Source organism: Peribacillus sp. FSL K6-5616, from assembly GCF_038008245.1.
Lineage (GTDB): Bacteria > Bacillota > Bacilli > Bacillales > DSM-1321 > Peribacillus > Peribacillus frigoritolerans.
This window is the reverse complement of record NZ_JBBOYT010000001.1, coordinates 624,156-739,498: the sequence shown is the minus strand read 5'-3', so window position 1 is coordinate 739,498 and position 115,343 is coordinate 624,156. Positions and strand designations below refer to the sequence as shown.

At 41.9% G+C, this 115,343-nt stretch carries 115 protein-coding genes, 1 pseudogene and 3 riboswitches (1 of these 119 only partly in view); of the genes and pseudogenes, 48 read left to right on the top strand and 68 right to left on the bottom strand.

Annotation, left to right across the window (positions count from 1 at the left end):
• Positions 1-60 precede the first annotated feature (60 nt).
• The 5 genes from MHB45_RS03555 (at position 61) to MHB45_RS03535 (ending at position 4,173) form a co-directional block, all read left to right on the top strand.
• Positions 61-483 (top strand): HIT family protein, encoded by a 423-nt coding sequence (locus tag MHB45_RS03555; RefSeq protein WP_048677968.1) that lies wholly within the window; start codon positions 61-63, stop codon positions 481-483.
• Between the two features lie 220 nt (positions 484-703).
• Positions 704-1,807, top strand: a complete 1,104-nt coding sequence (serC, locus tag MHB45_RS03550) for a 3-phosphoserine/phosphohydroxythreonine transaminase (protein ID WP_340907388.1) — start codon at positions 704-706, stop codon at positions 1,805-1,807.
• Between the two features lie 126 nt (positions 1,808-1,933).
• Positions 1,934-2,452, top strand: a complete 519-nt coding sequence (locus tag MHB45_RS03545; protein ID WP_034314684.1) for a tryptophan transporter — start codon at positions 1,934-1,936, stop codon at positions 2,450-2,452.
• Positions 2,453-3,041: 589 nt separating this feature from the next.
• Positions 3,042-3,404, top strand: a complete 363-nt coding sequence (locus MHB45_RS03540; RefSeq protein ID WP_048677965.1) for a YtxH domain-containing protein — start codon at positions 3,042-3,044, stop codon at positions 3,402-3,404.
• 190 nt (positions 3,405-3,594) lie between these two features.
• Positions 3,595-4,173 carry an HTH-type transcriptional regulator Hpr gene (locus MHB45_RS03535; RefSeq protein ID WP_034314691.1) on the top strand — a complete coding sequence of 193 codons (579 nt, stop codon included), beginning with the start codon at positions 3,595-3,597 and terminating at the stop codon, positions 4,171-4,173.
• 2 nt (positions 4,174-4,175) lie between these two features.
• Here MHB45_RS03535 and MHB45_RS03530 read toward each other — a convergent pair whose 3' ends face one another.
• A complete protein-coding gene (locus tag MHB45_RS03530) occupies positions 4,176-4,502 on the bottom strand; it encodes a DUF1878 family protein (RefSeq protein WP_048677964.1) in 327 nt (108 codons plus the stop codon).
• Between the two features lie 241 nt (positions 4,503-4,743).
• On the opposite strand from MHB45_RS03530, the gene MHB45_RS28190 reads away from it, so the two are divergent.
• Positions 4,744-5,283, top strand: a complete 540-nt coding sequence (locus tag MHB45_RS28190; protein ID WP_072272552.1) for a DUF3267 domain-containing protein — start codon at positions 4,744-4,746, stop codon at positions 5,281-5,283.
• Positions 5,284-5,391: 108 nt separating this feature from the next.
• Positions 5,392-5,574: a hypothetical protein gene (locus MHB45_RS03525; protein ID WP_034314696.1), complete on the top strand. Its 183-nt coding sequence runs from the start codon at positions 5,392-5,394 to the stop codon at positions 5,572-5,574.
• A gap of 111 nt (positions 5,575-5,685) precedes the next feature.
• Here the strand turns inward: MHB45_RS03525 and MHB45_RS03520 are convergent, their stop codons facing one another.
• The gene (locus tag MHB45_RS03520) at positions 5,686-5,769 is read right to left on the bottom strand and encodes a YjcZ family sporulation protein (protein WP_034314699.1); all 84 of its coding nucleotides are present in this window, start codon (positions 5,767-5,769) and stop codon (positions 5,686-5,688) included.
• A gap of 185 nt (positions 5,770-5,954) precedes the next feature.
• Positions 5,955-6,041 carry a YjcZ family sporulation protein gene (locus tag MHB45_RS03515; protein WP_105718953.1) on the bottom strand — a complete coding sequence of 29 codons (87 nt, stop codon included), beginning with the start codon at positions 6,039-6,041 and terminating at the stop codon, positions 5,955-5,957.
• 200 nt (positions 6,042-6,241) lie between these two features.
• Here MHB45_RS03515 and MHB45_RS03510 point away from each other — a divergent pair, with 200 nt between their 5' ends.
• Positions 6,242-7,108 (top strand): peptidylprolyl isomerase, encoded by an 867-nt coding sequence (locus MHB45_RS03510; RefSeq protein WP_072272550.1) that lies wholly within the window; start codon positions 6,242-6,244, stop codon positions 7,106-7,108.
• A gap of 55 nt (positions 7,109-7,163) precedes the next feature.
• Here the strand turns inward: MHB45_RS03510 and MHB45_RS03505 are convergent, their stop codons facing one another.
• The 8 genes from MHB45_RS03505 to cysK form a co-directional block, all read right to left on the bottom strand.
• Positions 7,164-7,346 carry a sporulation YhaL family protein gene (locus MHB45_RS03505; RefSeq protein ID WP_053344914.1) on the bottom strand — a complete coding sequence of 61 codons (183 nt, stop codon included), beginning with the start codon at positions 7,344-7,346 and terminating at the stop codon, positions 7,164-7,166.
• A gap of 99 nt (positions 7,347-7,445) precedes the next feature.
• Complete coding sequence (yhaM, locus tag MHB45_RS03500) at positions 7,446-8,384, bottom strand: 3'-5' exoribonuclease YhaM (RefSeq protein WP_048677961.1); 939 nt, start codon at positions 8,382-8,384, stop codon at positions 7,446-7,448.
• Between the two features lie 178 nt (positions 8,385-8,562).
• Positions 8,563-9,261: a (2Fe-2S)-binding protein gene (locus MHB45_RS03495; RefSeq protein ID WP_072272549.1), complete on the bottom strand. Its 699-nt coding sequence runs from the start codon at positions 9,259-9,261 to the stop codon at positions 8,563-8,565.
• Complete coding sequence (locus MHB45_RS03490; protein ID WP_048677959.1) at positions 9,254-10,078, bottom strand: ABC transporter ATP-binding protein; 825 nt, start codon at positions 10,076-10,078, stop codon at positions 9,254-9,256. The genes MHB45_RS03495 and MHB45_RS03490 overlap by 8 nt, the downstream gene beginning before the upstream one ends.
• Positions 10,079-10,389: 311 nt before the next feature.
• A complete protein-coding gene (locus tag MHB45_RS03485) occupies positions 10,390-10,803 on the bottom strand; it encodes a hypothetical protein (protein WP_072272548.1) in 414 nt (137 codons plus the stop codon).
• 35 nt (positions 10,804-10,838) lie between these two features.
• Complete coding sequence (locus tag MHB45_RS03480) at positions 10,839-13,859, bottom strand: ATP-binding protein (protein WP_072272547.1); 3,021 nt, start codon at positions 13,857-13,859, stop codon at positions 10,839-10,841.
• Positions 13,860-13,880: 21 nt separating this feature from the next.
• Entirely contained in the window at positions 13,881-15,083 is a 1,203-nt protein-coding gene (locus tag MHB45_RS03475) for a metallophosphoesterase family protein (protein ID WP_237766637.1), read from the bottom strand.
• Between the two features lie 176 nt (positions 15,084-15,259).
• Positions 15,260-16,183 carry a cysteine synthase A gene (gene cysK, locus MHB45_RS03470; RefSeq protein ID WP_072272546.1) on the bottom strand — a complete coding sequence of 308 codons (924 nt, stop codon included), beginning with the start codon at positions 16,181-16,183 and terminating at the stop codon, positions 15,260-15,262.
• 309 nt (positions 16,184-16,492) lie between these two features.
• On the opposite strand from cysK, the gene MHB45_RS03465 reads away from it, so the two are divergent.
• A complete protein-coding gene (locus tag MHB45_RS03465) occupies positions 16,493-16,681 on the top strand; it encodes a YhzD family protein (RefSeq protein ID WP_048677954.1) in 189 nt (62 codons plus the stop codon).
• 364 nt (positions 16,682-17,045) lie between these two features.
• Positions 17,046-18,404, top strand: coding sequence for an IS1182 family transposase (locus MHB45_RS03460; protein WP_072272405.1), 1,359 nt, complete (start codon positions 17,046-17,048; stop codon positions 18,402-18,404).
• A gap of 143 nt (positions 18,405-18,547) precedes the next feature.
• Here the strand turns inward: MHB45_RS03460 and MHB45_RS03455 are convergent, their stop codons facing one another.
• The 10 genes from MHB45_RS03455 to MHB45_RS03410 form a co-directional block, all read right to left on the bottom strand.
• Positions 18,548-19,345, bottom strand: coding sequence for an enoyl-CoA hydratase (locus tag MHB45_RS03455; RefSeq protein WP_034314728.1), 798 nt, complete (start codon positions 19,343-19,345; stop codon positions 18,548-18,550).
• A gap of 93 nt (positions 19,346-19,438) precedes the next feature.
• Positions 19,439-21,055, bottom strand: a complete 1,617-nt coding sequence (locus tag MHB45_RS03450) for a long-chain fatty acid--CoA ligase (protein WP_072272545.1) — start codon at positions 21,053-21,055, stop codon at positions 19,439-19,441.
• A 302-nt stretch (positions 21,056-21,357) separates the two neighbouring features.
• Positions 21,358-22,197, bottom strand: coding sequence for a sugar phosphate isomerase/epimerase family protein (locus MHB45_RS03445; protein WP_072272544.1), 840 nt, complete (start codon positions 22,195-22,197; stop codon positions 21,358-21,360).
• 122 nt (positions 22,198-22,319) lie between these two features.
• On the bottom strand, positions 22,320-23,351 hold the full coding sequence (gene iolG, locus MHB45_RS03440; protein WP_048687368.1) for an inositol 2-dehydrogenase: 1,032 nt from the start codon (positions 23,349-23,351) through the stop codon (positions 22,320-22,322).
• 84 nt (positions 23,352-23,435) lie between these two features.
• The gene (locus MHB45_RS03435; protein ID WP_072272543.1) at positions 23,436-24,449 is read right to left on the bottom strand and encodes a LacI family DNA-binding transcriptional regulator; all 1,014 of its coding nucleotides are present in this window, start codon (positions 24,447-24,449) and stop codon (positions 23,436-23,438) included.
• A gap of 76 nt (positions 24,450-24,525) precedes the next feature.
• Entirely contained in the window at positions 24,526-25,485 is a 960-nt protein-coding gene (locus tag MHB45_RS03430) for a sugar ABC transporter substrate-binding protein (RefSeq protein WP_053087443.1), read from the bottom strand.
• A gap of 44 nt (positions 25,486-25,529) precedes the next feature.
• Positions 25,530-26,528, bottom strand: a complete 999-nt coding sequence (locus tag MHB45_RS03425) for an ABC transporter permease (RefSeq protein ID WP_048687371.1) — start codon at positions 26,526-26,528, stop codon at positions 25,530-25,532.
• A 4-nt stretch (positions 26,529-26,532) separates the two neighbouring features.
• Positions 26,533-28,041, bottom strand: a complete 1,509-nt coding sequence (locus MHB45_RS03420) for a sugar ABC transporter ATP-binding protein (RefSeq protein ID WP_048687373.1) — start codon at positions 28,039-28,041, stop codon at positions 26,533-26,535.
• A gap of 115 nt (positions 28,042-28,156) precedes the next feature.
• Entirely contained in the window at positions 28,157-29,176 is a 1,020-nt protein-coding gene (locus MHB45_RS03415) for a Gfo/Idh/MocA family oxidoreductase (protein WP_048687375.1), read from the bottom strand.
• Positions 29,177-29,192: 16 nt separating this feature from the next.
• The gene (locus MHB45_RS03410; protein ID WP_048687377.1) at positions 29,193-30,185 is read right to left on the bottom strand and encodes a Gfo/Idh/MocA family protein; all 993 of its coding nucleotides are present in this window, start codon (positions 30,183-30,185) and stop codon (positions 29,193-29,195) included.
• Between the two features lie 250 nt (positions 30,186-30,435).
• Between MHB45_RS03410 and MHB45_RS03405 the strand changes: the two genes are divergently transcribed.
• Complete coding sequence (locus MHB45_RS03405) at positions 30,436-31,314, top strand: dimethylarginine dimethylaminohydrolase family protein (protein ID WP_176702828.1); 879 nt, start codon at positions 30,436-30,438, stop codon at positions 31,312-31,314.
• A 117-nt stretch (positions 31,315-31,431) separates the two neighbouring features.
• Here the strand turns inward: MHB45_RS03405 and MHB45_RS03400 are convergent, their stop codons facing one another.
• From MHB45_RS03400 to MHB45_RS03360, 9 genes are all read right to left on the bottom strand, one after another.
• Positions 31,432-31,830 carry a hypothetical protein gene (locus MHB45_RS03400; RefSeq protein WP_048687378.1) on the bottom strand — a complete coding sequence of 133 codons (399 nt, stop codon included), beginning with the start codon at positions 31,828-31,830 and terminating at the stop codon, positions 31,432-31,434.
• Positions 31,831-32,000: 170 nt separating this feature from the next.
• Positions 32,001-32,645, bottom strand: a complete 645-nt coding sequence (locus MHB45_RS03395) for a HoxN/HupN/NixA family nickel/cobalt transporter (RefSeq protein ID WP_072272542.1) — start codon at positions 32,643-32,645, stop codon at positions 32,001-32,003.
• A 21-nt stretch (positions 32,646-32,666) separates the two neighbouring features.
• Positions 32,667-33,482: an urease accessory protein UreD gene (locus tag MHB45_RS03390; RefSeq protein ID WP_048687382.1), complete on the bottom strand. Its 816-nt coding sequence runs from the start codon at positions 33,480-33,482 to the stop codon at positions 32,667-32,669.
• On the bottom strand, positions 33,479-34,096 hold the full coding sequence (ureG, locus tag MHB45_RS03385; protein WP_048687385.1) for an urease accessory protein UreG: 618 nt from the start codon (positions 34,094-34,096) through the stop codon (positions 33,479-33,481). Before ureG ends, MHB45_RS03390 begins: the two co-directional genes overlap by 4 nt.
• A 48-nt stretch (positions 34,097-34,144) precedes the next feature.
• Positions 34,145-34,831, bottom strand: coding sequence for an urease accessory protein UreF (locus tag MHB45_RS03380; protein WP_176702827.1), 687 nt, complete (start codon positions 34,829-34,831; stop codon positions 34,145-34,147).
• The gene (ureE, locus tag MHB45_RS03375) at positions 34,824-35,270 is read right to left on the bottom strand and encodes an urease accessory protein UreE (protein WP_048687386.1); all 447 of its coding nucleotides are present in this window, start codon (positions 35,268-35,270) and stop codon (positions 34,824-34,826) included. The genes MHB45_RS03380 and ureE overlap by 8 nt, the downstream gene beginning before the upstream one ends.
• A gap of 9 nt (positions 35,271-35,279) precedes the next feature.
• Positions 35,280-36,989: an urease subunit alpha gene (gene ureC / locus MHB45_RS03370; RefSeq protein WP_340907375.1), complete on the bottom strand. Its 1,710-nt coding sequence runs from the start codon at positions 36,987-36,989 to the stop codon at positions 35,280-35,282.
• Positions 36,990-36,993: 4 nt separating this feature from the next.
• A complete protein-coding gene (locus tag MHB45_RS03365; protein WP_340907373.1) occupies positions 36,994-37,308 on the bottom strand; it encodes an urease subunit beta in 315 nt (104 codons plus the stop codon).
• Between the two features lie 13 nt (positions 37,309-37,321).
• Positions 37,322-37,624 (bottom strand): urease subunit gamma, encoded by a 303-nt coding sequence (locus MHB45_RS03360; protein ID WP_340907371.1) that lies wholly within the window; start codon positions 37,622-37,624, stop codon positions 37,322-37,324.
• A gap of 330 nt (positions 37,625-37,954) precedes the next feature.
• On the opposite strand from MHB45_RS03360, the gene MHB45_RS03355 reads away from it, so the two are divergent.
• Positions 37,955-38,404 (top strand): DinB family protein, encoded by a 450-nt coding sequence (locus tag MHB45_RS03355; RefSeq protein WP_048687394.1) that lies wholly within the window; start codon positions 37,955-37,957, stop codon positions 38,402-38,404.
• Positions 38,405-38,901: 497 nt separating this feature from the next.
• Here MHB45_RS03355 and MHB45_RS03350 read toward each other — a convergent pair whose 3' ends face one another.
• The 6 genes from MHB45_RS03350 to MHB45_RS03325 form a co-directional block, all read right to left on the bottom strand.
• A complete protein-coding gene (locus MHB45_RS03350) occupies positions 38,902-39,168 on the bottom strand; it encodes a transcriptional regulator SplA domain-containing protein (RefSeq protein WP_226990520.1) in 267 nt (88 codons plus the stop codon).
• 114 nt (positions 39,169-39,282) lie between these two features.
• Positions 39,283-40,149 (bottom strand): Cof-type HAD-IIB family hydrolase, encoded by an 867-nt coding sequence (locus MHB45_RS03345; RefSeq protein ID WP_034315523.1) that lies wholly within the window; start codon positions 40,147-40,149, stop codon positions 39,283-39,285.
• 147 nt (positions 40,150-40,296) lie between these two features.
• Positions 40,297-40,653, bottom strand: coding sequence for a YlbF family regulator (locus MHB45_RS03340; RefSeq protein WP_034314741.1), 357 nt, complete (start codon positions 40,651-40,653; stop codon positions 40,297-40,299).
• A 73-nt stretch (positions 40,654-40,726) separates the two neighbouring features.
• A complete protein-coding gene (locus tag MHB45_RS03335; RefSeq protein WP_340907367.1) occupies positions 40,727-41,731 on the bottom strand; it encodes a DUF445 domain-containing protein in 1,005 nt (334 codons plus the stop codon).
• The gene (locus MHB45_RS03330) at positions 41,728-41,865 is read right to left on the bottom strand and encodes a hypothetical protein (RefSeq protein ID WP_340907365.1); all 138 of its coding nucleotides are present in this window, start codon (positions 41,863-41,865) and stop codon (positions 41,728-41,730) included. Before MHB45_RS03330 ends, MHB45_RS03335 begins: the two co-directional genes overlap by 4 nt.
• 240 nt (positions 41,866-42,105) lie before the next feature.
• Positions 42,106-42,312, bottom strand: coding sequence for a hypothetical protein (locus MHB45_RS03325; RefSeq protein ID WP_161798630.1), 207 nt, complete (start codon positions 42,310-42,312; stop codon positions 42,106-42,108).
• A gap of 37 nt (positions 42,313-42,349) precedes the next feature.
• Here MHB45_RS03325 and MHB45_RS03320 point away from each other — a divergent pair, with 37 nt between their 5' ends.
• The 6 genes from MHB45_RS03320 to MHB45_RS03295 all read left to right on the top strand — a co-directional run bounded on the left by MHB45_RS03320 (position 42,350) and on the right by MHB45_RS03295 (position 47,554).
• Positions 42,350-43,375: a YheC/YheD family endospore coat-associated protein gene (locus tag MHB45_RS03320; RefSeq protein ID WP_340907362.1), complete on the top strand. Its 1,026-nt coding sequence runs from the start codon at positions 42,350-42,352 to the stop codon at positions 43,373-43,375.
• A 3-nt stretch (positions 43,376-43,378) separates the two neighbouring features.
• Entirely contained in the window at positions 43,379-44,449 is a 1,071-nt protein-coding gene (locus MHB45_RS03315) for a YheC/YheD family endospore coat-associated protein (RefSeq protein WP_072272540.1), read from the top strand.
• Positions 44,450-44,452: 3 nt separating this feature from the next.
• Positions 44,453-45,820 carry a YheC/YheD family endospore coat-associated protein gene (locus MHB45_RS03310; protein WP_048687401.1) on the top strand — a complete coding sequence of 456 codons (1,368 nt, stop codon included), beginning with the start codon at positions 44,453-44,455 and terminating at the stop codon, positions 45,818-45,820.
• Positions 45,817-47,013, top strand: coding sequence for a YheC/YheD family endospore coat-associated protein (locus MHB45_RS03305; protein WP_048687403.1), 1,197 nt, complete (start codon positions 45,817-45,819; stop codon positions 47,011-47,013). The genes MHB45_RS03310 and MHB45_RS03305 overlap by 4 nt, the downstream gene beginning before the upstream one ends.
• Positions 47,014-47,076: 63 nt before the next feature.
• On the top strand, positions 47,077-47,280 hold the full coding sequence (locus MHB45_RS03300) for a YheE family protein (protein ID WP_048687405.1): 204 nt from the start codon (positions 47,077-47,079) through the stop codon (positions 47,278-47,280).
• 85 nt (positions 47,281-47,365) lie between these two features.
• The gene (locus MHB45_RS03295) at positions 47,366-47,554 is read left to right on the top strand and encodes a hypothetical protein (protein ID WP_340907359.1); all 189 of its coding nucleotides are present in this window, start codon (positions 47,366-47,368) and stop codon (positions 47,552-47,554) included.
• 64 nt (positions 47,555-47,618) lie between these two features.
• On the opposite strand, the gene MHB45_RS03290 is transcribed toward MHB45_RS03295, so the two are convergent.
• Positions 47,619-48,443, bottom strand: a complete 825-nt coding sequence (locus MHB45_RS03290; RefSeq protein WP_340907358.1) for an MBL fold metallo-hydrolase — start codon at positions 48,441-48,443, stop codon at positions 47,619-47,621.
• Positions 48,444-48,705: 262 nt separating this feature from the next.
• Positions 48,706-48,810: riboswitch (SAM riboswitch) on the top strand.
• A 69-nt stretch (positions 48,811-48,879) separates the two neighbouring features.
• On the opposite strand from MHB45_RS03290, the gene MHB45_RS03285 reads away from it, so the two are divergent.
• The 4 genes from MHB45_RS03285 (at position 48,880) to MHB45_RS03270 (ending at position 52,598) form a co-directional block, all read left to right on the top strand.
• Positions 48,880-49,896, top strand: a complete 1,017-nt coding sequence (locus MHB45_RS03285) for a methionine ABC transporter ATP-binding protein (protein ID WP_048687407.1) — start codon at positions 48,880-48,882, stop codon at positions 49,894-49,896.
• On the top strand, positions 49,883-50,551 hold the full coding sequence (locus tag MHB45_RS03280; protein ID WP_340907355.1) for a methionine ABC transporter permease: 669 nt from the start codon (positions 49,883-49,885) through the stop codon (positions 50,549-50,551). The genes MHB45_RS03285 and MHB45_RS03280 overlap by 14 nt, the downstream gene beginning before the upstream one ends.
• A gap of 56 nt (positions 50,552-50,607) precedes the next feature.
• The gene (locus tag MHB45_RS03275; protein ID WP_048687410.1) at positions 50,608-51,429 is read left to right on the top strand and encodes a MetQ/NlpA family ABC transporter substrate-binding protein; all 822 of its coding nucleotides are present in this window, start codon (positions 50,608-50,610) and stop codon (positions 51,427-51,429) included.
• A gap of 62 nt (positions 51,430-51,491) precedes the next feature.
• Positions 51,492-52,598 (top strand): iron-containing alcohol dehydrogenase family protein, encoded by a 1,107-nt coding sequence (locus MHB45_RS03270; RefSeq protein WP_048687412.1) that lies wholly within the window; start codon positions 51,492-51,494, stop codon positions 52,596-52,598.
• A gap of 121 nt (positions 52,599-52,719) precedes the next feature.
• Here MHB45_RS03270 and MHB45_RS03265 read toward each other — a convergent pair whose 3' ends face one another.
• Positions 52,720-53,757 carry an NAD-dependent epimerase/dehydratase family protein gene (locus MHB45_RS03265; protein ID WP_072272538.1) on the bottom strand — a complete coding sequence of 346 codons (1,038 nt, stop codon included), beginning with the start codon at positions 53,755-53,757 and terminating at the stop codon, positions 52,720-52,722.
• Between the two features lie 181 nt (positions 53,758-53,938).
• Between MHB45_RS03265 and MHB45_RS03260 the strand changes: the two genes are divergently transcribed.
• Together MHB45_RS03260 and MHB45_RS03255 are read left to right on the top strand one after the other, a co-directional pair.
• On the top strand, positions 53,939-54,823 hold the full coding sequence (locus MHB45_RS03260) for a PucR family transcriptional regulator (protein ID WP_340907352.1): 885 nt from the start codon (positions 53,939-53,941) through the stop codon (positions 54,821-54,823).
• Positions 54,824-54,936: 113 nt separating this feature from the next.
• Positions 54,937-56,082, top strand: a complete 1,146-nt coding sequence (locus MHB45_RS03255) for an ABC transporter ATP-binding protein (RefSeq protein WP_340907350.1) — start codon at positions 54,937-54,939, stop codon at positions 56,080-56,082.
• 53 nt (positions 56,083-56,135) lie between these two features.
• Here MHB45_RS03255 and MHB45_RS03250 read toward each other — a convergent pair whose 3' ends face one another.
• A complete protein-coding gene (locus MHB45_RS03250; protein ID WP_034314767.1) occupies positions 56,136-56,378 on the bottom strand; it encodes a hypothetical protein in 243 nt (80 codons plus the stop codon).
• Positions 56,379-56,487: 109 nt separating this feature from the next.
• On the bottom strand, positions 56,488-57,870 hold the full coding sequence (gene fumC / locus MHB45_RS03245; protein ID WP_048687419.1) for a class II fumarate hydratase: 1,383 nt from the start codon (positions 57,868-57,870) through the stop codon (positions 56,488-56,490).
• 326 nt (positions 57,871-58,196) lie between these two features.
• A riboswitch (SAM riboswitch) is annotated at positions 58,197-58,310 on the top strand.
• An 86-nt stretch (positions 58,311-58,396) separates the two neighbouring features.
• On the opposite strand from fumC, the gene MHB45_RS03240 reads away from it, so the two are divergent.
• Both MHB45_RS03240 and metC read left to right on the top strand, forming a co-directional pair.
• Positions 58,397-59,509 carry a methionine biosynthesis PLP-dependent protein gene (locus MHB45_RS03240; protein WP_034314771.1) on the top strand — a complete coding sequence of 371 codons (1,113 nt, stop codon included), beginning with the start codon at positions 58,397-58,399 and terminating at the stop codon, positions 59,507-59,509.
• On the top strand, positions 59,506-60,687 hold the full coding sequence (gene metC / locus MHB45_RS03235) for a cystathionine beta-lyase (RefSeq protein WP_048687422.1): 1,182 nt from the start codon (positions 59,506-59,508) through the stop codon (positions 60,685-60,687). Before MHB45_RS03240 ends, metC begins: the two co-directional genes overlap by 4 nt.
• A gap of 89 nt (positions 60,688-60,776) precedes the next feature.
• Here metC and MHB45_RS03230 read toward each other — a convergent pair whose 3' ends face one another.
• The 3 genes from MHB45_RS03230 to MHB45_RS03220 form a co-directional block, all read right to left on the bottom strand.
• Positions 60,777-61,025 (bottom strand): type B 50S ribosomal protein L31, encoded by a 249-nt coding sequence (locus MHB45_RS03230; RefSeq protein ID WP_034314776.1) that lies wholly within the window; start codon positions 61,023-61,025, stop codon positions 60,777-60,779.
• A gap of 136 nt (positions 61,026-61,161) precedes the next feature.
• Positions 61,162-63,180, bottom strand: coding sequence for an ABC transporter ATP-binding protein (locus tag MHB45_RS03225; RefSeq protein ID WP_048687425.1), 2,019 nt, complete (start codon positions 63,178-63,180; stop codon positions 61,162-61,164).
• Positions 63,177-64,928: an ABC transporter ATP-binding protein gene (locus MHB45_RS03220; protein WP_202186554.1), complete on the bottom strand. Its 1,752-nt coding sequence runs from the start codon at positions 64,926-64,928 to the stop codon at positions 63,177-63,179. The genes MHB45_RS03225 and MHB45_RS03220 overlap by 4 nt, the downstream gene beginning before the upstream one ends.
• A gap of 509 nt (positions 64,929-65,437) precedes the next feature.
• Between MHB45_RS03220 and MHB45_RS03215 the strand changes: the two genes are divergently transcribed.
• The 4 genes from MHB45_RS03215 to MHB45_RS03200 all read left to right on the top strand — a co-directional run bounded on the left by MHB45_RS03215 (position 65,438) and on the right by MHB45_RS03200 (position 69,693).
• Positions 65,438-65,605, top strand: a complete 168-nt coding sequence (locus MHB45_RS03215; RefSeq protein ID WP_153246154.1) for a hypothetical protein — start codon at positions 65,438-65,440, stop codon at positions 65,603-65,605.
• 84 nt (positions 65,606-65,689) lie between these two features.
• Positions 65,690-66,808 carry a DUF2515 family protein gene (locus MHB45_RS03210; RefSeq protein ID WP_072272533.1) on the top strand — a complete coding sequence of 373 codons (1,119 nt, stop codon included), beginning with the start codon at positions 65,690-65,692 and terminating at the stop codon, positions 66,806-66,808.
• Between the two features lie 74 nt (positions 66,809-66,882).
• Entirely contained in the window at positions 66,883-67,236 is a 354-nt protein-coding gene (locus MHB45_RS03205; protein ID WP_048687430.1) for a hypothetical protein, read from the top strand.
• Positions 67,237-67,578: 342 nt separating this feature from the next.
• Positions 67,579-69,693 (top strand): peptidoglycan D,D-transpeptidase FtsI family protein, encoded by a 2,115-nt coding sequence (locus MHB45_RS03200; protein WP_340907347.1) that lies wholly within the window; start codon positions 67,579-67,581, stop codon positions 69,691-69,693.
• A 53-nt stretch (positions 69,694-69,746) separates the two neighbouring features.
• Here the strand turns inward: MHB45_RS03200 and MHB45_RS03195 are convergent, their stop codons facing one another.
• Entirely contained in the window at positions 69,747-70,214 is a 468-nt protein-coding gene (locus MHB45_RS03195; protein ID WP_034314788.1) for a CBS domain-containing protein, read from the bottom strand.
• Between the two features lie 68 nt (positions 70,215-70,282).
• Positions 70,283-71,773 carry a glycerol kinase GlpK gene (gene glpK, locus MHB45_RS03190; RefSeq protein ID WP_340907346.1) on the bottom strand — a complete coding sequence of 497 codons (1,491 nt, stop codon included), beginning with the start codon at positions 71,771-71,773 and terminating at the stop codon, positions 70,283-70,285.
• A gap of 191 nt (positions 71,774-71,964) precedes the next feature.
• Here glpK and MHB45_RS03185 point away from each other — a divergent pair, with 191 nt between their 5' ends.
• Entirely contained in the window at positions 71,965-72,756 is a 792-nt protein-coding gene (locus MHB45_RS03185) for a TIGR00266 family protein (RefSeq protein ID WP_048687434.1), read from the top strand.
• 87 nt (positions 72,757-72,843) lie between these two features.
• A complete protein-coding gene (locus tag MHB45_RS03180; protein WP_237752157.1) occupies positions 72,844-73,050 on the top strand; it encodes a hypothetical protein in 207 nt (68 codons plus the stop codon).
• Position 73,051: 1 nt separating this feature from the next.
• Here the strand turns inward: MHB45_RS03180 and MHB45_RS03175 are convergent, their stop codons facing one another.
• The gene (locus MHB45_RS03175) at positions 73,052-73,801 is read right to left on the bottom strand and encodes a glucose 1-dehydrogenase (protein ID WP_340908152.1); all 750 of its coding nucleotides are present in this window, start codon (positions 73,799-73,801) and stop codon (positions 73,052-73,054) included.
• Between the two features lie 244 nt (positions 73,802-74,045).
• Here MHB45_RS03175 and MHB45_RS03170 point away from each other — a divergent pair, with 244 nt between their 5' ends.
• Together MHB45_RS03170 and MHB45_RS03165 are read left to right on the top strand one after the other, a co-directional pair.
• Entirely contained in the window at positions 74,046-74,348 is a 303-nt protein-coding gene (locus tag MHB45_RS03170; protein ID WP_048687436.1) for a phasin family protein, read from the top strand.
• 14 nt (positions 74,349-74,362) lie between these two features.
• Positions 74,363-76,033, top strand: a complete 1,671-nt coding sequence (locus MHB45_RS03165; protein ID WP_072272531.1) for an ABC1 kinase family protein — start codon at positions 74,363-74,365, stop codon at positions 76,031-76,033.
• A gap of 33 nt (positions 76,034-76,066) precedes the next feature.
• On the opposite strand, the pseudogene MHB45_RS28185 reads toward MHB45_RS03165, so the two are convergent.
• The 3 genes and pseudogenes from MHB45_RS28185 to MHB45_RS03155 all read right to left on the bottom strand — a co-directional run.
• Positions 76,067-76,152, bottom strand: a pseudogene (locus tag MHB45_RS28185) (transposase); the annotation flags it as partial.
• 55 nt (positions 76,153-76,207) lie between these two features.
• Positions 76,208-77,140, bottom strand: a complete 933-nt coding sequence (locus MHB45_RS03160; protein ID WP_048687441.1) for a catalase family peroxidase — start codon at positions 77,138-77,140, stop codon at positions 76,208-76,210.
• Positions 77,141-77,365: 225 nt separating this feature from the next.
• Entirely contained in the window at positions 77,366-77,794 is a 429-nt protein-coding gene (locus MHB45_RS03155) for an Lrp/AsnC family transcriptional regulator (protein ID WP_048687443.1), read from the bottom strand.
• Positions 77,795-77,912: 118 nt separating this feature from the next.
• Here MHB45_RS03155 and MHB45_RS03150 point away from each other — a divergent pair, with 118 nt between their 5' ends.
• Positions 77,913-78,311 carry an alkylhydroperoxidase gene (locus tag MHB45_RS03150; RefSeq protein WP_072272530.1) on the top strand — a complete coding sequence of 133 codons (399 nt, stop codon included), beginning with the start codon at positions 77,913-77,915 and terminating at the stop codon, positions 78,309-78,311.
• 115 nt (positions 78,312-78,426) lie between these two features.
• Here MHB45_RS03150 and MHB45_RS03145 read toward each other — a convergent pair whose 3' ends face one another.
• Entirely contained in the window at positions 78,427-78,894 is a 468-nt protein-coding gene (locus MHB45_RS03145; protein WP_048687446.1) for an Lrp/AsnC family transcriptional regulator, read from the bottom strand.
• A 173-nt stretch (positions 78,895-79,067) separates the two neighbouring features.
• Here MHB45_RS03145 and hisC point away from each other — a divergent pair, with 173 nt between their 5' ends.
• A complete protein-coding gene (gene hisC / locus MHB45_RS03140) occupies positions 79,068-80,180 on the top strand; it encodes a histidinol-phosphate transaminase (protein ID WP_142953057.1) in 1,113 nt (370 codons plus the stop codon).
• Between the two features lie 91 nt (positions 80,181-80,271).
• Here the strand turns inward: hisC and MHB45_RS03135 are convergent, their stop codons facing one another.
• The 6 genes from MHB45_RS03135 to iadA all read right to left on the bottom strand — a co-directional run bounded on the left by MHB45_RS03135 (position 80,272) and on the right by iadA (position 88,858).
• Positions 80,272-81,651, bottom strand: coding sequence for an amino acid permease (locus tag MHB45_RS03135; protein ID WP_072272528.1), 1,380 nt, complete (start codon positions 81,649-81,651; stop codon positions 80,272-80,274).
• 364 nt (positions 81,652-82,015) lie between these two features.
• Positions 82,016-83,440, bottom strand: a complete 1,425-nt coding sequence (gene lpdA / locus MHB45_RS03130; protein WP_072272527.1) for a dihydrolipoyl dehydrogenase — start codon at positions 83,438-83,440, stop codon at positions 82,016-82,018.
• On the bottom strand, positions 83,441-84,697 hold the full coding sequence (locus tag MHB45_RS03125) for a dihydrolipoamide acetyltransferase family protein (RefSeq protein ID WP_072272526.1): 1,257 nt from the start codon (positions 84,695-84,697) through the stop codon (positions 83,441-83,443).
• 32 nt (positions 84,698-84,729) lie between these two features.
• Positions 84,730-85,713, bottom strand: a complete 984-nt coding sequence (locus tag MHB45_RS03120) for an alpha-ketoacid dehydrogenase subunit beta (protein ID WP_048687467.1) — start codon at positions 85,711-85,713, stop codon at positions 84,730-84,732.
• Positions 85,713-86,825, bottom strand: coding sequence for a pyruvate dehydrogenase (acetyl-transferring) E1 component subunit alpha (pdhA, locus tag MHB45_RS03115; protein WP_237766596.1), 1,113 nt, complete (start codon positions 86,823-86,825; stop codon positions 85,713-85,715). The genes MHB45_RS03120 and pdhA overlap by 1 nt, the downstream gene beginning before the upstream one ends.
• Positions 86,826-87,682: 857 nt before the next feature.
• Positions 87,683-88,858, bottom strand: coding sequence for a beta-aspartyl-peptidase (gene iadA, locus MHB45_RS03110; RefSeq protein WP_072272525.1), 1,176 nt, complete (start codon positions 88,856-88,858; stop codon positions 87,683-87,685).
• A gap of 195 nt (positions 88,859-89,053) precedes the next feature.
• Here iadA and MHB45_RS03105 point away from each other — a divergent pair, with 195 nt between their 5' ends.
• Positions 89,054-89,362 carry a hypothetical protein gene (locus tag MHB45_RS03105; RefSeq protein WP_034314818.1) on the top strand — a complete coding sequence of 103 codons (309 nt, stop codon included), beginning with the start codon at positions 89,054-89,056 and terminating at the stop codon, positions 89,360-89,362.
• 190 nt (positions 89,363-89,552) lie between these two features.
• On the opposite strand, the gene MHB45_RS03100 is transcribed toward MHB45_RS03105, so the two are convergent.
• Positions 89,553-91,550, bottom strand: coding sequence for a transglycosylase domain-containing protein (locus tag MHB45_RS03100; protein WP_237766595.1), 1,998 nt, complete (start codon positions 91,548-91,550; stop codon positions 89,553-89,555).
• A gap of 319 nt (positions 91,551-91,869) precedes the next feature.
• Between MHB45_RS03100 and MHB45_RS03095 the strand changes: the two genes are divergently transcribed.
• The 4 genes from MHB45_RS03095 to MHB45_RS03080 all read left to right on the top strand — a co-directional run bounded on the left by MHB45_RS03095 (position 91,870) and on the right by MHB45_RS03080 (position 96,728).
• Entirely contained in the window at positions 91,870-92,394 is a 525-nt protein-coding gene (locus MHB45_RS03095) for a universal stress protein (RefSeq protein ID WP_048687457.1), read from the top strand.
• 494 nt (positions 92,395-92,888) lie between these two features.
• A complete protein-coding gene (locus tag MHB45_RS03090; RefSeq protein ID WP_095390957.1) occupies positions 92,889-93,776 on the top strand; it encodes a cation diffusion facilitator family transporter in 888 nt (295 codons plus the stop codon).
• Positions 93,777-94,012: 236 nt separating this feature from the next.
• Complete coding sequence (locus MHB45_RS03085; protein WP_053087350.1) at positions 94,013-95,122, top strand: sensor histidine kinase; 1,110 nt, start codon at positions 94,013-94,015, stop codon at positions 95,120-95,122.
• A 274-nt stretch (positions 95,123-95,396) separates the two neighbouring features.
• Positions 95,397-96,728 carry a hemolysin family protein gene (locus tag MHB45_RS03080; protein WP_048678073.1) on the top strand — a complete coding sequence of 444 codons (1,332 nt, stop codon included), beginning with the start codon at positions 95,397-95,399 and terminating at the stop codon, positions 96,726-96,728.
• Between the two features lie 56 nt (positions 96,729-96,784).
• Here the strand turns inward: MHB45_RS03080 and MHB45_RS03075 are convergent, their stop codons facing one another.
• From MHB45_RS03075 to MHB45_RS03060, 4 genes are all read right to left on the bottom strand, one after another.
• Positions 96,785-97,417 (bottom strand): DedA family protein, encoded by a 633-nt coding sequence (locus MHB45_RS03075; RefSeq protein WP_048678071.1) that lies wholly within the window; start codon positions 97,415-97,417, stop codon positions 96,785-96,787.
• Positions 97,418-97,576: 159 nt separating this feature from the next.
• Positions 97,577-97,741, bottom strand: coding sequence for a hypothetical protein (locus MHB45_RS03070; RefSeq protein WP_153246081.1), 165 nt, complete (start codon positions 97,739-97,741; stop codon positions 97,577-97,579).
• A 92-nt stretch (positions 97,742-97,833) separates the two neighbouring features.
• Positions 97,834-98,547: a FixH family protein gene (locus tag MHB45_RS03065; RefSeq protein ID WP_048678066.1), complete on the bottom strand. Its 714-nt coding sequence runs from the start codon at positions 98,545-98,547 to the stop codon at positions 97,834-97,836.
• A 95-nt stretch (positions 98,548-98,642) separates the two neighbouring features.
• Positions 98,643-99,215, bottom strand: a complete 573-nt coding sequence (locus MHB45_RS03060; RefSeq protein ID WP_048678063.1) for a YitT family protein — start codon at positions 99,213-99,215, stop codon at positions 98,643-98,645.
• 618 nt (positions 99,216-99,833) lie between these two features.
• On the opposite strand from MHB45_RS03060, the gene MHB45_RS03055 reads away from it, so the two are divergent.
• Positions 99,834-101,186, top strand: a complete 1,353-nt coding sequence (locus tag MHB45_RS03055; RefSeq protein WP_048678061.1) for a hemolysin family protein — start codon at positions 99,834-99,836, stop codon at positions 101,184-101,186.
• Between the two features lie 337 nt (positions 101,187-101,523).
• Here MHB45_RS03055 and ytvI read toward each other — a convergent pair whose 3' ends face one another.
• On the bottom strand, positions 101,524-102,567 hold the full coding sequence (gene ytvI, locus MHB45_RS03050; RefSeq protein WP_176702826.1) for a sporulation integral membrane protein YtvI: 1,044 nt from the start codon (positions 102,565-102,567) through the stop codon (positions 101,524-101,526).
• 128 nt (positions 102,568-102,695) lie between these two features.
• Here ytvI and MHB45_RS03045 point away from each other — a divergent pair, with 128 nt between their 5' ends.
• Complete coding sequence (locus tag MHB45_RS03045) at positions 102,696-102,899, top strand: hypothetical protein (RefSeq protein ID WP_081088758.1); 204 nt, start codon at positions 102,696-102,698, stop codon at positions 102,897-102,899.
• 660 nt (positions 102,900-103,559) lie between these two features.
• Positions 103,560-103,979, top strand: a complete 420-nt coding sequence (locus MHB45_RS03040; protein ID WP_034314851.1) for a MarR family winged helix-turn-helix transcriptional regulator — start codon at positions 103,560-103,562, stop codon at positions 103,977-103,979.
• A gap of 65 nt (positions 103,980-104,044) precedes the next feature.
• Here MHB45_RS03040 and pdxR read toward each other — a convergent pair whose 3' ends face one another.
• Positions 104,045-105,436 (bottom strand): MocR-like pyridoxine biosynthesis transcription factor PdxR, encoded by a 1,392-nt coding sequence (pdxR, locus tag MHB45_RS03035; RefSeq protein WP_340907338.1) that lies wholly within the window; start codon positions 105,434-105,436, stop codon positions 104,045-104,047.
• Positions 105,437-105,539: 103 nt separating this feature from the next.
• Here pdxR and MHB45_RS03030 point away from each other — a divergent pair, with 103 nt between their 5' ends.
• Positions 105,540-106,118 carry a GNAT family N-acetyltransferase gene (locus tag MHB45_RS03030; protein WP_072272521.1) on the top strand — a complete coding sequence of 193 codons (579 nt, stop codon included), beginning with the start codon at positions 105,540-105,542 and terminating at the stop codon, positions 106,116-106,118.
• A 47-nt stretch (positions 106,119-106,165) separates the two neighbouring features.
• Here MHB45_RS03030 and MHB45_RS03025 read toward each other — a convergent pair whose 3' ends face one another.
• The 3 genes from MHB45_RS03025 to MHB45_RS03015 all read right to left on the bottom strand — a co-directional run bounded on the left by MHB45_RS03025 (position 106,166) and on the right by MHB45_RS03015 (position 107,904).
• Complete coding sequence (locus MHB45_RS03025) at positions 106,166-106,309, bottom strand: hypothetical protein (RefSeq protein WP_161922753.1); 144 nt, start codon at positions 106,307-106,309, stop codon at positions 106,166-106,168.
• Positions 106,310-106,384: 75 nt separating this feature from the next.
• On the bottom strand, positions 106,385-106,840 hold the full coding sequence (locus MHB45_RS03020; RefSeq protein WP_048678078.1) for a GNAT family N-acetyltransferase: 456 nt from the start codon (positions 106,838-106,840) through the stop codon (positions 106,385-106,387).
• Between the two features lie 17 nt (positions 106,841-106,857).
• On the bottom strand, positions 106,858-107,904 hold the full coding sequence (locus MHB45_RS03015) for a nitronate monooxygenase (RefSeq protein ID WP_338565111.1): 1,047 nt from the start codon (positions 107,902-107,904) through the stop codon (positions 106,858-106,860).
• Positions 107,905-108,015: 111 nt separating this feature from the next.
• Between MHB45_RS03015 and trhO the strand changes: the two genes are divergently transcribed.
• Positions 108,016-108,981, top strand: a complete 966-nt coding sequence (trhO, locus tag MHB45_RS03010) for an oxygen-dependent tRNA uridine(34) hydroxylase TrhO (RefSeq protein WP_048678052.1) — start codon at positions 108,016-108,018, stop codon at positions 108,979-108,981.
• Positions 108,982-109,286: 305 nt separating this feature from the next.
• Here trhO and MHB45_RS03005 read toward each other — a convergent pair whose 3' ends face one another.
• Together MHB45_RS03005 and MHB45_RS03000 are read right to left on the bottom strand one after the other, a co-directional pair.
• Positions 109,287-109,919, bottom strand: coding sequence for a superoxide dismutase family protein (locus tag MHB45_RS03005; protein WP_053087349.1), 633 nt, complete (start codon positions 109,917-109,919; stop codon positions 109,287-109,289).
• A gap of 172 nt (positions 109,920-110,091) precedes the next feature.
• Complete coding sequence (locus MHB45_RS03000; RefSeq protein WP_048678050.1) at positions 110,092-111,399, bottom strand: CitMHS family transporter; 1,308 nt, start codon at positions 111,397-111,399, stop codon at positions 110,092-110,094.
• A gap of 201 nt (positions 111,400-111,600) precedes the next feature.
• On the opposite strand from MHB45_RS03000, the gene MHB45_RS02995 reads away from it, so the two are divergent.
• Both MHB45_RS02995 and MHB45_RS02990 read left to right on the top strand, forming a co-directional pair.
• Positions 111,601-112,812, top strand: coding sequence for an MFS transporter (locus MHB45_RS02995; protein WP_048678046.1), 1,212 nt, complete (start codon positions 111,601-111,603; stop codon positions 112,810-112,812).
• A 252-nt stretch (positions 112,813-113,064) separates the two neighbouring features.
• Positions 113,065-113,155: riboswitch (cyclic di-GMP riboswitch) on the top strand.
• A 972-nt stretch (positions 113,156-114,127) separates the two neighbouring features.
• Positions 114,128-115,343, top strand: the 5' portion of a protein-coding gene (locus MHB45_RS02990; RefSeq protein WP_237766594.1) for a SulP family inorganic anion transporter. 242 nt of this gene lie beyond the right edge of the window; 1,216 of the gene's 1,458 nt are visible here — the first part of the coding sequence; it begins with the start codon at positions 114,128-114,130; its stop codon lies off the right edge, out of view.

Here is a 115,343-nt window from a genome sequence, read left to right as displayed (position 1 = left end):
CAAGGATTCAAGCTATGGTACGATTAACCAAATACATTAACTTTTAAAGGAGCGTTATTCATGAGTGATTGCATTTTTTGCAAAATAATCGATGGGGAAATTCCAAGTAGTAAAGTTTTCGAAAATGAACATGTTTTGGCCTTTCTCGATATCAGTCAAGTAACGAAAGGCCATACTCTGGTAATACCTAAAGTACATAAGGAAAATCTTTATGAGTTGACACCTGAGATTGCCCAGAACCTTTTTGAAGTGGTGCCGGAAATTGCCCGCGCCATGAAGCAGGAATTCCAACCTGTAGGCCTGAACCTTTTAAATAATAACGGTGAAGCTGCAGGGCAGTCCGTTTTCCATTTTCATATGCATTTAATTCCTCGGCATGGGGAAGGTGACGGCTTTGGTGCAGTTTGGAAAACCAATACCAGCGACTATACACCGGATAGCCTGAAACAAATTGCTGACTCCATTGCACAGCATTTAAAATGAGACTGCAATAGCCTGTGAAGAAGGTTTCTTTCTCCTTTCGTTGCTTGAAAAAAATGATCCAGAGTTGGTCCTCACTTTAAAGTGCAGGACCTTTTTACTTTGATCTATCATTAAAACGTATTTATAATTCTAAATTTTCCTCCAATTGAATTTAGTTTTCTGGTAGGATATATGAATAGTCTCAAATACTTTATCACATAGTCGCATAGGAGGAAAAAAATTGAAACGTGCACGTAATTTTAACGCTGGGCCAGCCGCCCTTCCTTTAGAAGTTTTACAAAGAGCCCAAAACGAGTGGTTGAATATTGAGGATTCCGGTATGTCAGTCATGGAATTAAGCCATAGAAGTTCCGAATTCGAAAAAATTCATAACCATGCCATTCAATCATTAAAAGATCTTATGGAAATTCCTGAAAATTATGAAGTTCTCCTGCTGCAAGGAGGGGCAAGTCTACAATTTTCCATGATTCCCATGAACATTTTGAAAGATGGAAAAAGGGCAGATTATGTCCTCACTGGTTCTTGGTCGGAAAAAGCATTAAAAGAAGCCAAAAAGGTTGGTGAAACGGCCGTAGTCGCTTCATCCAAAGATGAAAAATATACGTTCATCCCTAAAGTGGAAGATATCAAATTGAATGACGATGCTGCCTATCTTCATATCACAAGTAATAATACGATTTACGGAACACAGTGGAAGGATTTCCCGGAAACAGGCAACATTCCTCTAGTAGCCGATATGTCGAGTGATATTCTCAGCAAAAAGATTGATATTGGTAAATTCGGCATCATCTATGCTGGTGCACAAAAGAATTTAGGTCCGTCGGGAATCACAGTCGTTATCATCCGTAAAGATTTAATAACGGATAATGACAAAATCCCATCCATGATGAACTATTCAATCCATTCGAAAAATAATTCTTTATACAACACTCCTCCGACATTGGCCATTTACTTATTGTCCCTTGTGTTGGATTGGGCAAAAGATCAGGGCGGAGTGGAAAAGATTGCTGAAATCAACGAAGAAAAAGCAAAAGTCATTTACGATGCCATCGACGGCAGTGATGGTTTTTATAAAGGCCATGCCCTACCGGACAGCCGTTCATTAATGAACGTGACGTTCACGCTTCCGTCTGAGGAAGCTGAAGTGCAATTCCTTAAAGAAGTGAAGGAAGCCGGATTCGTAGGACTGAACGGTCACCGTTCCATCGGCGGCTGCAGAGCATCCATCTATAATGCGGTCCCTCTATCCCATTGCCAGGACCTTGCTGATTTCATGAAGAAATTCCAGGAATCGTATAAAGCGAAGGAAGCTCAAACTCTTTAATTCAAACAAATATAACTTCTAAAAAAATAGGTCTTATGATATACTATTTTAAACTTCTTGCAACAGGCAATAGTGCATTGTTGAAGAAAAGCTGTTAGTTGAGATGAGAATAGGAGAGATGAGTAAATGAAAACGAAAACCCTTGTGTCACTGTCCCTATTAATCGGGATTGGGGCTGCCCTGCATTTTATCGTACCTGGATTCTTCCTTGGAATGAAACCGGATATGATGCTGTTGATGATGTTTTTGGCGATAACCCTGTTTCCCGCTAAGAAGAATGTATTCATTGTGGCCCTGGCAGCAGGAGCCATCTCTGCCATGACAACTACATTTCCAGCAGGACAGATCCCAAATATCATAGACAAATTGGCAACAGCCTTTCTGTTTTACCTTTTATTCATCAGTCTAAAGAAGTTTTCAACATCCGTTGTCACCGTTAGTATCTTGACTGCCGTTGGAACATTGATTTCCGGCGCTGTCTTCCTTGGTTCGGCTTATTATATCGTTTCCCTTCCAGGGCCTTTCGTTGCACTTTTCGGCGCTGTTGTGCTTCCTGCCGTATTGTTAAATACAGTTGCGATGGTCATCATTTATCCAATTGTGAACGGCATCGTAAGAAAATCAAATATACCCATTAATGCTTAAGCAGCAGGATCATCATACCTAAAAAAGCACCGGAATGTCCGGTGCTTTTTTTTCCAATCATATGAATCTGGAATTCTGGTCAGAATCACCCTCCAATGATCAATGTATCAACATCCACATAAACCAAATGAAAAGCAGTAAAACCCCGGGGAGACCCATAGCGAAGGCTCTAGCCTGGAGCACCCTCCTAGGCGGATAGATGCCAGGAGTTTTTGCTTGCCTTAGAAAATACCCCATCCCGCACAGGCATACCAGGCCTAATAAAAAAATGATTTTCATTATTAACCCACCAGTGCCATCCATGTTCCGACAGCTTGTTTTTATTATCTATATGCCGCTCTTCCCTTTATATGAAGCATTATTATTAAAGCTTCAAGTTATTTTTAAATATTATATATTGACTCTCTAAGTTTAAAAAAATATTTTTGTGATATAAAGATAAAATGGTCGATTCTCTTCCATAAGGATGAAAATTATGGTATTTTGATATCAATAGCATTTCTCTCCCTATTTATCATAATTTCCAATTGATGCAGCAGGGATTCAGACCATGGAAAGCGAAAACATATTATAAAATGAGGTGATCCTAATGAAAGCAAAATCATTACTAATTGGCTTTTTGACCGGAACAGTGGTAGCTGGTGCGGCAACCTTACTTTCGACACCAAGTTCAGGTAAAGACCTACGGACCCGCATCAAGACGAATACCGACGAAATTAAGACTACAATTGATGAATTAAAGGTAAAAATGCAGAATATTAAAGATGACACTATGGAAGCTTCACAAATCAGCAAAGAAACTGTAAAAACATTCATTTCGGATGTTCAGGTCGTCATCGAGAACTGGAAGCGGGAAATCGAACCCAATAAGAATGAATTATTGAAGAACGTTCAGGAAATTGAAAATTCATTGAAAGAATTGGAAGCGGCCGCCCCTACTTCTAAAAATTAATAGCTGACATCGTCACACAAGCTTGATTCTCCATTTTTCCCAATAAATTACATGGTTTATTGGAGAAGAATGGAGAATTCATTAAAAAAACTAAAATTTTCTAAAAATTTTGCAAATATTTATCTTTATTAATTTTTATTTTATTGTCATAATAAATATATAGAATCTTATAAGTAGGTGAGCCCATAATATGCAGAATAAAAATTATTCTATGAAAGAAGCAATGATTTTTAGTCAACGAATTGCACAATTAAGCAAAGCATTATGGAAATCGATTGAAAAAGATTGGCAGCAATGGATCAAGCCCTATGATTTAAACATCAATGAGCACCATATTCTTTGGATTGCCTACCATCTTAATGGCTCTTCCATTTCAGATGTTGCAAAATTTGGGGTCATGCATGTTTCTACCGCATTTAACTTTTCAAAAAAATTAGAGGAACGCGGATACTTAACATTTTCAAAAAAAGAAAATGACAAAAGGAATACGTATATAGAGATCACAGCGGAAGGTGAAAAAATTCTACTTGATTTAATGGAGACATACGACCCAAGTAAGAACTCCGCTTTCTCGGGTGCACTTCCATTGCGTGAGCTTTATGGCAAGTTTCCGGATATGATTGAAATGATGGCCATCATCCGAAATATCTACGGTGAAGACTTCATGCAAATCTTTGAACGATCCTTCGATAACATCGATCAGGAGTTTACGGACGTGGAGGGTAAAATCACAAAAAAAAAGATAGAGAAAGAAACTGAGCCAGTTTAATCTCATACTCTATCCATTTCCTTCATGAATGATACATATAAACCTTGTGAGATGCATGCATCAATGCATTCCTTTGTAGTTATTTTTGGATTAACCTTTCTTTCAAATTGATTAAAAAGCGGTCGAAAGTTCATATACCCTTCCGCTTTTTCTATTTCATAGCGTTTGCTCAAGATATCACATGCTTCCAATAATTCTTCCGCTTCCTTCTTCGTGAAATTTTTTTCCACAAATAAATAGTCCAACTTCGCCTCCGGATTGCGTATAAGGTTTAATAAAAGCCGTTGATGAAAACGGAGTATTTCCAATTCTTCATTTATATTTTTCATACATCACTAATCCCCATTCAATCATTCAATTTAACATAAAAGACTTATAACAAATTTTTGATTTTTCACATTCGGTAATCCGCCTGATCCCCATTTCAAAACCTGCCTTAAACGCCCATAGCATGCTTACTCACCAAAGTGATTTTATCTTAAACATAATCCAAGAATTCCATTGCTTTTTCCACCCATTCATCGTAATGTATGTAAGTATATTCAACAGCTTTGGAGGGCTGATTTCGAAATGAATTCGTGGAAAACAATTGACGTGGCAAAACAATATGGGAATTGCCGTCTGCTCTTTTTTTCAGTTTTTACTATATTGATGTCTTTTGTTCTGATCTATACATTATTAAGTGTCTTTTCAACCCATGTTATTTTGTATGGCGATCAAACAATGGTATTTTTTAGCCTATTGCTCTTATTATATCCTGTTCACAAACTATTACACTATTTACCTTTACGATTATTATGTAAAAAAGTGAAAACTTCATGGTCCTTGAAGTGGAACCTGGTGTTAACATGCAGAGTCAATGTCCATGTTCCGATTCGAAAGCATCTATATCTCTTGACCCTTGTGTTGCCTTTCGTCATTATGTCTGTCACATTGATTGGTTGTGCCCTTAGTTTTCCGCATTACATCCATTATTTCACTATTTTATTATCCCTGCACACCGGCTTATGCGTATCGGATTTTATTTATATAAAAAACCTGGTTGGGTCCCCAAGGCATTCTTTTATCGAGGAACACCTCGAAGGATACGATATACTTATTCAAAAGTGATTCCTTATTCATTCATAATGATGACTGCTAAGATTTTTAGGTATCTTTTTTCATTATAATTTGGTATCGTATTTATACATGATGTTTTGCAAGGAGGGATTTTAGGTTTTGATCTCGTTCTGGTTTATTATTTTTGCTATTTTGATCCTTTATAATATTAATAGAATGACAAACTCTTTATGCATTCAAAAGGAAATTGCTGAAGACCGGCAGCCTAAAGTATTCAGGACCATTAATGTATTAATTACTATTATGTTATTATCCTCCTATATTGAAATTTTGTATACGTAGAGATGAGCAACAAATGATGTCCATCATTTGTTACATACATTGGTGATACCCGGAGCATTATCCACATAAAGAAAAAGGGCGAAGCAATAGCTTCGCCTTTTGTTTATGGTTTTATAACCAAGAAGCTCCAATGATGACTAACAGGATGAAAAGAACGACAATTAGAGCAAAGCCTCCACCTATTCCTCCAGACATTGATCTTCCTCCTTTCCATTCTTAAGTAATAATAATTTAATGCACACTCTTATATGCGCCAAAAGGAATCCATTCCTTTCATAGCTTGAAAATCACTTAAATCTTTTGTGTTGAGCGGCTACCCTATCCTATTCAACTCCATGGCAAAAGGAGTGGGCTCTTTCCATTAGTAATTTTGCAGCCGATTAACAATAGGCTGCTCCTACAATTATTAATAAAATGAATAACACCACTAACAAAGCGAAGCCGCCTCCGTTAAATCCATTACCCATCATGCTACCCCCTTTTGTTGTCCTCGATTTATCATATGTAATGGATTAATATCCGGGTAGGCGTACACCCATTTTTCAAAAAAATCTTATTCAGGCACCAATATATTATTTTTTGTAAAGTAACCAGAATATGTTATAGTTAATTTTGTGGAAATACGAAAAAATAGCAAACCAGAAACTTATAACTAGGAGTTGTTTTTATGAAGAAGTGGGCATTATCGATTGCTGTTACTGCAGGGCTGATCGGACTTACAGCATGCAACAGCGACAAGGAAGCAGTCGTGGAAACTAAAGCGGGGGATATAACCAAAGAAGAATTTTACAATGTAATGAAAGACCGTTATGGTGAAACCGTTCTTCAAGAACTTGTTTATGAAAAAGTTCTTTCTGAAAAATATACAGTAACGGATAAAGAAGTTAAAGCTAAAACGGACGAACTTAAAGCGCAAATGGGTGAAAATTTCGAAACGGCCCTGGCCTCTTCCGGATATAAGAGCGAAGCTGATCTTAAACGTGCACTTAAAATCGGCATGCTTCAAGAAAAAGCAGCCGTTGCCGATATAAAAGTTAAAGAAGCTGATGTGAAAAAAGCTTATGAAGACTATAAACCACAAATCAAAGCGAGACATATTCTCGTGGAAGACGAAAAAACGGCTAATGAAGTTAAAGCTAAATTGGACAAAGGTGATGACTTTGCCAAACTTGCCAAAGAATATTCAACGGACACAGGCACAGCTGAAAAAGGCGGGGAGCTAGGCTGGTTCGGACAAGGCGAAATGGTTCCTGCATTTGAAGAGCAAGCTTACAAAATGAAGAAAGATGAAATCAGCAAGCCGATTAAATCCGATTATGGCTACCACATCATCCAACTTCTTGATACAAAAGAAAAAGAATCATACGAAGATATGAAAAAAGATCTTGAATATGATTTGAAAGTCGCTCAAATTGACCAAACTAAAGTTCAGGACATTCTGAATTCTGAAGTCAAAAAAGCGGACGTGAAGATTAAAGACAAAGATTTAAAAGATGCCATCACTTCTGGTGACGCAGCCAATGCTGAAAAATAATTGAATAGTAAAAAGCGACAGGACTTTACCTGTCGCTTTTTTTTCATCATTCGGGCTATGCTCCCTGATTTATATCCTTTTTACGCCTCTCACGCTCTTCTTCCATGCGTTCAATGTATTTCTGACCTTCCTTTTCAATCCAAGCATCATCTATGAGGCGTTCCTGCCTAGCTGTCCAAATTGACATGACTGCACTGACAATTATTCCAATAAACACGAACCAGATCCAAATTGGCATGTCCATTCCCTCCCAAAAAATCTACTATTCATTTACTAGAGAATATGCACGAACAAAAAAAATATGCTTCTTTCTCCATCGAGAAAGAAGCATATTTCATTAAAATGTCGGTTTATAGAATGAACGATTATCGAGCGCGAAGACTCTTTCCGTAAATTCACCCGGCTTCACTTTTTCCAAGGCGCGGTCCATCATATTTATCTTGGCATCCATATTATCAATATAATGCAGCACTTCCGCTTCCCTAACCATTGGCGGCTTGGGACTGCCCCACTCAGCTTTACCATGGTGGCTTAATATCAAGTGCTTGAGAATCATGATTTCTTCCGCTTCAATGCCCAATTCCTCTGCAGCTTTACCGACTTCATTCACCATGATCGTGATATGTCCCAACAAGTTCCCTTCCACTGTATAAACAGTCGAAACAGGTCCAGATAACTCATGCACCTTTCCAAGGTCATGCAGAATGACCCCTGCATACAAAAGATCCTTATTGAGGGAAGGATATAGGGTTGAAATGGCCTTAGCCAGCCCTAGCATCGATACAACGTGATAGGCCAGCCCCGACATATACTCATGATGGTTCTTGGTGGCAGCAGGGAACGTCAGGAACTCATTCTGATATTTTTTAATGAGATGCCTAGTCACCCTTTGGATATTCGGATTCCTCATTTCAAAAATGTATTGAGTGATGGTTTCCATCATTTCTTCCTGACTTAAAGGCGCCGTTTGAATTAAATCGGCTTTCGTGACCCCGTCAGTATCTGAAGTAATTCTAATATTACGGATTTTCAATTGGCTGCGTCCTCGATAATTCTGGACTTCCCCCTGAACTTTCACTGTTGCTTCCGCACTGTATGTTTTCTCATCAGCCTCGGAAACATCCCATAGCTTTGCCTCTATCTCCCCGGTTTTATCGCACAAAATCAATGTTAAAAACGGCTTTCCATTACTTGCCACCGCTTTTGTACTCGTTTTAATGTACATATATATATCTACTACTTCACCAATTCCGTAGTGTATGATCCCATTTCCCATGCGACTGCCCCCGTTCAATTAAATATCAACATTATAACATACCAATCTCGTTAGTGCGTTTAGTTTTCGTTAATAAGTGATGGACATTGGACAGGAAAAGCTAAAGCTTTGCCGTCTCTTATCACTCCACAAGAAAACCAGGCTTAATCCCAAGCCTGGCTCTCCAATCAAATCTATTTCAACAGTTTTTGTTCGGACAATACGCGCACTTCTCCTGGCCATCAATTCGGTAATATAAACAGCATGTCACCCGTTTATAAGGGTTCACGGACTCCGGAACACTTTTTTCCCCAATGAATCGTTTAAAGGGGGAACGCGTTTCAATATTCAGCCATACTTCATCTTCAAGAAGCATTTCAATGTCCTTTTCAACTCGCTTCTTTATATCAGTTTGCTTCAATAACTCACTATACATCCATACCGTATAGCTCCAAATATTTTCCCAAAGTACTAGTTTCGATATTTTAGCAGTTCCGGATAAGAAGCGAATGGCATCAGCACCAAAGCTGTTCAATATGGAATGGAGGGCAGAAGGGCTTTCCTTTTCCGTGACATTGCTCCAACTGTTGGTTTTCAGCAAAAAATTCGGGAGCCAATGCTCATCTTCCGGATCATCCAAAACACCAAAGTCCTGAAGTGTGCCTTCCCAGATAAGCCGATGTTTACTTAACATGTACAATTGTGCCGTGACAAAAAAAGCATAGCGTCTGAACCACATTGAAATGGCTATCCTTGACGTTTCCGCCCCAGTCCGGGCTTGTGCATACTGAATAAGCTCATCAGCATGATTGAAGGTCTTGGAAACTTTGGCTTCATCTCGAAAGGATATCCGGTATCCCTGAAGTTCTTTTTCAATGGATGGTGTAAGGTTATGCATTGGCCAGCGCTTTTATCTGAGTTTGTGCGTAGCGCCCTTTACCAAACGGGACGCACATGGGACTGCCAAAAATTGGATCAAAGGATATTTGACATTCCATGCTGAATACATGCTGTACCAATTCAGGCGTGATGATATCCTCTGGCCGTCCTTGAGCATGTATCGCCCCATTTTTAAGTGCCACCAGATTATCCGCATAACGGCAAGCTAAATTCAAATCATGAAGTACCATCACGATCGTTCGGTTCTCAAACTCATTCAAATCGAACAATAAGTCCAAAATCTCGATTTGATGGGTCATATCAAGATATGTAGTCGGTTCATCCAACAATATGACATCCGTATCCTGAGCAAGCGTCATGGCTATCCATGCCCGTTGCTTCTGCCCTCCCGATAATTCATCGACTGCCTGATCCTTTAAATCGGTCAGATTCGTTGCTTCAATCGCCTTTTGAACTTTTTCTTCATCCACGGAACTCCACTGTTTCAACCAACTTTGATAAGGATATCTTCCTTGTTTAACAAGTTGATAGACGGTAAGCCCTTCAGGAGCAACCGGGGATTGCGGAAGAATCGCCATCTTTCTCGCTACATCCTTCGATGACATGGTTGAAATCGCTTTGCCTTCGAGCATGACCGAGCCGGATTGAGGTTTTAACAATCGGGCTACAGACCTTAGAAGTGTTGATTTCCCACATCCATTAGCACCGATGAATACGGTGATCTCCCCTTTGGGTATTTCTATATTCATATCATTTATTATTAATTTATCACCATAACCGAGCGATAAAGACTGAGTGTTAATAGCTGGTCGCATTAAAATACTCCCCTTTTAGTCTAATAATACCAGTTTAATGAAAATGATTCTCACTGTCAATCTTAAAAAGGAATATAAACCAAAAACTCCATGTCCCGTTCCTCTTAAATGATTCATTAAAATGATTGCTCCTTTAAAGATATGAAGCTTCCTTTGGAAACATTAATCTAAAAAAAAGCACATTATACTTTCATTTATCACTGCCTGCAGCTTCCGAACGATAGTCCATTCTCCCCCTTTGCGAATTACTATCGGAATTTCCAAACTCCATTTAGCGGAAAATAAAAAAAGCCCTCCATATGGAGAGCCTGTTAACCGACAAGCAGGCGATTTGTACAATGTTCCAAGGATTCATCCCTAATGGAGGTAAATAAATCCTGATCGATAAAAGGAATTAATCCTTCTGCAATATTCCATGCATTGACCTCTATTTGATAAAGGATTTCTGATTTTCCTGTACGGTGCAGCTCCTCACTAAGCACAGCAAGATCAGGGTCTAATGCGTGCCCCATCTCATGTGTGAGAATCACCCATGTATATTCCTCAAGCCTTGCAAGCGAGCCTAGGTAGCGCTCACACTGAATTTCAATATCTCTCTCATATAAAGTGATGCTATGACCTATGGCAGAATATTTTCCCCCAACACATCGTTTACCAGGAAACTCCTTTTCGATGATTAACTCCAAAGAAGAATCATGGCGGCTTACAAACTCATTCCTATTCAATGACTTCACTCTCTTTATCTATAGTTTAAGACCCATTATATTTCGGGGATGATCAAATCATTCATATTTTGGCGCAATACGGGACTGGATAGACGAATCACTTGATTTTCACTAAAGTACTCCATTATATATCGGTGGCATGTAAAAAATAAGATTTGCCGCTTTTCCGAAACTTTTTTCAATAACTCAAGCATCCGTTTTGTCCTCTCCGCATCAAAATTGACGAAACTATCATCAATGATGAGAGGGAATGAATCATTTTCAAAAGTATGATCAGCAAGTGCGAGCCTTAAGGAAACATAAATTTGCTCAGCTGTCCCGCGGCTGACCTCTTCAACCCTGAAACTCAAACCATCACTGCGCTGTACCAGTATCCCTTCTCCCGACTGATCAAGGATGATTTTCCGGTAGCTTCCATTCGTTAAAAAGGAAAAATGCCGCTCGGCATCAGCGATCACCTTCGGCAGGCGCTCCCTTTTATATCGGTCCAATGTTTTATTCAATAAGCTTTTGGCTATTGCCAATTTCGCCCATTCCTTCGCCTCTTCGTTAAAAGCAGCTTTTTCTTCATGAAAACGATGAAGTAAATCATCATAAATCCCTGAAACTTCAAGCTGTTTTATCTTATGCTTCGCATCCGCCCGCTTCTCTAATGAAAGGGATTTCGCCTTTACAGAATCCTTCCGTTTCTGTTCTAAATTCTCAAATGTATAAGTATTGGTCCCCTGTTTTAAAAAATATTGGATTTGATCAGGCAGCATTCTGGATTGCCCAATCTGAATGGTAATCAAATCAAGCTGCTTTTGTAAGGTGATTTTCTTTTCGGACAATGCAGCAACATGCCTGAATTCTTCCTCGTCCTTGACCTTCGCTAACTTAAAAAGCATTTCCATTTCTGCATCAAGATAGCCATTTTCCATCGTCAGCTGCTCGATTTCGTTCGTCAAACGGCTTCTTTCCTGCATCCATTGCGTTAACTGAACGGAGAATTCAATCGCTTTATTCAACTCCCGTTTCAATTGGCCAATCGCTTCCCTCCATGTGGATGGTTCAAAATCAAGGCTATTTGCAAAATGAAACAAAGCCTTTGATTTACCCTCAAATTCTGCCCGGAGAAAATCATGCCTCTTGATTGTTTCATATTTCCTATCAACGGCTTCCTTCCATTTCTCAAGAAGTTCAAATACAGATTCAAGATTGATTTCCATTCCGGGATAAGACAGACCCCAACCGCTTAAGATGTTCCTCAATTCATTATCCAACCGGTCCCTGCTAGCTTCCCAATCGGCATACTCCTGAATCGTCGATTCAAACGCTTCCTCCCTTTCTTCATATTTGAAACTTTCACTTTCAAAGCGCCTTTGGAGACGTTGGTCCAGTTCAAGCAGCCGCCCCATCGACTCTCCTTCACTCCCTTTATTGGTTTCACTCCCAATTGCAGCCCTTTTCCTTTTCATCTCATCCAATTGCCTGATATACCCGGACGATATATCATCACCTTTAAAGAGATACCTGGAAACCGCAAACAGAACAGTTACGGCTAGAAGTATCACACCCAACAAAATCTGTTCACTGAAATAACTTCCGATTGCACCTAAACATAGTAGCACTATTAAACTGCCATTCATGATATGTGAACGTTTGCGATTGTCCGCTTCCTTCTTCCTCTGTAATCCCAATTGCTTTTCAAGTTCAAGTATTTGTTCATCAAGAATAAGGGATTGTGCTGCTTCAAATTCGATGTTATTCTGCTTGTTGTATAAGGACTCCAGCCCGATTCTTTTTTCATCTGGCAGTAACTGGCCCTTTATCTCCTTCAAGCGGGCTTCTGTCGTTTCCAGACTTCCCTTTTGCAGTTCATATTTCTCATCGAGCTGTTTTTTATCATTTTGGAGCTGATGCTTTTCCCTTTCGGCCCTTTTCACCTTTTCCTTCATGAATGTACTGATATCCAGTTTTCTTATTTCCTCATCAGGAACATCCAAGAATAATTCCTGCTTCACCTTTTCGATATTCTTTTCTTCCAACAGCATTTCGTGTTCCGCTTTTCTAATATCCAGCTCGAGCTTCTCCAACAATGTTCCTTGATCGATTGCATGTTCAATTTGCTCTTTATGCTCCTTGATGAAAGGATTGATTTCGATTTCCGTGAGTTTCCCCTCAAGTTTGTCCATTTTCTCAGTCAATGCCGCAAGTTGGGCTTTCATGGGGATTCCAACTGCCTGTAGCTGTTCAAGTCTTTTTAAGCCATCAACAGGAAAACTTACATCCGGAATTTTACTTATTTCAGCCTCTAGTTCCCCCTGTTCTTCAACCAAGGGTTTAATTCGCAAAAAGGCACTTACGTTAACAAGATTTTCTTCAATCTCTTGAATGCCTTCCGTGACTTTAGAGAGCTCCTCCTTAAGTTTTGCTTCTTCCTGAAGTAATGCCGTATATGACTGCTGTTCTTCTTCTGATGCTTTCACCTTTTTCTGCAATTCCTTAAGTTCTTTCAATTTCACATTCAGCAATGGTTTTTGGCCTGATGGCTTGAACCTTGAATCGAGCTCTTTTTGCAATTTCGTTTCGGCTTCAAGAAGTTTATCATTCCCGATCAGTCCGGCTGAAAGCAGATATTTACTCATCGTACCTTCACTTAGTGTATGTAATCCCTGCAGGCCTTGAAGGTCGAAAGAAAAAATGGCTTGGTAATAGTTTTTATCAACGCCATGAAGAATCTCATTCAATTCTTCCTCGCCGCCGACCCTTCCATCCTCGAAGGTCAATTTCACATCACCAGTAGCTTTTCCCTTCACACGTTCAATAACGATTTCCCCGTCTTTTTTTGTTATGAGGCTGAGCCTTCCCCCATATTTGGCATGCATTTTCGGCTCGTAACGCGGTTCGTTTTGAACCTTTGTCGGAAAACCAAATAGCATACTATGAATGAAGGACATGATGGTTGACTTGCCCGATTCATTTTCCCCAAAGAAAATCTGCAGCTGTCCCAATTCAGGAAAACGCTGATTTTCCAGTTTGCCGTAACCATAAACATGGAGGTCTTTAATAATCAAATCCGTTCCTCCTCCCTACACTCATTTATTCGCTTCAAAAATGTGCAAAAGCCATCTTTCCGCTTCATCCAACAGTTCGATCTGCTCTTCCGGCTCTATTGAATCGAGAAACCTTCTTGCTCCAGGATGAATGTATAGCGGGGCAAGAGCAGCCTCCGTATCATCAAATTCAGAAGCAAGCCTGGATACCTCAGCCAGAAATGGCGATATACTTTCATTTGGCCTATTCATGGGAATGGACTGGATGAGTTTGATTTTATACACCCAGACAAATGATTCCCCTTGGTCCCCTTCCTGCAAAATCCGGGTCAATTCTTCAAGATATTCCCCGGAAGCTCCTGCTGCATCACCTGCATCCAGCTTCAACTCCAAAAGAAAGCTTCTCCCATCGGAACCCTTCCGTTCAATTACTTCCTTGCATTGCTTGAACAGGGCATCAAATCCACCTTCTGCGGATCGTTCAATTGTTTCGCTTTCCCATATCACCTCAGAGGTTTCAATAAAAGAATGGCGCTTCATGTCCCCATCGAATTCTATAAGCATGCACCCTTTAACGCCTGACTCCTTTCTGTTCCTGCCTTGAATATTTCCTGGGTATATCACAAGCGGATCTTCCGAAACAACCTGATGTTTATGAATATGGCCTAATGCCCAGTAATCGAAATCTTTGGCAGCAAGTTCCTTCAATGAAAAAGGGGCGTACGGGCTATGTTCGGAATTGCCTTCCAAATTCCCATGAAGCAAACCTATATGATAATCGGCCCCTTCAGCTTTTATGTAGGTTTCGATCATTCTCTCCCTTACTTGACGGCGTGGATAACTGAATCCATAAAGATGGACAGTCGTCCCATCGATTTTTTCAAACCGTTTCACTCCGGTTTGCCCTGAAAATACGTGGACATTATCCGGCAGCTCCACAGTAATCCATGAGCCGCTGAGGTGATCATGGTTACCATGAATGATATAGGCGGGGATTTGATGCTGCTGGAGCTTTTCCATTTCGGTCCGAAAGCGGACCTGTGTCCGGAGACTCCGATTTTCCCCATCAAATAGATCCCCCGATAACACGATAAAGTCAACCTGACGGGAAATTGCTTCATTAATGATAGTTTGAAAAGCTTTAAACGGGCTTTCCCTTAATACCTTTAATATAGATGACGGCATATCCTTCAACCCTGAAAAGGGACTATCCAGATGGAGATCCGCCGCATGAATGAACTTCACACCGCTCAAAAGTATCACCTCGATTTCTTTCAACATTTCACATTCAATTTTAACATGAACAGAACGTACTTTCCCATACATTATTATTTTAATACGTCATCATGCAGTATGGGCAAATTCAACAGGAAAAAGACCGAATGGCGAACATTGTTTCATTCACACATTCGGTCTTTTCATCAATTAAAGATATCCATACTTAAATAGCGCTCACCATTATCCGGTGCAATGCATAATACTCGTTTTCCACTTCCAAGACGACGGGCTTCCTGCAGGGCAGTCCAGACAGAGGCACCTCCTGAAGGCCCAATCAATATCCCTTCCTTCGAAGCCATATCCTTCATGGTGGAAATCGCATCTTCATCAGCCGCCTGAACGATTTCCTCAAATACCTCTGTATTTAAGATGGCAGGGATAAAACCAGGGCTCGTACCCACTAACTTGTGGGGACCAGGCTTTCCTCCGGAAAGGACTGGGGAACCCTTAGGCTCGACAACAACAACCCTTAAATCCGGCAGATGTTCTTTCAAGGCTTCACCTGTACCGGTTATCGTTCCTCCCGTTCCAGCAGTAGCGACAAAAACATCCAGGTCTCCATCCATCTGATCCAGAATCTCGACTGCTGTCGTCACTCTGTGAATATCAGGATTGGCTTGGTTTTCGAATTGCTGCGGAATAAAGCTATTAGGAATCTCTGCGGCGAGCTCCTCGGCTTTACGAATGGCTCCCGGCATCCGCTCTGATGCAGGGGTGAGGACAACTTCCGCTCCGTATGCCTTTAAGATATTGATTCTTTCTTTCGACATATTATCCGGCATGACCATAATTGCCCGATACCCCTTAGCCGCGGCATTCATGGCAAGTCCAATACCTGTATTCCCTGATGTTGGTTCTATGATCGTAGCCCCGGCTTGAATGATACCATCCAATTCTGCCTGCCTGATTAAGTTGAAGGCAGCCCGATCTTTTACACTGCGGCTCGGATTGAAATACTCAAGTTTCACGAATACCTCAGCGTCACCCTCCGCTGTTAAATGATTAATCCTAACAACAGGTGTATCTCCTATCAATTCAGTGATATTATTAACGATTTTTACCGTCATTCAAAAAAACCCCCTTCGATCCATACACTTCCAACATGCACTTTTACTCAAGTTTATTATATCATTTATGATTTTTCATTTTAAAGAGAGAATTCCTCTAGTATAAATAGGTTTTGTTTTCATTCTTTCCAAGCTTAAAGGAAAAAAACGATGAAGTTAGTTCGATATAGTTACTTTTTCAAGATATTCAGCTATGTATCAATAATCCTTGTCTTAATAGATTCACTCACATAACAATAGTCAAAATTGACAGATAATGATAAAATTTTTATAACAGTTGATAACATTTTTGATAAGGGAGTTTTGAAAATGAGCAGAATATACAAATTAACCGTTTTTGAACCGTCAGGGGAAAAACTATTGGATGAATCATTTACAGCCGAGAATGATGAACAAGCAAAAGAATTGGGACAAAATCTATTGAAGGAAAAAAACTATCAAGATCAAACACACCGCTGTACATCGCCTTCAGGCGCTTTATTGCTTTTTCATCGCTGATTGAAAATGGAAGCGCAATCACTGAGAATATGATCGAGTTTTCCATACTTTCCTTATATAAAAAAAGGCCGTCACTGGAAAGTGACGGCCTCAGACTGTAGACAAACTCGATGAAAATCGAGTTTGTCTATTTTTATGGCTTGTACAATTTGGACGTTGATTTCCACTCCAGGCACTCGCTTTCCGCGGGCGGTCGGGGAGCCTCCTCGGCTTTCGCCTGCGGGGTCTCCCCTAGACGCGCTTTTCCCGCAGGAGTCTCGTACCTTCCGTTCCAATCAACTTTGTCTTACCTTTTAGATAGAACACTTTTGCCTGGAGTCATGTTTGTTTTAAAATAGAAGTATTAAAACTTGAGGTGATGAGGATGCTTTCTAAACATGATTCTATTCAGCGAGATCAACTTGAAATGATTACTTTAGATCAATTGGTGCCACCGAACCATTTGGTTCGTAAAATGGAGGCTGCCATTGACTTCACTTTCATTTATGACTTGGTGAAAGATATGTATTCAGAGGTAGGACGCCCAAGTATTGATCCAGTTATTTTAGTTAAACTGACTTTCATTCAATATACCTTCGGTATTCGTTCCATGCGTAAAACGATTGAAGAAGTTGAAACCAATATGGCTTACCGTTGGTTCTTAGGCTATGGTTTCCATGATAAAGTACCTCATTTCTCTACGTTCGGGAAAAATTATGAGCGACGCTTCAAAGATACAGATCTGTTTGAACAGATTTTCTATCGCATTTTAATGACAGCTGCTAATAAAAAGTTAATAAGTGCTGAACACGTTTTCGTGGATTCCACACATGTGAAAGCCAGTGCGAATAAACGGAAATTTGAAAAGAAAATCGTTCGTAAAGAAACACGAGCGTATCAAGGACGTCTTCAAGAAGAAATCAATCAAGATCGTGAAAACCATGGAAAAAAGCCTTTTCCACCAGATAAATTTGATAAAGAAGAGACCAAAGAGATTAAAGAAAGTACAACGGATTCTGAGAGTGGCTACTATGTGAAAGATGAACGAACAAAACAGTTTGCCTATTCATTCCACGCGGCCGCAGACCGCAACGGTTTTGTATTGGGAACGATTGTAACACCTGGAAATACACATGACAGTCAGATCTTAGAGCCACTAGTTGAACAAGTGATTGAGAAAGTTGGAAAACCGGAAGCCGTTGCCGCAGATGCAGCTTATAAAACACCAGCGATTACAAGCTACCTATTTAACAAAGAAATCATACCGGCTTTACCTTATACACGTCCTCGCACCAAAGAAGGATTTTTCCGCAAACAGGACTATGTATACGATGAACATTTTGATTGTTACCTTTGCCCTTCGGGCGAAACTTTAAAGTACTCAACAACAAATAAAGAGGGCTATCGCGAGTACAAATCGCCAAAACAAATTTGTACAACATGCTCATTTTTATCTCGGTGTACAGAAAGCAAAGACTGTCAAAAAGTGGTGACACGGCATATCTGGCAAACACATGTGGAAGAAGCAGATCATCTGCGTCATCATCAAGATGTAAAACCTATATATGCAAAACGTAAAGAAACGATTGAGCGTGTATTCGCAGATGCAAAAGAAAAGCATGGTATGCGTTGGACTACTTTAAGGGGACTTAAAAAATTGTCGATGCAGGCGATGCTTACTTTCGCTGCCATTAATTTAAAGAAGATGGCCAATTGGACATGGCAAGGTCCAAAAATGGCCTAACATAGTGGGCTCGTAGAGCCCCAATCTCTAAACTTCAGGCGAAAATTCAAAGGGAATTTCAAAAGGGATTCAGAATTTTTTAATTCCGAACCCCTTTTGTCTACAAACTGAGGCCGTCACTGGAAAGTGACGGCCTTTCTTATTCATTTTCCAATGAAGTTCGGTTTCCTTTTTTCCACGAACGCTTTTATTCCCTCTTGGTGGTCCGCTGTTTGGCGCATTTTCATCTGAGCAGCTTTTTCAATCTCAAGCATCTTAATTAATAGTGGGCGATTTTTTTCACTAAGGATCTTTTTCGTTTTAATCATGGCCTGCACCGGGCTTTGCAGCCAAGATTGCACTTTTTTCTCTACCGCATGTTCCAAGGTTCCGTCTGCCACTTCATGAATGAGGCCCTTTTCTTTTGCTTCAAGCGCTGTAAGCACTTTACCTTCCCAGATCAATTCTTTCGCACCCACTTCACCAAGACGGCGTTCAAGGAAGAAGTGTCCGCCGCCATCAGGGATTAATCCAATCCCGATGAAATTCATCGCAACCTTACTTTCCGAATCGGCAATAAGGTGATCCGTTGCAAGAGCTATACTCAACCCTAGCCCTGCAGCTGCACCATGAATGGCACTGATGGTCAATTTAGGCATGAAGTATAGGGTGGTCACCAATTCACTGATTCCATCCATCAGCTCATCGAAAGCATTTTCTTTTCCAGGCGAGAGCATCATCTTAATGTCACCACCAGCGGAAAACGCTTTCCCATTCCCTTTTAAAATGACGACGTCCACTTCATCATTCTCGCTTACTTCCTTCAGGGCATTAATGAAATCATGCAGCATTTTCGGATTTAGAGAGTTCATTGCCTCTGGACGGTTCATTGCAACAGTGGCCGTCCTGTCCGAATATGTGACTAAAACAGTGCCTGCAGGTGATGTCGATTCAATACTCAATTTATTTCCTCCTCTTTCGTTCTATGAATCTATTATATAATTATCATCCATTATCAGAATAGGGTGAAAAGTTATAATTAAACAAATATGCCATTATTTATTGATATATTTATCCTGAAGCTGATTACGTAATGCCCTTTTCAAAAACTTCCCAACACCGGTTTTCGGGATTTCATCCAAAAAGACCACTTCATCCGGCAGCCACCATTTGGCAAACTGCGGTTTTAAAAATCCGAGGATGTCTTCCTGGGACACTTGCCCCTTGTATGCCTCCTTCAAGACAACACAGGCGATCGGCCGTTCCTGCCACTTTTCGTGTGGCACTGCAATTACCGCCGCCTCAAAGATTCCTTCATGGGCCATTAAGGCATTCTCTATATCCACGGAAGAAATCCATTCACCGCCGCTTTTAATCAAATCTTTAGTTCGGTCGACGATTTTCACGAATCCTTCTTCATCAATCGTGACAACATCCCCTGTATAAAGCCAGCCATCTTTAAACGTATCCCCTGACCGGTCATCCTTAAAATACTCATTGGCAATCCAAGGACCCCTAATCAGCAATTCTCCCATTTCTTTCCCATCAGGCTTCACTTCGCCATCCTGACCGATCACTTTAATTTCTATCATTGGCGAAACAAGGCCCTGCTTGGCCTTCAACTCATAAAGTTCTTCTTCAGGGAGGTCTTCCTGATAGCTTTTGGGTTTCGATACAAATACGAGCGGGCTTGTTTCAGTCATTCCATATGCATGCAGGAATGGTATCCCATACTTTTGTTCAAAGGTTTTAATCATGCTTTTCGGAGCAGCCGACCCTCCGCATAAAACAGCACGAATGCTGCTCGTATCATGGCTGCCTTCTTCCAGCTCCTTCAATAAGCCCAGCCATATCGTCGGAACCCCTGCTGCGATAGTAACCTTCTCCGTCTCTATAAGCTCCGCCAAAATCTTTGGGGTGAAATAGGGTCCTGGTAAAACCATCTTCGTTCCAAACCAGACACTGGCAAAAGGCATGCCCCAGGCATTCACGTGAAACATCGGCACGACAGGAAGGGCCACATCACGCTCGCTTATTGCTGTAGAATCGGCAAGCCCCAGTGCAATCGCATGCAGTAAAATTCCGCGATGCGAATAAACCACACCTTTGGGGTTCCCGGTCGTGGCGGACGTATAACATATGCCGGCAGGTGCATTTTCATCCAAGGTTTGGATGAATGGCTGTTTCGGATTTCCTTCGGCTAATAATTTTTCATAATGATAAATAGGTGAAAGGGTCGTTTCAGGCAGCTCATCTTTATCCGTCATAATGATATACCCTTCCACTGTCGTTAACTCATCTTTAATTGCTTCCAAAAGGGGGATGACATCCGGATCTATCAATAATAATCGATCCTCCGCACTATTGACGATATAAGAAACATGTTGAGGGGACAAACGCATATTGATTGTATGTAAGACAGCACCTTGACAAGGAATCGCAAAATAAGCTTCTAAATGCCGATGATGGTTCCAGGCAAGCGTTCCAATACGGTCACCTGTTTGAATACCGAATTTTTCAAGATTACTGGTCAGCCTTCTTGTACGCTCAGCAATCTCAGCATATGTAAATGTGTGAATGCCACCATCCGTACGCGAAACTACCTCTTTCTTTGGAAAATATTTTTCAGCTCTCTCAATGATTTGAGTCATGATCAATGGAGTATCCATCATTACAATCTCCCCCTTATATTAAAAGCATGCTCATTATATATTCGACCAGAAAAAAAATAATCCTTTTTCCCTAGGTACCTTTTATGATTATTTTGAATTTGGGGTTATCTTGAAGATATTTCAAATAAAAAAAGGATCTAAACCAGATCCCTTTTTTTGATATTCTATTTGCCTGATTTCTTAGAATGCGGAAGCTCGTCAATGTTCCGTTTTACGATTATCCATTCGTCCATCGGACTTAGAAATTTAAACCATCATTAGTCCTTATCTAAAAAAAACAAAATCTACTTCCTGTAATGACTTTACCTTCGATCCATGGAAAGCTCTTTTAAATAGAGTAAGGATTCTTCTGCATAGGTATAAATTAAATCGATTGCGGGATAACCTTTACTTGCTTGAAAAGGATCAGCGCCCGGTGCCATGCATTCCACTACAATATGTCCATTGAACCCAGATCGGTTAATACCGGATGTGATTTTCCCAAAATCAATATGTCCCCTCCCCAGGGCTTGTCTATTGCTATCCGCTACATGGACGATTTCAAGATATTCTTTTGTTTTCAGGAATGGGGTTTCCAAATCTACTTCTTCAATATTCATATGATATGAATCCAATAGCATCCTTACCTTTGGACTTCCCACTTCCTGTACGAATCGCAAGGCATCTTCCCCACTGTTCACTAGGCAACTTTCGTACCTATTCAATGGTTCAATAACAAGTGTGATATTTAATTCACATGCCTTTCCCACTAATTCCTGAACTGAATCAACTGCCCATTTCCAGTCATCACCATTTAATCCCATTGGTGAAGTCTTTCCTACAGCGGAAGGACACACAACAAGATATTTCCCCTCTACCGCCTTCACTGCCTCCATCTGCCTTTTAAAATATTCTATGGCTTTGCGACGATTTTCAATATGGGCATTAGCCAAGTCATGTGCTTGATTGGGCCAGGCTGAATCGCCTGTCAACCCTCCAATTTCCAAGGACAATTCTTTGGACAGATGTAAAATGTCTTTCCAGTCATAGTCGTTCACGGCTGCCCGTATTTCTATTGCATCATATCCTGTTCCTGACACGAATCGCATGATCTTATCTATAGGCATATCTCCAAAAATCCAGCTGCATATTGAAAATTTCATATCATTTACTCCTTATGCGGTTAGTAAGAACACTACCGAATTGTATCCCCTTCTCTCATTCAATTGTTCTAGATGGAACTGTCCTTGATCTTCAATAGGTGATAATAATGCTGATTTCACTTTCAGCGAATAACATGTGTTCCAGGTTGTTCAGCCTGCTTTAAACTTACTGGCATCCTTGTTTCTAGCGACCGTTTCGCGGCCCTAGCAATCCGCTCAGCTTGTAAACCGTCAAATCCATTACAACTCACCTCATGGTTCTCCAGGCATGCCGAGGCAAACTCCGTCACTTCATCCATATATGCCTGGGAATACCGTTCAAGGAAAAAGTGTAGCGGCTTTTCTTTCTTCACGTGATCATTTGTAGAGATTTCAACAGTTGTTGCCCTGTTGTTATTAACTTGCGCAGAGCCCTTATCCCCGAATATCTCAAGGCGCTGATCATATCCATAGACTGCACGACGACTGTTATCGATGACACCAAGTGCGCCATTTGCAAATTTCATCGTAATGACCGCGGTGTCAATATCGCCTGCTTCACCGATGGCTGAATCCACAAGTACAGCTCCATATGCGAATACCTCGACAACTTCACTTCCCATTACGTACCGGGCCATATCAAAGTCATGGATGGTCATATCCATGAATAAACCGCCTGAATCCTTAATGTAATCCGCACTTGGCGGTTGAGGATCACGGGAAGTGATTCGCAGGATATGTGGTAATCCGATTTCACCTTCTTGAACAAGTTTACTAACCTTTCGAAAACTTGGATCAAAGCGACGATTAAAACCCACTTGAAGCTTTACGCCCGCCTTTTTTACTGCATTGAGTGCTTCTTCCGTTTCTTCGACCGAGAAGCTGACAGGCTTTTCACAGAAAATATGCTTTCCGGCTTCTGCCGCTTCTTTAATGATTGCTGCATGTGTATTAGTAGGCGAACATATGAATACTGCTTGGATCTCAGGATCATTCAGCAATTCATGGTAATCTATTGTGAACACTTCGATTCGTTTCTCCATCGCCCATGGTTCTAAATGTTTGGCTGCAACATCAGAAACGCCTTTAATCCGGATTTGCTGAAGTCCCTTCAAATTATCTACATGTAATCTACCAATGCGTCCAGCACCAATAATTCCAACTGTCAGTGTCATTGACTCTCCTCCTGATTAAGCGCTTAACTTTAAATGCAAATCCACTGGGTCATAACCGGTGGAATATTTCTTTCTATATACTTTTTATATTTTGTTTAAGTCTCTTACTGAATTACGTTCTATAAGTAATGGTGCAAGCATGATTCTATGTCCAGACCTGTTCGGTTGCTCAATCGACATCAAAAGCTGGTTAATTGCGTAACATGCCAACTCATCAATTGGCTGAGCTATTGTCGTTAAACCTGGATCAGCTAATTCTGCATGTATGGTATTATCAAAGCCAATAACCGATATTTCATTCGGAATGAATACATTTTCCTTTCGGGCTTCATTCATGAAAATTGCTGCTATTAAATCGGTTGCAGCGAATATAGCAGTGGGTCTATCTTCTAACCGCAAAATTTCCTTGGCGGCCTTTCTTGCTTCTTCAATTTTCGATTTAGAGTGAATTACATGTTCTTCATTTAAACTGATCCCCTCATCGAGCAATGACTGTTTAAATCCCTCTAAACGCAAGCAACCGCTCGCCCTGTTTAATTCGGCAATCACTGCAACATGCCGATGCCCATTAGCCAATAAATACCGTCCGGCAAGATATCCGCCCCGAACATCATCCGTGGTGACAACATTGGTTTCGACGAAAGAGGGGTGGTCCACCGAAAACATCAAAAGTGGAATATTCCTGATATGAAGCTTCTTGAAAATCTTTCGATCCTTCGGTTCAGTGGCGATTATGATTCCATCCACCTGTTTTTTAATAAGAAGCTCTAAATAGTCATGTTCCCTTTCCAGTTGATAATCCGTACTGCATAAAATAATGGCATACCCGATTTCACGAGCATGGTTTTCCAATGCCCTGGCAACCTCAGCAAAAAAGGGATTTGAAATATCAGGGACAAGCACTCCGATAGTGAATGTTCTCTTACCTGTCAGCGCAGCTGCAACGGTGCTTGGGTGATATTCAAGTTCTTGCATGATTTCCGTTACCTTACTTCTCGTTTTATCGCTAATTCGGCCAGTATTATTTACCACCTTCGATACCGTGGCAATTGAAACGCCGGCTTTTTCTGCTACATCATAAATCGTAGGCTGCTTCATGTGTTTTCAAAACTCCTCCAAATTATCCTTTACTTTATTTTAGCATGAAGGAATTTTACAGGTACTATAGATTTCCTTATTTTGAAATACTCTTTAAGAATTCCAATTTTTCTTCCGCATTTTTTATTGTTATGATGTCAATTCCGCTATCTAACCGCTTATCGACCTTATCCCCATTTATAGCTTTCAAGGCATTTTCAACACCTTGATAACCCATGTTATATGGACTCTGGGCTATGGTGCCAGCTAGTTTTCCTTCCAAAATGGATTCAACCGCTTCTTCGGTTCCATCAGTGCCAATGACTTTAATATCCAGTCCTTTAGCTTCAACGGCGCGTAAAACCCCCAATGCCATATCATCATTTGCTGCAAAAACTCCCTTTACATCTCCATTTTTTTGCAGAATATTTTCCATTACTGACATCGCTTTCGTTTTATCACTATCACCAGGTTGTTCTGCAACAACTTCCAGACCTGCCTCTTCAAGGGCTTCTTTTGCACCTTTTATCCGCGCATCCGTAGCCGGATTGCCAAGTGCTCCCGAAATCAAGACCACTTCATCTCCCTTCTGAAGCGTAGAAGCCAACAATTTCCCGCCTTCCAGACCTGCAGTTTTGTTTTCTGTACCGATAAAGGTCGTTTTCCCTTCAAAATCAGCATCTGAATCTATAAGTATCACAGGTACATTCTGCGCTGCGGTTTCTAACACCGGAACGACCGTATCCGGTTGCGAAGGTGCGACGACGATGGCGCCAGGTGACTGGTTTATTTGATCCTCAAGCATATTAACCTGCTGGATCACTTCCGACTCCGCAGAAGGACCTACCACCGATACCGTAATTCCAAGGTCCTTACCAGCAGCTTTGGCTCCTGCCTCAACATATTTCCAATAAGGGCTTGATAAGGTTTTTAAAACGACTGCGACACTTTCCTCTTCACTGCCGCCCGCTTTTTTATCCCCATCACCGCAGCCAGTCACTAACGCCATACACGATATCACTAATGCCGCTCCAAACCATTTTAGTTTCCCATTCATCCTGTTACCTCCAAGTTTCATATTTGAAATGAATTAACGATCGATCACCTTTTTTTTCCTTTTCGTTGTCGGAGTACGTCTACAAACACGGCTGCGATGATGACGAAACCGATTACTGCCATTTGGAAATCGGCAGGAACGTTCAGGAGGTTTAATCCATTTCGGAGCACAGCTATGATCATTGCACCTATCAATGTACCCCAAACAGTTCCGACACCTCCCATGAAGCTTGCTCCTCCAATGATGACTGCCGCTATTGCATCAAGTTCATATGATTGGCCTGCGAGAGGGAAAGCGGAATTGACGCGTCCGACCATTACAAGCCCTGCAAGACCTGCCATTAAACCACTGATCGTATATACTATGATCAATACACGATCAACATTGATACCCGAGAGACGGGCCGCTTCTTTATTACCACCGATCGCATATATATAACGCCCTGTCTGGGTCCTTGTCAGGAATATATGAAAGATGATATATACCACTATTACTAACAGGAAGCTAACTGGAATGGGACCTACAAATTCACGCCCCAAAAATTGGATCAAATATGGAAAACCGGCAATCGGGGCTGCAGCCGTGATGATCAACGCGATTCCACGTGCAATGTTCATCGTCCCCAGTGTCGAAATGAACGGATGCGGCAAACGTAATTTCGTTAATAGCAGACCATTGAGTAAACCGAATCCAGCTCCTACGACCAGGCAGGCAAGTAGGCCCAAGATCGGACTGAATCCCATCGTGACTGAAACGATTCCCATAACCATGATGGAGACCGCAAGAATGGAACCTACAGATAAATCGATGCCGGCTGTTAAAATCGGAAGAAGCATACCGATTGCAAGTATGGCATTTATGGAGGACTGACGGGCTATATTCATGATATTGTTCAATGTCATGAACTTGTCCGACAAGAATGTCAGTACCGTCGTTAAAAGGATAAGACCGATTAATGGCCCGAACTTACTTACGTAAGTCTTAATGGTTCTACTTTGTTTTGGTAAATCATTCTCTGGTTTTTGTATGACTGCTTCATTCATAATTTCATCCCCCTGTTGCCGCTTTCATGATCCGTTCTTGAGAGGCTTCTCCTATCTCCAGGTCAGCGGTCATTTTCCCCTCACTCATCACTAAGACCCTATCGCATATACCAAGTATTTCCGGGAGGTCCGAAGAAATCATCAAGACAATGGCACCGCCTTCAACCAACTGATTCATTAAGCGATAGACTTCAACTTTTGCACCAACATCAATCCCTCTTGTAGGTTCATCAAAGATATAAACCTTTGCCTGTGTGCATAACCACTTGGCAATAACGACTTTTTGCTGATTACCCCCGCTTAGATTTCTGGCATGAAGATCAATATTATTTGGTCGTACCTTCAATTCCCTAATATAATTGTTTGCTTCTTCACGCAGACCTTTCAAATCAATGAGTCTGAATTTATTCGTGAATTTATTCATATTTGCCATGGCAATATTGAAATCAAGCGGTTGATCCAATAAGAGACCTTCGCTTTTCCTATCCTCCGTAATAAAAGCAATGCCTGCATCAATTGCATCCCTGGGTGATTTGATCCGAACCTCCTCCCCATGTATGTAGACCTTACCTTTTCCCCTGTCATCTGCACTGAAAATGGCTCTTGCCAATTCTGTCCGTCCAGCTCCGACGAGTCCGGAGATTCCGACGATCTCACCGTGTCGGATTGAAAAGCTTACAGGTTCTTTGGTTCCCGCCACTACTATGTTTTCGACCTTGAACCCTTCACTGCCAAGCGTAAACGATTGCTTAGGATATTTTTCATCCAGCGCCCGGCCGACCATCAATTCGATCCAATGATCGGTTTCCGTTGTCTTGACCGGCAGCGTTTCAATTTTAAATCCGTCTCGAAGGATGGTAAGCCTATCACCCATTTGCCTGATTTCATCCAACCGATGGGAAATGAATAAAATCGCTATGCCCTTTTGAGTAAGTTGTTCTACACATCGATATAACTGCTCTACTTCAGTTCCGCTAAGGCTGGACGTCGGCTCGTCCATAATAATTAATTTCACATCAAGGGTAAGCGCTTTCGCAATTTCCACAAGTTGTTGCTGCCCGATTCCTAGCTCCCCCAATTGCTTATCTGCAAGTTCAGGGCTTTGACCAAGCATTTCCAAACAGCGTTTTGCTTCCTGACGCATTTCCTTTTGATTAAGTAATGAGAATTTTCCGCCACGCTTCAATTCCCTTCCGAGGAATATATTTTCATATACCTTTAATTCAGGAATGACATTCAATTCTTGATAAATAGTCGCAATCCCTAGATTCATAGCATCAAGAGGTGTATCAAGTTGGACAGAATTACCTTCCCAAAAAATTTCTCCGGAATCTTTTTCGTATGCTCCCGTTAAAATTTTTATGAGTGTGGATTTGCCTGCACCATTTTCCCCTAGTAATACATGAACTTCACCCGCCATTACATCTAAATCAATTCCTTTTAAAACATGGTTTTGACCAAAACTTTTTTTAATCCCTTTCATTTCAAGGAGATTTCCTGAATGATTAATCATGGGCAAACCTCTTTTCGTCATTTACCATTTAAGAAAGCGCTTTCCTAACTAGAGTATATTTTTTTTATATTTACTTTTCAATATATTTATTTAATATTTCGTATTTTCTGAATTATTACCACAGATATAATGAATTAAGCTCAACCTTTTTTCCCGTTTGATAGGATTCACGTGCTGCAAATGCTATTTCAAGTGCCTTTATGCCATCGTCCACTGTTACACTTGGTATTCCTCTACCCTCAACTACCTGGAAAAAACTCGCGAGTTCCAAATGGTAGGCATCGGTAAAACGAGTTGGAAAATCGGGTAAAATATCATGCAGGTTACCCGATTTCGTTAAAATCTGTATATCATGATTTCGAAGATTCCCTATAAAGATCGACCCCTCCGTCCCAATGACCTCTCCACGGATATCGTAGCCATAATGGGCATTACGACTTGCCTCTGCATCTCCTGCAGCCCCAGATGAAAACTCCAAATAGGTAAGAGATTGATCAACATCTTGGTATTTTTCCATGAATGGGTATTTTAGGATTCTTCCATGAGCATGAACTGAAGTCACTTCGGAATTCATTAAGTACCGGGCAATATCAAAATCATGAATGGATACATCGACAAACATACCGCCGCTATGTTGGATAAACGCTTCATGGGGTGAATGTGGATCACGGGAAATACCGCGGAAGTAAATCGGATCACCGATATCACCGGCATTGATCCTATTTTTCGCTGCAACATAAGCGGGATCGAACCTGCGCATGAATCCCACCTGGCAAATGGTATTGTCATATTCTATTATTCTTTTAATTTCATTTGCTTCACTTAAATCTATCGTAAGTGGTTTTTCGACAAATATGGACTTGCCTGCTTCTGACGCTTTTTTCAACAAATCAAAATGTGTGCTTGTAGGAGAAGCTATGATCATTACTCCGATAGTATCGTCTTTAAGGATATCCTCTGGGTCGGACGTGAAAAATGGCACTTCCAATTCAGTTGCAACACGCTTTGCCGTCTCCATATCGACATCACATATTGCCGCAAGTTCCGCGTTTCTAATTCTTGTAACTACATTCACTGCATGCCAATAGCCAAGTCTTCCAAGTCCAAGTACAGCTGCTCGAATTTTTTTTGACATATTATTTTTTCTCCTTTTAGTTAACTTCCGTCAGCACGGACTTTCTGTTCAATGATTGGTAACTTTTTTCAAGATAACGGGCCATTTGAATCGAATGATCGACATTATAATCAGGGTTCTCCCCTTCTAAAATACAGTCATGGAAATGTTCAATCTGATTTAAATATTGATCATCTTTATATCTCTCAAAAAGGATTACATTACCATTATCATCTTTTACTGTTATTTTTCCGTGTTCATCATTCGATACGTCGGGTCGAAATGCAGAATCGACTGTAATGGATCCTTTAGGGCCAAAGATTTCATAACGATTAATAAATGGAAGTTCCAATGAAGCTGTAACTTCAGCAGTCCTTTTCTGAGCATCCAACAATAAACAGGTCGATGTCATGTCAACACCATTGCCTTGATTCATTTTGCCGCTCATTGTGATTTGAACAGGTTTAAAGCCAACGATTTGCGTAACTGCATGCAAGCCATAACATCCGACATCTCTCATGGCCCCTCCCCCTAGTTCCGGTTTCAAACGAATATCCCCAGAGTCTTCAAGCATCCAGGAAAAATGTGCTTTAACATGGTTGTATTCCCCGATCTTGTCGGATTCAAGTAATTCCTTAACTCGTTTATGCTGACAATGAAACTGATACATGAAGGCTTCCATGAAGACAACATCATTTTCTCGGGCTGCTGTTTTAACAGCGTGCATATCGGCTTCCGTTAAAGCTGCTGGTTTTTCAAGAAGAACATGTTTTCCCTTTTTCATGGCCTTCACCGCCCATTCTGCATGAAGAGAGTTAGGTAAAGGGATATAGACTGCGTCAATAGATGAATCTTCAATAAGATGTTCATACTTTTCATAAATATAGGACGAATTGAATCGCTTAGCCTTTTCTAAGCTTTTCGATGCTACGGCTACTAACTCTGCACGGTTTGAACGGCTTATGGACGGTAAAAATTCATCGAAGGCTATATTGGCAGCACTCATGATTCCCCAACGAATATTTCCCATCATTCACACTCCTCATATATTTTGGGAAAGCGCTTTCCTTTTTGCTATTGTAACTCACACATTTTCATTATTCAATTACATTTACAGAAATGCCGAAAATTATTTTTCAGAATTATCAGTCAGAATTATTCCAGTATAAAAAGCAATCTACTCTAAAGAAGATTAAAGAGCCACGACTTAATTTTTATGTTTCTTTCTAGAAAAAAGAGGAAATAGTAAAGATACAATTATATTTAGAGGGAGCTCATTTATGGTAAACAAAATAAACGAAGAACTAGAAGCTTATTGTGCGAGTGAATATTCAAAGCTATCACGGGTGATCGTCTGTGAACCTCGTCATATGGAGATCCGGGAGATCATTAACGAAACCCAAAAAGAGTTTCAAGAAGAAAATATCGATCAGGCACTTGCCTTGGAGCAGCACGCACAATTTACAAACGCTCTAGAACATGAAGGGATTGAAGTCATAAAACTTCCGCCTCAATCTACATATCCGGAACAAGTCTTTACGAGGGATATCGGTTTCACTCTTGGCGAAACCGTTTACGTAGCTGAGTTGGCAACAGGTATCAGGCAGGGTGAAGAACAAATATTGAAATCCTGGCTCGAAACGAATGGTATTTCATATTTCAACCTCCTCAAAAATCATATTGAGGGCGGGGATGTCCTTATTGACGGAAAAACCATCTATATTGGAATCAGTGAAAGAACGGATGAAACATCCGTCAAGCATCTTCAATCCTTATTACCGGAATACGAGGTCATAGCGGTTCCTTTCATTGAAACATTCCTTCATTTAGACTGTGTTTTCAATATCATATCACCGACAGAGGCGCTTATTTTTCCAGAGTCCTTTACAAAAAAAGAGATGGATATATTAGCTTCACGTTATGACATGATTGAAGTGACGAAAGAAGAACAATTCACTTTAGGAACCAACGTGCTTTCGATTGGGAATAAAAAATTATTCAGTCTACCCTGTAATAAACAGGTAAATAGTCAGCTTCGTGAACGCGGATATGAAGTCATTGAAGTCGATATAAGCGAAATCATCAAGTCCGGTGGCTCTTTCCGTTGTTGCACCATGCCACTATTGAGGACAACGAAAAAGAAGACTGATTCAGCCTGAGCAGAATGAAAGAAACCGGACTAATATGGAAGTCCGGTTTCTTTCTCCTTTTTGTTGTCAAACATTAATTTTCAATGGAATTTGCGACCACCCCTTAAAAAGAATCTTCTCTATACATCAATTCAGTAGTAGTCTTAATATAATTTCAGAATCCTTTCTATTTAACTGTACATACTGGCTATGTTCATCCTTCGTCAATTCTACAATATTTTCATCAGTATTTACCCAAGCATAATATACGGAAATTCCACCTTCATTTTTCTCATCATTAAAATAAAAGATGAAGTCCGCCTTAGAATGATCCTTCTCCAACGCGAATTCTTCCCAAGCCGCATTCTTTACTATTTCTTTTGTTTTTTCTGTTTTCCCCATTTCTATCTTTTTTTTATATGCTTCGAATTTATAGTGTTTACCTTCATATTTTTGAACGGAAATATGTTCTTGCTTTGTCGTGCAACCTGAAGCCAACGTTATTGATAATAAGCAAAGGCCAACCAGGAGCGGTTTCCTTTTCATGACAAGTCATCTCCTTATACCCCAATGGATTAATTATCCAATATTTCTCATTATACTAGTCCAAGCAAAAGAGTAATAGGATTGTTTGTCGATTTTTTAACAGTAAAAAACCCTCAAGTTTATAACTTGAGGGTTTTTGAACCTTTATCCCTTGGTCATATGTGCTGCATTCATCCAAACCATACAGAAAATAGTTCCTCGTTGATGCCTAGATTGTACATATAATATATTCCGAAAAGCGTGCTTATCACACCTGTCAATCGGATGAGTAAGAGATTGACTTTTTTGGAGGAAGAGCTTGTGACAAAGGGGATGCTTAAAATCGTAGTGAACAGAAGCATACCTATACAAGTACCTACACCAAATATGATAATGTAGATTGCCCCCTGCCACGCTGCATCTATCGTACTTAAAGTAAGAAGGACCATTGCAGCACTGCCTGCAAGTCCGTGGACAATTCCCACTAACATCGATTTCAGATATGTAGCCCGGCCTGTATGGTCATGCCGCTTCGTTTGCTTCCAAGAAAAAATCGTCGTGATACCTAAATATACCAGCATGATTCCCACAAGAAATTCCAATGACATAGTCCAAGCTTCCGGAATTTCGTTTTTCAAAAGGATTAGGATGACACCGAACACCAAAAGAGTAAGTGTATGCCCGATTCCCCAAAATAGGCCTGCAAGTGAAGATTTCCATATTTTCTTGCTTTGGCTCGCAATCGTAGAAACAGCAATGATATGATCGGGTTCCAGAGCATGCTTAATGCCTAATACAAATCCAATCGCTAAAACAAGCAATAAACTCATTTCCATAAAACATCGCCTTTCCCTTTACTAATATTTACGATAAAAAATTGGATCCTTCCGAAGGATCCTCCTTCGGAAGAGATCCTCACAAACTGAAAATGCCTTTTCTATCTGTTGAGTTTGATTTGCCAATACCCGCAACATCAAACCCCGTATTGGCAGCCGGGAAAAACCTATTCTAACATTGCTTCCTAACGGGGAAAGCATTTCATCGAGTTCGGTAATGAATTCCACATCCACCTCTTTATTTATCAATAATAGCGAGCCAAAATGACTATATCCTTCCAATAAAAGTACAGAGTCCATCTCATCTGAAGGATTCAGAAACAAGTGGTCCATCAACAGCCTTTTACCATCTTGAAACACGTTCATTTTGGAGCGGATCCAATCATATGTGAATGCCCCCCTACTCTCTGACCATCCTGGTGTAAATATATCAGTCATCAACAATCCCGCTCCGCTTTCCATATGTATAGTCGTATCCTGAATATATCGAGCAGATTCATAGGCAATTACAGGGTCCTGCACATAGGTAAGGAAACTTTCCTTTTTTAAAACTAACTCGGTTTTCTGCACTGCCGGCTCATCCATCGTTTTGTATATCTTTGTCGCAGACTGCGTCGTCAATGTTATTGTAGCCCCTTCTTCCAAACAAAAAAGCTGATGGTACTTGTCACCACCTACATAGCCGCCTCCAACATGAATGAGAAAATAGGTAGGTGAAAGTTCATCAAAAAACACAGGACGGGACAATTTGAATGCCCCGTCATAATAAGTATCACTCACTATCGTTCGAGCATTTTTCAGTTCCGCCTTTAAGCGAATGCTGCCTGTCCAACTCACTGCTCAAGACCTACTAGAAACGCCTCTGACTTTATCCAGTTCACGACATCAGTCAAACCCTTTTCGTCTTTTAAGTTAGTAAAAAAGAAAGGTTTATCCCCTCGGGTCGTTAATGTATCCCTCTCCATCACTTCCAGGCTTGCTCCTACATAAGGGGCCAAGTCCGTTTTATTAATGATGAATAAATCCGATTTAATCATTCCCTGGCCACCTTTCCGGGGGATTTTCTCCCCTTGTGCGACATCAATGATATAGATTGAAAAGTCGACGAGTTCAGGGCTGAAGGTCGCCGCTAAATTATCACCGCCGCTCTCCACAAAAATCAAATCGAGTTCCGGATGGAGTTCCATCAACTCATCAATGGCTGCGAAATTCATCGAGGCGTCCTCACGTATCGCTGTATGAGGACAGCCGCCGGTTTCCACACCAATGATCCGATTTTCAGGAAGTACACCATTTTTCATTAAAAACAGCGCATCTTCTTTTGTATATATATCATTCGTTACAACTGCCATGCTAAAGTCATTTTCCATTACCCGTGTCAACTTCTCGACAAGCATTGTTTTTCCGGCACCAACTGGGCCGCCTACACCTATTTTGACTACTTGTTTCATCTATTATCGATTTACCTCTATGAGGCAAACCTGTCACCTCTTTTCTGGTTAACTCATAAATAGTCTTACATGTAAATTCTCATGCCTCATTTGGGCGATTTCCAATCCCGGCAGTGTCCGTCCGAGTTCATCCTCCGGAAGTGCTTTAATGAATGCAACGGCTGTCTGGATGACCTCATGTGACCACAATAACAAGGATTGTCCAGTTGTCTGCCCCAAAGGGATTCCTCTTACTGCATTTTGGATAAGCGAGGACACGGCTGCATACAAACAGGCATAAATGGCCATTTCTACGGTAAGGTTCAGTTCGGTACACACAAGCGCAAATACAATGGCCGGATGACCATAGCATTGCTTTCCTTGGATTTTCTTCAAGTATGCCAATAATTCTTCGGATGGGTATAAGTTCGAGCATAGTTTAGCCATCTGCTGTCCAATTCTTTTCGAGGCTTCCCTGGATTCCCGGGGGGAACATGCGGCATAAAGCAACTCATCCAGATACCATATACCTTCAGCCCTATGACTACTTACGAATTCATATGCAAGCCGGCACCCCAGTCCATCTGTATAGGTTAAAGATTTAGAAATATATACCTTCAAAAACGCCTTTAAAGAAGCTGCATCATGGACCTTCCCTTCTTGAATGTAGGTCTCCATTCCGAATGAATGGGAGAACGACCCAGAAGGAAAATTGGAATCACAAAGCTGGATCAACGGAAACAAACGTTCAATCATGTGAATGGCCGATATGACGGAATGCCTGCTTGACCTTTCTCTTTTCACGTCGAAACGGTATATCAAGTTCCATTAAAAGCTCTTCCACCAGGTAATCATATTGAACAAGCATTTCATCTCCAACAAATTGGGCAGGTAAGTGGCGATTTCCCAATTGATGCGCTATATCGCCCATCTGCCCTAGAGTTGTAGGCAAGATCGTCAAAATATCGTCATCTATCGTATGGATAACGATCATATTATTTTCATCCATATAAAGGATGTCACCATCCATCAAATCCTTGTTTTCTTTAAGGCGTATCCCAATTTCATTTCCATGATCCGTTTTAACCCTTAGTATCCGTTTTCTTAATGCATCGCTTTCCAGATAAACCTTTTCCATATGTTTCGCTTTTTTTTCAATAAACTCTATATTTCCCAATACTTCTTCAACTATCATGTCATCACCTCAGAATAAAAAGTATCGTTGCGCCATCGGCAGGATTTCCGCTGGCTCACACGTAATTAAATCACCATCCACTGTCACTTCATATGTTTGCGGATCAACTTCTATGAGGGGGGTCTCCCCGTTTAACCTCATATCTTTTTTTGTAAGATTGCGAATATTCGAGACGGTCTTCACTATTTTTTTCAAACCCAGGTCATCATGAATTCCCGCTTCATATGACGCTTTTGATAGGAACGTAATCGAAGTACTCGCAACGGCCTGTCCAAAACTTGCAAACATCGGGCGGTATAGCACGGGTTGAGGTGTTGGAATAGAAGCATTCGGGTCGCCCATCATACTGTGCGCTATCATGCCCCCTTTTAGAATCATGTCCGGTTTAACCCCGAAAAAGGCAGGATCCCATAGCACCAAGTCTGCGAATTTCCCTTCTTCCACAGATCCGACGACATCAGAAATCCCATGTGTAATTGCAGGATTTATCGTATATTTGGCAATATAACGCTTAACGCGGAAATTGTCCCCTTCCCCTGTATCCTCCAGCATTTTGCCACGCTGCTTTTTCATCTTATCGGCCGTCTGCCATGTTCGTAGAATAACTTCCCCTACCCGCCCCATCGCTTGGGAATCGGAGCTGATCATGCTAAAGACGCCCAGGTCATGAAGAATGTCTTCAGCTGCGATAGTCTCTTTTCTTATCCTGGAATCGGCAAAAGCGATATCTTCAGGTACGGATGGATCCAAATGGTGGCATACCATCAGCATATCCAAATGCTCTACCAACGTATTGATGGTATATGGACGGGTAGGGTTCGTCGAGGACGGGAGAATATTCTGATAACCAGCCGCCTTGATGATATCAGGGGCATGCCCCCCACCCGCTCCTTCGGTATGATATGTATGAATGACACGGCCGTCGATCGCTCTGATTGTATCCTCGACGAAACCACCTTCATTAAGCGTGTCGGAATGAATCGCCACTTGAACATCGTATTCGTCAGCCACCATTAAACTTGTATCGATCGCTGCTGCCGTCGTGCCCCAATCTTCATGTAGCTTCAGCCCGATCGCACCAGCCTCTATTTGCTCAGCAAGCGGTTCTTTGGCGGAGGAATTACCTTTACCCAAAAAACCGAGATTCATAGGGAAATGATCTGCTGCTTCGAGCATTTTATGTATATTCCAAGCTCCCGGAGTACACGTCGTGGCGTTCGTTCCCGTTGCAGGTCCGGTTCCCCCACCGATCATTGTCGTGATCCCGCTTGACAGTGAAGTCTCGATTTGCTGCGGGGCAATGAAATGGATGTGGGCATCAATACCACCAGCTGTAACGATTTTTCCTTCAGCCGCAATTATTTCAGTAGCTGCTCCTATCACCATTGTCACCCCATCCATCAATAGGGGATTTCCCGCTTTTCCTATAGTTGCAATATTTCCATCCTTCACGCCAATGTCCGCTTTATAGATGCCTGTATAATCGATGATTATCGCGTTGGTGAAAACAAGATCCATCACCTCATCTCTTGAAGCGGTTGGATGTTGCCCCATACCATCACGGATCACTTTACCCCCGCCAAACTTCACTTCATCCCCGTACTTTGTAAAATCCTTTTCCACTTCTATGAAAAGCTCAGTATCTGCCAATCTAATTAAATCCCCTGTTGTCGGACCAAACATGTCGGCATATTGCTTACGTGACATTTCATGGCTCATATTTTCACTCCTTATCAAGCGGACCATTCGTTTTATTGCTCAATCCATAAACTTCCCTCTTGCCGCTGAATGGGACCAGTTCGATTTCCTTCGCATCGCCCGGCTCAAAACGGACAGCTGTACCAGCAGGAATGTTCAGCCTTTTCCCAAAAGCATCCTCACGAATGAACTCCAGTCCAAGATTCACTTCATAAAAGTGAAAGTGTGAGCCAATCTGTATCGGGCGGTCTCCCCTGTTGATGACTGTTAGGACCGTTGAAATCTTTCCCTCGTTACATACGATCGGTTCTTTTTTCAAGATATATTCACCTGGTATCATGGCCTCTTCCTCCTTACTGAATCGGATTATGAACAGTCACAAGCTTTGTACCATCCGGAAACGTTGCCTCAACTTGAATATCGTGAATAATGTCAGGAATCCCATCCATAACATCTTCAATTGAAAGAATCGTCCTGCCAAATTGCATCAGTTCCGATACTGATTTACCATCCCTGGCCCCTTCGACTATTTCGTAGGTAATCAAGGCAATGGATTCCGGATAGTTCAACTTCAAGCCGCGATCTTTTCGCCTTCTTGCCAAATCAGCCGCCACTACAATCATTAACTTTTCCTGTTCCCTTGCTGTTAAACGCATACCCTCTCTCCTTTTGCCAAACTATGCCGTTAAAATACCTACCCCTTTAGTTCGGCTGCAACTCTTTCAATGCGCCGTTTCAGTCAATTACCATTATCCGACCCAACATTCCGGCCCTTAACTTTACATAGTTATGTAAGTTTATCTAACATTATTTTAATTATAATAAATTATCTGACAATTACAACCCTTAAAATGAATTTAATTGTAAATTGATAAGCCTTCCCCTTTTGAAAAGACCTAGCTAAAATTTGATAATACTGAATTATCCTTGCTATAATTTCATGGGATAGCGTTTAGAAAAAAACAGGATTGAAAGGGGAATGTAAAATGAATTATGTTAAAAATCAACTGACAGCCATGCGCACCAATCTTTTAAAAGAAATTGAGGGAATCAATCCAGAGTTCATGGATGTGCAGCCTGAAGGTTTTAATAATACAATCCATTGGCACATTGGACATGTCCTTACTGCAGCGGAAAAGTTTTTATTGAACTCCAGCAGTAATTTGCCAGAGAGTTACAGCCAGCTATTCGGATATGGTTCAAAACCAGCCAACTGGACCGGAGATGTACCTACCGTTGAAGTATTAAAGCAACAGTTGCATGAACAACTTGATCGACTTCTTGAAATTCCGGAAGAACGATTGGCAGAAAAAACAGCACAGCCTTTCAACGGAATGGAAACAGTGGGAGAATTCATTAATTTTGTAGTCTTGCACGAAACCAATCATATAGGCCAAATTCACGCAATGAAACTATTCATACAATCCAAAAACTGAGATTAAGAAACTGTCACTCTGTTTTTCTTGTAATGGAAGTGGCTGTTTTTTTATTTAGGACGAAAAATTACAGTTTTGGTGCGTTTACACGTAAGTTTGGAGCAAATAATCGTGAGTTTTAAGCTTTTTACTCATAAAATTCTAGCGTCACTCGGTAATTCGGAGCTTTAATTCGTGAATTCGGAGCGTTACTCGTGAGTTTGCAGTAAATACTCGTGAGTTTTAAGCTTTTACTCGTGAATTTGGTGTAAATACTCGTGAATTTTAAGCTTTTACTCGTGAGTTCCGAGCTTTTACTCGTGAATTTGGTGTAAATACTCGTGAATTTTAAGCTTTTACTCGTGAGTTTGCTACATTTACTCGGAGTTTAGTGGAAATACTCGTGAATTCGAGCGTTACTCGTGAGTTTGTAGCAAACACTCGTGAATAAAATTAAAAAGAGCCCCCGCTCTTTAATAGCGAGGGCTTTCTTCAGTTCATTCGAAGTGAACGTCTCTTTAAGTCATTTGGTTATCCATATAATCACTGTATGCTTTTTCCGCTGAGGCTTCCGAAGTGAACAAAGCATCATCATCCTCGATCGTATGAAATGTATCGTTCAGGAACAAGGCAACTGCATTGGGATCTTTGGGGTGCGGAACAATTTCTGCTGCCCTGATATTCGAAACTGTAGGGACATGGGGGTTATTATAAATCACAAACACCTCGTCACCGACCTGCACTTCTTTTGCATTGATTACACCCATTGAATTCTTCCTTTCCATTACTGATTTTCCTTTAGTTTATGGAAAGAAACTTATAATTATTTATGAAAGATGACAGACCTCGCAAGTCGCGTTATCTGAATGGGGCCCCTTCAACAGAAGGAGCCCCGCCATTCACTTAAGCATATTCATTTTTTGTAAAAATTCGATCGGATGCTGTTTCCGGAAAAACTCCCTAAGCATATAGGCAACACCATCTTGATCATTGGAGCGCGTCACCCATTTTGCCACTTTCCGTACTTCCTCATCCGCATTGCCCATGGCAACTCCCAGACCAGAACCGGCAATCATATCCATATCATCCAATCCATCGCCAATCGAGACGATCTCCGTTCTTTTCACCTTTAAATGGTCCGCTAAATACAATACACCACTCCATTTAGATACACCCTTCGGAACGATTGTCAGTTTATGTCCTGGGTGTAAGACTGCATCCACCTCAGGGAACATTTCCTTTATCAATTTCAACATATCATTTCGAGCATTTTTTTCTGGAAATATAATGTCCATCTTCGTCGGGGCCATCGGCTGATCAATAAGCTCTTCACTGATATCATCCACATAATTTTGAGCATAAATATTTTGGTCATTCAAATACATAACCGATTTACCAAGCAAATTCTCCGGGAGGTTCACCCGATTGCCCAGCGAGTATTTTTCATGAATGAGCAATATTTGGCACGTGGTCTTTTCAAGCATTTGCACGAGCTCTGCAGTCAGTTCTTCTGATATTCTTTTTACCATTATCGGCTTTTCCATGGAAGCTCCGACAAAGGCTCCTTGCTGAGCAACGATCATCGGATTTATTTTTAGGGCTTTGGCCACTTTTTTTGCTGAGTGATAGTTTCTTGACGTCACAAGTGCAACATGGACACCTTTTTGGTGAACATAATCTATTGCTTCTTTAGTCGATTTATTTAAACGGCCATTCGACTGGAGCAATGTCCCGTCGATATTGACCGCAAGTAGTCGATATACCATGCTGATCTCTCCCATCTGTTGTATCCTCTTTCAAAATTTATGACTAAAATTTCGAGAATAGAACAAATAGTGGTTCACGACCCTTGCACTTGTGCTTTCAGGGAACAAAAAAACCCCCAACCATTAAAGAAGGGAGTCTCCAACTGCTTATTGCTGTTGTTCTGGCAAGCCATATAAATCTTCAAGCGGCTTCATGATAATTTTATTGAGGTCTGCGATGACCATGCTCATCCGTTGTTCAGCTTCCATCAATTGTGAAATGGTTGGGTTTTGTTGGACAAGCTGTACCGTCTTTTGTGCTTGCTCAACCTCTTCCGGTGCAATCTCCTGTCCCATCATTTGCTTTTGCTGCAATGACATCTGCAGATTACGGAAGTTTTCAAACATTCCTTTTGTTGCTTCATCCGAATTCACAAGATCATATAAGCGTTGCAAATCGGCATATTCATTGCTTGCCCTAATCGCCTTTTCCATTTCATACGCTGCATCATATACGTTACTCATTTATTTCCCCTCCCGGTAATCATTGTATTCCTACACCTTTTCCACTATAACAAATCCGATTGAGAATTACACGTCATCCTATTAAAACAGTTGCGAAACCTTGAAATAAACCGATGATTCCACCAAGCAAGGCCCCAAGGTATGTGATCATCGACAATTCCTTCTTAGTGATGGAAACGACCATTTCCTCAAGACGGGACACAGAAAAGGACGAAACCTGTTCTTCCACGATATCGTCCAAATGCAGTTTTTGGAATAGCGGCTGGAAATGATTGATTACGTACTCGGCACCTTTTTCCACAAAAATCGGAACGCCCTTTTCCACAATGGTGTCCGAGAAATTGGCAGTCAATTCTCGAACCGGCTTATTCAGGATCGAAGCGACAGGCAGCATTTCAACCGTTTTTTCGGTAATCCATTGTTTTATCGTTTCTCTCCCGATCATTCCCTCGATTTTCTCTATATCCCATTTCTCGAGATTTCCCCACTCTTTCACCAACATCACTGACAATATATCAATCGTTCGCGATTGTTCAAAAAATTTAATGATTTCCGGCTGAATCTTGTCAATTAACTTTTCGTTTCCAATGAACATCTGAATTAAATTGATCAGCTTGCCCCGTTCCTTGAAAAAATCATCCAACATGTCTTCAAGACGGCGTTTGCCTTCCGCACTGTCAAAATATTCTTTTCCCTTTTTCACGATGAAACGTGACAAATCAGGAATCGAGTCGAGGGCTTTTTGCTGAAGGTGCGGAGGGACGATATCTTTCAAGCTCTTGCTCATGTTCTCTCCCGACCATATTTCATATTTACCAAGAATGAATGTTTGTAATCGCTGTTCCAGCGTAAATGAAGAATTCTTCATTCCCAATTGATCAAGCAATTGAGCAGTACTTTTTTGTGTGGACAATGCTTTCTTTACTTCTGCCTGGACGAAAATTTTCATATTCTGTATAGAGGCATCATTGATGACTTTACTTTGAATGCTCTCTGGTGTGATTAAATGATCGACCACCAATTTGCCTAATTGTTTAGCTAATTCATCCTGCCGCTTCGGAATCAATCCTGGTGTCAACGGCAGCTGCTTCCCAAAGTATGGATTGGCTTATACGGTCTGAATAGCATTCTGATAGCCAATAAATTAGTGAAGCCACCTATTACTGCACCAACGACGACCATAAACAGTATCTTTAGCCAAAACTCACCCATGAAATTTCTCCTTTTATTGCTTGAAATAAAGGCTTGATGACACCTTCTAATTAAAAAATCATAGAATGTGTTATCCACATTTGCCCATCATTTAATTATTAAAGGATATCAAACTTAGTGCAAACGGGGAATTATTATGAACCTTAACCATCAGAAAGTTTACATTACGGTAAATCCCGCAGAGACTAGAAAGAAGGCGCTATTGTTTATCGAAGAAAAATTATTTGAGGAATGGGACCTTCAATTTGGAGAACCCGTAACGATAATGGCTGGATGCCGTTCCGTCCCGGTACTTGTCCAGCCATTCGCGTCATCCCAGCCTACATTGAAACTTTCATATGATATGAACCAAATTTTATCCTTACCCATTTTTTCCGATCCAATCTCCGTCTCATACCATGCGGATGAAAGGTCAATTAAAATAGGACCATTCTTCGCTTCACTCATGAACCAGACTCCCTTGCAAGACGGGACATTCGGCGAGATGGAAAAATTTTATCAGGAAATGAAAACATATTGTAACCAGCAGGGCATCCCCTTCTATTTAGTTAAACTGCAGTCTCTTCAAGATGGGGTTGTGGAAGGCTACCTGCCAGGGCAAGGTGGCTGGAAAGCCTTGCCCCTCCCCATCCCTGATGTATTTTATAACCGGATACATTCGCGTAAACTTGAGCAATCGTCTTCTTTCAAGCTGTTTAAAACTGAACTGGAGGAACGGTCGATTCCGATGTTCAACGGAAGGTTCCTCTCCAAACATGATGTACACGAACTACTGATCTTAGAAGATGAGCTTTTGCCAAATTTACCAGAGACGATACTGTTTAACGAAGAGGAAACTTTCTTGACATTTATAGAAAAGCATTCGGTAATCTACTTTAAACCCGCATCAGGCAGCCAAGGCAGGAATATTTGCAGATTAACGCAAGTAGCTGGAAAATGGAAAATCGAGCAATCCGGACATCTCCAGAATGTACATTTTGCTGATACGGATGAAAAGTTGTTTGAAACCTTAAAAAAATTTTCCAGAAAACGATCCTTCATTCTTCAAAAAGGGATTTCCCTATTCGAAACCGATCAGAGAAAAGTTGATTTCCGCATACTACTTCACCGGAACGAACAGCTTGAATGGAAAGTTACATCAATGGTTGCCCGGATTGGGGATCCTGGTACTATTGTTTCCAATCTTGCACAAGGCGGATTGATGAAAAATGGGCCGGATTTTCTAAAAGAAGCATTTGAACTTCAGGACGCCAGCCGCATATATCAAAAGCTCGTACGCCTGGCTAAAAACACTGCACAGGCCTTAGTCGAAAACCTTGACGATTCATTCGGTGAGCTAGGGATCGATTTAGCACTGGACACCGATACCCATCCATGGATCATCGAAGTGAATTCAAAACCTTCGAAAAAATTTCAAGGCAACTATGAAACCTTTCGTCCATCAGTAAAATCAATCATAGATTTCATGCTTGCCCTTTACCCGAAAACCATCCATAAAAGGAGTTGCTAGCACGTGTTAATAGGATTAATGGCCGCGTCGGATACTCATGAAAACAACTACTTCACCGAAATAGCCAAAACCGCTAAATCATTTAATATGAAAGTTTGCAAATTCTCACCGGAAAATATTGATATGGATCTAAAAAAAGTGAGGGGCGAGCGTTTTGATGCCGAGAGCGAAACTTGGATCGCCACATCTTTTGATTTACCTGATTTTGTATATGATCGCTGTTTTCACGGTTTAGTTCGTGAGTCAACGGAAACGCGACACAAAATCGAGTGGTTAAAAGATAACTCGAATTTCTTAGGACTAGGACTTCCTGGTAAGTGGGAAGTGTACCAAATCCTAAAAAACCATCCACACCTACAGGCATTTTTTCCAGAAACCGTACAAGTGACGACACCTGAAGATATTATAGGACATTTGGAACGCCTGGATAAAATCATCATCAAACCTGAATTCGGTGCAGGCGGTACAGGAATCTATCTCCTTTCAAAAACCGAAGACGGGACTTTGGTTTCCATGACGAAAAAGGGTACCAAATATGACCGCCCATTCTCCTCCAAATCTCAGCTTAACAAATGGCTGCAGCATTTATTAAATCGATATCGTTATCTTTGCCAGCCATATTTAGAACTTTGCACCCAAAATAATGAGCCATTCGATTTACGGATTTTACTTCAAAAAAACGAGAAGAATCAATGGATGGAACGGGGCCGCGGAATTCGTACGGGACAAAAAGACGGAATTACTTCAAATCTTGCCACAGGCGGGGAAGCCATTTCATTGGATAACTTCAACAAAAGAAACCCGGAAACGATTTCGATTGCTGTCGAACAAAAGATTCATCATATCCTTCGCACCCTGCCCGTTGAAACCGAAGCTGTCTTTGAAAGATTATTCGAGTTGGGAATTGATCTAGGCATCGATAAAAAAGGCCAAATATGGATAATGGACATTAACTCGAAGCCTGGTAGGAAAATCATTCAGGCACTACAGCCGGAGACCATGAAAGATATTCATCGAGCACCGTTTCAGTATAGCCAGTATTTAGCCGAACAGCTTCAGAAAGCAGGTGAATAGGAAGTGAGAAAGACTTATCCTGCCGAAATTGCCGCTATCCCTGGCAATGTTCTCTACTACCCTTCAGAGCTTGGAGATTTGGCAGAGATTGAATTAATTTATTTCGGACGGCATTCATGTCCTGCCATCGTCAAACAAAACCCGGCCGTCAATCAAACAATCGTGCTATCGAAAAGTCTTGCGGAATCTCTACTATTCGATCATACCGATATTCCCCTTCATTTATTCATATACGGCAAGAGCATCCATATCGGACCGCTTGTCGGAATCTTTTCCTCAGGCTTCACGGGCATTTCAAACAAACCTTTAGGGGAGAGATCTGAATTTTTCGCAAAGCTCCTTTCGCTTAGCAAGACCACAGGCTGTATTCCCTTTGTTTTTGGAGAGAATGTAATCAATTGGGATGAGGAGACAATCAAAGGCTATGTATTTGATAAAGATGACTGGAACATTTATGAATTTCCTTTTCCTAATGTCATCTATGACCGGTTACCAAATCGGTTGACGGAAAACCGTGATGGACCTAAAGAAGTGAAGCAGAAATTCCAAAAAATATATACCATACCATGGTATAACCCCGGATTTTTCAATAAATGGGATGTAAATGAAAGGTTATGCGCAGATGAGCGGGCATTGCCTTATTTGCCGGAAACGTATCCATTTCAATCCATATCCGTGGTGGAAACCCTTCTTTCCCATTACCGGCAAGTTTATATAAAGCCCATTCATGGCAGCCTCGGTCTAGGGATTCACCAAATTCTTTATGATAAGCATGAGAATGTTTACTATTGCCGCTATACAAACGAAGCAAAAGAAAATAAACTGCAACGGTTTTCGACATTGGAATCGATCGTTAAACACATTTTTCACGACCGCCCGCTCGAGAATCTGATCGTGCAGCAGGGCATCCCATTAATTCGATCTGAAAAACGTCCAGTGGATTTCCGGGTTCATACGAACAAGGACAGTAATGGAAAATGGCAGGTGACCGCGATTGCCGCAAAAATCGCCGGCGCCGGCAGCGTCACGACCCATATTAAAAGCGGGGGTGTCATCAAAACGGTTGCCGAACTGTTTGGAGATGACGATGAGGCGACAGAAGTCGAACGAAAGCTATCGGAAGCCGCACTGATTTTAAGTGACAGTATAGAAAAGAACTTGGACGGCATCATCGCAGAAATAGGATTTGATTTTGGATTGGATAAAAAAGGGCAGGTTTGGATGTTTGAAGCCAATTCCAAGCCTGGACGTTCCATCTTCTCCCATCCAAAACTCAAGGATTTCGAATTGCTGACCAGAAAGCTAAGCCTTGATTATGCCATTTATCTTACGGAACAGACGATTACAAAATCAATCAGAGTGCCGCAATGAACATTTTTTATGATATCCCCACTGAGAATTGGCACCACACTCATGAGAATGCGGAACTTTTCGCCGGCTCTGCCGAAGAAGAAATCAGCTATAAAAAGAACCATTCGAATCAACCTCTAATTCCAATCACAATGTTTCCGGGTAACCGGATGCTTACCATCGGAATTTTAACTGTTTCCAATCCCAAAAAGGAATCAGGTTTGGGTGGAAACCTGACCCTTTTTCGGGACTTATCATTATATTTATTGCAACATGGAATATTGGCGTATGTATTCACAGGAAATGCCCTTCATTCCGAGTCGATGAAAGGGTATCTTTTTTCCTCCATTTCAAACAAGTGGATTGAATGTAAGGTGCCCTTCCCTGACATCGTCTATAACCGTATCCCCTGGAGGAGCTATGAGGCGTCAGAGGAATTCCAACATCTTATCACAAATTTTAAAGATTACCGAATGACTCTATTCAACCCCTGTTTTATAGATAAATATGTGATGTTCGAAGCATTAACTGAAGATGGATCCCTCACCAACCACCTTCCGCCCACCATGGTCTTACGAAACAGCGGTTGCCTTGATTCTTTCCTGGAGACATACAGGCATATATACCTTAAGCCATGCAAAGGAAGCCAAGGGAAGGGCATTTATACCATTATCAAAAATGATGATGATACCCTATTGTTCAATAGCTTAAAGCATAGTGAGTCCTTCCCTGATTTTGCTTCCTTCTGGGATACAAAAAAAAGGGATTTATTAAAAAGGAGCTATCTTGCTCAACAGGCGATCATACCAAAAAAACTCTTTGGACATCGTTATGATTACCGGATTCTCGTCCATTATGAAAGAGGTTTTTATAAAGTGACCGGCAAAGCGGTAAGGATGTCGCAAACTCAGGAAATCACCACCCACACTCCCCGAGGCGGAAAGCTTTTTCCTTATCAGGACATTAAATCAAAAAACCTGGATCTAAAATTAGCGAATATCGCCCAAAAATGCGGAGAGATACTTTCAAAAAAGATCGGGTTTCTCGGAGAGTTTTCCATTGATATAGGGGAAGACGAATCAGGCTCGCTTTTCATATACGAAGTGAACTCAAAGCCGATGCAATTCGATGAAGAAGAAATTGAAACAAACAGGCTTTTGCATTTAAAAAATCTTTTCATTGAATTAACTTTTTCCAACCTGAAAAGAAAATAACACCTCCAGCTGCCGTTTTCCATTATAATCGAATGAGAAACAGTATATATGGAGGTAATACATATGATCACTCATTTTCAATGGGAACCATTGCATAAGAATCTGCCAGGATGGAAAATTTCCTTTTATTTCAACAAGCAGGCAATCAAAGCCTTGTATCATAAAGATGGATCCATCGAGTGGACAGCCAATCCGCCTTCCGAAACAGATGAAACTAAACTCAAAAGCATGATACATGATTTAATGATCTTCCATGTATATGAATGAAACCCCTTTACATTCATGAAATCGCTTAACAGAATAAAAAAAACTCCTTTGCCTAAACTAAAGAAAAGGCTAGGAGGGATTTCTTTTGGATAAAGAAAAAATGACATTTTTGAAGGATACCGAATATGATGGCAAGGACTCCGTTTACCTGGATATCGACCGTATCATCAATGAAGGAATGGCGGGCGGAAATGTGTATGAAGTCGTTAACCTTCAGAACATCGAAGAAGCACATGATTTTTATGATGAAACAGATCCCAATGTCAATAAATGAATAATGTGGGCTCTCTTATGGAGAGCTCTCTTTTATATCAGTCAGGCCGTTAAACGGATAGCATTCAACTAGTCCCATTCTCCCTCGCACTTAAAATATTTTCGTTTAATATCGATGTAATGATATGCTCTGAATCCCATTCATGCCCAGATATCTCGATAAGGGGATAGCGATTCGGTAAAACGACCTGCTGGATTTCATGAACGGTCAGCCCTTGAGAATGCAAGCGTAAAATTTCCCCTTGGAGGTTTTCCAGATAATCCAGTTTTTTTCGAAACATCTCCTTCCCATCAGGAACATGCCCAGCATGACAGCAAAACACTTCCCCGAAGTCATATTGAAGCAATCTTTTTATGGAATCGATGATCACCGGGACAGACTCTTCCCGTAAGACAAGCTTTGTTTTTGGGGTTACGAAAAGGTCTCCTGAAAAAAGCACGCCATTTTTGTGATTCAAATACACCATATGGTCCTTTGCATGACCTGGGGTAAAAATCGGCTCCCACGTTTGGGTACGGGAATGAATGGCCTTCCCTAGCGGCTCAGCTTTAAAGGCGTCTCTCTTTCCCCAGAAAATTTTGCGATATTCAGGATATTCAGCATCCTTTGCACAAACCTCAACCGACATCGGGTGAATGAAAAGAGGGACCTTTTTATGTTCCTTTATCCAGGCAGCGCCCCCCGTATGGTCTTCATGATAGTGAGTCAGGGCCACTGAGTCGAAGTCTGCGGATTCATAGAATGGAATAAGCTCTTCCAATAAAATCTGTGCGCCAGTATCTATCAATAGGCCATCCGTTAAAAAGACATACACACTCATCCCTCCCTTGTTCCCGCCAGGAGTCCCATGCACGCAAACCACATCATTTATCGTCTTGATCTCTATCATTCGGTTTCCTCCCCATCATTGTACAAAAATAGTTTTACCTTCCTTTTTTTAACTTTACTATAATAAATGTAGTACCACTTTACCTTTTTGACAAGGAAATATTGGAATAAATAGCCTCGAAGAAAATGCTTTTTCCATGAATCGTTTTAACGGACCGTACCAGATTTAATGACAAAAAAATAAAAGAAACGATTGACATTGCCGGATTTTACAAATAATATAGATTATATTATAAAACTTGAAATATTCTAAAATAATAATTTACTTATCAAGAGTGACGGAGGGATCAGGCCCTGTGATGTCCGGCAACCGCCCTTAGGGAACGGTGCCAATTCCTGCAGAATGATTGCATTCTGAAAGATAAGCCGAGATATGATTTCGCTGCCTCTTTCTGAATGATAGAGGCAGCTTTTTTAATTTTTAAGGGGGAAAGCTCATGATTGAAATCCGTTCAATCCGAAAGGAATACGTCTCGAAGAAAAACCGAGTTATCGGAGTGGATAACGTATCTTTGACCATTCAAACTGGTGAAATATATGGCATTGTCGGCTACAGCGGAGCTGGAAAAAGCTCATTACTCCGCTGCTTGAATTTGCTTGAACGTCCGACAGGTGGAAATATCATTATCGACGGCATTGATTTAACCTCTTTATCTAGCAAAGAGCTTCGTAAACAACGCCAAAAAATCGGAATGATATTCCAGCACTTTTCCCTGGTCAGTTCAAAAACCGTTTATGAAAATGTCGCTTTCGCCTTAAGGGCAGCGCATCGATCGAAGGACGCGACTAAGTTACGTGTATTGGAATTGTTGGAAATCGTAGGGCTCAGCGATAAGAAAGATGTCTATCCTGCACAGCTTAGCGGTGGACAGAAGCAACGGGTCGGCATAGCTCGCGCGTTAGCAAATGAACCCACTGTACTATTATGTGATGAAGCGACTTCAGCCCTTGATCCAACAACTACAAAAGCGATTTTACAGTTATTGAAAAAGATAAGCAGTGAGCTTGGTATCACCATCGTGTTGATTACACATGAAATGGAAGTGGTCAAAGAACTATGCCACCGAGTCGCCGTGATGCAGGATGGCCGGGTAATTGAAGAAGGACCCGTTTATGAAATATTTTCACAGCCCAAACAGGAATTAACGAAGCAATTCATTAGCAGTGTACTGGATTTCGAACTCCCTTCGCACTTGATTGATGAAAGTGAAGGGACGATTATTAAGATCCAATTCGAAGGGCAAACCGCCGGTGAGTCGATTCTTTCGGATACTCTCCAATCCCATGCAGTAAAGGGGAATATTTTACACGGTAAAATTGAGTATATCCAAGATGTTCCTTTAGGCATTTTAATCATCGAGTTAATTGGCGATGCCGTCCAAATTCATTCGGCATTGGAATATATAAAAAATCGTTCCAGTTCTGTGGAGGTGTTAAAACATGTCACTGCTTAATCCCATCGTCAATATTTTACCTGATCTTAATAAAGCCTTTCTTGAAACGATTTATATGGTCGGCGTTTCTCTTGCAGTAGCCCTGCTGATCGGTTTACCGCTTGGAGTATTGCTATTTACAACAACCAGGAATTTATTTTTTGAAAATGGCATCGTGAATCGATCTCTCGGTTTCGCAGTCAATATTGTTCGTTCAATCCCGTTCATCATTCTCTTGGTCGCCCTCCTTCCTTTAACGGACCTACTTACGGGATCGACGATAGGGCCAAGAGCAGCTTCTGTTTCCCTGTCCGTATCCGCAATCCCTTTTTTTGCAAGGATTGTTGAAACGGCATTACGTGAAATAGACAGAGGAGTGATTGAAGCAGCAATTGCCGTAGGTGCCACTCCATGGATGATCATTAAGGATGTACTTCTTCCAGAGGCAAAACCGGGAATCATTCAAGGACTGACATTAACGACCATTTCGCTAATCGGTTACTCAGCAATGGCTGGGACAATCGGCGGTGGCGGAATTGGCGACCTGGCAATCCGGTACGGATATTACCGATATGACAACACAGTCATGATCACGACGATCGTCGTTCTTATCTGCCTTGTGCAACTCATTCAAATGGTTGGTGACAAAGTTTCATACATAGTTAACAAGCAATAGGATCAATCATTTTTTTAAATGACTCAATACATTTCATTACTCAGGAGGAATTTCAAATGAAGAAAATAGCTTCGTTATTATCAGTCTGTGCACTTGCACTCGGCTTGGCAGCATGCGGGAGCGATGATGCATCCCCAAATACTGAAGACAAAAAAGAATTGAAGATCGGGGCGACTACCGGGCCGTACGCCGATATGGTTAAGGAGGCCATCAAACCAGGTCTGGAAGATCTCGGATACAAAATAGAAATCGTCGAATTCACCGACTATATCCAGCCGAATAAGTCGCTTGGCAACAACTCGATCGACGCCAACCTTTTCCAGCATAAAGTGTACATGGATAACTTCGCTAAAGAAAATGATTTAAAGCTTTCCGACCTTATCATAGTTCCAACAGCGCCAATGGGCATATATTCTAATAAGTATAATTCATTGAAAGAAGTGGAAGACGGTACATCCCTTGCAGTGCCCAATGATCCGGTTAACCTGGCACGTGCACTTAAAGTGCTGGTGGATGAAGGGTTGATTGAAGTCGATCCAAATGTCGACCCTTTAAAAGTATCTGAAAAGGATGTAACGAAAAATCCAAAAAACATCCAGCTAAAACCATTGGAATCCGCTCAGTTACCCCGCGCAACAGACAGCGTTGACCTATCGGCGGTCCCTGGCAACTTTGCTCTTGCAGCGAAAATGGACCTCAAGGATGCCCTAGTTTTGGAAAAAATGCCGGATATGTATCGAAACGTTGTTGCAGTGAATACAAAAGATGTAGACGCTCAATTTGCCAAGGATATTAAATCAGTAGTGGAATCCGACCAGTTTGAAAAAGTGATCGATGACAAATTTGCCGGATTCGGAAAACCAGACTGGATGGATTGATCAAATAATCAAGGCCTGCTTCCCCTTTACCGGGAACAGGCCTTTCATTAAGGAGAGCAAATATGAATACCTTACTGGAGGTCCGCAGCGGCCCCGCTTATTACGCCTGTAAAGCAAATGTCCTTGAAAACCTGGAAGTGAAACTGAGGAAAGGGAACATTCGTAAAGTGCTCGTTATTCATGGACGAAAATCTTGGGAAGTTACTGAACCCTTTTTTCCTTCCTTAGAACATATTGAGACGATCTTTTTAACATACGGCGGGGAATGCAGTGACCCGGAAATTGAACGCGTCAAGAAGGCTGCTCTTGAACATGGTGCAGATGCATTAATTGGCATTGGCGGCGGTAAGTTGCTCGACCTCGCCAAATCGGCCGGAAACTCGCTTCAAAAGGAAATCATCCTCATTCCAACCTTGGCTTCCACCTGCGCTGCCTGGACACCGTTGAGTGTCATTTATGATGATAATGGTTCATATGTCCGTTATGATATTCATGAAAAAAGCACTTGGATGTTATTGATCGAACCAGGAATTCTTCTTAATTCGCCGATTAACTATTTACGTGCTGGAATCGGCGATACATTGGCGAAATGGTACGAGGGCAATGCACTGGCCGAAAAGCTTGCCACCAAGTCCGTTTGTATTGAATTGGCCCATCTGGCCGCAAGGCAATGCCAGGAAGTTTTATTGACATATGGCGAGGAAGCCTTAGCTGATTTGGAAAAAGGGAAATGGACAGATGCGCTGCAGCGTGTAATTGAAACGAACATCATCACCAGTGGTCTTGTTGGCGGGTTTGGCGGCCAGTACTTGCGCGTTGCCGGTGCCCACTCCATTCATAATGGCATGACTTCCATCACGCAAGCGCATCATTTACTTCACGGGGAAAAAGTTGCATATGGCATTTTAGTCCAGCTTGTGCTAGAAGGGAAATTCTCGGAAATCAAACAATTGCTGCCCATCTACCAGGTGCTTAAATTGCCGATGACATGGCTTGATATTGGCCTGACTGTTGAACATAAGGCCGAACTTCAACAAATTGCAGCCCACTCTGTCAAAGAAGGTGAAGACATCCATCTTCTCTTCCCTGATATCAACAAGGAAAAAGTGGCAGCCGCCATGGAAAACCTTGAAATCCTCACAAACCATGCAAACCAATCCACGGACTAAAAAAGCAATGGGGTTTTTACCCCATCGCTTTTTTTTGATTCCTCTTTGTTTGTTTAAAATCATCCTTTTCACCAAGCATACATAATGTTCCGATAATACTTCAGTATAATAAAAGAAGGTATTACCTTACTGTCTGTTTCCATAATCCAAGAAGATCACTTTCATGTTGTCTGTGCATGCCTGCTTTTCTATCGGCAGATTCCGGACGGCCCTTTTCCCAATTCCATATATCTTCGAGAGTTTCTGATAGGGGACGGAATGTTAGTCCATTATTGATGGCTTGATCGTTGTCGACAGCCAAAAACCCATTCAAAGGTTCCTTACCTCCTGGTAAAGGGAATTCTTCCGGTATCCATAAAGGCATTTCTCCCCACGGCTCTACTTTATTGTCTTTTAAAAATTTTTCAGATACCCATGTAAGGGCAGCATCACTTCTTGTTACCTTTTTGCAGCCTTCAAGTATTTGCCCCATAGTCAGTGTGTAGTCTGGTCCAACGGCATTATACGTACCTGCCATGCCCTTTTCCATCATTTGGATGATCCAATGAGCCAAGTCCCTTGCATCGATAATTTGGATTGGACGTCCAGGGCGTCCAGGCGCTAAAACTTCTCCCCCTTCCGCTATTCTTTTAAGCCAGTACGGCAATCGGTCAGTGTAATCATATGGACCTACTATTTGCCCGGCACGAATTGACAAGACTTTCCCCGGCAGTTCTTTTTCAGCTGCTTTTTCGCTTAATGATTTTAACGGTCCATAATATTCACCGTATATCGGCCCAGCCGTTCCGCGGGTTATTTCTTCTGCTTTATCTTCATTTAGTGCATGAACCTCTCCATTTTCATCAATACCTGGTTCGGTTGGATCACTATAAACCGAGATGCTTGAAATATATGTATAATGTTTAACTTGATTAAGCAACCTGCAGGATTTCGATACAGTTCTAGGGATAAAGCCTGATGTATCAATTACTGCATCCCACTGTCTTCCTTTCAGCATTTCAAGATCCCCGTCGCGGTCCCCTTTTAACTGTTCTATTTCGGGAAAAACATAAGGGTCATTTCCACGATTAAAAAGTGTGACATCATGCCCCTTCTCTATTGCAGCTTTTGCTAAATATCGGCCTAAAAACCGTGTACCACCCAATATTAAAATGTTCATAAGATCTCCTCCTCTTTAACGATATTCCATAAAGCATACGCAATACCCTTTCCTGAAATTAATAATACTTGCAACTTTTCTTTGGTTTTCCCTTCTCGGAAAAACTAAAGATATCCTAATCTTTTGAACTTTATTCTTTTTCGCTATAATGATATGGAAAGGGAGAAAGAAGGTGGAACCGATGCTTGAAAATCTTAAACAAAAATTCCCGAACGCTCTTACCAATAAAAAGGATACTGATGATATTTCTAATTATGTTTGGTTCGAAGACTTCAGAAGTATACTTGGTATTCCCCGTTCAGAAATCACAGCAGAAGAAATCCGTTTATTGGAACTGCTTTTTGTTCCTTCCATAAACCCAAATAACCTCAATGCACATCCAGGCTCATCATGGAAAAATTTTTTATCCGAACCGAATGCACCATTGCCTTTAACGAGCTGGGAGAATGTTCGATTCCTTCATTTCAAGTTGACTCATGCTGATTTTTCCAACTCCGATTTTGAAGGGGCCTTCCTCGCTTTCGTTCCATCTGACGCAGCTATTATTTGGGAAAATGAAACGGCAGGCGTCTTAATTGAACCGGACAAGGATGAACCATTATCAAATAAAGAACTGATCGCCATTACTTCCACACTTGAAAGTGACTTTTATGTAAAGACCCGTATGTTCACCGGGCGCTTTCACCCTGTAGATCAAGACCTTCGCCATCACTGGACTCAGGAGAAAAAGTGTTTTGAAATGGCACAGGTGCATCTGCCGGATATAAAAGTGACTGATTTGGCAGACATCATCCCATACTCATTAATAAATGATCCATCCTTTAAGAATGCAAATTGGTTTATCAATGAAATTCTTGGCAAGACCAAGCAGGATACTGAGCTTATCAAAACGGTTAAAACGTATATCGAATGTAACTCCAATGCCACATTTGCCGCCAAACAGCTTTATATACATCGGAACAGCTTACAATACCGAATCGATAAATTCTCTGAAAAAACTGGTCTCGATATTAGAAACTTCCGTCATGCCCTTACTGCATACTTGATACTTTTACTGAATGATTAATTTCCAATGTAAGCACTTTTTTGTGCAATATGCCCATACTTTTTTCAAAACCTATAGCTTAGACTATAGCTAATTGGTACAAGTAATCTAAGAGTTTAAAAGGGGGATTTTTCATGGCAGAGTTAGTGTTAGATCATATATTCAAGATTTATGATAAAAAGGTGACGGCCGTTAAAGACTTCAACCTTCGTGTTGCCGATAAGGAATTCATCGTTTTTGTGGGACCTTCAGGTTGCGGTAAATCAACGACATTAAGGATGATTGCCGGACTGGAAGACATTTCCCAAGGGGATTTATACATAGACGGCAAGCGAGTCAATGATGTCCCCCCTAAAGATCGCGATATTGCGATGGTTTTCCAGAACTATGCCTTATATCCTCATATGTCTGTATTTGACAATATGGCATTCGGATTAAAGCTCAGGAAAACGCCAAAAGATGAAATCAAGCAAAGAGTAAATGAAGCGGCAAGGATTCTCGGACTTGAAGAGCTGCTAAACAGGAAACCTAAAGCGCTTTCAGGTGGTCAGCGCCAGCGTGTTGCACTTGGCCGCGCAATTGTAAGGGACGCAAAAGTTTTCTTGATGGATGAGCCATTATCCAATCTCGACGCAAAGCTGCGGGTTCAAATGCGTGCGGAAATAGCTAAACTGCATAAACGGCTCGACACCACAACGATATATGTCACACATGACCAAACAGAGGCAATGACCATGGCGACACGTCTTGTTGTAATGAAAGATGGTATCATCCAACAGGTCGGTGCTCCAAAGGATGTTTATGAGAAACCAATAAACGTGTTCGTCGGCGGCTTTATCGGATCGCCTGCCATGAACTTCTTTACCGGAACTTTAAAAGAAGGCACAATCAAAATAGGCGAACAAACGCTTGAAATACCTGAATTTAAGATGAAAATGCTACGTGATCAAGGATATGTCGGAAAAGAAGTAATCCTTGGCATCCGTCCGGAAGATTTCCATAATGAAGGAGCTTATTTCACGGAGTCCCCTAACACTACATTCACGACCCAAATTGATGTAGCCGAACTCATGGGCGCGGAGATCATGCTCTACTCCACTTTAGAGGGGCAGGACTTCGTTGCAAGGGTCGATGCCAATAACATTATCCAGGCAGGCGAAAAGATCGAACTTGCCCTCGACATGAATAAAGCGCACTTTTTTGATAAAGGGACCGAACATCGCATTTTAGTTGAAGAAGATGAACAGATGCAGGAAAGCATGAAGTTATCTGCCAATTAAACATGAAAAGACCCATTCATTATGGGTCTTTTTACGTTAAAATAAAGGGCGATTCATTCCTGGACCAATACCACTTCATCATGTCCGCATTCAGGGCATTTCATGAGATGGGGGCATTGCCCTTTTTGAAGGGATTGAGGGTATCCGTCGTTTTCTTTAAGGATGTCGATATCCATATAAGCACTGTAATCATCAGCATAATCCATGAATTTCCCTTTATCCTCAAGTTCACTGCCGCATTCCGGGCAATCTACATGAATTTTTCTTAGACCGTTGCAAAGCGGGCATATAGACATTGTTTTTCCTCCTGTTCCAGATACTTATGATTTCAGTATTTGTCGATTCCAGTATTTTAACACATGGAAACACCCTCCCTAATGGTAGAGGGAGGGTACTTCCATCCAATTATTTATTAACCATGTTAGCAGGATCGACCCATGCTTTGAATTCATCTTCCGTCAGGAACTCCAGTTTCAACGCCGCTTCTTTTAACGTCGAGTTGTCCTTGAAGGCAGTTTTGGCGATCTTGGCTGCTTTTTCATAACCGATATGCGGGTTCAATGCTGTTACCAGCATAAGGGAACGCTCTACATTTTCTTTGATCTTATCTTCATTTGCAGTGATGCCAACCGCACAATTATCGTTGAAGGAATGAATGCCTTCCGTCAATAATTTGACCGTTTGCAGGAAGTTATAGATGATGACTGGTTTGAACACATTCAATTCAAAGTTACCTTGGCTTGCTGCAAAGCCAATTGTAGCATCGTTACCCACGATTTGTGTCGCAATCATGGTAAGCGCTTCACTTTGGGTCGGATTGACTTTACCTGGCATGATGGAGCTGCCCGGCTCGTTTTCCGGAATGGCAATTTCTCCGATTCCGCTTCTCGGTCCACTTGCAAGCCATCTGACATCGTTCGCAATTTTCATTAAATCCGCCGCCAATGCTTTCAAAGCACCGTGTGCGTAGACGATTTCGTTATGGCTAGTCAATGCATGGAACTTATTATCAGATGTGACAAAAGGATATCCTGTATCCGCTGCAATTTGTTTGGCAGAAAGTCCCGGGAATTCTTTCTTTGTATTGATTCCGGTTCCTACAGCCGTTCCGCCTAGAGCAAGGTTCAATAGTTTTTGGCTGCTTTCCTCAATCATCGCCAAATCTTTATCGAGCATCGCTTTCCAACCGGAAATTTCTTGTCCTAATGTTAAGGGTGTAGCATCTTGAAGATGTGTCCGGCCGATTTTCACGACATCCCAAAATTCTTTTTCTTTTGTATCGAATGTATCACGAAGTGCTTTGATGGCAGGAACCAATTTTTCAGCCACTTCCATAAAGGCTGCAATATGCATGGCAGTCGGGAAAGTATCATTTGAGCTTTGTGCCTTGTTAACATCATCATTCGGGTGAAGGATTTCCGATTCACCATTTTCTTTTAACCATTCATTCCCTTTGTTAGCGACCACTTCATTCACATTCATATTACTTTGCGTACCGCTTCCCGTTTGCCAAACTACAAGCGGGAAATGTTCATCAAGCGTACCTTCAAGGATTTCGCCGCAAATCTTGACGATGGCGTTCTTTTTAACTTCGGAAAGATCACCAAGATCATAGTTCACCTTTGCAGCAGCTTGTTTAACATATGCAAATGCACGAACCAATTCAATCGGCATTTTTTCGTTACCGATTTTGAAATTGTTACGGCTTCTCTCAGTTTGTGCTCCCCAATATTTATCGGCAGGAACTTTCACTTCACCCATCGTATCTCGTTCGATTCTGTATTCCATGTGTTCTCCTCCTAAGTTTGCACTATTCATTGAAGAATTTTTGCATATGAAATGAATAATGTCGGATTATTCTTTCTCTCCATACATTGTACAAACTTTATTATTTTAAAGCAAAAATATCCCGCTGACCCTTTCCATATTTCTGAAAAATCCTAGGCCATTCATATTTAGATGAAAATTTGGATATTCTTTTTTGACACATAAAGTGTAGGCACCGCTAGGCTTCAATTGACCTGGCCATGAACACCAACACATCATCACTCCCAAAATGTCCTTGACAGTATTTTGTATATATAGTAAATTCAAAAGAAATTGAATAATCTAAACTCTTATCGAGAGAGGTAGAGGGAATGGCCCGATGACACCTCAGCAACCTTCATTTGTTTCAAACCAATGAAAAGGTGCTAATTCCACAAGTTTATGAACTTGGAAGATAAGAAGAATGACTCGTCACTATTTAATCAAAGTCTTCTTCTTAAAGAAGACTTTTTTTTATTTTATTTAACTCAAAGGAGCAGTGAAAACCATGTATAAACCTGAAACATATCTTGCTCAATTAGGAAATCGCAGTGAAACGGCGACAGGAACAGTCAATCCGCCGGTATACTTTTCAACAGCTTTTCGCCACGAAGGAATCGGTCAATCGACGGGATTCGACTACACAAGGACAGGTAACCCTACCCGCCAGCTATTGGAGCGATCCATCGCCGATCTGGAAAAAGGAGACCAAGGCTATGCCTGCAGTTCAGGAATGGCCGCCATCTCCACTATACTCGCCCTTTTTAAATCCGGGGATGCGTGGATTGTCAGTGAAGATCTTTATGGCGGTACATATCGGCTGTTAGAACAAGGTTTTAAAAAATGGGGATTGCAGTGTGACTATGTAAACACTTGTTGTTTGGAGGATATCGAAAAAGCCATCACTCCTCACACGAAAGCCATCTTCATCGAAACTCCCACTAACCCTCTTATGCAGCAAACGGATATTAGCGCCGTTGCCGCATTGGCTAAACGATATAATTTATTGCTAATCGTTGATAACACTTTTTACACGCCTCTTATTCAACAACCCATCTTGCTTGGAGCGGATATTGTGATCCACAGTGCAACCAAGTATCTCGGTGGTCATAATGATGTGCTCGCCGGACTGATCGTTGCTAGCGGCGCTGAATTATGTGATGCACTTGCCTTCCATCATAATGGCACTGGAGCTGTCTTGAGCCCATTTGATTCTTGGCTGTTGATGCGCGGAATGAAAACCCTGGCATTGCGGATGGAGCGTCATGAAAAGAATGCCAAGATACTTGTAGATTACTTATCGGAGCATGATTGTGTTACGGACGTATTGTATCCAGGCCGAGGCGGCATGATTTCTTTCCGCATCATTGATGAAGCGGCGGTCAACCCATTTTTACAATCGCTCTCATTAATTTCCTTTGCAGAAAGCCTTGGAGGGGTCGAAAGCTTCATCACCTATCCTGCCACACAAACACATGCCGATATACCGCTTGAAGTCAGAACGGCAAACGGGGTTTGTAATCGATTGCTCCGCTTCTCCGTTGGCATCGAGGATAGCGACGATTTGATTGGTGACTTGCAGCAAGCATTCGCACATGTAAAAAGGGAGGCACTACGATGACAGATCATGATTTTAGCTTTGAAACGAAATTACTTCATAATAAATATAAATTCGATCCAGTAACGGGCGGTGTGAGCGTCCCCATTCAGCATGCATCGACTTTCCATCAATCCGATATCGATCAATTCGGCAAATATGACTACAGCAGAAGCGGGAACCCAACTCGCGAGGCACTTGAAGATATCATTGCCGATCTAGAGGAAGGCACTCACGGCTTTGCCTTTTCATCAGGTATGGCTGCCATTTCAACAGCCTTCCTCCTATTGTCTGCCGGAGACCATATCGTCATTTCTGAAGATGTGTATGGCGGAACGTTCAGGATGGTCACAAGCGTATTGAACCGTTTCAATATTGAGCATACCTTCGTTGACATGACGGACCTTGAAAGTGTCAAAGCGGCGGTTCAGCCAAATACCAGGGCCATATACATTGAAACGCCTTCAAATCCGTTACTTAAAGTGACCGATATTCAAGCTGTATGTGATATCGCAAAAAAAGCCGGTGCCTTAAGTTTTGTTGATAATACATTCTTGACGCCCGCATTGCAAAAACCGCTGAATCTGGGCGCTGATGTTGTCCTTCATAGCGCGACGAAGTTTTTATCCGGACATAGTGATGTGGTAGCTGGGCTTGCGGTCGTGAAAGATCCGGAATTGGCGGCAAGACTCGGTTCGCTTCAAAACTCCTTTGGAGCGGTCCTTGGTGTCCAGGATGCCTGGCTCGTAATGAGAGGCTTGAAAACCTTGTCAGTTAGAATGGAACATTCACAAAAAGGGGCAGAAAAGATTGCAGCCTACTTAAATGAGCAGCCCTTGGTGAAAAAAGTGTATTATCCCGGCCTAGCCGATCATCCACAGCACGCCATCCAGAAAGGCCAGTCACTCGGAGCGGGGGCGGTCCTTTCATTTGAATTGGAAAGTGAGGAAATCTTCCGTTCCTTCGTGAACACTGTCGAGCTCCCTGTTTTTGCCGTAAGTCTGGGAGCGGTAGAATCCATATTATCCTACCCGGCCAAAATGTCCCATGCGGCCATGCCTGCTGATGAAAGGGAAAAGCGAGGCATCACGAATAGCTTGCTCCGCCTCTCTGTCGGACTGGAAAATCCGGACGATTTAATCAAGGACTTCGAAGCTGCCCTCGTCAATATTGCCAAAGGGGAAGCAATTGCTGCAAAATGATTTTAAAGTAGTGGGTGCCTCATATTTTATGGGCACCTTTTTTATTCCATCAATAAAAGAAAACCATCGATTTCCCGATGGCCTGACTCTCATTTCTTCATATTATATTTATCCAGGAAGCGATCCACCCGTCCGCCTTTTTCAGCAAACTTCTGCTTTCCTGTATAATAAGGGTGCGTATCCGAGCTGATTTCCACTTTTAATAAGGGATATGTTTGGCCGTCTTCCCAAACGATCGTTTCATTGGACGTCTTAGTGGAGCCTGTCAAAAATTTATACCCACTGTTGGTATCCATGAATACCACTTGTTGATAATCGGGATGAATTTCTTGTTTCACTATTATCACCTCATCGTCAGTATAGGTATATCTTAAACGTAATGATTACTATTATCAATCATTATGCTTGAAGGTACCAAAAGTCGGTACCTTCATTATAGTTTAATCTAGATGATCCACCCTTATTCAATTGTGTTCAGCCAGCCATGCCTTTATGCGGACCTGCCTGCAGTTCATACATTTGATAGTACTTCCCTTTCAGTTCCATTAATTCCTCATGTGTACCTTGCTCAGCAATCCGCCCTTTTTCCAGTACAAGAATTTGGTCGGCATTTTTTATCGTGGAAAGCCTATGTGCAATGATGAAGGTCGTTCTCCCTTTTTTCAGCACTTCCATTCCCTCCTGGATAATTGCCTCGGTTTCGGTGTCGATGCTTGCTGTCGCTTCATCCAAGATCAATATGGCCGGATTGAATGCAAGGGCACGGGCAAAAGAGATTAGCTGACGCTGTCCGGAAGACAGCGTTCCGCCTTTTTCGATCACGGGTTCGTCAAGCCCTAAAGGAAGATGCTTCAGCACTTTGTCCCCCCCGACATCTCTTAATGCTTTTTCAACCATTTCCCTTGTGATGCCTTTATGATTGAGACTGATATTGGAGGCGATGGTGCCAGTAAATAAATAGGGGTCCTGAAGGACGATCCCCATATGCTCCCTAAGCGTCTGATGGGGGATATCCAATATATTTCTGCCATCGATTTTGATCTGTCCTTCACTGCTGTCATAAAAGCGGAACAATAAATTCATTATGGAGCTTTTTCCTGAACCGGTGTGGCCAACTAAAGCGACCGTTTCCCCCTGTTTAGCGGAGAAGGAAATGTCCCTTAACACATATTCTTTATCCTTATAACCAAAAGAAACATTTTCGAATTGTACGTTTCCTTTGTATCTGGATATGTTTTCATCGCTGACTGCCAATCCCTTCTCATCCAATAAGCTGAACGTCCTCTCCCCTGCAACAAGCGCCTGTTCAAGATTAGCGAACTGATTGACGATTCCGTGAAGCGGATGTAGCAGGCGGCTGATCAAATCAACAATTGCATACATCATCCCTAAGGAAATGGCCGAACCCGCTGTAAGGGAAATACCGCCGAAATACCAGACGAAGGCCATCAGCGCCAAAACCTTAATGACGCCAATCAAGTTTCCACCCGTCAACGAGTTCAAATGGAGCATTTTATTTTGATAGGAAAAATGCTCCCGGTTCAGATTTTCAAAAGATTGCTTCGTCTCCTTTTCACGTCCAAATGCCTGAATGATGCTCATACCAGAAATGGATTCATTGATCATTCCATTAATATCGCTGACCCGTTCCCGAATGATGTGATTATATTTCGAGGCGAATTTACGGTATACCATCGTCCAGATAACGATGATCGGAATAAGTAGAAGGCCAATGGTACCGACTCGTGGATCCAGAATAAACAAAGCAATTAGAACGCCGAAAATATTAATGGTACTCGAGAAGAAGTTGGCGAGCACGGTTACATATAATTCCCGGATAGCTTCCGTATCATTAGTGACCCTGGCTACAACTTTACCCGCTGGCATATTATCGAAATAACGTATCGGCAAACGGGAAATATGCCTAAATATATCATTTCGCATCTTCTGTATGATTCGGTTCGCCGCTTTCTGTAAATAAAAACTCTGGCCATATTGAAAAATGGAGGAAAGGATGACAAGGCTGAAATAAAAAGCCACAAGCTTAATGATCCGCGGGATTTCCGGTTGATAAAATCCCATCACTTCCTGACTCGTCAATTTCACTGCTTGCGCACGTTGCTCTTTCCCGTCTTTCTTGATGATCAATGATTGGTTCTCCAAGGTTCTGCGCCCATCGATAGGGACAGCTTCATCTACGAAGACAAATTGATTGCCAACCTGCAGAACATGGACTTCCCTGCCTTTCTTCTCACCTTTTGCAAAGTAATCAGCCCGTTTATACCAATTTCCATCATACTTAACTGCATCTTTTCCTTTACCTGCTTCATACCAGGAAGATTCGATGCCAAGTATATGTGAATCGATGATTTTCTTGGCAACGAAAGGACCCGTTAAATCGGCCGCTACCGAAAGAGCAAGCATGATCAGGGCGCCAATGATCAATTTTTTATAAAGGGCAGCATAATTAAAAAGTTTCTTTACGACCTTCATGCCTTCACCTCCGTTCCTTCGTCAACCTGCTGTCGTTCATATTGCTCGCTATACCAGCCATCATTCAGCAGTAAATCCGCATGAGCCCCCTCTTCGATGATCTTTCCGCTGTCCAATACGATAATCCTGTCCGCGTGCTGAACGGCTGATAAGCGGTGGGTTGTGATGATGGTCGTTTTCCCTGCCCGTTCATTTTGGATATTTTCGATGATCGTCGTTTCCGTTTTTGCATCGACAGCGGATAAGGAATCATCCAATATAAGGATTTCCGGATTTTTGATCAATGCCCTGGCAATCGAGATCCTCTGCTTTTGCCCACCGGACAGAGCGACACCCTTCTCACCGACAAGTGTCTCTAGACGGTTTGGCAGCATCATTAAGTCCTTCTCAAAATCCGCAAGCCGGATGGCTTCAGCCAGTTCATCTTCCGTTGCATCCATTTTACCGAATAAGATATTTTCCCTAACAGTCTTCGAGAATAAAAAATGGTCCTGTGGAACATACCCGATCCATTCACGGATATCTTCAAGGTGCAGTTGCTCCAGCGGCTTGCCTGCAAAAGCGATTTCACCTGTTCCTAAAGGATATTCCCGCAGCAATTGCTTCACGAATGTCGTTTTTCCACTACCTGTTTTCCCCACTATCCCCAATGTTTGACCGCGCTCAAGCTGAACGGAAATATCGGATAGATTCACAACCGTTGAGGAGGGGTATGTAAAATGCACTGAATTGAATTGGATATTCCCCGGGTTCGTAATACTCTCCAGCCTCATTGAATTCTTCACATCCGCTTCATACGAAAGGGTATCCTGAACACGGTCTAGCGAAGCATTTCCCCTTTGCATGACATTGATCAGTTCACCCACCGCGATCATCGGCCAGATTAACATGCCTAGGTACACATTGAACGAAACAAGTCCGCCAAGCGTTATGGCCTGTTGAAACACAAGATAAGCCCCATAGCCCAACCCGATTAAATAACTGATGCCAATGATAATGCTGATCGTCGGATCAAAGAGGGCGTCGATCCTTGCCACGGCTAGGTTTTTGCGATATACATCCTCGGTCATTTCCTCAAATCGCTTTTCATCTTCCCGTTCCTGGACATAGGCCCGGATAACACGGACACCGGAAATGGATTCCAGGACCTTGTCATTTAAAGTGCCAAAGGCTGCTTGTGCATCCGTAAAACGTTTGTAAATTTTCTTCACGTAAATTTGCATCAGCACTGCCATGATCGGAAGCGGCAGCACCGCCGCAATCGTTAACTGCCAGCTGATCGTGGCTCCCATCATGACCACTACCGTGATGGTGAACAGCACCGCGTCAACGAGGGTCAATATCCCGAAACCAGCTGTGAGGGATATGGCCTTTAAATCATTGGTTGCCCTTGCCATTAAATCTCCTGTACGGTTTTTTTCATAAAAACTCGGCGTCATTTTCAGCAAATGTCCCATAAACCCAGACCTTAGTTTCCGTTCGACCAAGTTTCCGCCGCCGAATAACAGATAACTCCATAAGTAACCAAATAGGTAACTGCCGATCAGTACCATGAGCAAATAAATAACGTATTTCATGACCCCTTCCTGCGTCATGCTGCCATTGTTCATATCATCGATGGCATTCCCGACAAGTTTTGGCGGGATAACCTCCAAGATATTCACTAGACATAGAAATAAAATCGCCAAGGTGTAACGCTGCCACTGTTCTTTAAAGAACCAGGACAGCTTTTTAAAAATCGCAAACATGAATTCCCCTCCCTTTTGGTCAAACCTTTCACTCGCTAACCGCTTTCTGGATCTCCCGGCTGCAATAAGATTTCCAATGTTTTTTGTCTCATTTATAGTTCCTCCTATCCTTTATATGGAAAGGGTGCTAATGCACCTGGATCCAAAATGCCAAAAAGCCCCCGCCAATTAGCGGAAGCTTTTTTAGATGCGTAATAACACATATAAAAGCGCAGGCCGCGAAAATTCCACAACCTGCGCTTTAAAATCATGAATGGAAACGAGGAATCCTATGTCTGGAAAGACAAGGTCTCAGGGCAGGCGGACGTATGATATTCAATTGTGACATCACTGTGCTTAACTGATTTAGTCATGACGTTCGCCTCCTTTTCCATTGATTAATGGTAATTTTTAACTTGTTTTTAAAGATTACTACGATTGCATATTTTTGTCAATTGTGACTTTTCTAGATTATTGATGGATAATCCTTTATTCTAATAAGAATGACGCAACCTAAGGAGGTTCAGCATATGCAATGGAGAAAATATATACTCCTGGCGGTTCCCTTTTTATTATCAGCCATTTTCATCTTATTTGCCGTACCGGTCCAATATAGATTTTTATCCTTCATTCCTGTGTTTCTTTTCTGGATAGTTTATTATATTTTATTGTACCGGGAAAAGAAGAAAAAAAGATGACATCACCTTGGGGCCGTTGCAAATGCAACGCCCCTTTCTTGACGGCCCTGCATATAATGATCAAAAACATTCGTGGTGAAATGTATGCTTTCCCAATATTTGCAAAAGCTGTTGGGTAAACACCCTGCCAAAACCAAACCGATCATCGATTCTGAAAGATATGACACGCTAAAATCCCGTTTGCAAAAAGAGCTCTTTCAGCCTGTTGATGAGTCAAAAGCTTTTTTCCCCGAGGAAGCCGCTCTGATAAAAAGCATTCGAACCGAAACGGCTGCCTTGAACCGGAACAATATCACAAGAACACAAGCCTATCTTGCCTTTTACAATCGCAATCCAGAGATCCATTGGGCCTTTTTAGCACATATGGTTTCGAGGAATGGCGGATACCATATGACTGACTTGAAAAGTTCAAACATGACCCATCTCCTTGACAGAGCGGAACGGCAGAAATTTTTCCTTTTCCTTGAGCGTGCCAATTCAGCCATATTTGCAGATGCCTTCCCCCAGCTTCTTTTATATGAACATTCTAAACAAAAAGAACTTCCGTTAAGAAGGTATTTACCAGTATTCCGCATTTCAAGATTCATGGCCCCGATTTGGGAATCTTTCATCGAAGAGCCCCATTCACCCCTTTTGACAACGGCCCTTATCATTAATGAACAAAGAATGCTTCAGGAAAGGATATTAAAACGCACCCGTCATGGTGAAATCCTCCGCAGGCTTGATTTTCAGCTTCAGGAATACTTAGGCTTCATGAAAGTGATCTTTCCTTATGCAAACAAGCAAAAAGGACTTCATTCCTTGACAGGACTTACCGTCGAACGCTTTGCCGACCCGAAACAGCGCATTGCAACGGGGAAATTATTATATGGGCTTCTTTTTCAGCATCCGGTGGTTTTTCGCGGTGTTGGCCATTTTACAAAAGAGATTTCCCACACGGGTTCCAGGGAGGATTACTGGGCAAGCATATATACCTCTGATGGATCCACGTCAAAAGCTGATAAAATCTTCAGTCCCACTCTTCATGATGCATGGAAAGATCAACTATTCTTTCCTCCCCATTCCTTTGATTGGTTCACGAATGAAAGCTTCATGGAAGATTTACGAAGTTTACCGATCATTAAAAAGGAGGACCTGACCAACGAGGTGCTAGAAAATGTCAAGCAGCTCAAAACCCTTAACGAAATGAAAGCCATTTTCTAGCATGATGCCTCTTACCTTGAATATCCCATCCGCCATTTGGCAAGAATGGTTAGCAAAAAGAATGGGTGAATCAAATGAGAGGCATTGTACTATTGAATCCAAATTACAAAATTGGGGATTTACATACGGATGAAAGCTTGGCAATCCAAAAGATCGTGACGGACAGGTATATGGAAGAGAATAATATTTCCCCGGTCATACTCAATCCGTATCAAATCCACCCTTATTACACCATCCCGCATGAGCTTCTATCCAATTTACAAAGTAAAAAAACGGGGCAAATCGATTGCCTTGTGCTTCACTCCCTGGAAACCATTGAACGCTTCAACTATATTTACCCTGAAAAATGGTATGAGCTATGCGGATATTTCAAAGGGATTATCAGTGTCACGACTCAAACTCCCGTTAGGAAATATGAAGCAAAATAAAATCATGGTACTTAAGTCGCTGTAGTGAATTAGGGTTATAGTCATTAATCGTTCATGTACAAGACTTCTTTCCAAGTACCTTGATTTATGCTCCCCTTTTTTATATGAGCACCCAAACCACGCATCCCTACTAATGATGCCGCTGTACCGCTTCTTCCTCTATTTATCTATTATATCAATTTTCCCAATTATAAGATTACTAGGAATTATATAACTTCAAAACATTCTTTTGGAAATATAGATAAATTTACGGATAAAGCATAGAAAAATAAGTTAATTTTATATATCATTGGAGATAGGAATTTTCTTATTTTTTACTTTTACTAGAAAGGAATGTTAATGATGGCCAAAGAAAAAAAGAAAAAAACCCCAATTCCTTTCCGACTGAACTTCATGTTCTTTTTAATATTCATTTTATTTTCAAGCTTAATAATCCGGCTTGGCATCGTCCAAATCGTGTATGGGGATGATTACCTCCGCGAAGTCGACCGAACGGAAAACGATGTGGCCAATACCCCCGTTCCCCGTGGTAAGATGTATGACCGGAACTTGAATCCGGTCGTTGATAATGAGCCGCGTAATGCCATCACCTATACGAAATACCCGAATACGAAAACGGCCGATATGGTGAAGACGGCAGAGGTCCTTGCCACCTTGATAGAAAAGGATACCAAAAAGGTAACCCTGCCGGATAAAAAGGATTTTTGGATTTTAAAGCATCCAAAAGAGGCCGAAGCCTTGATCACCAAGGCCGAGAAGAAGAAGGTCATCGAAAAGAAACTGGAGCAAAAAGATTTATACAAACTTCAAATGGAGCGGGTAACCGATGAGAATATAAAGGAATTCTCAAAAGATGAATTGGAAGTGATTGCCATCTTCCGGGAATTCAATAGCGGCTATGCCCTCGCACCGTCGATCGTGAAGAATAAAGATGTCACCACTAAGGAATTCGCCAGGGTCTGCGAACATTTGGATGAAATGCCAGGTGTGGATGTAACGACGGATTGGGAAAGGACCTATAAGTATGACGAGACCCTCCGCTCGGTTCTTGGCAAGGTCTCTTCTTCCGAAGAAGGCATTCCCAGTGAAAATATCGACTATTACCTGGCACGCGACTATACCAGAAATGACCGGGTCGGAAAAAGTTATATTGAAAAGCAATATGAAGATGTCCTCCGCGGTCAAAAGACGCGGATTGAAAATGTGCTGAGCAAAGGGGAAGTCATCAAAACGAATACCCTCACTGAAGGGCAAAGCGGAAAGGACTTGGTCCTTACAATTGATATGGAGCTGCAGCAGCAGGTTGAAAAAATCATCGAGAACGAATTGCGCAAAACCAAGGCTAAGGGAAATACCTACTTATTGGATCGTGCCTTCGTCGTTTTAATGGACCCGAATACAGGCGAGGTTCTTACGATGGCCGGCAGGCAATATGGCCGCAACAGTAAAACCGGATTGACCGAAATGAACGATTTTGCCCTTGGAAACATAACGACCTCCTATACGATGGGATCATCTGTTAAAGGAGCCACTGTCTACACAGGCTTTCAGACAGGAGCCATCGCACCAGGGTCAGCTTTTTTTGACAGGAAACTCGATTTAGCAGGAGCTCCTCCGAAAGGATCTTATAGTGATTTGGGTTATGTAACCGATGTCTCCGCGTTAAAGAAATCGTCGAATGTCTATATGTTCATGACGGCAATCAAAATTGCCGGCGGTCATTATATCCCTAACCGGCCGTTAGGAATCAACCGGGAAGCTTATTCCATCATGCGGAATCATTATGCCCAATTTGGCTTGGGTGTCCGTACCGGCATCGACCTACCAAATGAATCCGTCGGGTTTAAAGGAGTCGATATGTCAACAGACGGATTGCTGCTGGATTTATCGATCGGGCAGTATGATACATATACCCCCATGCAATTGGCACAGTATGTTTCAACGATTGCAAATGGCGGAAAAAGGCTTGAGCCCCATATGGTCAGGGAAATCAGGAATCCCTCCAACGAACACAATGAATTGGGTAGCGTCTTTAAAACGATGAGTCCCAAAGTGTTAAACGATTTAGGCGGGAAGGACGTTTGGTTGCAGCGTGTCCAGGAAGGATTCAGGCAGGTCGCCCAGGAGCCAGGCGGGACGGCATATAAATACTTCGGCGGGAAGTCTTACCGTGCGGCAGCAAAAACGGGTACTGCCGAGGCCTTTTATGACGGACCGCGGAGGAATCAATATAGCGCGCCAGTCCCGACTATCAATTTGACGCTTGTAGGTTATGCACCTCACAATAATCCGGAAGTGGCATTTTCTGTCGTCGTGCCATGGGTGTATCAAGGCCAGCCCTCTGATGATATTAACAAACGGATCGGGCGGGACGTAATGGACGCCTACTTTAAATTGAAGGAAAAAAGAGCAAAAGGTGAATCTGATGCAGATAAAGCAGTAGAAAGCACTCAATGATGAATACAAAAAAGGCCTGCTCGATTACGAGCAGGCCTTTTTATGATGCCCATTCATTCCAGCTTTTGAACGAATTCCTTATAAAGGGCCCTAAGGGCATCTCCCCTGCTGATGATGCCGACGACTTTATCATTTTTGTCCACGACGGGGATTTTCTTGAAATGATGCTTGGAAAGGACCTTTATCAATTCATCTAGCGGATCTTCGGGAGATAGCTTTGTAATCCTTTTATTTTTAATGATTTGTGAGACTTTATCATTCATTTTGGATGTAACCTTTTCATCCAATTCTTCACCGGGGAGAACCGTAATGTAGGTGAAATACCCCATGATGGCTTCCTCTGCAGGTGTCAAGTAACGAAGGATATCCCCGTCCGTCACCATTCCCAATAGCTTATCATGTTCATCCACGACGGGGACCCCGCCCACTTTATTATCGATCAAGATCCGCAGAATTTCCTTTAATGTAAAATCAGGACGGGCTACAAAGACTTCCCTTATCATGAAATCCTTAACTAACATATTACCACCCCTTTTTTAAGTTTGTACGTTCTGTATTCTTCTCTCCCCTATGAATACCCTTACTTACTCTATTTAAAAACCCTTGCCGCCTGAACTGCCTTTTTCCAGCCATTATATAAATCCTTCCGTTCCTGTTCTTCCATCTCGGGTTCGAATTTCTTTTCGACTGCCCATAGCTTTGAAATCTCTTCCTGACTTTCCCAATATCCGACAGCGAGCCCCGCCAAATACGCCGCTCCTAACGCTGTCGTTTCACTAATAATGGGTCTTTCGACTGGTACATTCAGGAGGCCGCTTTGGAATTCCATCAAGAAGTTGTTTTTGACAACCCCGCCATCGACCCTCAATGCCTTTAGGTTAATCCCTGAATCGTCTTCCATGGCGCTTAGGACATCTTTTGTCTGGTAGGCCAATGCTTCCAAAGTTGCCCGGACGAAATGGTCCTTCGATGTTCCCCTTGTCAGTCCGAATATAGCTCCCCTGACATCACTATCCCAATAAGGGGTACCTAATCCAACAAATGCGGGAACTACATAGACACCATCGGCTGAAGTGACCCGCAAAGCATACTTTTCACTGTCTTTCGGATCATGCAAGAGTTTCAGTCCATCCCTTAACCATTGTATGGCCGAACCTGCGACAAAAATACTTCCTTCCAAGGCATATTCGACTTTTCCATTCAGCCCCCAGGCAATCGTGGTCAACAGGCCATGCTCTGATTTCACTGCCTTTTCTCCTGTGTTCATCAGCATGAAGCATCCGGTGCCATACGTATTCTTAGCCATTCCTTTTTCAAAGCATTCTTGGCCGAACAATGCGGCCTGTTGATCTCCCGCTGCTCCGGCAATCGGGACTTCGTGCCCAAAGAAATGGTGTGGCGCTGTTTTACCGTATACCTCCGATGAAGAACGAACATCCGGAAGCATCGACCGCGGAACTTGCAGGATTTCCAGCAGCTCTTCGTCCCACTTCAGGTCATGAATGTTATACATCAGCGTCCTTGAGGCATTCGAATAATCGGTTACATGTGATTTACCACCCGAAAGTTTCCATATCAGCCACGTATCGATCGTACCAAACAATAAGTCTCCGTTTTCAGCCTTTTCCCGTGCCCCATCTACATGGTCGAGAATCCATTTCACCTTCGTTCCGGAAAAATATGCATCAATCAATAATCCGGTTTTCTGCAAAAATAAGTCATCGAGGCCTTCACCCTTCAATTGCGTACAAATTTCGCTTGTCTGCCGGGATTGCCAGACGATGGCATGATGAATCGGCTGACCTGTTTCCTTATCCCATACTACAGTCGTCTCCCGTTGATTCGTTATGCCAATTCCAGCGATCTGTTCATGCTTTACATTCATTTCCGATAGACAGGAAGCGATTACCGATAGGATGGAACCCCAAATTTCATTGGCGTTATGCTCCACCCATCCTGGATTCGGAAAATATTGGATGAATTCCTTTTGGGCAATATGCAAAACTTCCCCGCTTTTATTAAATAAAATGGCCCGGGAACTTGTCGTTCCCTGGTCCAATGATAGTATGTAAGTCTCCACGGCTGTCTCCTCCTGCACTTAAGAAAAGGTTCATTTCAGCTTAAGTGTCATGCTGTTTTTTCTTTCTTCATTTTACTAGATATACCCGTGAAAACAAAAAATATATAAACTACAGCAGAAAACTGAAAAATATTGGCAGGTTAAGAGTTTATCTTTTACAATGAAAATAAGATTGATAGGAGGAATGGAAATTGAATAATCATGAAATAGATTTTAAGTTATATGGAGATGACATGCAGTTTGTTGAAGTGGAATTGGACCCTCAGGAAACGGTGATTGCCGAAGCTGGAAGTTTAATGATGATGGAAGATCAAATCAAGATGGAAACCATCTTTGGTGATGGTTCTTCGAATGGTGACAGCGGAATGATGGGTAAGCTATTCGGTGCCGGGAAACGGCTCCTTACTGGTGAGAGTCTTTTCATGACGGCTTTTACGAATGAAGGACGAGATAAAAAACACGTTTCATTCGCCTCTCCATATCCAGGTAAAATCATCCCGATGGATTTAAGCGAGCTGGGCGGGAAAATCATATGTCAAAAAGACGCATTCCTGGCGGCCGCAAAAGGCGTTTCGGTCGGAATTGAGTTTCAGAGAAAAATAGGGGCAGGCTTCTTTGGCGGCGAAGGCTTCATCATGCAAAAACTAGAAGGAGATGGAATGACCTTCGTTCATGCCGGCGGCACGATCCATAAAAAGGAATTGGCTGCAGGGGAGATTTTACGCGTCGATACAGGGTGTTTAGTGGCAATGACTAGCGGGGTAGATTATAATATTGAAACTGTAAAGGGCGTGAAAACCGCTTTGTTCGGCGGCGAAGGTTTATTCTTTGCAACATTAAAAGGACCCGGAACAGTCTGGGTGCAATCTTTGCCATTCAGCCGGCTTGCCAGCCGTGTATTTGCTGCAGCCCCGCAAAATGGAGGATCATCCGAAGAAGGCAGCGTAGCTAGAGGCTTATTCAATTTATTCAACGATAAATAAGAACCGGACCAATGGCTGCCATCCTGGCAGTCATTGATCTTTTTGAAAAGGATGGGTAGCTACATGCAGCTTGTTAAGTGGTCCTACATGAGACGCTATAATATCAGGGCAATTTTTGATCAATTCCCGAATTCGCCTGTTATTTTCCGAAAAATAAGAGATTACTATTTTGTTTATACCGTTCACTGGACAGCTGCCGATGCCCCTATCGGCATAAAAGAGCTTGAAGAAATGGAACAGCTGCTCAACCGTGAGCTCGGGACTGAACTGCAATATCTCTGCCGAAAAAAATGAGTTACTCCTCGTATATCATTTTTCTTGTCATGCCTCCATCGACGATAAGATCCTCACCCGTAACGAAATTATTTTCCGTTGCCGTCAAATAAAGACAGGCCCTTGCAATATCGTCGGGTTTGCCAACCCGATTGGAAAAATGCTGCTGGTGATCTTCATCCCTCAGCGATTCATAATCTCCCGTTTCAATCCACCCCGGAGAAATCGAATTGACCGTAATTTTCTCTTTGCCCAAAGAAGCGGCAAGTGCATGTGTCAGTGCTTTGATCCCTCCTTTGGTTGCTGCATAGGATTCCGAATCAGGTTCAGACATCATCGCTCTGGTTGATGCTATATTGATGATCGCACCTCCCCTTTCATTTTTCTGCATCGATTCTGCCGCGGCCCGGGAACAAAGGAAAACACTGCGCAAATTCGTATTCATCATATCGTCCCATTCCTCTATCGTCAGATCATAAAGCGATTTGAATAATGCCTTTCCTGCATTATTGATTAATATATCAATGGTCTTGTATGTTTTTAGAGTTACATCCATCAATTGTTGAATGTCAGCTTCCTTGCGTACATCCGTTTTAACGAACATGGCTTCATGACCGTTACTTTTGAGCTCTTCCACACACAGAAGTCCTTCCCGCTCGTCCAAATCTGCGAGAACGACTGAAGCGCCGCTTTCTGCATATCCCTTTGCCACGCCTCTCCCTATCCCATTCGAAGCACCTGTTACAATCACCGTTTTATTTTTGAAATCCATTATTCCAACCTCACTTTCACAGCCGCTTTTCCCTATCATAATATCCAATCCGCTCCACTTCAAACAATTTTGAGCTATTTAAAAATCCTTTTCCTTATCATCAATAATCGCAGGGACCCTTATATTTTTGTAGCTGCCCTAAAGTGATGTATGATAGATGGTAACAACAAGAATGAACCAGAGTGAAAGGCATCCGCTATTATCTTTCTTACAGTGTAAAAATTTATATTGGAGGAATGTAAAAATGGACTTATTAAAAAATGTGTTTTCTTTAGGATTAGGTGCTGCCGCTGCTACAAAAGAGCAAATTGAAAAAACGGTGGACTCTCTTGTCAAAAAAGGCGATATCAGCAAAGAAGACTCCAAGCTCCTTATTAAGCAATGGGTCGAAAAAGGGGAGCAAGCCCAAAAGCAGCTGGATGATTCCGTCAAGGCCAAAGTCAATCAAGCCCTCAATGGCCTAAACTTGGCAACTAAAGAAGAAGTCGAGGAATTGGAGCGCCGTATCGTAATTTTGGAGAAACAGAACCAAAACTTACAACCGTGACAGGAGGTACTTGAATGTTTCGCAAGCGACTGAAACACGCACATCGTTACCAAGAAATCATTAATGCCTTCTTGAAAAATGGGTTTGGTTACTTCATCTATCGTCTGGGATTATCCGAGAGTAAAGCTGGATCGAAACTCCAACCCGATGAAAACCTGAACCTCCGCTCAATCGGAGAGCGGCTGCATACGATATTACAAAGCTTGGGACCTACATTCATTAAACTTGGTCAGATTGCAAGTACGAGGCGTGATTTCGTTCCTGACGAAATCGTCCGCGAGCTTGAAAAGCTACAGGACCAGGTCACCCCCTTTCCATTTGATAGGGTCCGTAAAATTGTCGAAGCCGAATTGGGTGATTCTTTGGAAAACATGTTCCTTGAATTTAATGAAACCCCACTGGCAACCGCTTCGATTGGACAGGTCCATACGGCTCGGCTTCCATCACTGGAAGTCGTCGCAATCAAAGTGCAGAGGCCAGATATTCTTCCGACTGTGGAAACGGATTTGGAAATTCTCGATGATTTGGCAAGACTAATGGAAGCACGAATATCTTGGGCAAGACGCTACCAAATCAGAAAAATGATTGATGAATTCGCTAAATCGCTCCGCGCAGAACTAGATTATAACTCCGAGGGTCGAAACGGGGAAAGAATAGCCAAGCAATTCATCGATGATCAAGGGTTTAAGGTACCAAGGATCCATTGGGAGTTTTCCACAAAAAGGGTCCTGACAATGGATTTCATTCAGGGAATTAAGATCAATCATTATAAACAGCTTGATGATGAAGGTTATGATCGCCGGCAAATCGCGGAAAGATTAGCGAACTCCATGCTTCATCAAATATTGATCGATGGCTTTTACCACGGTGATCCCCACCCAGGCAATATCATCATATTGCCTGGGAATGTCGTCGCACTCATGGATTTTGGAATGGTGGGACGTCTGGAGGAAGAAACGAAATATCAGTTCGCCTCGCTTGTCATCAATCTGAAACGCGGAAGCACCAATGGATTGATCAAGACGCTTTCAGATATGGGTCTCTTGACGGACGAAATTGATATGGCCCCATTAAGGGCGGATATTGATGAACTGCGAAATAAATATTATGATATCCCATTGAGCCAAATCAGCTTAGGCGGAGCAGTCAATGACCTGTTCACGGTTGCCAATCGGCACCAAGTCCAAATCCCACCCGAATTCACGATGCTCGGCAAGGCTCTGCTTACCATGGAGGCCATTGTCGAAGGATTAGATCCCAATTTCAGCATCATGAAGGCAGCTGAACCTTTTGGGGAAAGGCTTTTTAAAGAACGTTACAATCCAAAAAACATTGCGAAGAACGCCTGGAATCAATTCATCGAGTCTGCTGAAGCCATTGCCGAACTGCCCAAGGATATCCGGGAAGTGACAGGTATCATAAAAAAAGGGAAATTGCGGCTCGATATCAACATTCCCGAACTTCAAGTTTTTTTACATAAGCTTGATCAAATCTCGAACCGGCTGTCGTTCAGTATCATCCTGCTTGCATTCAGCATAATCATGGTCGGTCTCATTATCGGCTCTGCAATAGGCGGGGAAACCTTGATCCTTTGGAAGATACCGGTTATCGAAATTGGTTTTGTCGTTGCAACCCTGATGTTCTTACTCATGCTCTACACTATTTTCAGATCCGGAAAAATGTAAAACTTCTTAAAATGGAATTCAGATTGGTCTCATCCCGAACGTGGAGTAGGAGGCACTTTATCATGGAAACCATAGCCTAAAAACCAGCGGTAAGCCATATTTGTTTCAACTTCTTCAATTAAAAAATGTAGATAAGGGAACCCCTTTGGTAAGGGGTTCCCTTATCTTTTTGATTCATTGGTTATTAATCCGACGTTCATATGAAACGGCATACGCACTATGGCGAAAATGCAAGATCCGATCTTCCGAGCACTCGATCCCTTCAGGAATATTGGTTGGATCAAACAATAAAGTATCTTTACACACTTCCAATTTTTTGGAGATCATTAAATGCCCTATCGTGATTACCTGTTTATCTTCCGACCAAGCTGTAGTCGGATCGTCAGTCGGGTCATTTTCCCCTCCTATTTGGATGTTCAATTTAAAGCCCACCGGTCCTTCTTTAAGCCTCTTTTCCATTTCTTCTTCCAGATACTCCGGCGAATGCTCGGCCACCTCCCTTTTTTCTAACATACTAAGGCCCGCATCTGGCACCCACTCGTACTTGATTGCCTGCCGCCTTCCTTCCTTGTTAATGAAATAGAATGCGTGAATGGAGTAATATTGGCACGTTGAAAAACTGGCTGGAGAACGCATTTCTTTTAGCATTTGCAGGCTTGCCTTGCTTTCTGGGTATTTCCACAGGATTTTTGCAAGTTCTTTCAGATTGGGGAAACCCTCCTTTGCAGATTGGAAAAAGCCAGCAATATCAACAAACGCTTGCGGTGTTTTCGCAAAGAATAACGGAATGGTCACAGTAATAAGATCTGACACCTTTCCATTCGGCAAATGAAACTTGACTGCCATGCCCTTTACAGGGGAAATGGCATCAGGATGGCTTGGAATCGGTGAGCTATTTGAAAACCGAATGATCACCGGCACGGCTTCATCCTGAAGATGCGAAGCCACCGTTAGTGGGGACGCTTTTCCGTTTGGGGTAAAAACCCCCTCATAAACATATCCCCTTGCATGCACACGCCGATAACCAGGATGTGTTCCTGCTACATTTTCAATCACATTTACTGCTTCCCTGGCCAGTTCAGGTTTATAGTCGTCAGTTCCTTCCATGATACCTCACCCCACCTTGTCAGATTATTATCCATTATTACATGTACCCTTTATTCCATTAGCTTATTCTTTCTTAAATCACCGAAAGCATTGATTGCAAAAAAAACACCTGGCGCTGCAAACATAGGTCATATCTTTATGGACACGTGATTTTATCCATTAATTCTAGAACCGTTCAAAATGATCAGCATATACAGATCTCTTTTTCTTCCATTATAAAAATACTCATTCCTGTTCCGGCTCCACCTGAGAAAGGATCACATGGGTAACGGTTGCAGCAAAAGGAATGGTCCGATTGATGAATTCCTCCACTTCTTCAAGGCTCTGAGTGTGGATTTTCAGCATAAAGCAAGCCTGCCCGGCAATTCGATAACAAAAGTCAACATTCGGCACCTTGGAGATATACTTTTTGAATTTCTCATATTCCCCATTTTTTATCGTAGCTTCCACGATACACTCAATTGGAAAACCTATCTTTTTATGATCAATCTCGGCAACATACCCTTTAATGATCCCAAATGACTCCATTTGCCGGACCCGTTCGGCAACGGTGGGGGCCGAAAGGTTTACTTTCTTTGCCAATTCCCTCATGGAAATTCGGCTATTCAACGTTAATTCGGCAAGGATGCTCTGGTCTTTCTCATCTATTTTCATTTTTGAATTATTCCCCTTTATCTCTTTACATTCGTTCATTATTAAACCACATTTCTTTACAAATGGAATTAAAATTCCTGGATTTTTATATTAGGATTATCTCAAAGGAGAGATGTTCATGACAAGAATAAAAAAATCATCACAGGGCTCCAGTCCATTTCAAAGATTATTTCATTCTGAAGAGATTTCGCACAAATGGTCGGACCTCTCAGATTGCCTATCTGCAGATGGGAAACTTTCGGAGAAATTGAAGGAAAACGTCAGAAGGGTGCTGGCATACGGTAATGGCTGCTCATACTGTCAGGCAAAAGGGACTCCGTTAAAGCCGGAAGATATGAAAGAAAGCTATGCAATTGCCTTTGCGGAAGTATTTCTCTTGCAACGTGAAAAAACGGAGGAAAAGTTTTTCCAAGTATTGAAGGAAGTGTTCAGTGATGAAGAGATTTCTGAACTATTGGCATTCATTTGTTTTACAACCGCCCAGCAATATTTCGGGGCTTTGATGGATTTACAATAACACCAAAAAAGGAACAGGCCTTCCGCCTCGTTCCTTTCTGTAAAAAACCTACATTCTACCCTTCATTAGTTTGAACGATACCTGAATCCTTTTTCAGCATCAGTTGAATGACCCCCTAGGATTTCGCACCATGATCCTCCATTTCATTGATCCTTGGAAGAATGGAGCGGGAAGGTACCGGGGATGTCAAAACCACAGATGTATTCAGATGTCCATAGGGTATTAATCGATCTATCAGTAATCTCATGCTGTCCATATCAGCTAAAGCCGCTTTCAAAAAATATCCAACTGTTCCTGTTACACGGTGGCACTCGATAATGTCTAAATCATTTTTCACTAATTGCTCAAAATCGGTAACAGGAACCTTAAGTTCACTCACCTGAATGAACACAAGTACCCCCCTTCCTATTGCCAAAGGGGAAACCCTTGCGCTGAACCCCTCAATGATCCCCTTTTCTTGCAGGCGGTACATTCGTTCAGAAATGCTAGGTCGACTGAGAGCCAATTTCTTCGATAGTTCACTAATCGTAATGCGTCCATCTTTTTGTAAAAGTTCCAGTAAACTGACATCTATTTCATCCATGAAGCAACCGCCTTTCATAATGAAGGAATATAAGCATATATTTCTTTAAAATGTTGTATGGATAGTGAAAAATACATTCTTTTTTGTATGTAATTTTAACAGTTAATATTCTATCATTAAAATAATCAAATAGAAAAAGAAAATTCAGAATTTACCAAAGGGAGGAACCTGCATTGACCTTTACTAAAATCCCGGTTCGACAAAACATCGAAAGCATTCGCCCATATGTTTCCGGCAAGCCAATTGAAGAAGTGCAACGTGAACTTGGTCTTGAAACGATCGTTAAATTGGCATCCAATGAGAACCCATTCGGTTACTCACCTCTAGCAAAAGAAGCCATGCTTGCCGAAATGGAGCAAACCTCCTTTTATCCTGAAGGTATGGCGCCTGCATTAGCTGAAAAGCTGGCAAGAAAATTGAAGATCAATAAAGATCATATTATTTTAGGCAATGGATCTGATGAAGTGATACGTTTGTTGACACGAACCTATATCCAACAAAATGATGAAGTCATCATGGCTGATGTGACCTTTCCACGTTATGAAACGAATGTATTGATTGACGGCGGCACACCTGTAAAGATTCCTCTTATCAATGGTGTACATGACCTCCAGGGTATGTATGAAGCCATAACAGAAAAAACGAGAATGATATTCGTCTGTAATCCCAATAATCCGACAGGAACGATCGTTCAAAAAGAAAAGTTACGCTCTTTTATCGAGAAGGTGCCGAAACATATTTTACTGATCGTTGATGAAGCATACTATGAATATGTCGATGATGCAGAATATTTAGAAACCTTACCGCTTCTCAAAATGCATTCAAATCTGGTTATCTTACGCACTTTTTCAAAGATTTATGGACTGGCTGCTTTAAGGATTGGATACGGTTTAATGGATGCCTCCATCATACAAGAGCTAGTTAAAGTGAAGGAACCCTTCAATACCAATCGTTTAGCACAGGCTGCGGCATTCGCTTCCCTCGACGACCATCCATTTGTTGAGAATTGTGTTCGTAAGAATGAGGAAGGAAGAAGATATTTAGAAAATGAACTAAGCAAGATGGGTTTAACATTCTTCCCTTCACATGCCAACTTCTTGATGGTCAAATTGAACCAGCCTGGCAGGGACATTTTTGAGAAGTTATTAATCCAGGGTGTCATCATCCGTTCAGGTCATTTGCTAGGCTATGAAAATACTATCCGCGTGACCATCGGCACTCCGCTTGAAAACGAGAGATTCATAGCATCCTTACAACATATAATCAATAAAACATCTGGAGCATGACCAATCGAAATGAAGTTGCAGAATATCAGTGATCAGTAATGAAAGATACGACATGGACGCCTTTGCCCATGTCGTATCTTTTACGTGGATTTTATTTAGCGATATTCTTTTCTATTATAGGTGTTTCCTGTTTGTCCACATTTTTAAATTTAAAAATCGAAATCAAGATTAAGGCAGCCAACACAATCAGGCAAGCAATGATACTGATCCGATTCTGTTCACTGAACACGAACGTGACACAAATGATGCTTAAGGTGATTACGGTAAACAAGGTTACATATGGAAATCCCCATAATTTAAAACTCGGAGCTTTGGGATATGAATTGCGAAGTTTAAGCTGCGCTAAACAGATGCTGATCCATACAAGTGATACTACAAAACCCGGAAACGCCATTAATAGAGTAAATGCCTTGTCCTGAGCAACGAAAGTAATCATGGAGCCGACGACCAATACACCTGCACTTAATATCAAACTGTACATGGGAACGCCATTTTTTGATACATAAGAGAACGACTTGGGAGCTTCCCCTTCTGCAGCTAAAGAATGCAGCATTCGGGTACACCCATATATTCCAGAGTTAGCAGCTGATAAGACGGCCGTAATCAAAATGAAATTCATGATATGTGCAGATCCCTGAAAACCTGACATGGACAAAACTTGTACAAACGGACTTGCCTGGTCGCCAATTTCATTCCACGGAATCAAACCGCAGATTACAAGTATCGGTAAGGTGAAGAATAATACGACTCTCCAAATATAGTTTTTAATGACCTTAGGTAAAATGCGTTCTGCATCCTTTGCTTCCGTTACCGTCACCCCTATTAACTCGGAACCGCCATAGGAGAACATGACGATCAGTAATGCCGAAAAGATGGACATCCACCCATTTGGGAAAAATCCTCCATGCCCTGTGAAGTTTTGCAGATAATTAGATCCGCCGCTTGGGATGACTCCAAATAAAATACAGGCTCCCAATATGATGAATAAGATGATCATTGTAATTTTAATGCCGGCAAACCAAAATTCGAATTCACCATAATTTTTGACATTCATCATGTTAATTCCAATGATGAAAGCTGTACACCCTAAACTTAATATCCATAACGGGATTGCCGGGAGCCAATACTGCAAGAAGCTTCCTGCCACCACTACCTCAATGACACAAACGGACAGCCACATAAAACAATACATCCAGCCTACGATGAAGGAAAAGCGCTTACCGAATGCTTTCTGAACGAAGCCTTTCATATTCGTATTTGGATAGACAATTGCCATTTCCGCTATAGCACCCATGACTACAAGCAGTAATAATCCTGCAAAGATATAAGTGAATATGACTCCTGGCCCTGCTAACGATATGGTTTCGGCACTTCCTTTAAAAATCCCAGTACCTATTGCCCCTCCCATTGCCATCATGCTAATATGCCTTGGCAATAATTTCTTTTGCAATGACCCACCATTTGACTCCATTACATTTGCCTCCTTCATTCCATAATTTTCTCGTATAAATTAAACCCATTTAATCGTTGAATGGCGAATAGATATGTTATCTCATCAACCGTTATGGTTTAGGAGTGGAAGGATCCAAAGCCTTATTGAAAACTCTATACTTCCCCAAGGTAAAAATGATATCAATATGCCGATGGTTTTACAAGAGGGAATCATTGCAGGCCAATACGGCCCCTGTTTGGTCAAACGCCGGGACGGATTTTCGAAATGGAGTGAATTTACTGATAGCCTTGCCTTTCGGGGACAATTACCAGGTTTTTGACTCCATTAGATAAAACATTCTAACCGGGGACTACATTGGTAATCCCCATTACTTTACCTTTTCCTATTTATTTACGATGTGAATTGCATGTCCCAAAACTGCCTCAGCCGCTTCCAGCCACCCCTCGGTCAAGGTCGGATGAGGATGCATGCTGAGGGCTATATCTTCGACCCGAGCCGCCAGCTCAAGGGCTAGGACCCCTTCACCTATAAGGTTGGAAGCATCAGCACCTACCATATGCATTCCGAGCAATATATGGCTATCGGCATCCACGATCACTTCTGCAAATCCCTCCGTTTCATTCGTTGCTAGCGCCCTTCCGTTGGCACTGAACGGAAATTTGCCAACCTTGACGCTGTATCCCTGTTGTTCAGCTTCTTCACGGCTTAAACCAACACCAGCTATTTGTGGTTCCGAAAAGATTACATAGGGAACATAAGGCGAGTCAACGGCACTTGGCAGCCCCGCTATCACTTCAGCTGCCACGATTCCCTGTTTGGACGCTCGATGGGCAAGAGCCGGACCAGGCGTAGTATCACCGATGGCAAAGATGTGCGGTACATTTGTACGGCATTCCATATCCACTGCTATATGGCCTTTCTCGCCAACCGTCACTCCAGCCCGATTCAGGCCAATTTCTTCAGTGTTAGGGATCCTGCCAATTGTAACCAGGGACTTTTCGCTCACGACGGCTTCCGTCCCCTGTTCTTCCGAGGAAACAAGAAGATGCACTTGACCATCCACTACACTCGCTTTCTCTACCCTAGAGGATGTTTTGATATTGATCCCAAGCTTCTTGGCATTCCGGGTGACTTCCTTTACCAGGTTTTCAGCAACGTGGGGGAGTATGCGATTGTCCATCTCAATGATGGTCACTTTAGTACCCAGCTTTGCAAATGCCATACCCAGCTCGATTCCGATATATCCTCCGCCAATGATCGACAAGCTTGCTGGAACTTCCTTCAGCTGCAAAGATGATGTTGAATCCAATATATATTCTCCATCGACTTTAATGAAGGATGGAATGAAAGGCCTGGACCCCGTCGCAATAATTGCCTGTTCAAACTTGTAGGTTTCAAAATCGCCATCGGTTTCAACCCCAATGCGGTCATCAGATAAAAAAGTTGCTTGGCCTTTAACCACCGTCACTCCGTTTTCCTTACACAAATGGGCAATACCTTGCCCCAACTGGGATGTGATGCCCGCTTTCCAATCCTGCCAAACTCCCAAGTCCATAGTGGTTCCTTCCTGAGGTAGCCGGATTCCCATTTTCCCTAAATCGTTAAGCCCATGATATCGATCAGCTGCGTGAATCAATGCTTTTGAAGGTATACAGCCCCGATTAAGGCAAACCCCGCCCAGCTTATCCTTTTCAATCAGCACGACCGATTTTCCTAACTGGCCGAGACGGATAGCCGCAGCATATCCTCCCGGACCTCCTCCCATGATGACAACATCCGTCTCAACAGCAACTTCCCCTACTACCATTTATCTCATCTCCACAACTAAACGAATTGGATTTTCCAGCAATTCCTTGATTTTATTGGTGAATTGCACCGCTGTTACCCCATCAATCAAACGATGATCGAAAGAAAGAGACATATTCATCATTAACCGGATAACACCTTCCAAATCGCGAACGACCATGCGATGTTCCATTTTATGCAAAGCTAATATGGCCGCTTCCGGATAGTTAATGATCGGGGTAGCGTGCATCCCTCCGATAGGTCCTACATTGCTGATGGTAAATGTACTGCCTGTGATTTGATCAATACTCAACTTTCCTTCACGGGCTTGAGCTGCCAACTGCCTGATTTCATCAGCCAGTTGGAAAATGGTTTTTTGATCGGCATGTTTGATCACTGGAACAATGAGACCCTCGTTTGTATTCGTCGCAATTCCAATATGATAATAATTTTTCAGGATGATTTCATTGGTCCTTTCATCAATTGAAGCGTTTAGTGTTTTGAACTCCTTTAAGGCGATGACAATGGCCTTAACGAAAAAAGGCAAAAAAGTCAATTTTATATCCTTATCATCTGAATACTCCTTTAATTGATTTTTAAATTCCTTCAATCGGTCCATTTCCAATTCATCTACATGGGTTACATGAGGAATGGTCGAAACTGACTTCACCATATGTTCAGCGATTTTTTTACGAATGCCTTTAAGCGGAATCCGCTCTTCCCGCTCATTTCCCATTATCGGGGCCATCTCTTGACCTGTCTTGTCATCATGCTGTTTGGCCTTTTCCCGTGAAAATGAATCATTCTCTTTAAACTGCTTCAAGTCACTTTCGGTAATTCGCCCTGCCGGACCGGAGCCTTTAACCTTCTCGATATCAATCTTCATTTCCCTGGCCATTTGACGCACGAATGGTGTTGCCAGCGCACGCACTGCCTGGTGTTTAGTCGTTATATGCTGCGCATTGACATTGACATTTACATCACCGGATTGCCCGACTTGGTTTTCTTCTTCACTAATGCCTGTATCCGGAACTGACACATCGTTCTCTTCCTGAATTGTGAATATAGTGGTTCCCACTTCCACGATATCCCCTACGGAAAAAAATATTTTCTTAACCACTCCCGCTGCCGGAGCTGTCAATTCCGCATTGACTTTATCCGTTTGTACCTCAACAATGGGTTGGTCCTGTTTTACCGCATCCCCTTCCTTGATGAGCCATTGGATAATTTCCCCTTCATGCATCCCTTCCCCTACATCAGGAAGTTTAAATTCCATCATGCGTCATCCTCCTTCTCCTTCTCCCTTAATCATTAAAATGATATCGTTTCGACAATTCCCTTTTTTACACGGTCAACAGTCGGTAAATAATGATCTTCTATTGTAAACGGCGGAACCGGTACATCAAATCCTGTTACACGCTTAATCGGCGCTTTCAGGTAAATAAGAGCTTCATCATTAATGATGGAGATAATCTCCGCACCTAGACCGGCAGTCTTGTGGGCTTCATGGACGATTAATGCACGACCTGTCTTTTTAATGGATTGCACGATCGAATCCCTATCTAAAGGGTATAAAGTTCTAAGATCGACCACTTCACACTTCCAGCCTTTTTCTGCTTCAATCTTTTTCGCGGCATTCAATGCCTCCCTTAACATGGCCCCCCAAGCAAAAATGGTCAGGTCGCTTCCCTCCTGGACCACTTTTGCTTGACCGATTGGTATTCGGTACCTTTCGTCTGGAACTTCTTCCTTAAAAGCCCGATACAATTTAGTCGGTTCCAAAAAAATCACTGGATCTGGATCTTCCAGCGCTGAAATGAGCAGCCCTTTTGCGTCATATGGATTACTGGGTGCAACCACCTTTAAACCCGGGGTATGGGCAAAGAAGGTTTCGACACTTTCAGAATGAAGTTCAGGACCCCTGATTCCGGCACCATATGGCGTACGGATTACGAGGGGCACCCCAAATTGCCCACGAGTACGATACCTCATACGGGCAGCATGGGAAACGAGCTGCTCGAACCCCGGATAAATAAAGGCGAGAAACTGGATCTCCACTATGGGCAGCATTCCGTTAAGAGCCAAACCAATGGCAGAGCCGATGATTCCGGATTCAGCTAATGGCGTATCCACAACTCGATCTTTTCCATACTTCTCATAAAGTCCTTCCGTCGCTCGAAAAACCCCGCCATTCACGCCAATATCCTCACCCAAGATCATCACGCGATCATCATGACCCAGCATTTGGTCCAGCGCTTCCGTAATAGCCTGGAGCATCGTTAAATTTTTGCCCATCATTTCTTCCCGCCTTTCCTTAAGATTTGGTTCAATTCCTGCTTCTGTTCCTTAAGAAGCCATGACTCCTCGGCATATACATGGTTAAACATTTCGAGCGGGTCGGATTTCGGATACGCTTCGGCCTTTTTAAGGTGAGCATCGATCAGTTCGTTGAATTGCTTTAACACCAATTCTTCCTGCTCTTCATTCCAATGACCCTCTTTATTCAAATACTTTCTAAGGCGTGTAATGGGATCGCGGTTTTCCCTCCAGAACGTTGAAATTTCGTCCTGATCGCGATATATGTTCGGATTGTCTGCAGTAGTATGGGCGCCATAGCGAAAGGTAATGGCTTCGATTAATGTAGGCCCTTCCCCTTTAAGCGCTCTTTCGACAGCCTCCTTTACAGTCATCCATACGGCAAAAATATCATTTCCATCCACCCGCACCCCATGGATGTCATAAGCAGCAGCACGCTGGGATATTGTTTTTGATGCCGATTGCTTTTCAAAAGGGACACTGATTGCGTAGCCATTATTTTGGCAGAAAAAGATTGTCGGGGTTTTATAAACGCCGGCAAAATTCAGTGCTTCATGAAAGTCCCCTTCAGAAGTCGCTCCATCTCCAAAATAGGCAATGCTAACATTCTTTTCGCCTTTAAGCTTACTTGCCCAAGCCGTTCCAACTGCATGAACCATTTGAGTCGCAATTGGAACACTTGGAGGCAATATCCTTTTTCCTTCTGGACAAATCGAACCATCAAAATGCGCCATCCAGTATAGGAAAACACGGTATAATTCCTGTCCATGAATGATTGCCGCTCCATGATCACGGTATGTGGGAAACATCCAGTCCCCTGCCGACAATGCCAAAGCGCTTCCTGCTTGGGACGCTTCCTGCCCTTCGAAAGGTGCATAAGTCCCGATCCTGCCTTGGCGCTGGAGAATAATTGATTTTCGGTCAAATGTTCTGAGCAGGAGCATGCTCTCATACATCTTTAACATAAGTGATTTATCGATTTTTCCATCAATCGCTTCAATGATTTCCCCATCAGAAGTCAATACACGAAACATTTCCGGCTCAACTCCACTTGAATGCGCTTTCATTATTGGGTTTCCCGTCTTTTCCATTTCATTTCTCCCCTTAAGATAGATTTGTTTCGCAAACTTACCTAGGTTTTGAACAGTCATGAAATAACAGCCCAAAATGTTTTTATTGGTCTTTCTGTCTGTGATTAAATGCTGTTTCATAAACTACATTTCCTTATATAAAAGGATAATACATCCATGTTTTTAATAATATGTTAAATAGAATGAATTTTTCACATATTACCTTTATTTAGAAGATGTTTTCTGATACTTCACCTTCATTTTGAAAATGAGAGCCTTTAATGGGAAATTTCATAATGATTACCTTCAAAATGTGATATGCTCCCGACAGATTTAGAACCTTCCTTCCAAAAGTATCCAGCACAAAAAAGGCCCATTATATAATATATGGGTCTTAGGCTGTATAAAAACTCCAAGAAATCAGTTGCCTACGTTTTTTTCAACAGACAGTTAATTTCAGTAATCCGCATCCCTTTCCGCCAACTGCCTGCCAAGCGTCTGTGGGGTCTCGGCTAGCCAGTTATTCGGCACGAGTGTCGCATATTTCTTCCATCCATTAAGGAGTACAAGAAAAAACATGAAGGATAAACTAGTCAATTAAACATGGTTCGGAATAAGACGAGCCAGCATTTTTTTTAAATTACACAAAGTTGATTGGAACGGAAGGCGCGAGACTCCTGCGGGAAAAGCGTGGCATGGGAGAACCCCGCAGGCGCGCCGAGGAGGCTCCCGCCCGCCCGCGGAAGTCGAGTGTATGAAGTTGAAATCATTACACATACCCTTTTTCAGGGATCCGAAATTAGATCAATGTTACCCTTTTTGCATTTCAGGATGGGGTAGGACCCGCAACGGGAATTGCACCCAAAGGTAGAAAAGGTCTATTTTTCAAATGTTCCTTTAACGACAGCATGGCCATCTTTGACCATCATCTGCCCCATCGCGATAACACTATTTATTTCGAAAGTTCGTTGATTCATCATGATGATATCCGCGTCCTTACCTACCGAAAGCTTTCCCTTTGCAGAAAGCTTTAAAATGTTTGCCGGGTTTTCCGTCACAACTCGTAGGGCATCGGCAATTGTCACTCCATCCTCGAGGACCGCATCGACAACACATTCATATAAGGACATGCATGTACCAATGTTCAAACCGCGCAGGTTGCCGCTTCCATCGAAGTCAGGCAGGCTGGCTTGCCCATCTGAAGTTATGGTGATCTGTCCGATTTCAACGCCTTCTTCTAGAGCCATTTTAATTGCTGTACTTGCTTTGACCTCCCCTTCTTCGAGGAATTTCTGGATTGTACTTGTCGTAAAATCTATATACCCCCCTTTTTTTGCATATTCCACCCCTTCATTGAATAAATGCGGATTTCGGTTTATATGTGTAGGATAGAACTGAGTGATCGGAATTTCCGTTGTTTCGACAACTTCTTCAATTACATGCAAATGATCTAGACTGTCGCCGACATGTATGTTGACGATACCGCTTTTCCCTGATAACAGACCTCCATTACGTGCCTGCGAGGCCAGCTTAGCGAGTTCGGCTGCAGTCGGCTGCGAAGAACGGTGATCGGCAATGGCTATTTCGCCAACACCGATAATTTTATCCACAAGAATCAAATCATCCTCGATCTTACCGGTTAACGTCTTGACTGGAACTTGATACGAACCAGTCTGAACGAAGCAGCTAATTCCTTCTTCTTCAAGCGCTTTCGCTTTAGCGAGAAGTGCAGGCATCGTCCTTGTCGTTCCATCTGTGCCGATGACCCCTACCAATGTCGTTATACCCGCTAAAGTGGCATCTGTTAATTGGATTTCAGGTGTCCTCGTTTTAAAGCCCCCTTCCCCGCCTCCGCCGATAATATGTACGTGAGCATCTATAAAACCCGGAGCCACAATTTGACCACTCGCATCAATCACTTTCATTTCAACGAAATTGGCAGGTACATCAATCTTGTCCTCAATGAAGCCAATTTGCTTTCCAACCAAGAGGATATCTTTTTGGCCCATATATTCCGGACCATAAAGTTCCCCATTTTTAATAAGTGTGAGCATTGTTCGTTCCCCCTCAAAAAATTGAAATTTTCAAATAGGTTTCAAAATCTTTCACTCGGGTAAATATACAACATGACCCGCTAACAATTACATAAAAAAGTCCAAAACATACTTGTTCATTTTTAAACGTTGTAGCTGAAATTGACATCTTGATTATGCTTTTCCAAAAGTATAAAAACAAAAGGAGTAAACGACATGAATAAAGTGATTTCTTCAGACATTCAAACAAATAAAAGATTATCCATGCGACAAATCATGAACCTATATCAAGTTACAAAAGAATTTAAAGGGAATATATATTTTATCTGCAACCATAAATTGGTCGATGCCAAGAAACTTTCGACTTTCGTATCCTTTGTGCTCATTCTTCAAGAGTGTGCAACGATGAAAGTCATCCTTGAAGGCGAGAATGTACACGCCATGCTTGAAAAAGTACAGGCTATTTGTAAAGAAAATGATGAAAGTGCATTTCGTTTTCAATCGAACCAAACCGTAAATATTTAAATGATTCCAACTACGTTTGAAGAGGGTGTATTTATATGAGAACCATTTTAATGGTGATAGGCGCAATCGTCGTAATCGGCATAATAGCAAATCTCATTTTTTAAGAATGATGAAAGACTGTCAATGATTGACAGTCTTTTTTTGTTGATTTGATTCAGAAAGGCTTGGATCATGCTCCCGGACCTGGGAATCACCACGGAACCTCCCAGTCCCTCCATTTATTCAAGCCTTCCCGTATTTCATTTCCTTTGTCAATCCAATATTGTCTCCTCTTCTCCTCTTCTTCCTTCTCCTGTTGCTCAGCTATAAGTGCCTGTTGTTCTGCTATAAGCGGACCGATATCTTGAGCTTTAAAAGATTGAGCAGCTTGATTCTGTAAGGCTAGCGACATTATTTTTTGAAAGATGAGTGCACTTCCCTGACTGCTGTGTGTCGTTAGATAATGTTTTGCGTCCGTCTTATCATATCCTGCCCAAACAGCACCGACCAGCGAAGGTGAATAACCGATGAACCATTGATCTTTAACCCCTGATACTCCTTCGATGGGAACTTGTGTAGATCCTGTTTTACCTGCTATTTCATAACCGGAAACAGCCGCGTTTTTCGCTGTGCCATATTCCACTGTTCCAAGCAGCATGGCATTCATTTTGTCGACGGCGCCTACAGAGGTCACTTTGGTGCTTTTCTCTTTCCAGGCGGCAACCTCTTTTCCATCGGCATTTTCTATCCTTACAATGGCGTGGGTTTCCATCCGTTCCCCTTCGTTGGCGAAAGCAGAAAAGGCTCCTGCCATCTGCAGCGGGGACACACCTTTTTTCATCCCTCCTAAAGCAATAGACAGGTTTCGATCATCCTTGTCATAGGGAATCCCAAACCGCTTAAGTGAATCAAGCCCCCTATCGATGCCAATCTCATTCAATAGCCAAACCGTCGGTACATTCAAGGAATTCATCACCGCTTCATACATGGGGACTTCTCCTTTATATTGACCACTCAGGTTTGTTGGCTCATATTCACCGAAGCTCATTTTTTCATCCTTTAAAGGGTCAGTGATATCATATCCCTCTTCAACAGCCGGCGTGTAAACGACAAGCGGTTTAATGGATGAACCAGGAGACCTTGTCAGTTGGGTTGCCCGGTTATATCCCATGAATTGGTGTTCACCTCTCCCGCCGACAAGTGCTTTTATACCGCCCGTTTCAGGATCAAGAAGGACAGACCCGCTTTGAACCAGTTCCTCTGTACTCGTTCCAACCGGAAAATTGGCTGAATTCTCATACACGCTTTCTGTAGCCTGCTGCATGGACTGGTCCAGAGTCGTGTAAATTTTATACCCCTTTGAAAGCAGCTCCTCAAGCTTAATTCCATATTTACTCGATGCTTCCGATAAAACATGATCGACATAATAAGGATACTTACCTCTTAATGGATCGGTTTCCTTCTCCCCCATAAGAAGTGTCACCGAATCTTTTTTTGCGGCCGCTTCTTCATCTTTCGTCAAATAACCATGTTCCGCCATTCGCGAAAGAACCAAATCACGCCGCTTCACTGCACCGTCCAAATTCTTGTATGGATCAAGTTTGGATGGTAAGTTAATGACTCCCGCAAGCAAAGCTCCCTCGGCAACGGTCAATTCAGAGACCTCTTTGGAAAAATAAATATTTGCAGCCTTTTTGATTCCCCATGCCCCATGGCCAAAATAAACTTGATTCAAATACATTTCCAGGATTTCATCTTTTGTATATTGATTTTCAACTTCCTGGGCTAGAAAAAACTCTTCTATCTTTCTCTTCAGTGTTCGATCTGATTCCAGCATCGTGATTTTCACAAGCTGCTGGGTGAGCGTGCTCCCGCCTTCAACAACACTTCCAGCCTTCGCATTTTTAACCAAAGCCCGCATGATCCCTTGATAATCTATGCCGTGATGTTCATAAAAACGGTGATCCTCAATGGAAACCACCGCTTGTTTCATATGTTCCGGTATTTCATCTATCGCAACGCCCTCGGATTTATTTGCCGTGATCGTACTGGCTAGATTCCCATCCAGATCATAGATCCCTGTCGGTTGCTGAAGACTATTTTCAAGATGACTTATATCAGCACCCTGCTTGAAATACAATAGTGAACCGGCGCCTAAAACCGCAATCGCCAATATTATAATTAGACCTAATTTCACTAACCCTCTCATTTGTACCCCCATTTTTCCATCTGCGACATGTTTCATTAAAAATATTTTACCCTTTTTGTTAAAGAAAACTCGTCGATTGAATAAAAGGCGCTCTTTTCTTGTAGCACTTTACACGTGAATCGGCATCCTTACAGATGATATCCCTTCATCGTCTGAGCATGCCAATTAACTGAAGGACCATTTTCATCCTACCATTTTAACTATGCTCGTATCTATCCTTTACCCGTAAAAGGCAATCTATATACCGATTAAAGGCGTGAAGCCATTTAAAAGCGGGTATAACGCTATTAAGGTCTTATAAAGGGGAGAGATGATAGTAATGAAAGACTTAAAACATATTGTCGTCGCTTTTGATGGAAATGAAGAAAGTAAACGGGCCGTCGAATATGGAGCAACATTGAAAAAGGCCTTTCCAAAAGCTGAGTTGACCGTAGTTCATGTCCTAAATGATAAGGTTGAACAGCGTATCATCGGTAACGCCTCCGCGCCGGGGTTCGTGCCCTCTGCCGGATTTTATGTGGATCCAGTCCAGACACATCCTGTTGTTGAAGTTGACCAGCAAAGAAATCAAAAGGTAAATGACACCCCTTCCGCCCTCGAGAATAGTATTCAGAACGCAGAAAGTAATACGTTGAGATTATTAAGTGAATGTCAAGTGACGGGGAAATTCGAACTATTGGAAGGATATGCGCCAGATAGCGTATGTGACTTTGCAGCGAGAACTTCAGCTGATCTTATCGTTGTCGGCAATAGCGATAAAAGCGGTTTGGAAAAATTCTTCCTTGGCAGTACAAGTAGTTCCATTGCGAAAAACGCACCATGTTCGGTATTCATTGCAAAATGAAGAATGAGCGGGTTTTTCCCTATTGGTTCGAGTCATACATTCTCCGAAAAAGGCCGGATTCATATAGAATCCGGCCTTTTTGTTAATAGGATTTTTTCAGTATTACATTCGGAGCAGCCGAAAGACACCGGGTTGCTAATTGTTGCCCAAACCACATCCTGCATCAGTGCTGACTATCAGGTTCAAAATGCCTGAATCAGAACCTTTCACTCTCAGCCTTTAGGCTCCCCTTGTGGAAGTATTTAATTTTCGATCAACGGTTAGAATATACTATTAGTTTCTTTAAATGAGAATTAAAGAAACTGTACATGTCATCGAATTCACATTTTACCATCATGTAAATATCATTTCGTTTATCCAACATCTTTACAGACTTTCAATACACCTGCTGAAAACCAAGTTAGATGGCTAAATATGACAATTTTTCTATAGACTCACTAAGGTTTGATTTGGTATCTTTATTAAGCCTAATTTACATTGGGGAGGGAATGGACATGGATAAACATTCGATATCAGCTGAAAAAGGCGCCTACATAAGCATTGCCGCTTATATATTCTTGTCTGCTCTAAAATTGTCATTTGGTTATTTCGGAGATTCTAAAGGGCTTTGGGCTGATGGTTTAAATAATACGACCGACATCATCGCTTCCATAGCCGTTTTGATTGGTTTGAAAATTTCAAAGAGACCTCCTGATGATAATCATTCATATGGTCATTTACGGGCGGAAACCGTAGCGTCATTGGTAGCTGCCTTCATCATGATTACAGTGGGCCTTCAGGTTGTATTCAGTGCCATTGAATCCTTCTTTCACCAAGATTCAACAACCGTTCCCAGTATGCTGACCGGTTATGTCGCTCTATTCTCTGCAATCTTCATGTACGGAATCTACCGTTATAACCTTACATTAAGTAAAAAGATCAACAGCTCTTCCATCTATGCCGTTGCTCAGGATAATCGTTCCGATGCCCTTGTCAGTGTTGGTGCTTTCATTGGAATCATCGGTACTAAGATGGGAATCCCTTGGCTGGATGCGATAGCTGCAGCAGTCGTTGGGGTCATCATATGCAAAACGGCCTGGGATATCTTTCGTGATGCTTCCATCTCTTTAACCGATGGTTTCGACGAGCAGCTCCTGCAAAAGATCGGACAAACCATTATATTGACAGAGGGTGTTAAAGACATGAGTGAAATTAAAGCCCGGATGCACGGAAGTGAAATCCTGCTCGAAACTACCGTTCATGTCAACCCTCTTTTGACCGTCATTCAAGGTCATGATATTACAGTTAGAATCGAAGAAAATCTTCTGAAGGAATATAATATCCAGCATGTGATCGTACACATCGAACCATATGCATTTCATAAAAAAGGTAACCGTCATTAACTTTACGGATACCTTTTTTTGTTATTTATTCCTGTAATTACTGTAATAAAACTGTGTCAAAAAAAGGTATTTATTGATTGATTGCCGAATATTTATCCAATTGACACATGTTAAAAGAACAGTAATCTGTTATCATGAAAACAAGTTGTAATTATTTTGATATTTTGTAATTTTATTCAAATAAAGCACTTTCTGGGTCAAAAGTAAATTCATTTTCCTACAGTATGGAGGGCAAAATGGTATCTAATCGAGAAATGACCATTCACTTTTTATCTTCTCAAAAAAACAGTATCATTTCCAAATGGAAAGATGAGTTGCTGCATTTACCGGACGGATATCTGGGGTATTTTAAAGGAGAAGTGGAAAATATTTTTAATTTGCTAATGGATCAGGTTGGAAAATCGGATACTGACATAGACGATGTACTGAAGGTCGTAGGGGAAAAAATTGCGGCTGATCGCGTTACTAAGCAATTGGATATGGAAAATTTCTTTTCCACTGCAACCATCGGGAGATCCGTCATCTTAGAGCACATTTTGAATTCCGGAGCACACAAAGAAGAAATATCGGCTCTAATAAAACGGGTAAACGTTTACTTCGATAAACTCATTCATTTTGCATTATCCCATTATACCGAATTGAAAACGATGGAACTTGAAGAACGCTATCAATTCATAAGCCCAAACCATAAAGACCGTTTGACGCTCCTTGGCCAAATGACCTCGAGCTTTGTCCATGAATTCAGAAATCCACTGACTTCCATCATGGGATTCATACAATTATTACAGGCAGAACAACCTGAGATAAAGTACCTTGATATCATTTCAAAGGAATTGGATCAGCTCAATTACCGGATCACGCAATTTCTTAATATTTCCAAAAAGGAAACTTCAACAACACAACCTGATCTATTTTCCATTGCTCAGCTTGTGAATGAGGTGATCGAATTTTTATATCCCAGCATTTTGGAAGTTAATGCTTCCATTACATGCAATATTGCCGAGGATGCCGTAATTTCGGGTTCTAAAGAAGAATTCCGTCAGGTTTTATTAAATATTATATTAAATGCTCTTGATGTGGTTGCAGGGATGCCTTCCCCATCCATTTACATTTCAGGCTCTGAATCGCCACCCGGCATTCTTACTTTAAATATATCGAATAATGGGCCGAAGATACCTGACGACGTCCTGCCGAATATTTTTGAGCCATTCATCACCACAAAAAAAAGAGGAACGGGATTGGGATTATTCGTCTGTAAAGAAATCGTTTTAAAGCATCAAGGAACATTATCCTGTCACTCTACCGATTTCCTAACGACCTTTTCCATACAATTAAAAACTAAATAATGGATAAATATCCTTTTTTCCTTAGGCTTTTAGTGTGAAATTTTTGACTGATTGACGTCCAGTTACTTATACTAATAGGAAGGTTCCACTACTGATCGAGGTGAATGATCCTATAGATTGAAAATAAAAACCTGATTTCATACAAGATAGCGCATTATTTTTCCATCTAACATTTTATATACTAATATCATTTCATTCATTATTGGTTTTGGGAGGTGACTGGGATAATTAAATCGTTCGGCACATCTGGCGATTCAATAAAGTCCCACACTAATTGGACATATTAAGTTTTTTATTTGTCATTATTTTAATTGCTTTAACAGCCTTTTTTGTAGCTTCGGAATTTTCGATCATAAGGGTTCGCAGCTCCAGGATCGATCAACTGATTGAAGAAGGAAACAAAAAAGCCATTGCGGCAAAGAAGGTTACATCCGATCTTGATGAATACCTATCCGCGACACAGCTAGGAATTACCGTTACTGCCCTTGGACTGGGGTGGCTAGGACAACCGACCGTCCTCAAATTGGTTGGGCCCTTATTCAATGCCTTGAATATCCCACAAGAAGTTACAAGCATTCTGACATTTGTCATTTCATTTTCCCTGATTACGTTCCTGAATGTGGTTGTAGGTGAATTGGCTCCAAAGACGGTTGCCATCCAAAAGGCTGAGCAAGTGACCTTGGCAATTGCCGGCCCGCTGATTTTTTTCCATAAGATAGCCTTTCCCTTCATCTGGGCCTTGAATCATTCTTCCCGATTCGTTGTCGGATTATTTGGCTTTAAGCCAGCATCCGAAAGCGAAATAGCCCATACGGAAGAAGAATTGCGTTTCATCCTGTCAGATAGCTATAAAAGCGGGGAGATTAACCAGTCGGAATTTAAATATGTAAATAACATCTTTGAATTCGATGATCGAGTTGCCAAGGAAATCATGGTTCCACGGACAGAAATCATGACCATATCCAAGGATGAAACGGTACAGGCATTCGTCGATGTGGCCAAATTGGAAAAATACACTAGATATCCTGTTGTCGAAGGTGATAAAGACCATGTCATCGGCCTAGTGAACTTAAAGGAAGTTTTCTCGGATCTTATCAAGAACCGGGAAATCCATATCAAAGCGATTGAAAATTACGCTCGTCCGATCATTCGGGTAATGGAAAATATACCAATTCACGATTTGCTGTTAAAAATGCAAAAAGAACGCATTCATATGGCTATTTTGATGGATGAATACGGCGGAACTTCCGGACTTGTCACAGTCGAGGATATCCTCGAGGAAATCGTTGGGGAAATTCGTGATGAATTCGATATCGATGAAGTTGCCTCAATCAGGAAAATTAAAGAAGGACATTATATTTTAGACTCTAAACTTCTTGTAAAGGAAGTGAATGATCTACTTGGCATTCACTTGGAAGAAGATGATGTCGATACGATAGGCGGATGGGTCCTTACGGAAAACTATGATGTGAAGGTAGGGGACATCATGGAAAAAGACGGATTCTGTTTTAAAGTGATTGAAATGGAAGATCACGCCATCCGCTCCATCGAGGTTACAAAAAAGGTCGTACATCTTCCTCTTGAAGAGGATCTTACCCAAGGTTAATGATCAAAAACAGCCACGTAAAAGGTTATTTTACGTGGCTGTTTTTTACGATTTGTTCATTTATCGGGAAACCGTCCCATTTTTTTGACCGTTACGATTGGAGGTGTGCTCCTTCTTTTCCATAAGATATACAGCATGATGAGGATAAAGGAAAAACCAGCAGCCGGTATTAGATAAGGTTCAGTTATTTCCCGGATTTGCTGCCAATTCTCGCCGAGGATCCTTCCTAAGGTCAGGAACAATATGGTCCAAGGTATGACAGCCGCAACCGTATAAAATATAAACTTCCATACGGACATCCTCGCAATTCCGGCAGGGATGGAAATGGCATGGCGAACAACCGGAATGAATCGAGCCGTAAAAACCACTCCCACGCCATACCGCTTAAACCACTCTTCAGCATGTACAATATGATTTTCTTTAATTAGAATATATTTTCCATATTTCAAGAGAAAGGGCCTTCCTCCGTAATACCCCGCCCAATAGAGAAATAATTGTGCCATCGTCCCGCCTGCCACACCGGCAAGAACAGCTCCCCAAAAATTCATTTTCCCCAGGCCGACCACATAACCACCGTATCCAAGAACAAGCTCACTCGGGATGATTTCAACCATCAGCCCCAATAAAATCCCCATATAGCCCATTTCCGCAAACCAATTCAATATCGTCATAATAAGCTGTGATATCATGCTATCGGACTCCCCTTACCACTAATTTCAAATTGTTTGTCCTTCTATCCTATTCAGCTCATAACGTTCTATTCGATTTTTCATATCCAGTTTCACAATGCACCACATTCAGGATTGCACAAAAAAAGACCAGCAGTTATGTACTCCGGTCTCTTTACATCAATATTCTTTTAGCTCCCCTTTTTGGGAAATTTGAGAAAAAACAGCGGCAGTGAGTAAGGATGAATCATTTTGTGAAACATTAGTGAAAATCTCCTGCCGTGATTTCGTTTTTTCAATATGTATCCCGAGATCTTTATACTTGTTGATTATTTGATTATTCATGCTTACCCTCCCTTTCTGCTGTACCGTTATCCTTTAACTTCCCATTTAACGAAGTAATAAAACCTGTTTAAACGACTCGATCCAAAAAACAATCAATTGACATGAATGGTTTGCAGTTGGTGTTCATGCACTTCGTCTTTTTCAACATGGACCTGGACCTTATAGGTTCCCGCTTCTTCGAAAGATACCTTATTTAGATATGTTCCATTCCCTTCTTCTTCAGCTTTGGTGAAATGACTCTCTTCGCTGCCTTCCTTCCACACCTCGAAATTCACATCTGCATTTGTCAGTGGCTTCCCATTCAATTCAACCGTCGCTTCAAAGTTCGAACTGTTTCCTGCCTTTACAGGGTTACTTTGAAACCCGATAGATACATCCGTACTAGGATGAACCGATGCACCTTCACTTTCATGTCCTGGAACGACAACTTCTTTTTCAGGCATTACATGAAGGCCTTTAGCCGTTACATGGGACACTACAATATATTTGCCTTGTTCCTCAAAAGTATGCATCACTTGATACATGCCACTTCCAGTATTCTTTGCTTCAAGCATTTCCCGTTTATCCTGTCCGGACTTTCTCACTTCAAACAGCACCTCATCAGCTTCATTCACCAATTGGCTTCCCTGTTTCACTGTCGTTTCAAGAATGACTTCTTTTCCAGGCTCCACTTTCCCTTTAATGACAATTGATGCATCCATCGATTCTGGAACAGCACTGTTAACTTCCTTATCCTCTGGCATTTCAGACTCTTGACACCCTGCCAACATAACTAACAACGCAGTACACATATAAAGTTTTTTCATATGAACTTCCCTTTACTATTTATTAGACTAAAAAATCTGTCCTCTTCATATTGCCCATCCTTTCCTTTTTTCAGATTTTTATACATAATTTAACATCAAATGGTTCGCATTACGGTGACTGAAGTCAGCATGGCTACCGCGATGATCGTTAAAAATGAATATAAAAAGATTGAAGTCCCCACAACGCTCAATCCACAAAGCAGTACACACCCATCAATGAAAAAAATCAGCAGACCTACATTGAGTCCACTTTTCCTGGAAAGGATCTGTGCCAACATATCGGTTCCGCCTGTAGAGGTCCCATACCGAAGCATTAAACCGATGCCAAGTCCAATCAACCCTCCCCCGATTATCGCACTTACATAAATGGGAAGGTTCCATCCTGTGACAGCGTCGGAAAAAATATCGATGCATAAAGAGGAAAAAAGCAAGCCATGCAAGCTGTTCAGGAATAATTTTTTTTCAAAGTACCAAGCATATATATATAATGGAATGCTGCTCAAAATCACACCCAGTCCTGTCGGAAGTCCTATATAGTAATGAAAAATCAGCCCAATCCCTATCATGCCGCCATCCAATAAATGATAAGGTATCAGAAAAAAATTGATTCCCACACCTACAAGCATGCTGCCGGCAATGATCGCTGCCATCCGTTCCATGATTTTCATGGCTGCCACCCCCTTTAATTCTTGCATTTAAAACTTGTCTTGGTTTCTATAGAATATGTTTGTACCATCAAAAAAATAATGAAACGGACCAATTTTTTATGAAACGGCCATCAGTTTTCTGAATATTCTATAATATGTTACAATAAAGTAGAGAAAACAGTCAAAAACAGCTAATTATTAGCTCAAACTGATCCTTTACAAGCAATATTCCGGATTTAAGGTGCCGTAAGCTGTTTGACTGAATGATTAACTCTTTCTATAATGAAAGTATTTAAATTAATTAGATTGAGGTGATTTGATGGGGCATTAAAGAATGTTCGTTTTGACGGACGGGCGCTGCTTTGCGTAACGGATATGTGCATCCTTTTGGAAAATGGCTGCACTCCTTCAGACAGAAATTCTTCTATTTCCCGTCTACGCATCGCTAATCGGCATATACTATTATTCTCTTCATCACTAAAAGAAATGGGAGTTCAAGCGGCTGCACAACTATGGCCACAGGCCTTTTTGAAGCAATCCCGAAAATATTCAGCACGGCAAAAAAAATATACTTGTATATTTTAAAAATGTAGGAGGTGTACTCCTTATTCGTCTCGAAGGCGAGTTAAGGGAGACTATTTGGACATAATAAACTTGGTTCTTATTGCCATTTTAATTGCTTTAACAGCATTTTTTGTAGCTACGGAGTTTGCGATTGTTAAAGTGAGAAGCACGAGGGTCGATCAATTAATTGAAGAAGGAACGAGGAATGCTATTTCAGCAAAGAAGGTCATCTCCAACCTGGATGAATACCTCTCAACTTGTCAGCTCGGAATTACCGTTACAGCTCTAGGGCTTGGATTCCTTGGGGAACCGACAGTTGAAAACATTTTGCACCCACTCTTGAATCAATTGAATCTTCCAAATTCAGCTTCACATGCACTCTCGGTTGCAATTGCCTTTTCTTTCATTACGTTCATACATGTCGTTGTTGGAGAATTGGCACCGAAAACATTGGCGATTCAAAAAGCGGAGCAAGTAACATTATTGGTTTCGAAACCTTTAATTGCCTTTAACAAAGTCATGTATCCATTCATCTGGGTACTGAATGGCTCTGCAAGGACGCTTACAAGAATGCTAGGATTAAAAGCGGTTTCCGAACATGATTTGGCTCATACAGAAGAAGAGCTTCGAATCATTGTTTCCGAAAGCTACAAAAGTGGCGAAATTAACCAATCAGAGTTTAAATATGTGAATAAGATTTTTGAATTCGATGATCGGATCGCAAAAGAAATCATGGTTCCACGTACAGAAATTGCAACGGTATCCAAAGATGATACAATCCAGCAGTTTTTCACCGTAATGGCGGAAGAGAATTTTACGCGATATCCTGTCATTGATGGTGATAAGGATCATGTTATCGGAATGGTCAATATCAAAGAGCTATTCACTGAAATGATAGACAGAAACAATCAGGCAGCGTCAACGATCGACCGATATGTTCGTCCGATCATCCGTGTCATTGACAGTATCCCGATTCACGATTTACTTTTAAAAATGCAAAAGGAACGGATCCACATGGCCATCCTCATGGATGAATACGGCGGTACGTCAGGTTTGGTTACCGTTGAAGATATCCTTGAAGAAATCGTTGGCGATATCCGCGATGAGTTCGATCTGGATGAAGTTCCCGATGTCCGCAAATTAAAAGAAGATCACTACATCATCGATGCCAAGGTATTAGTCAGTGAAGTGAATGATTTACTTGGATTGGATATCAATGATGAAGATATTGATACGATGGGCGGATGGATCCTGACCGAGGATTATGAGGCCAAACAAGGTGATATCCTGACTTATGGTCCCTATAACTTCAGGATAAAGGAAATGGAAGATCACCATATTCGTTATATTGAAATATATAAACAAGCAAAAGTCGTAAGCGAAGTGAAAGAATTCCCGATCATATCACAAACCGAAATCGTTTCATGATAATAACCCCCGTTCCTAAAACAATAGGAGCGGGGGTTATTTTTTTTTCAACTGGTACATGAAATAAAATAAATACATATTATATAAAACCTGCTTCATTTAACATTGGATGAAGTATAGTTCTACCTTTATTGTTTCATACTGTTAAAAAAGCGATACTTTTTGAAGGAGTGAAGAATCATGAAACTCATAACCATTTGCCAGCACTGCAAAGGGAAAGGGAAAACCCGTTATCTTCAATTCTTTTCCCGGGACTGTAATCATTGCAACGGTCAAGGTAAAGCGGTAAAAGATATGTCAAATTTAAGAAATCAGGCCAAAAACATCTAATAATCTTTCATATTTTGAAGTTGGTTTTAATGACACCTGCCCTCTTTAACGTATCATAAACAATCAGTATCGAAGGTCCAAGGAAAAGCCCAAGGAAACCAAGCATCTTAAACCCTAAATAAAGACTGACCAACGATGCCAAGGGGCTTAATCCCATATTTGCTGAATAGATTTTTGGTTCAATGGTCCTTCTTATGATGGTAATGACCAGGAATAGGATGATGAGGCCAATACCAAGATGATGATTTCCTTGAGCCCAAACGATCGCTGCCCATGGAACCAGCACAGATCCCGTCCCCAAGATAGGAAGAATGTCCACAACCACTATTAACAGTGCCAATGGGATCATATACTTTACATTTAACAACCATAGTCCTCCATAAGCCATGATGAACGTTATTAAACTCAACAGGATTTGTGCCTTAATGAAGCCTACGGCTGCCATACTTAAATCTTGATAAACTAGCGAAATCTTTTGATAGGTGGATGTCTTTAAATAAAAGACTGCCTTTTTTCTTAATTTAGGCAATTCAAGACTGATTAAGAATAAAGCGATTAAGTAAATTAAAAAGTCAATGAAAAATCCCGGAATGAGTGTAACGAACTGAACCATATCCTGAACAAAGCCCTCTGCGAACCCCTCCAGAGCCATGACTCCCTTTTCCATCGTCTGTTCCACCGATTGGATGAGATTTGGCGGCAAAGTTTGCGAATACCGTTCCCATTGCCTGATGACTGGCAATATAGCCGTCAAATACACTTCACGTATGAAACCGGGAAATTCTTCCGAATAGACAATGGCCTTCTTGATTAATACCGAAAAAGAAAAATAAGTGATGCTCATAAGCCCGCCTACATATAAAACAAATGAAATCAATACGGCCCAAAAACGATGCAGCTTTGCCGTTTCACCAATCATTCTGACCAATCCATCCAAAAGAATGGCGGTGAGCAACGCTAAAATCAACGCCCATGAATAGGGAATGACGATTAATATGACTAAAAGGAGAATCCCCCTCCAAAACCAGCGAAAAAAGACGGCGACATTCACTGAACAAACCCTCCTTGCACTTTCCTGTTCTCCTTATATTTATGAAACGGGGTCACATATATTTCGCTTATACGTTTTATTTTCTCAATAAGGGGAAAAAGAGATACAAAGAGATGGAGGGATTGACATTGGATAATAAAGATAAAGAAAATTATATTGAGGAGCGTAATGATAAATCCAAGGCCTTCAAGAAAAATCAGGAAAAACAGCTGGAACGTGATCAAGTGGTCATGCCCATTGATGATTTACCAATTGATGAAATTAAATATGAACAGCAAGAAGAACGAAATAAAAAAGAAACAAAGCACCGCTCCACCAGCGATAAGTTTTAAACAAAAACCAGCCACTTTTTAGAGGCTGGTTTTTGTTTGCAGGATATACTGCATTCAGCGCGTTTTATACTTTTACCAATTTCGTCGGCACTTATGGACCATTTCAAAGAAAAATATATTCTTCCCATCATATATTGCAAGCAGTAGCCTAAAAGGGGTCCGGAAAGTGTATCTATCTTTAATTGATGTACCGGCAGCACCTTCAACTCCTCAGGTATGGTTTCTAACTAAATGTTATAACAAAATTGATTCGGGTGTTCGAGACTCCTGCGGGAAAAGCGCGTCCAAGGAGACCCCGCACGTGTAAGCCGAGGTGGCTCCCCGGACCGCCCGCGGCGAGTGCCTGGAACGGAAATAAACGTCCAAATGGACAAACCACAAAAAAACTGCAGGCAAACATGAATTCTCGAATTTGTCTCTAGGCTGAAATATATTCCATCATGATTAAGGTTCTTCTTGTGATTGTGCAGATGCTTCCCCCTTTGTTGTTTGAGATTTGGGAAGACTGAGCTTTCCCTCAATTCATTCATTGCCAGAATTTTACCCTCCCCCGCTTTGCTTCCAAAAATAAACATTGACTGAAATAAATGATTCTTTACAATAGACTTTTAAGAATTAAAGAATATAATGGACTGGTCGACCATTATAAAGGAGAATCATATGACGAACCCTACTCAATTATTTCATCAATATTTACAAGTATCGAGATCATTAGTCAGCAAAATGAATGAACAAATTACAGCCCTTGAAATTTACCATAATCAGTGGACAATCCTGAATTACTTAAAGAACTGTGGCTATTCCACAATCCCCGATATTTGCAGTTACCTGGATGTAGACAGTGTGATCATCACACGTTCGGTCAACAGCATGGAACAGAATAATATGATTAAACAAGTTCCTGGTAAAGATGAACAGGAAAAACGAATCGAACTGACCCCCCGGGGCAAAGAGGTACATACAAAATGTCTTAAGATTGCAGAAAAAATCGAAGGAAAGGCCTTGGAAGGCATTACTGAAGAAGAACAGGAAGTATTTTTCCAGACGGTCCTTAAAATCCTCAATAATATAAGAAACTAAAATGGGTAGCTTGTATCATTGTAGAATAAGTGTGAAGCAAGGAATTTCCTTACTTTCACACCAAGCTATAGCCATGCCTTTTTTAAAAGCCGGATTCCAGCTTCGATTTCCCTTTCGGTTAAACCACCGTACCCAATCAAAATAGTCGGATCTTTCACTTTCTTTGAATGATAAACCGATGTTGGGTGGACTTTAACCCCCACATTGGCAGCCCTTTGGATGAGATCTGCCTCACTGCTGCCGTTTTTTACGTTTAAAAGAACGTGCAATCCTGACTTTTCACCGATTATGGCTACACGATCATGGAAGCTCTCTTCCATTGCGTTCAGCAGCACCTTATTCTTTTTACGATAAATCGTTCTCATTTTATTCAGATGGCGTTCCCAATGTCCATTTTTCATAAAAAGACAGAGCGTTTCCTGAATCAGTCTGGGAACGGTCTGTTTATATCCGATTAACTTCTGCTGAAATTTGCTAGACAACTCCATGGGTAACACCATAAATCCCACCCTGATCGATGGGATGAACGACTTTGAAAACGTGCCTAGGTAGACGACCCTTCCATTTGTGTCCAATCCTTGCAATGACGGAATCGGTTTGCCTGCATGTCGGAATTCCCCGTCATAATCATCCTCAATAATATAACCTTTTTTTTCCACCGCCCAATTCAATAATTCCACCCGTCTAGTTATCGGCATGATCATACCGGAAGGAAATTGATGGGAAGGTGTGACATAGGCTACATCCGCTGTACTCTCTTTCAAGTAGTCCACACTCATTCCACTTTCATCCAAAGGTATGAATTCCGTAACCGCCCCCTCCAGCCTCAGTACCTCCCTTACCCGATGAAAGCCAGGATCTTCTAATCCAAATACCCGCTCATTTCCAAGTAGTAACCGCAGAAGATGGATGAAATACTGGGTTCCTGCCCCAATGATGATTTGATCAGCCCCGCAGCGAACTCCTCTTGATTGGAATAGATAGGATGAAATCTCAGCCCTAAGCCCCCATTCACCTTGCGGATCACCACTCATGAACATTTCCCTTTCCTGTAGATACAACGTATTGTTCAAGCATTTTTTCCATACGGCATGCGGGAAAGAATCCACGTCCACCCGGCCATGATTGTAATCTATCTCATTTCTTTCATTCAGAGGGTCCATCATCCCTTCTGTTACAGGCAACGGCTCATTCAAAGCTGAAATCGGTTCTAAATCGACTACGTAATAACCTTTCCTTAATTGACTTTCCACATATCCTTCTGCCATCAACTGCTGATAAGCCGTATCAACTGTATTCAGGCCTATCCCTAAATGCAAGGCCAGTTTTCGTTTAGAAGGCAGTTTCATTCCGGCCTTTATTTGTCCATTCTGGATTTCCTTTATAAAGTATTTATACAATTGCACATATAAAGCTTCTTTGTTCGTTTTATCTAGGGTTAGAGTGATTTCAAACATTTGGTCCTCCTTCAAACTGGTTCCATAAATTATATCAGCATTGGTCCTTATTGCAGAACCAGAATATTTTTATAATGTAGATATCAATCAAGAGGAGGAAACTATGGAGCATTTCGAATTATACGGTAAACACGTGATACTCACCCCGATGATGGAACATCATATCGAACCACTTTACGCCGCTTCCCTGCCATCTGAAATATGGGAATGGAGTGCAACAAAGATTTTGTCATATGAAGAGGCGATCTCCTATGTAAAGGAAGGCATTCTAGCAAGGGAACAGGAACTTCATCATCCATTTGTCGTTATCGATCGGACAGATGATTCGGTAGTTGGCAGCACGAGCTTAAGGAATATTCACTTTCATAATCAATCGCTGGAAATCGGCGCGACTTGGTATCATCCCGACAAATGGCGAACAGCCATAAACACTGAATGTAAGTACTTGTTATTGCAGCATGCTTTTGAAAAGTGGCAAATGAAACGGGTTGAATTCAGGACGGACGAATGCAACAAAAGATCACGTTCCGCAATAACCAGGCTCGGCGCCCTTGAAGAAGGGATTTTGAGGATGGAGAAAAAGCTACAAGATGGGAGGATCAGGAATACGGTGGTCTATAGTATTCTCGAGCATGAATGGCCCAGTGTGAAAAGGAATTTGGAAGCTTTTTTAGAAAGGTGAAAATGTGAAAAAAGAGTGCCGTTGTTTTGCACTCTTTTCTCTTAGTGCTATTTTTCATGTGAGTCTTTACGAATTTTCGATAAAGAATCCTTTTGCCTTTTCGTTGATCGAATGAATATGAAAACACCAATCGCAAATAAAAATGGCATTAGTAAAGCAAAAAGAAGATAAATCATATCACCAAAGAACAAGTTCATTACCCCCATAGCAATGCGACGCACACTTTCGTCTGTAAAGCTTTTCTGTCAGACTTGGATGATCCCTGCTTAGTCCAAGCTTTGTGACAAGCGAATCATATCCTGGCACTGAATCCCATTTTCATAAATGGCCTCGGAATAGTTTCTAGTAAAAAAATCCCGATCGACCCCAGTTATTCTAAAACCGCATTTCTGGTAAAGGGCAAGCTGCCCTATCCCCGAATTCCCCGTACCGATTTCAATCATTTTATATCCCTGGTCCCTTGCATGGCCTATCGCATGTTCAATCAATTGCCTGCCGATTCCTCTTCCATGGTACTGTTCATCGACCGCGATGTTCATTATCTCTATCAGTTCCGGGCCTTTTTGCAGTAAAACACAAACGCCGATCATCCGGTTATCACCCACGGCAACAAAGCACGTTCCGCTTCCCAAATATTCCTCGACCAATTTCCTTGAAGGATCTGCCAAAAGCAATAAATGCATCGGGGGTGGCTCATCCAAGAATAATTCCCTTATCTCCATCAGCATCCAAACCCTCCTCAGTTTAATTCATCCACAAGCAGTTCAACCAATTCCGATGCAGGAAGTTCCCTGCTCAACTTATAACCCTGTCCTGCCCACAAAGCCATCAATTCAGGATTGTTCTTTTGTCCGGCTGCTTTTCGCATTTGTTTGGTCATGTGATGGACATAAGGATAGGCGACCGGTGCAACACTATCATATTCCGTTAAAAAGTGATTCACCAACCCGCGTGCCCTCCGGCCGCTGAAGGCTCGGGTAACAGCAGTCTTAGTAAATCGGGGATTCCCCAGCGCCGCCTTATGGACCGGACTTGCCCCGCTTTCGGGACAGCGAAGGAAAGCGGTACCCAATTGTGCCGCTGTTGCTCCCGCTTCAAGCACGGCCGCGATATCCTTTCCATGCATCAGTCCGCCCGCTGCAATGATCGGTAAGTCCAGCTCAGCCTTTATCATCCGAATCAATACTAAAAGGCCGTAATCATCTTCTGTGCGGTTATCAAAGCTGGCCCGGTGCCCCCCTGCTTCAAACCCCTGCACACATAGAACGTCCGCGCCTGCTCCCGCCGCCTTCTTTGCTTCCTGAAGGTTGGTTACTGTCACGGCTATAAGGGAACCGACATCTTGGAGCTCCCTTATTACATGTTCCGTTGGACATCCAAACGTAAAACTGACGACCGCGACCCCAGCCTCCTTCAATACATGTAGTTTATTTCCCCAATCATCGTCATCACTATCGGCTTTTCCAATCTCAGCCCCGACGCTCTCGGCCTCTTTTTCGATCTTTTCACGATAGCCAGATAATATATTTTCATCCGCCGCCTCGTTGCCTGGCACAAATACATTCACGCCAAAAGGGCGTTCAGTCAACTGACGGGTCTGCTCTATCTCCTCCTTCATCTCTTCCGCATTCTTATAGCCAGCTGCGAGAAAGCCCAATCCTCCTGCATTGGATACAGAAGCCGCAAGCTTCGGAGTGGAAGCTCCTCCTGCCATCGGTGCCTGAATGATTGGATATCTCATTAACTCTTTCAACATTCGATACAACTCCTCTTGATTTTTCTTCATGGCCTTATCATTTTTACGTTTTCTTGGTATAATGATTATCTGTAAGAGAAAAGTGTCTAAATGATCACCCTTTATATCTTGCAAATATAAAACATAGGTGGTAAATAAAAAATGGAAACAAAACCATATAGAGTATTACTTTATTATTTGTATGTACCTATCGAGAATCACGAAGAATTCGCAGCCGAGCATCTTGCGGCATGTAAAGCCCTTGAATTGAAAGGCCGTATCTTGGTGGCTTCAGAAGGTATCAACGGAACGGTTTCAGGTACGATTGAACAAACCGACAAATATATGGACATGATGAAAAGCGATCCCCGCTTTGCCGATATCGTGTTTAAAATAGATGAAGCTGAAGGCCATGCTTTCAAAAAAATGCATGTTCGCCCACGCAATGAACTTGTAACGCTACGCTTGGAAGACGACATCAACCCGAACCAGACGACAGGCAAATACTTGAGCCCGAAGGAGTTCTTCGAGCAAATGCAAGATGAAAACACCATCGTCCTTGATGCCAGAAATGACTATGAATTTGATTTAGGACATTTCAGGGGTGCAATCAAGCCAGAAATCACGAATTTCCGTGAACTTCCGGAATGGGTACGGGAAAATAAAGAAATGTTCGAAGGCAAAAAAATCCTAACGTATTGCACTGGCGGTATCCGCTGTGAGAAATTCTCCGGCTGGCTTGTCGAAGAAGGCTTTGAAGATGTAAGCCAGCTGCATGGCGGCATCGCAACATACGGGAAGGATCCCGAAGTCCAAGGTGAGCTATGGGATGGCCAAATGTATGTTTTCGATGAAAGGATTGCCGTACCTATCAATCAAAAGGAACATGTAATTGTCGGACGCGATATTTATTCCGGCGAACCTTGTGAACGCTATGTCAATTGCGCAAATCCTGAATGCAACAAGAAAATCCTTTGCAGCGAAGAGAACGAACACAAACATATGCGCAGCTGTACCCATGAATGCCGAGTGCATCCGCGTAATCGCTATGTAGTCGAGCATAACCTTTCTGAAGAAGAAGTGGCTGAGAGATTACAGCTAATCGAAGATTCCATTACGGCAAAATGAGTTTAGCAAACCCGAATCAGTGGACATGATCCCTGTTCGGGTTTTTTTATCGATTCAAACCAAATCTTATTTTTCTATATTAAACCTATGCCTTGGACTTCATTCCGCTGTAAGAATTAACTTTGATCTTTTAATGCCATCTTCTTTTACTGCAATATTACTTCCATTCTTACTTCTATATCACAATAGAAAAAACCTTCTTAATACGTAAAAAGAATGGTTTCCGCTTTTAGATTTTAGCGGTCATCAGTCTTACCTTCATGAAAAGAGCGATTCCTCTTTAGAGGAATCGCTCTTCATTCATGTTATTTTGCCTCTGCACTTACAACAATCCCGCAAGCTTGTCTATCGCCTGCATCACCAGTTTTCAAAGTATCTGCATCGGGTCCTTTTTCTCCATTGGCTTCATAGCGGTCAGGAATATTGGCAAAGTTGTCTGGGTTAGCATGAACGATTACAGCCAGCTCTTCTTTCTTCAGTTGGTCTATTGTCATGTTATCCAATGTTGCCGTATATTTTGCTGTCCCATCTTCTTTTACATATAAAGGGGGCATATCACCTGCGTGTTTAGAATGCGTTTCATCAGTTGGGTTGAAGTGTCCTCCCGCTGTAGTGAAAGGGCCATCCTTGGCATCCGCCTCACATGCTGCGTTCTCGTGAACATGGAATCCATGGTAGCCTGGCTCAAGACCTTCCAAAGCGGTTTCGATCACTACAGAATTCTCTTCAGCGGTAAAGTTCACCGTCCCAAGTGTTTTACCTTCTACATCTTTAACTTCCGCTTTCACCTGCGGATCAACCTCTGTATCTGTTCCTTGTCCCACTGTAGTCATGTCCTCGGCATTATTATCGGCCTCATTTGAATCATCCGCTGAATTGCATCCATACAGTAAAAAGGCAGCACACATAGGCAGTATAAGCTTTTGTTTATAGTTCATGATAACTTCCCTCCACTCTCTTATATGTATCTTCCTCTTATTACTTTCCACTATTATGGAAGAATAAACAGATAGCGGCATAAATAGGAAAATAGATTACACCAATGAGGGTGAACACCTTACTAAATTCACAGACAAGGATATTACACTATAGCTTAATGGGCTCACATTTTTACAAAGTGATGACCCCGAAAGTAATGGCTGCGATCGTCATGATGATGGTTGTCCCAAACGCCCATTTAAACAGGAATTTTTGATGATCCCCAAAATCCACGCCTACAAGGCCAATCAATATGAATGTTGCAGGCACCAATGGCGATAAGGGGAACCCTGCGGTCGAATGACCTAATAATGCCGCCCTTCCGATTTCTACAGGGGCAATGCCGAAGTTCGATGCCGTTTCACTTATGATTGGCAGAATGCCAAAATAATAGGCATCAGGTGAAAAAATGAACCCCATAGGTATGCTCGTCAGCGCTACCACCAGTGGCAAATGTGCCCCGAGCCACTCCGGAATGACAGTTACGATTGAAGCAGCCATCGAGTCCATCATCTTTGTTTCCGTGAATACACCCGTAAAAATCCCAGCTGCGAAAATGAGTGTACAAATCATCACGAAACTATTGGCATGACTTAAAATCCTTTCCTGCTGTTCTTTTGGGTTCGGAAAATTAACGAATAGTGCAATCGCAAAAGCGGAGGCAAATAAGATTTGGATCGGCAGCACTTCCATCACCAGCAAAACCATCAGTAAAATCGTCAAGAACCAATTAAACCAAAAAAGCCTGGATGTTCCTTGAGGTGCGGTTTCAACAGCTGCAGCCTGTTCGCCCATACCAGGTTGCATGTTCGTCTCCAGGGAACCGACTCCCAATCTCTCCCTTTCCTTTTTGCCAAGTACATATGCCGAAAAAAGCGTCCATAAAAGACCGCAAATCATGACTGGAATAAGAGGTATGAATAACTCCGATACTTCCACCTGAAGGCTCGCGGCCGCCCTGACCAAAGGACCTCCCCAAGGAATCATGTTCATGACGCCAGCGGCCAAACCAACGACACAGGCCAATACGAGCCTGTTCATCCCTAATTTGATATAAAGCGGCAGCATGGCCGAAACAGTGATCATGAATGTAGAAGAACCGTCTCCGTCCAAACCTACCAATATGGTTATAATGGCGGTTGCCATGACAACCTTTAACGGATCTCCTTTTACAAAACTCAGTATTTTAGCGATCATGGGCTCGAATAAACCAACGTCAATCATTAAACCAAAATACAGAATAGCAAAAACGATCATGACTGCTGTCGGTGTCACCTTTAAAATGCCCGCAACCATCATATCTCCCATTTCCGAGGCAAACCCACCAATCAGACCAAAAGCTATCGCCGTGAAGATAAAAGCGACAACCACTGATAACCGCTTCGTGATGACCAAGACCAGAAACGTTAAAATCATACAAAACCCTAAAATCGTCAACATGTTTAAAACTCCTTTAATTGGAAAAATGAATACCTTTTGTTTATTTAATTTTTCTGAAAAATCAGTATTTTCACATTATACCATTTGCCCATTCATTAAAAAACCTGTTAAACAAATTCGTTTAATAAATTAGTTAATTTCTGTATACTATTATTTAGGAACCCGAAGTTTTTTTCGGAGGAAAGAAGTGTTGTTTGTAAAATGAACGCTCATAAAATAGCTAAACGGAACCTTTTCATCATGTGGTTCGCCAATTTCTTCATAGGCGGGAGCATGACGATGGTTCTCCCATTCATATCCTTATACATTGGTACATTCGGAGATTATTCGACTCAATATATCCAGCATTGGTCCGGATGGACTTTTGGAATCACTTTCGTGACAGCCTTTTTATTTTCCCCCATTTGGGGACGGATTGGTGACCGGTATGGCAGAAAGAAAATCTTGATTGCCTGCGCCTTTGGGATGGGCCTGTCCATCTTCCTGATGGGATTCGTCGAAAATGTTTGGCAGCTATTCGTCCTAAGGATGTTCACAGGAATATTCACTGGCTTCATTTCCATGTCCCAGGCTTTCATATCAACGCAGACACCAAAAGAAATTGCCGGACGTGTACTGGGAACCTTACAAACGGGAAATATAACCGGTTCCCTTTTCGGACCATTGCTTGGCGGCGTGCTTGCAGACACACTCGGCTATTCAACCGCCTTTAAATTCACCTCCATCACCATTTTCATCTCTGGTCTTCTTGTTTTTGCAACCAAGGAGTACCGAATGGAGCGGCAGAAGGGAACGAAGTCGAGCTATACAAGCAGGGAGGTTCTCTCACATATCTTAAGGAATCCCATCTTGGTGAATGTCATGCTCATCTCCACGCTTGTCCAAGTTGCCCACTTCAGCATCCAGCCCATTCTTTCTTTATACGTTGGTGAGCTGCATGGAACTTCCAATCTTGGTTTTTATTCAGGAATCGCCTTTTCTGCAGCAGGCCTGGGGAATTTATTGATGGCGCGTCACTGGGGCAAGATAGGTGATCGGCATGGACATGTGAAGATTCTTGTGCTGCTTCTTTTTTTGACAGCTCTTGTCTATTTTCCCGGTGCCTTCATCAATCATTTTTGGCAGCTTGTCTTTGTACGTTTCATACTAGGCATGGCAATAGGCGGCATCATCCCTGTAAGGATTGCCTACATTCGCCAAGAAGCGCCTGTCGCAATGCAGGGGGAAGTGCTTGGGTACAATACGAGCCTGCGCTTTTTAGGCAATATCATCGGACCCGCAATGGGCGGAATGGTTGCTGGTTTCTACGGATTCTCTGCCGTCTTCATCACGACCAGCACGTTACTCCTCATAGCCGGACTTGTCCTCTATTTCGCGATGCACCGCAATCCGGAGTTGGCCAGATCACATTAAAATCACATTTTTGGCAAGAAAGCCTGCTTCCATCTTTAAGCAGGCCTTCTCCTGTTTAATGCTCATACAGCTGTAGTGTGCTGGATACTTCTGGAGCTTTTTGTATAGGGAAATTATCGAAGAGAAATCAAGGAAAAAGATTTGAAGGGGTCACGTTCATGCCTATCCGTAAAGTCCACCAACCCTTATGACACACCCACAAACTGATAAGTATTTTTCCAGCACTTCATAACACATCAAATTTTATGTTAAGATTAATTCAGGCAAATTTTATGAAAGTAAAAGACGCAAAGCCACGGGCCTAAACCAACAACTTAGTTGTCATGGCAGCCGGGTTGCCAAGATTTTTCTTGAATGGATCACTTTATAATTAATTTTCTTGCCCCTTTTTAATTTGCCTAAAATTAAAACAAGGAGGGTTATATATGTTCTTTCCAACCATTTATTCAGCTACTACGGATGAGAGACACATAGTTAAAGATAAAAATACTTGTGCATGCGGCACAAGATATAATGCATTCGCAATGTTATCCAGAAGCGACCTTCGAAAGATCAGGTTCAAGCATTATAAAGAAGTAACATGTCCTTTATGTAAATCCAGTATCATTGATGAGGAATCCTCTTAACACAAGGATGGTTCCTACTCCCAAACTTTGATAGAGCTGGCTTTTCACCCTCACCACTTCCATATATGGTAAAAGGGGAAAATATCATTCCGATAAAAAAACTCTCTTACCTCCCGCCCACATATTGACACAGTTAGAGCACGATCTTTTTTTCATTATATGAATGGTAAAGGTACGGTCACCCTATAGGGCTCGATAAGATATAAATCATGAAGTAATCATTTGATTGTATCGCGTTTCGATAGTTCTAAAACCCATTTCTAGAAGATCATGAATCGATTCCAATCGGTGGCGTAAAGCTAGTAGGAAACGGAAATCCATGTTATTTTGATTTTAATTATGAAATAGATCTCTACCGTTTTACTCCACTCTCCCTTAGCGGGAATTTTACAAAAGCCTATAGGAGCCCCTTACGTCAAAAATGGCCAAGCCAATTCGAATGACTTTATTCAAGCATGACCTGTATGCATTCGCCCACCTCCATATAATTGACTTCCCTCACTTGATAGCTCAATCACCTTTTGCACCAATTCTTCTCTCCTAAAGCATTTTTCCTTCGTACGATAAGATGAATAGCCCTCGATTTGTCGTTTATATTATCCATATAGATAGAATAAAGGACTCATGCTATAATTTAGTGCGTTAAAAAAGAAATGAACACACATATAAAAGAAAGAAGGAGTGTTTCTTTGAATACATCTGCATACAAAAAGGAATGGTTCGGCAACGTTAGAGGTGATGTTCTATCGGGAATTGTCGTTGCCTTGGCATTGATTCCGGAGGCGATTGCCTTTTCGATCATTGCTGGCGTTGACCCAATGGTTGGTCTATATGCCTCATTCTGCATTGCCATCGTCATCTCCTTTGTCGGCGGAAGGCCGGGAATGATATCGGCTGCCACTGGCGCAATGGCACTCGTCATGGTCGACCTTGTTAAAGATCATGGCTTGAACTATTTACTTGCTGCAACAATATTGACTGGTTTGCTGCAAATTTTACTAGGGGTTTTAAAAATCGGGAAATTAATGAAGTTCATTCCGAAGCCGGTCATGACTGGTTTTGTGAATTCTTTAGCCATCTTGATTTTCACGGCACAGCTCACCCATTTCGTGGGCGAAACATGGATCATGTATGTCATGACAGCCGTTTCATTAGCTATCATTTATCTTTTTCCGCTGATCACGAAAGTCATACCTTCACCACTTGTCGCCATCATATTCATGACGATAGTTGCAGTTACCACGGGGGCTACGGTGCGGACGGTTGGGGATATGGGGCAATTGACCGAAGCGCTTCCAATGTTCATGCTTCCAGACATCCCTTTGACCTTCGAAACTTTGGCGGTCATTTTCCCTTATTCCATTGCCCTTGCGTTTGTTGGACTGCTTGAATCGTTATTGACGGCTCAAATTGTCGATGAGATGACTGACACGGACAGTAATAAGAATAAGGAAGCCAAAGGCCAGGGGATTGCGAATATCATCGCCGGATGTTTTGGCGGCATGGCAGGATGTGCGATGATCGGCCAATCCGGTATCAACATTAAATCTGGTGGAAGGGGCCGGCTCTCGACATTTGTAGCGGGCGCATTCCTTATGGTATTAATCGTGGTATTGAATGATGTCCTTATCAAAATACCGATGGCTGCACTTGTCGCAGTCATGATCATGGTTTCAATCGGGACATTTGACTGGTCTTCCCTAAAGAGGCTCACTAGAGCTCCTAAGTCGGATGCAGCCGTGATGATCGTGACGGTCCTCATTGTCCTTTATACACATGACTTATCAAAAGGGGTATTTGCCGGAGTGCTTTTGAGCATGATTTTCTTCTCGGCTAAAATTTCTAAAGTGGCAGTAGAGAAAACGGCAGACATCCAGGCTAAGAAAATCACTTATCGTATCAGCG

Bases quoted from the DNA above. Each gene is read 5' to 3' on its own strand.
- MHB45_RS03345 (WP_034315523.1), bottom strand. From the start codon at position 40,149: ATGGTATATCGACTACTTGCGGTCAATATCGACGGGACATTGCTCCAG.
- MHB45_RS03415 (WP_048687375.1), bottom strand. From the start codon at position 29,176: ATGTCAAAAAAAATTCGAGCAGCTGTACTTGGACTTGGAAGACTTGGC.
- MHB45_RS03450 (WP_072272545.1), bottom strand. From the start codon at position 21,055: ATGATGGATACTCCATTGATCATGACTCAAATCATTGAGAGAGCTGAA.
- MHB45_RS03285 (WP_048687407.1), top strand. From the start codon at position 48,880: ATGATTGAAATCCGTTCAATCCGAAAGGAATACGTCTCGAAGAAAAAC.
- MHB45_RS03205 (WP_048687430.1), top strand. From the start codon at position 66,883: ATGAGAGGCATTGTACTATTGAATCCAAATTACAAAATTGGGGATTTA.
- MHB45_RS03200 (WP_340907347.1), top strand. From the start codon at position 67,579: ATGGCCAAAGAAAAAAAGAAAAAAACCCCAATTCCTTTCCGACTGAAC.
- MHB45_RS03040 (WP_034314851.1), top strand. From the start codon at position 103,560: ATGACGAACCCTACTCAATTATTTCATCAATATTTACAAGTATCGAGA.
- MHB45_RS03365 (WP_340907373.1), bottom strand. From the start codon at position 37,308: ATGATACCAGGTGAATATATCTTGAAAAAAGAACCGATCGTATGTAAC.
- MHB45_RS03435 (WP_072272543.1), bottom strand. From the start codon at position 24,449: ATGAAGCAGCCTACGATTTATGATGTAGCAGAAAAAGCCGGCGTTTCA.
- MHB45_RS03225 (WP_048687425.1), bottom strand. From the start codon at position 63,180: ATGAAGGTCGTAAAGAAACTTTTTAATTATGCTGCCCTTTATAAAAAA.
- MHB45_RS03150 (WP_072272530.1), top strand. From the start codon at position 77,913: ATGACAAGAATAAAAAAATCATCACAGGGCTCCAGTCCATTTCAAAGA.
- MHB45_RS02995 (WP_048678046.1), top strand. From the start codon at position 111,601: ATGAACGCTCATAAAATAGCTAAACGGAACCTTTTCATCATGTGGTTC.
- MHB45_RS03355 (WP_048687394.1), top strand. From the start codon at position 37,955: ATGAATTATGTTAAAAATCAACTGACAGCCATGCGCACCAATCTTTTA.
- MHB45_RS03380 (WP_176702827.1), bottom strand. From the start codon at position 34,831: ATGATTGAACGTTTGTTTCCGTTGATCCAGCTTTGTGATTCCAATTTT.
- MHB45_RS03175 (WP_340908152.1), bottom strand. From the start codon at position 73,801: ATGGATTTCAAAAATAAAACGGTGATTGTAACAGGTGCTTCGAATGGG.
- MHB45_RS03505 (WP_053344914.1), bottom strand. From the start codon at position 7,346: ATGCCAATTTGGATCTGGTTCGTGTTTATTGGAATAATTGTCAGTGCA.
- MHB45_RS03430 (WP_053087443.1), bottom strand. From the start codon at position 25,485: ATGAATGGGAAACTAAAATGGTTTGGAGCGGCATTAGTGATATCGTGT.
- MHB45_RS03405 (WP_176702828.1), top strand. From the start codon at position 30,436: ATGGTAAACAAAATAAACGAAGAACTAGAAGCTTATTGTGCGAGTGAA.
- MHB45_RS03360 (WP_340907371.1), bottom strand. From the start codon at position 37,624: ATGCGTTTAACAGCAAGGGAACAGGAAAAGTTAATGATTGTAGTGGCG.
- MHB45_RS03215 (WP_153246154.1), top strand. From the start codon at position 65,438: ATGCAATGGAGAAAATATATACTCCTGGCGGTTCCCTTTTTATTATCA.
- MHB45_RS03515 (WP_105718953.1), bottom strand. From the start codon at position 6,041: ATGGGTAATGGATTTAACGGAGGCGGCTTCGCTTTGTTAGTGGTGTTA.
- MHB45_RS03265 (WP_072272538.1), bottom strand. From the start codon at position 53,757: ATGAACATTTTAATATTGGGTGGTACACGGTTTTTAGGCCGATATTTA.
- MHB45_RS03120 (WP_048687467.1), bottom strand. From the start codon at position 85,713: ATGGGCAAAAATTTAACGATGCTCCAGGCTATTACGGAAGCGCTGGAC.
- MHB45_RS03535 (WP_034314691.1), top strand. From the start codon at position 3,595: ATGCAGAATAAAAATTATTCTATGAAAGAAGCAATGATTTTTAGTCAA.
- MHB45_RS03125 (WP_072272526.1), bottom strand. From the start codon at position 84,697: ATGATGGAATTTAAACTTCCTGATGTAGGGGAAGGGATGCATGAAGGG.
- MHB45_RS03490 (WP_048677959.1), bottom strand. From the start codon at position 10,078: ATGCGACCAGCTATTAACACTCAGTCTTTATCGCTCGGTTATGGTGAT.
- MHB45_RS03095 (WP_048687457.1), top strand. From the start codon at position 91,870: ATGAAAGACTTAAAACATATTGTCGTCGCTTTTGATGGAAATGAAGAA.
- MHB45_RS03005 (WP_053087349.1), bottom strand. From the start codon at position 109,919: ATGAACTATAAACAAAAGCTTATACTGCCTATGTGTGCTGCCTTTTTA.
- ureC (WP_340907375.1), bottom strand. From the start codon at position 36,989: ATGAGCCATGAAATGTCACGTAAGCAATATGCCGACATGTTTGGTCCG.
- MHB45_RS03090 (WP_095390957.1), top strand. From the start codon at position 92,889: ATGGATAAACATTCGATATCAGCTGAAAAAGGCGCCTACATAAGCATT.
- lpdA (WP_072272527.1), bottom strand. From the start codon at position 83,440: ATGGTAGTAGGGGAAGTTGCTGTTGAGACGGATGTTGTCATCATGGGA.
- MHB45_RS03030 (WP_072272521.1), top strand. From the start codon at position 105,540: ATGGAGCATTTCGAATTATACGGTAAACACGTGATACTCACCCCGATG.
- MHB45_RS03545 (WP_034314684.1), top strand. From the start codon at position 1,934: ATGAAAACGAAAACCCTTGTGTCACTGTCCCTATTAATCGGGATTGGG.
- pdxR (WP_340907338.1), bottom strand. From the start codon at position 105,436: ATGTTTGAAATCACTCTAACCCTAGATAAAACGAACAAAGAAGCTTTA.
- MHB45_RS03015 (WP_338565111.1), bottom strand. From the start codon at position 107,904: ATGAAGAAAAATCAAGAGGAGTTGTATCGAATGTTGAAAGAGTTAATG.
- MHB45_RS03325 (WP_161798630.1), bottom strand. From the start codon at position 42,312: ATGAGTGAAGCGAAGAATGGTCCTATTTTAATTGACCTTTCATCCGCA.
- MHB45_RS03445 (WP_072272544.1), bottom strand. From the start codon at position 22,197: ATGAAATTTTCAATATGCAGCTGGATTTTTGGAGATATGCCTATAGAT.
- MHB45_RS03105 (WP_034314818.1), top strand. From the start codon at position 89,054: ATGAATAAAGTGATTTCTTCAGACATTCAAACAAATAAAAGATTATCC.
- MHB45_RS03020 (WP_048678078.1), bottom strand. From the start codon at position 106,840: ATGGAGATAAGGGAATTATTCTTGGATGAGCCACCCCCGATGCATTTA.
- MHB45_RS03180 (WP_237752157.1), top strand. From the start codon at position 72,844: ATGAGACGCTATAATATCAGGGCAATTTTTGATCAATTCCCGAATTCG.
- MHB45_RS03070 (WP_153246081.1), bottom strand. From the start codon at position 97,741: ATGAATAATCAAATAATCAACAAGTATAAAGATCTCGGGATACATATT.
- metC (WP_048687422.1), top strand. From the start codon at position 59,506: ATGACAGATCATGATTTTAGCTTTGAAACGAAATTACTTCATAATAAA.
- MHB45_RS03280 (WP_340907355.1), top strand. From the start codon at position 49,883: ATGTCACTGCTTAATCCCATCGTCAATATTTTACCTGATCTTAATAAA.
- MHB45_RS03060 (WP_048678063.1), bottom strand. From the start codon at position 99,215: ATGAAAATCATGGAACGGATGGCAGCGATCATTGCCGGCAGCATGCTT.
- MHB45_RS03075 (WP_048678071.1), bottom strand. From the start codon at position 97,417: ATGATATCACAGCTTATTATGACGATATTGAATTGGTTTGCGGAAATG.
- fumC (WP_048687419.1), bottom strand. From the start codon at position 57,870: ATGGAATACAGAATCGAACGAGATACGATGGGTGAAGTGAAAGTTCCT.
- MHB45_RS03290 (WP_340907358.1), bottom strand. From the start codon at position 48,443: ATGATAGAGATCAAGACGATAAATGATGTGGTTTGCGTGCATGGGACT.
- MHB45_RS03250 (WP_034314767.1), bottom strand. From the start codon at position 56,378: ATGTCTATATGCCCGCTTTGCAACGGTCTAAGAAAAATTCATGTAGAT.
- MHB45_RS03320 (WP_340907362.1), top strand. From the start codon at position 42,350: ATGGAAAAATTTTATCAGGAAATGAAAACATATTGTAACCAGCAGGGC.
- ureG (WP_048687385.1), bottom strand. From the start codon at position 34,096: ATGAAACAAGTAGTCAAAATAGGTGTAGGCGGCCCAGTTGGTGCCGGA.
- MHB45_RS03085 (WP_053087350.1), top strand. From the start codon at position 94,013: ATGGTATCTAATCGAGAAATGACCATTCACTTTTTATCTTCTCAAAAA.
- MHB45_RS28190 (WP_072272552.1), top strand. From the start codon at position 4,744: ATGAATTCGTGGAAAACAATTGACGTGGCAAAACAATATGGGAATTGC.
- MHB45_RS03520 (WP_034314699.1), bottom strand. From the start codon at position 5,769: ATGTCTGGAGGAATAGGTGGAGGCTTTGCTCTAATTGTCGTTCTTTTC.
- MHB45_RS03420 (WP_048687373.1), bottom strand. From the start codon at position 28,041: ATGATTAATCATTCAGGAAATCTCCTTGAAATGAAAGGGATTAAAAAA.
- MHB45_RS03340 (WP_034314741.1), bottom strand. From the start codon at position 40,653: ATGAGTAACGTATATGATGCAGCGTATGAAATGGAAAAGGCGATTAGG.
- MHB45_RS03260 (WP_340907352.1), top strand. From the start codon at position 53,939: ATGCTTGAAAATCTTAAACAAAAATTCCCGAACGCTCTTACCAATAAA.
- pdhA (WP_237766596.1), bottom strand. From the start codon at position 86,825: ATGGAAAAGACGGGAAACCCAATAATGAAAGCGCATTCAAGTGGAGTT.
- MHB45_RS03305 (WP_048687403.1), top strand. From the start codon at position 45,817: ATGAACATTTTTTATGATATCCCCACTGAGAATTGGCACCACACTCAT.
- MHB45_RS03100 (WP_237766595.1), bottom strand. From the start codon at position 91,550: ATGAGAGGGTTAGTGAAATTAGGTCTAATTATAATATTGGCGATTGCG.
- MHB45_RS03270 (WP_048687412.1), top strand. From the start codon at position 51,492: ATGAATACCTTACTGGAGGTCCGCAGCGGCCCCGCTTATTACGCCTGT.
- trhO (WP_048678052.1), top strand. From the start codon at position 108,016: ATGGAAACAAAACCATATAGAGTATTACTTTATTATTTGTATGTACCT.
- MHB45_RS03000 (WP_048678050.1), bottom strand. From the start codon at position 111,399: ATGTTGACGATTTTAGGGTTTTGTATGATTTTAACGTTTCTGGTCTTG.
- MHB45_RS03300 (WP_048687405.1), top strand. From the start codon at position 47,077: ATGATCACTCATTTTCAATGGGAACCATTGCATAAGAATCTGCCAGGA.
- iadA (WP_072272525.1), bottom strand. From the start codon at position 88,858: ATGCTCACACTTATTAAAAATGGGGAACTTTATGGTCCGGAATATATG.
- MHB45_RS03460 (WP_072272405.1), top strand. From the start codon at position 17,046: ATGCTTTCTAAACATGATTCTATTCAGCGAGATCAACTTGAAATGATT.
- MHB45_RS03410 (WP_048687377.1), bottom strand. From the start codon at position 30,185: ATGGGAAATATTCGTTGGGGAATCATGAGTGCTGCCAATATAGCCTTC.
- MHB45_RS03165 (WP_072272531.1), top strand. From the start codon at position 74,363: ATGTTTCGCAAGCGACTGAAACACGCACATCGTTACCAAGAAATCATT.
- MHB45_RS03170 (WP_048687436.1), top strand. From the start codon at position 74,046: ATGGACTTATTAAAAAATGTGTTTTCTTTAGGATTAGGTGCTGCCGCT.
- MHB45_RS03255 (WP_340907350.1), top strand. From the start codon at position 54,937: ATGGCAGAGTTAGTGTTAGATCATATATTCAAGATTTATGATAAAAAG.
- yhaM (WP_048677961.1), bottom strand. From the start codon at position 8,384: ATGGGAAATGGGATCATACACTACGGAATTGGTGAAGTAGTAGATATA.
- iolG (WP_048687368.1), bottom strand. From the start codon at position 23,351: ATGACACTGACAGTTGGAATTATTGGTGCTGGACGCATTGGTAGATTA.
- MHB45_RS03555 (WP_048677968.1), top strand. From the start codon at position 61: ATGAGTGATTGCATTTTTTGCAAAATAATCGATGGGGAAATTCCAAGT.
- MHB45_RS03210 (WP_072272533.1), top strand. From the start codon at position 65,690: ATGCTTTCCCAATATTTGCAAAAGCTGTTGGGTAAACACCCTGCCAAA.
- MHB45_RS03540 (WP_048677965.1), top strand. From the start codon at position 3,042: ATGAAAGCAAAATCATTACTAATTGGCTTTTTGACCGGAACAGTGGTA.
- MHB45_RS03135 (WP_072272528.1), bottom strand. From the start codon at position 81,651: ATGGAGTCAAATGGTGGGTCATTGCAAAAGAAATTATTGCCAAGGCAT.
- MHB45_RS03425 (WP_048687371.1), bottom strand. From the start codon at position 26,528: ATGAATGAAGCAGTCATACAAAAACCAGAGAATGATTTACCAAAACAA.
- MHB45_RS03275 (WP_048687410.1), top strand. From the start codon at position 50,608: ATGAAGAAAATAGCTTCGTTATTATCAGTCTGTGCACTTGCACTCGGC.
- MHB45_RS03330 (WP_340907365.1), bottom strand. From the start codon at position 41,865: ATGGGTGAGTTTTGGCTAAAGATACTGTTTATGGTCGTCGTTGGTGCA.
- MHB45_RS03350 (WP_226990520.1), bottom strand. From the start codon at position 39,168: ATGGAAAGGAAGAATTCAATGGGTGTAATCAATGCAAAAGAAGTGCAG.
- MHB45_RS03160 (WP_048687441.1), bottom strand. From the start codon at position 77,140: ATGGAAGGAACTGACGACTATAAACCTGAACTGGCCAGGGAAGCAGTA.
- MHB45_RS03220 (WP_202186554.1), bottom strand. From the start codon at position 64,928: ATGTTTGCGATTTTTAAAAAGCTGTCCTGGTTCTTTAAAGAACAGTGG.
- MHB45_RS03495 (WP_072272549.1), bottom strand. From the start codon at position 9,261: ATGCATAACCTTACACCATCCATTGAAAAAGAACTTCAGGGATACCGG.
- MHB45_RS03510 (WP_072272550.1), top strand. From the start codon at position 6,242: ATGAAGAAGTGGGCATTATCGATTGCTGTTACTGCAGGGCTGATCGGA.
- MHB45_RS03155 (WP_048687443.1), bottom strand. From the start codon at position 77,794: ATGAAAATAGATGAGAAAGACCAGAGCATCCTTGCCGAATTAACGTTG.
- MHB45_RS03530 (WP_048677964.1), bottom strand. From the start codon at position 4,502: ATGAAAAATATAAATGAAGAATTGGAAATACTCCGTTTTCATCAACGG.
- MHB45_RS03400 (WP_048687378.1), bottom strand. From the start codon at position 31,830: ATGAAAAGGAAACCGCTCCTGGTTGGCCTTTGCTTATTATCAATAACG.
- ureE (WP_048687386.1), bottom strand. From the start codon at position 35,270: ATGATAGTTGAAGAAGTATTGGGAAATATAGAGTTTATTGAAAAAAAA.
- cysK (WP_072272546.1), bottom strand. From the start codon at position 16,183: ATGACGGTAAAAATCGTTAATAATATCACTGAATTGATAGGAGATACA.
- MHB45_RS03465 (WP_048677954.1), top strand. From the start codon at position 16,493: ATGAGCAGAATATACAAATTAACCGTTTTTGAACCGTCAGGGGAAAAA.
- MHB45_RS03195 (WP_034314788.1), bottom strand. From the start codon at position 70,214: ATGTTAGTTAAGGATTTCATGATAAGGGAAGTCTTTGTAGCCCGTCCT.
- MHB45_RS03065 (WP_048678066.1), bottom strand. From the start codon at position 98,547: ATGAAAAAACTTTATATGTGTACTGCGTTGTTAGTTATGTTGGCAGGG.
- MHB45_RS03145 (WP_048687446.1), bottom strand. From the start codon at position 78,894: ATGGATGAAATAGATGTCAGTTTACTGGAACTTTTACAAAAAGATGGA.
- MHB45_RS03395 (WP_072272542.1), bottom strand. From the start codon at position 32,645: ATGGAAATGAGTTTATTGCTTGTTTTAGCGATTGGATTTGTATTAGGC.
- MHB45_RS03240 (WP_034314771.1), top strand. From the start codon at position 58,397: ATGTATAAACCTGAAACATATCTTGCTCAATTAGGAAATCGCAGTGAA.